The sequence below is a fragment of the Providencia sp. UF-183 genome (genome assembly GCF_058246155.1).
This window is the reverse complement of sequence record NZ_JBSICD010000010.1, coordinates 57,672-139,435: the sequence shown is the minus strand read 5'-3', so window position 1 is coordinate 139,435 and position 81,764 is coordinate 57,672. Positions and strand designations below refer to the sequence as shown.

Sequence of the window (81,764 nt, the reverse complement as noted above, 5' to 3'; positions counted from 1 at the left end):
CACTTGCTGCCTACCTGTAACTCAAATAATTTAAGGGAAACCCTGTTATTCTGAGCTACAAGGGGGTTCGCTGCATTATGCTACCCAAGTTGCACTAATATAGGCAACTTGAGATAACGGTAACTACTTCTTACCACGAGCCAGTGGAAGGTTTTCACCTGCCCAACCAGCAATCCCTTCTTTCAGGACAAAGACTTTTTCAAAACCGTGTTGCACTAATTGCTCTGCGGGTTTGTTTGATTCCATGCCACTTGCAGAAACGATAATAACCGGTTTCTGTTTGTGTTTTTCTAACTCACCTAAATTATTATCTTTAATTTCAGACGGTGTTAAGTTAATAGAATCAATAATATGGCCCTTACGGAAATCGTCACGAGAACGCAAATCCACAATGACTGCCTCTTCTTTATTAATCAGTGTAATTGCTTGTGAGCGAGCAATCACTTTCGTTTTAGAAAAGAGGCCTTTAAAGGTCATAACGACCACAGCTACTAATAGCGCTATCCAAACCAGACTCAATAACATGTTCCGGCTTACAAATTGCATGATTTCTTGGATCATGGGGGGCAATCACTCCCGTTAGTTAAAATCGAATATCAAAGGGTTCAGAGTATACCTGTGTGTTGAGCTAATTACAGCCAATTCACGCAAACTACTGTGTTTTTTTTGCGGTAATGTACGCAAAATTAATACCATTTTACTGAAAAATAGAATTTCTTTCTCAAAGCGGTACGCAAATATTTTACCATAAACATGCCTAAACGGGGCTAACCTGTAGATTAAATAGACGCTCAATAATAAAAAACGTTTCAAAACTAGCTATACAAAATAAATCAGTGATAATAAAACTATATTATTTGACTTAATTAGCCTTTGTTTCAGGGCAAAAATCCGAATTTGTAAATGTTTTCAATACTATTTATTAGAGAGTGCTGGAAACCATCACTTGCAGATGAAATAATCAGTTATTGCATTTAATTGAGGTGATCTATCACAATGGCCAATACACAATATCGAATGAAAACATCATTTCTTCGTCAGGCTATTACATCCGCTCTACTTGGCTTAGGGCTCTTTGCGCTCGCCCCTACGCACACCGCATTCGCAAACCAGATCACTGAAAATAAAGGGCAATTGCACGATTTACTCAAAAGTATTGCTGAAAAAGAAAAAAGCGTTAAAGAGCAACAAGCCAAACGTTCTAATTTACTTGAGCAACTTAAACAACAAGAGCAAAGTATTTCAGCTGCGGGGCGCAGTCTGCACGAAACACAAAACCAATTAAAACAGCTTGATAAAGAAATCGTCTCCTTAAATAGCAATATCAAACAGCTACAAACTAAAAAACTGCAACAAGAAAAAATGCTCGCAGACCAACTTGATGCTGCCTTCCGTTTAGGTAAACACCAAGGTCTCACCCTGATGTTTAAAGGGGAAGAAGGTCAGCGGGAAGAGCGAATTTTGGCCTACTATAGTTATTTGAATCAGGCTCGTGAAAAAACCATTATTGCACTCGAAGAAACCACCAAAGAGCTGCAACAGCAAAAGCAATTAGAGCAGAAAAAACAAGCCGAACAAAAAAGTACGCTCACTCGCCAGCAACAAGAAAAACGTAAATTAGACAACGTTCAAGCATCTCGGCAAAAAACACTTAGCGCTCTCGAAAGCACCTTAAAAGAGGATCAAAAAAACCTTGCTGTTTTAAAACAAAACGAAGCGAGATTACGTGACAAAATTGCCCGCGCAGAACGTGAGGCCAAAGCAAGAGCAGAACGCGAAGCAAAAGAAGCAGCGCGTATTCGAGCTCAAGTGGCTGAAAAAGAACGCCAAGCAAAACAGAAAGGTGCGACTTACAAACCATCTGAAAGTGAGCGGTCACTTATGTCCCGAACAGGTGGTTTAGGGCGTCCAGCAGGGCAAGCTATGTGGCCAGTTCGTGGCTCTCTGCTCCACAATTATGGCGATGTCATTTCCAGTGAATTGCGTTGGAAAGGAATGGTCATTGCAGCTAATGAAGGCACTCAAGTCAAAGCCATTGCAGATGGACGCGTTTTACTGGCAGACTGGCTGCAAGGTTATGGGTTGGTTGTGGTTGTTGAGCACGGTAAAGGCGACATGAGCCTATATGGTTATAACCAAAGTGCCTTAGTCAATGTAGGCCAAGAAGTTCGTGCAGGCCAGCCAATTGCGTTAGTAGGTAGCAGTGGTGGTCAAGAACGCCCATCCTTGTACTTTGAAATTCGCAGGCAAGGTAAAACTGTTAACCCTCGCCCATGGTTAGGAAGATAACCCAGTAAACTTAAAATCAAACGATTAGGATGAAATTATGTTGAAGCGCTTACCCTTAAGATTATTCATTAGTTTACCGCTATTACTGATGAGCCTACAGGTGAGCGCAGCAAAACTCGCGATAGTTATTGATGATTTTGGCTATCGCGCTAAAGAAGATAACCAAATTTTAGCGCTATCCCCTGCGGTCACGATTGCGATTTTACCCAGTTCGCCTCATGGTCGCGAAGTGGCTGAAAAAGCCTATCAGCAAGGGCGGGATATTCTGATCCACATGCCCATGAAGCCATTGAGCAAACAGCCTTTAGAAAAAGACACATTGGCACCATCAATGAGTGCAACAGAGATCGATCGCATTATTAAAAATGCCATTGCCCGTGTGCCACATGCAAAAGGCATGAATAATCATATGGGTAGCGAAATGACCTCTAGCTTGCCGGGCATGCGTAATGTGATGCAAAGCCTATCACAATCAAACTTATTTTTTCTCGACAGTGTGACCATCGGCAATACTCAGGCAGGAAATGCCGCGAAAGAATTTGGCGTCCCAACGCTGCGCCGTAATATCTTTATTGATAATCACCAATCAGAAGAAGAAACACGCACCCAGCTAAATAAAGCCGTTGCTTACGCTCGTAAACACGGCAGCGCTGTGGCTATAGGTCATCCGCATCCCTCTACTGTACGTGCACTGCAAAAATATTTGCCACAATTACCGGCCGATATCGAGCTGGTTGCCGTGAGCACATTAGTGAACCCGCAAGAAGCGGCTAAACAACCGGCGAAGTCGCTCAGAATGCTCTCTGAAGAAGCTCAGAAAAAACCGACACAACCTAAAGTGGAACAGCCTGTTAATGAGCAGCCAAAAACACCAGAGTCAACTAAAGTGATTGAAAATAGAAATGAAAGTGAGCCTGTTGCTGAAGAACTCGGTGTCTGTGAGGTCGAAATACCTGAAACGAAATTACAAGGTATCGATTTGATCATGTCGGTTGTCGAAAATATTTACCAAGACAAAACATTGCAGCCATTGCTTTCACAAGAGGCGCCAACGAAAAAGCGAATGCTTTTTAAAACAGAATCTTAAAGCGCGGCTTCCACATACATGATCCCCTTCTGAAGATAGTAACCTCAGAAGGGGAGTCTTTAACTGACTAATTCCAGTTTAAAATCACTTTCCCTGCTTGGCCTGAACACATCACATCAAAGCCTTTTTGGAAATCATCAATAGAAAATTGATGGGTAATAATTGGCGATAAATCTAACCCTGATTGGATCAGTGTTGCCATTTTATACCAAGTTTCAAACATCTCACGGCCATAAATACCTTTAATAAACAGCCCCTTGAATATCACTTGGCTCCAATCAGTTGCCATTGAAGCAGGTGGGATCCCTAATAGTGCAATGCGCCCGCCGTGATTCATGGTGTCTAACATGGTTTGAAAGGCCGCTGGCGCCCCCGACACTTCTAACGCCACATCAAACCCTTCTTTCATGCCCAGCTCGTTCATCACATCTTTTAGGTTTTCACGGCTCACATTCACGGCTCGTGAAACACCCATTTTTTTTGCTAAATCGAGGCGGTAATCATTCACATCAGTTATAACCACATGGCGGGCACCAACGTGGCGACACACCGCAGCAGCCATAATACCAATCGGCCCCGCCCCTGAAACCAACACGTCCTCCCCCACTAAATCAAAAGAAAGCGCTGTGTGTACCGCATTACCAAATGGGTCAAAAATAGCTGCAATTTCATCGGGAATATTGTCAGGGATTTTAAAAGCGTTAAACGCTGGGATCACCAAATATTCGGCGAAACAGCCTTCTCGATTTACCCCTACGCCAATTGTGTTACGGCAAAGGTGGGTACGACCACCACGGCAATTACGGCAGTGACCACATGTAATATGCCCTTCTCCTGATACTCGGTCGCCAATTTTAAAGCCTTTAACTTCCTGTCCAATCGCAACAATTTCCCCTATATACTCATGACCGACAACCATCGGGACAGGAATGGTTTTTTGCGACCATTCATCCCAGTTATAGATATGTACATCCGTACCACAAATAGCCGTTTTACGAATTTTGATCATCACATCATTGTGCCCGAGTTCCGGTTTCGGAACGTCCGTCATCCATATACCTGGTTCAGCTTTCAGTTTGGACAGTGCTTTCATAAAAGACCTTTTATTTGATTATATTTAGTTTTTTACCAATGCGGGTGAATGCGTCAACAGCGTGTAAGATATCCTCCTCACTATGTGCAGCAGACATTTGCGTACGAATACGCGCCTGCCCTTGGGGAACAACAGGGTAGAAAAAGCCCGTGACATAAATACCTTCATCAAGCAGCTCTTTCGCGAAAACTTGAGCAAGTTTTGCATCCCCTAACATCACAGGGATGATGGCATGGTCAGCGCCTGCCAGTGTGAAACCCGCCGCAGTCATTTTCTCCCTAAATAACACCGCATTACGCCATAGTTTTTCACGTAACGCTTGGCCTTCACTCATCATATCAATCACTTTGATAGACGCCGCGACAATGGCAGGAGCAAGGGAGTTAGAGAATAAATACGGGCGCGAACGCTGACGTAACCACTCAACAACGTCTTTTTTCGCTGCGGTATAACCGCCGGAAGCCCCACCAAGCGCTTTACCTAATGTCCCCGTGATAATATCGACGCGTCCCATGACATTGCAGTATTCATGGCTACCACGGCCATTTTCACCGACAAAACCCACTGCGTGGGAATCATCCACCATCACCAATGCTTGGTATTCATCAGCAAGGTCGCAGATAGAGTGTAAATCAGCAATCACGCCATCCATTGAAAAAACGCCATCAGTGGCAATTAAAATATGACGCGCCCCCGCCGATTTTGCTTCTTCTAGGCGTGCTTTTAACTCCACCATATTGTTATTGCTGTAACGGTAGCGCTTAGCTTTACTTAACCGTACGCCATCAATGATTGAAGCGTGATTTAATGCATCAGAAATAATGGCATCTTCTGGCCCTAACAAAGTTTCAAATAGGCCGCCATTTGCATCAAAACAGGATGAATACAGGATGGCATCTTCCATACCTAAAAATGTGGCTAACTTGTTTTCCAACACTTTATGGTTATCTTGGGTTCCACAAATAAACCGCACGGAAGCCATTCCAAAACCATGGCTGTTCATACCCTGTTTTGCCGCTTCAATTAACGCAGGGTGATTAGCTAAACCGAGGTAGTTATTGGCACAAAAGTTGATGACACGCTTGCCACCGGTGATCTCGATGTCTGCATCTTGGGAAGTGGTGATAATGCGTTCGCGCTTAAATAACCCGTCAGCTTCAATTTGGACCAGTTGCTCACGAATTTGTTGATAAAATCTATTCGACATACATTACTCCTATTTGGCAATCATTCAGAGTTTAATTATAGCCTCTAAAAGTAACGACATTCTCAGCACAAAAAATTTAAGTTTGCGGGCAAGATCACGATAATTGTCTTATACTTATCACCCTCTCTAGTTCAATTCTCTGCTATCAATGCTACCGTCTCGCCAAAGAGATGTTATTATAGGCACCAATGATTTCTCTTTTTTTTTAACCCATTTGAGGTATATCCCATGATCATAGTCACTGGCGGAGCTGGTTTTATCGGCAGCAACATCATTAAAGCCCTAAACGCAATGGGCCGCACAGATATCCTAGTTGTGGACAATCTGAAAGATGGTACTAAGTTTGCCAACCTGGTTGACCTTGATATTGCGGATTACGCAGACAAAGAAGATTTTCTTGTTAGCATTCTTTCTGGTGATGACTTTGGCGATGTTGATGCCGTATTCCATGAAGGTGCATGTTCATCCACGACTGAATGGGATGGCAAGTATATGATGGATAACAACTATCAATACTCAAAAGAGTTATTACATTACTGTTTAGAGCGCGAAATTCCATTCTTATACGCCTCTTCCGCAGCCACTTATGGCGGCCGTAGTGATAACTTTGTTGAAGAACGTGAGTTCGAAAAGCCATTAAATGTCTACGGTTACTCTAAATTTCAATTTGACCAATATGTTCGTGAAATCTTGCCAGAAGCTGAATCACAAATTTGTGGTTTCCGTTATTTCAACGTTTATGGCCCAAATGAAGAACATAAAGGTGGCATGGCGAGCGTAGCTTACCATTTAAATAAACAAATTAATGAAGGGCAAAACCCAAAATTATTTGAAGGCAGCGAGACCTTCCGCCGCGACTTTATCTATGTTGGCGATGTTGCCGCAGTGAATTTATGGTTCTGGGAAAATAACGTTTCGGGGATTTTTAACTGTGGTACTGGCCGTGCAGAGTCTTTCCAAGCCGTTGCTGATGCAGTGACTGAATTCCACAAAGACAAAAACGTAGCTGTCGAATATATTGAATTCCCAGAAAAATTAAAAGGCCGCTACCAAAGCTTCACACAAGCGGATCTCACCAAGTTACGTGCTGCTGGTTATACTGCGCCATTTAAAACGGTTGCCGAAGGCGTCACTGAATACATGCAGTTACTCAATAAAGACGCGTAATTCATATCTATGAAAATATTGGTGATCGGCCCTTCATGGGTAGGGGATATGATGATGTCACAGAGCCTTTATCGCACAATAAAGGCGCTTCATCCTCATGCACAAATTGATGTGATGGCGCCACAATGGTGCCGCCCTTTGCTAGCAAAAATGCCTGAAGTCAATCAAGCTATTCCAATGCCTTTAGGCCATGGAGCCCTTGAAATCGGCGAACGTCGTCGATTAGGTATCAGTCTGCGGGGAAATGGATACGACCAAGCGATTGTTTTGCCTAACTCGTTAAAATCTGCACTTGTTCCATTCTTTGCTAACATTGCCAAAAGAACGGGCTGGCGCGGGGAAATGCGTTATGGGTTACTCAATGATATTCGCCCGTTAAATAAAGAAGCGTTTCCATTGATGGTACAACGTTATGTTGCCCTTGCTTATGATAAGCAAACTATTCAATCTGCTGCTGATATTCCATCACCAATATTAAAACCCAAACTTGTCACCGTTCCACAAGAAGTCAGTGAAACGCTGCAAACCTTTGGCATTGATGACTCTCGCCCGATTATTGGTTTTTGCCCAGGTGCCGAGTTTGGCCCAGCAAAACGCTGGCCACACTACCATTATGCAACTCTCGCTCAAGAACTGATCAGCTTAAAAGGCTTCCGAGTCTTGCTGTTTGGTTCCCAAAAAGACCACCCCGCAGGGGAAGAAATTCGCCAAAGCCTAACGGATGAGGCAAAACCATACTGCCATAATTTTGCAGGGGAAACCTCCCTAGAACAAGCCGTTAACTTGATTGATGCCTGCCAAGCTGTTGTGAGTAACGATTCAGGGCTGATGCATGTTGCTGCTGCGTTAGATAAACCATTGGTGGCACTTTATGGCCCAAGTAGCCCAGATTTTACACCACCGTTGTCTGATAAAGCCGAAGTGATCCGCTTAATCGAGGGATATCACAAAGTCCGTAAAGGGGATGGCGAAAGCGGTTATCACCAAAGTCTGATCGATATTCAGCCAAAAATGGTTTTAGACGCATTAGCGCGTTTAAATATAGGTATTGAATAATGCGAGTATTATTAGTCAAAACATCCTCAATGGGCGATGTTTTACATTCCTTACCTGCATTAACCGATGCACAGCAAGCTATCCCCAATATTCAATTTGATTGGGTGGTCGAGGAAGGTTTTGCACAAATTCCAACTTGGCACAGTGCAGTTAACCAAGTGATCCCTGTTGCTATCCGCCGTTGGCGGAAAAATTGGTTTTCTGCGCCAATCAGAGCCGAACGTGCCGCGTTTCGTCAACAACTGCAAGCAACTCACTACGATGCGATCATTGATGCTCAAGGGCTGCTAAAAAGCGCATTTCTCGTTACGCGCTTAGCCCATGGTGATAAACACGGTTATGACCGCCATAGCATTCGCGAACCTCTTGCCAGCTTTTTCTACGACCACCGCTATGCCATTAGCAAGCAGCAACACGCGGTTGAACGTATTCGTCAATTATTTGCGAAAAGCCTTGGTTATACTTGCCCGACACAGCAAGGTGATTACGCTATTGCACAGCATTTCTTGCAATCTGGTGTAAATAACGAAAGCCCTTACGTAATTTTTCTGCACTCCACCACACGCGATGATAAACATTGGCCTGAAGAAAACTGGCGAAGTTTAATTGAGTTAATGGCGGATAGTGGTGTAAAAATAAAGCTTCCGTGGGGAGCGCCTCATGAGCAACAACGTGCACAGCGGTTAGCTAAGGGTTTTGATTTTGTTGAGGTATTACCGAAGCTAACACTCGCTGAAGTGGCACAACAGATTGCCAATGCTAAAGCCGTTGTCTCTGTCGATACTGGGCTAAGTCATTTAACCGCCGCACTGGATAAGCCCAACTTTACGCTATTTGGCCCTACCGATCCGGGATTAATTGGGGGTTATGGGCAGGGGCAACATGAATTGATATCCGCCAACAAAATTATGGCAGATATTACACCAAATACGGTCTACCAATTACTGATTCAATTTACCTCATAAGATAAAAAATCGGCGGTATGCCGATTTTTTCTTTCACTCATTTCTGCGGGGCAATAAACCCAAAACACATCGTCTCTGGTGCCGCATCAGGCTCAGAGCGATAAATCACATCTTCTTTTTCGATGGTAAATTGCGGCCAGAATTTACGGACTTTTGCAAAGTTTTCATGAGCACAATCATCGTATTTTTTACCTAGCAGGAGCGCGCCATGCTCACGAATTTCTGCTTCAGTGATATCGCGGTTATAGACATTCGGTGGCATATGTTTTTCCATCGACCAAGGTTGGATCACATGTGGGCGGTCTTTCGCATAAATAATGAACCATTGATATTGATTATCTTCGCCACCAACATATTTAACAGGTGTACCATAACGTTGATACCAGCGTTCTTCCCCTTCCGCTATTAGGGTTTTTACACCAATAAACTTTTGCCCTGCCCCGCGAATATTCGCCGCTTGAACGGTGATATAGCCAACCACCACTAAAACACCAAAAATCGCAAAACCAATGAGTGATTTCTTAAATGGTTTTTTTGGCATCACAGTTATTGAACCAACAAACAACGGCGCAATAATTGCCATAAAAGGCTGTAGCCATTCCGTAATCCGCCCGCCATCATGGAACGAAAACCAGCCATAAATAACAACCAAAGGGAATAAAATAATGAAATTGGCCATGCGGTTAGGCAGCGCCTTAGGCCACCCTAACTTTCCACCACTGCAATAAATAATAATGGCAGCAATCACTAACGGATAAAAAACACTTAATGCCGCTTGAGTTGTATGGAAATTAAAACCAGGGTCAATTTGTGAATCCACCCATTTAAAAGCTGAGAAGTCCGTCGCCATCAGCCAAAAGAAATTTGGCAGAACTAATGCAAACCACAACGCAATAGCTAAATAAAAAACGGGGTAACGGTAGCTCTGGCGTGCCTGCTTAACAAAAATAGTCAGTAAAAAAACCGAACCGACTAAGGCAAGTGTCGAGTATTTCCCCATGGTTGCCAACCCCGCAACCAAGGCAAAAGGTAACCACCACGTAGGGTTATCATCTACCGCGCGCAAAAAGAAATAAAGAATCCATGGCCATAAGGTGACGAGAATATAGTTATCATTATAAGGAATGATATCAAAATTAATGACACCTGAAAGGTTCAACATTAACATCGCAAACCATGCAAGGTCACGACGCCCAGTTAAACGATAAGCCAGTTTCCAAACACCCAACAGGCCAAATGCAATACCAACAAAATGGATCAAATACCAATAAAAGCTATATGAAATTTCCAAATAGATGGCTGGCCACATTAATACGCCAACGAACCATGGGTTTTTAGGCGAGCCCCATTCCCCATTCATACCCCAATTAACAGCCTCTACCGTGTCGTAAGGTACTGTTGGGTCAAAATAAAAGCTCGCTAAGATCCAGACTACGGCATAGCCTATGACCCATAAATAAACATATTTATTTGAATTTGGTTGATTGATTGCTGGCATACTGTCTTAAAAGATAAGGAAAAATCCAAGTACTCCACTATTGCCAAAAATAGCAAAATAGAATACCCCTATAACAAACGGTGCAGTCTACTATAGTTTAGATGCAATACTAAGATGCGGGAGAAAATATTCATGATTCATTGTTGTAACGTTCAAGTTGGCTTATCTAAAAAAGATACATTGAATCATTATTGTTCTTTGGGTGGTAAATAGGGTTGTAATAATTTTAATAAACGCTGGAGAGCGCCTTGGTTTTCATGCAGAACCTCTGCGGCATGACGGCCATAATATAAACGATAGTCTTCATCAGAAAGTAAGCTCGTCACCGCTTGTTCCATCGACTCACTGTCCGTCACCGTAATCAGCCCATCAGCCTGCGCTAACTTCCCACAAATATCTTTAAAATTAAAGGTATGTGGCCCCATTAAAACAGGTAATGCATGCGCAGCGGCTTCTAAAGGATTATGCCCCCCCGTTTCAACTAAGCTTCCGCCAACAAACGCAATGTCCGCAATTCCATACAGCAACATCAATTCACCCATGGTATCACCAATAACCACTTGGATATCTACGGTAGGAATTGTGTTAGCGCTACGACGAATAAACGTTAGGCCGGCCTTTTGGGTTAGCTCTTCGGCTTTTGCAAAACGTTCAGGATGACGAGGGACTAAAATGAGCAATAAATCTGGAAAACGTTTTAATAACCTTTGATGAGTTTCTAAAACAATGGCTTCTTCGCCGTCATGAGTGCTGGTCGCAATCCACACAGGGCGGTGCGCAGCCCACTGCCTACGAAGTGTAATGGCTCGGACGGCTAATTCAGGGGTAACGGAGATATCAAATTTTAAGCTTCCCGTCACACTTAATTGCATACGCCTTAACCCAAGCTGAACAAAACGCTCACCGTCTTCTTGGTGCTGCGCTGCCACCATCGTGACATTGCGCAGCATGCGTTTCACAAAGCTACCTAACTTTTGATAACCCGCCGCAGAACGCTCTGATAATCGCGCATTGGCGATAACTAAGGGGATTTTTCGCTTATGCAGTTGATTTATCATGTTTGGCCAAAGCTCAGTTTCCATAATAATCACAAGTTTAGGATCAACCTGTTTAAGGAAACGGCGCATCGAGCCCGGTAAATCATAAGGGAGATAAACATGGCTAACATCATCACCAAATGCAGACTGAACACGTTCTGAACCTGTGGGCGTCATTGTGGTAACAGTGATAGGCAAAGAAGGATAGTGATGGCGAAGTGCCCTGACTAAAGGAACAGCGGCTAGCGTTTCACCCACTGAGACCGAATGCAGTAAAATGCCTTGGGGCTTAACTTTACCTGCACAAAAACCATAGCGCTCACCCCAACGTTTACGATACGCAGGCGCTTTTCGGCTACGCAGTAAAAGGCGAACCCATATAAATGGCTGGATAAGATAAAGAAGTACCTGATATAACCGCAGCAATAACATTCGATCTGATTCACTTACCAAAATTGGCGCTATCTTACCATAAACCTTCTGCAAAAGTGTGCAGAATATGCACCTAAAAATTCACAAAGCCTCGCTAACTCTTGTTGCAACCATGCTAGATAGCCGATAAGGTTAAACTCTCGCATCGCTTATTTACACTTATATTTTGAATAAGCAATAACAAACAATGAGATACTATCGCCATGGAACATAAAGCCATCTACCCAGGTACCTTTGACCCGATCACATCAGGGCACGTTGATATTGTCACCCGTGCAGCGGCAATGTTTGACCATGTACTCCTCGCTATTGCCAATAGCCAACGCAAAAATCCCATGTTCACCCTTGATGAGCGGGTTTCCCTTGCAAGGGAGGTGACGTCTCATCTTGATAATGTTGAGGTAGTGGGTTTTTCTGAGTTGATGGCGAGCTTTGCACAAAAAAAAGGGGCGAATATTCTAATCCGTGGTGTGCGCTCGGTGGCTGATTTTGAATATGAGTGGCAATTAGCGAATATGAATCGCCACTTTGTCCCTGAATTAGAAACGGTTTTTTTACTCCCATCGCAAAGTTTATCCTTTGTATCTTCATCTTTAATCAAAGATGTCGCCCTTCATGATGGTGATATTTCTTCTTTTTTACCGCCCATTGTTGCAGATGCAATGCTGAAAAAACTCAATAAAAAATAGCTATCATGAGTTATTTTTGGCACTGAGGGCAGAAAAAGGTGCTACGCTGGCCTTGTTTAATACTTTCAATCGGCGTTCCGCACATTGAACAAGGCTCACCCTTTTTTCCGTACACAAATAACTCTTGTGCAAAATAACCCGGTTTACCATCTGACTGCAAAAAGTCTTTTAACGTTGTACCGCCTTGCTCAATTGAGCGAGCTAACACGAGTTTGATTTGCTTAACCAACTCCGTGATTTCAGCCAATGTTAATGTATTGGTTATTTTTTCAGGTGAAATTTTTGTCGCAAATAGAGCTTCATTTGCATAAATATTGCCAACACCAACGACGATTTTGTTGTCCATCAACCAAGGCTTGACCGCCACTTTCTTTTTTTGCGCGAGCTCATAAAGATATTGAGGGTTAAATTCATCAGATAGGGGCTCAGGGCCTAAATGCGCGAGTACCGAGCTATTCTCTAAGTCATCACACCACAACCAAGCCCCAAAGCGCCGCGGGTCGGTATAACGTAAAACTTTACCATCACGCATGACTAAATCCACATGGTCATGTTTTTCTTCAGGTAACTCTTCTGTTAAAATACGCACACTGCCAGACATACCTAAGTGAACGATAATCCAGCCCTTTTTCAATTCAATCAGCAAGTACTTTGCACGGCGTTGCACGCTTAAAACAATTTCATCAGATAAGCTTTTTATTTGCTCACTGACAGGCCAGCGCAAACGGCTGTTTCGTACGACTGCGTAAGAGATTATATTACCGACTAAATGTGGCTCAATACCACGACGGCTGGTTTCGACTTCAGGTAGTTCTGGCATTTTTAACCCTATATAAATCAAATATTCAATACACAATACAGCATGTGATTCATGAAACGAAATAGGTTACATGATAAAATACTTTCACCCATTGGGTTTCTTTGCTTCATTATGAATGTGCTATATTTACATCACATACTCTTTCCCGCATGATAAGCACCAATTTTTGAGATTAAATCAAAGACAATAAAGGCAATGTCGTGAAAATAAACAGTATTTCTCTTCGTCAACTTCCTTTTTTATTACTATTTTTAGTCACACTAGGAATGTTTACCAACGATACGCAAGGTGTATTAAATGTCTCTGTTGTCTTACTTTTTTTATATACAATTTTCACACTTTTAAAAAATAAAATTAATATTACAGCTGACCTGCTCGCTCTAATTAAGTCAAGAAAGATGCTTTTTCTGTTTGGTGCCTGGGGGTTATTTTGTGCTATATTTTTTACGTATTCAGGCTTCACTCAAGAAGCCATCAAAGCGTTCTTTGATGATTGGCGATATGTTTTTATTATTACTTTTTTTCTGATTGTATTTAAAAGCGATATTGATAAATCAAAAAAAACAATCTGCTATGCACTCATTGCTACATTGGCCTTCACAATATTTTTTATTCCAATTTTAAAGCAGTTTAAAAATAGTGCTTTACCTCTCTACCTACAACTTCGGTATGGTTTCGCACACTATATGACCTTATTGTTTCCCTTTACTTTCAGTGCCTTATTTCTATTCAAAAAAAGAATACTAAAAGCCACGATGCTACTTCTTTCTATACTAGCCTTCTTATTCATATTGTATACTGGGAGCCGAGGAGGCTTCCTTTCTGTTATTATTGAAGCTGCTATTATTCTGTTTATTTTATCCACAAACTATAAAAAACTCATGGTTAATATTGTGAGTTTTGGTGTTTTAGCAATAGCAATTGTTCTCACTTCCTATCATTATATCCCGCAAGTAAAAACTAAAGTAAACCAATCACTGTATGCAGAGGATATCACCTCATCTCGAGGTAAAATCATTGATACTCGATACCCAATTTTTACGCAAAATCTCTCATACCAGTTAATGGGAGTGGGTTATGGTTCTGTCGCTTATAATCAGTTTCTATTTGATAATAACGCAAAAAAATTCAGTGGTGGGATGGGGTATTCTAGAAGTAAAAAAGAATCATTTTACAACAATGATGAGCCTTTCTTCCTAAATATTAGTTATAGCATAGGCCTTATTGGGTTATTTCTATTTTTAGCAACATTTGCCATCAATATGAAAGACTTAGTTAAAAGTATTAGAGTGGAAAAAGATATTTTTAATGTCGGAATATTTGTTTCGTCTATAGGTTATTTTTTAGTCTATTGCCTATTTGAATTTATCTTTCTTGATATTTTTATTTTATATAATATTTTAACGGCTATTTTTATTCGAAAAGTACTAGTCAAATAAAGAAAGGCCCTATAAAAATACAAATATACAGGGCTTTAAAATCAAAATATTTTTTTAATTAAATACTTAAATGTTGTAGACAGAAAACCTAAATAATCGCCATTTTTTCTTAAATGTGATTTTTTTCTTGATAACTGTTTATAACCTTTTGGTTTTATTAAATCGATGTCTTTCCAAGGTGACTGACTTCTCGCCGTTTCAAAAAAAGCGTATTCCTCATAAAAAATCGCCCATTCGTGAAAGGGCTTTGTTAGGCCCACAAAGTGGATAAAAACAACATCAGATGGAATTTTAGGAATATTTCCTTTATTCCCAATATGCCAATCCAGAGAGAACATGTAATTAAAATTTTCACTAATATTCAATAGATTAGAATTTAATAAGATATTCAGTGCATCTTGATCTGGATGACCGAACTCATTATTGCTGACTAACTCAACAACTTTATTCGGTATATTATATTCAGCTAATTTTTGCACTGACATATATAGAAAACCAGAGTTAAAATACTTTGACATATCCATCGGTAACACTTTCTTTTGGCTACGGAATTTATCTTTTACCGCATATAAAAAAGTATTTTCGTTAAACTCTAATGAGTCAAGATAGGATAAGTTACCCTTACAAATAATATCTGCATCTAAGTATAATAATTTATTGATGTTTTTTTCTGCTAAATAAGAGATGATGATCAGCCGAAAATAAATTGCGGAGCTCCATCCTTTCGATGGCAAAGGTAGTGATTGAAATTTTTCGTTATCAATCAAATAAATAGTTAACCGATGTTGAGTTCCTTCAATCAAGCGATGAAAAAGCAATTCATCTTTTAATTTATCAACAAAAACATGAAAATGGAAACGACGTTCAGTGTTATAGATAAGAATTGAGGAGATTGAAGTACCTACACCGTATAAAAAATTTTCATCTACACCATAAGCGATATGAAAAAAATCTCCATCACTGATATTGGTATCTGAGCTTATTTCTATTTTTGATTTTATCATCTCATGACTTAACATCATACGTTCCCATTGCAAGCCTTTACCACCCTAATGCCAAAAATCCCAAAAATCCCAAAAATCCCACATTTTTCTATAGAACCATCAATAGTATAAACTATTCTTAGTTTGGTTTTAGGTTATTCACGTAGTTTTACACTTTATCTTTTTTTACAAAACACCATAGAATCCATGCACTAAATGATAACAACTATCATTACCCTGTTGTTAATAAATTGAAGCCCACTTTTATACATTAGTAAACACAATATCTATAACTCTAAGTAGTTCCCCCTTTTATTCGTGTAAATGCGTTAGTTTTCCTTTATAATCATAAATTAAAACAGTATGCAAAATACGCTATATAAAAACACACTAAGCTCAATGACTAACGCTTATAACGGTTTGATTCCTAATCACATGGCTGCTCTATGATACAAAAACCTGAGTTAAAAAAAACCTTATTGGTTTTATTTTCCTTAATTATCCTAGCCTCTATCGCCAAACTTATGTTACTTGGCTCAGGAAATGCACACCCTACAGTAAGGGAAATAACATTAGTTTGTTTTTTAATTATTATATTAAGCTCTTCAAATAAAGCCTATTGGTACATAGGGTTTCCAATTGTCTTGGTTAATGCCATATACACACCTATTGGCTTAAACTTCGGTGAGCCTACCTATCAATATATTTCTTCTGTCATTGCTACAGATGCAATGGAGTCCAAAGAATTTTTCACTCAAATTCCGATAAAGAATTATCTTTTTTCACTAATGATTGTAGCTGGGTTTATTTTCTATCGAAAGATAACTATCAAGAATGGAATATATTTTTATAGAAATAAAACATTACTTGTATGCCTAGCAATTTTTGCATTGATTAACCAGTCTCCCTTTAAACTTTTTAATAATATGTATCAATCAACACTAAGTGTGAAAAAAGAAGTTGAGAACCTTAGTGAGTTCACTAAAAATAGTGAATGGGGAAAATCAACACTAATAAAAGATAAAACGCAATATGATGACTATATTTTAGTTATTGGGGAAAGTGTTCGCCGAGATTATATGAGCGCTTATGGGTATCCAATAGATAACACGCCATTTATCAATAAAACGAATGGCATCATAGTTGAAGGATTAACTTCAGGTGGGACCAATACTGTTTCTTCATTACGCGTAATGCTGACACAATCAAGTAAAGAAAACTGGGAGCCCAATTATGGACAAAATATTGTTGATTTAGCAAAATCAGCAGGTTATAAAGTTTACTGGATATCAAATCAAGGCTTTATTGGTGAATTTGATACACCAATAACCTTTATCGCAAAAAGGAGTGATGTTAAAAAATTCAACAAGATGGGTGCCTTTAACTCCAACGATTCAAGTGACTTTGGCTTAGTAAATACGTTTAAAGATGAATTAGAAGAAAAAGTAAATAAAAAACAAAAGCGATTGTTTGTTATTCACTTATATGGCTCTCATCCTGATACTTGTGCACGTATTGAAGATTATAAAAATAAATATATCACTAAAGATAAAAAATATACAAATATCTCATGTTATGTCTCAAGTATCGAAAAAACAGACAATATCCTTGAATCAATTTATAGCACCTTAAAAACACAAGAAAAAGAAAAAAACCGCAGTTTTTCAATGTTATACTTTGCAGACCATGGTTTATCACATTCAATTATAGATGATGAAATTAAATTAAATCTCAGTAATGTCTCTGCTAAAGTATTAAATATCCCCCTAATTATCCTCAATTCTGATAGTCAGAAAAAAGAGCGCATAGTGGCTTATAAGTCTGGTAAATTTTTTACTACGGGTATAGCAAATTGGCTTAACATTAGTAATAAAAAAATAGATTCCAACTACAATTTAATTTCTAATCATAATGATGACGAGACATTAAGGTATCATTTTCAGAAGTTAAGAGATGGAAATAGTGACGACTCACCTATCTATATAGGCGATAAATAAATATACCTAAAGACCACTTAACTAGTGGTCTTTAGACTATCCACTATCAGGTGATAAGAATTTATTTCATCTAATATTTCCGTAATAACATTATCGACGGAGATATTTTTTATACCGGTAGGCTCTATTACTTGTTTTGACTTAGTATAATTAGGAGCGCAAAGAAAATCAGTGTTAAATCCGTCATTATAAACTGAGCTATAAAATGCTAATAACGGAATATTTTTACTGTTTGCTAAATGCACAAAAGATGTATCCGAAGAAATACAAAAATCACAAAGACTTAATATTGCAGCAGATGAAATAAAGCTTGCTGTTTTAAAAAAATAAACATTCTCACCAACATTAATATTTTTCGCTCTGTGCTCCTCACAGAGCATAATAACACTTATATTTTTTATTTTTTTTAACTTATCTAAAACAGCATTAACTTGCCCATCACTAAAGCTCCGTTCTAGTGTTGATGCAAATGGGCAAAATGCAATTTTTAAATCTGATGAGCTAATACACTCTAATTTATTTCTAGCATTATCTAGCTCATTATCTGGAATATTAACAATATAGTTACCTTCGATTTTACTAGCGAAAAATGTCTTTAGAATGTGGTTATAATAATCAGTTATATGAATTCCATTACTAGCTTTAAAGTTATCATTATATTTAGAAGGAAACTTTACATTAAAACCACTCAAAAAACTATATTTAAGCTTTTTCAATAACTTATAATACTTATATGAAAAAAACCAACCACAGTGACTATATGGGTCAATCACTAAATCATATATGGTTTCATTCCATTTATTATCATCACTAAGAATAATACTTCGAATATCTGAATTACCTAAAAAGATTTCAGTATTTTTTTTTGCAATAATAACATCTACATTCTTATTTAACTCTTTTAGCTTATGAATAAATGATGTAGCCATAATCGCATCACCGATTCCGACATTAATCAAGACAAGACAAATAGAATGAATATTCTCTTTATCCTTGTTCTCAAGATATCGTGGTTTAGGTAATTTAATATATTGAATAATGGATTTAATTTTATATTTTAGTTCGCTAAAATTCATTTTTTCACCTAGTTACCTAATACAACTTTAAATTATACATTTATCTTATACCTAAAAATCAACCAGTTATATTAAAATAATTTTTTAAAAAAATATTGAAGATAACTTTTTATACTCAATAAATATTTTTTCTGATGACTTAAGTGCTTAGCACAATAACGTAAATGATTACTACTCTTTGCTTTTAATAAAGGAATATCTTTCCATGGCGACGCATTTTTTGCATCAACAAAAGACTGCGCTGTTGGATAAGACGCCCATTCATGCCAAGGCTTTGTGGGGCCAATATAGTGAATCAAAACGGTATCTGGTGTTATTGGATTTTCTTTTTTGCCTTTTTGTAGCTCATAATTGATGCTGTATTGCGTATTATATTTTCCATCAAGGTAAATAACTTTCTCTGTTAACAGCATATTTAAAATATCCTGATCTAAATAGGATAATTTAGCTTTAACAGCATCTTGAGAAAGTAATTCCATTGCCTTAGTCGATATATCAAATTTTGACCAATTCACTAAGTTAAGAATTAAAAAGCCTGCATTAAAATACCCTGAAGCAATACTTGGAACCCCTAAAGCATCCGCTCTTTTTTGCCACCATACGCTATCTCTTTCAGGTACCACAGCTGCAACTTGATTATACTCAAACTGAATGTTTAATAGCGGTTTCAATGAGCCTTGGCACATAATGTCCGCATCCATGTAGATCATGCGTTCTAATTGATTTGAAAAATAATCCGCGATAATAAACCTAAAATAGGTGGCATAGGACCAATTTTTGGTACTTGGTAATGACTTTAGTTGCTCACAATCAACAAGATATATTTTAATACTGGTTTTGTATTGCTCTGCAAGCACCTTAAACAACCGAGATTGTTCATCGTCAAAATAGTCTGTAAAAACATGAAATGAGAATGAGATATCAGAATTTGTTTTTAATAATGATGCGATGGAAATTCCACAACCATATAAAAAGTTACGGTCAATGCCATACGAAATATGCAAGCTACTATCAGTAATGACTGCATCAGATGATGATAAATCAATCTGTTTTGTGACTGCATTTTCCTTATTGAAGAACATGTATTCTATCTCTCTAATTTCGATTGTATTTACAATGACTTTCTAATTGTACGTTCTTTAATCTTTTCAGCTTTACGGCTGACTTTTTCGATAAGCGCTTGCTCTTGTTTTAAAATTTCTTTTAATGGCAAAGCAAAATAAATCCTCATAAAACGGAAAATATCGCGCTGCGTTAAACCAATATTCAATGAAGAATAATAGAGGCCAATCAAGTCTTTGTCACGCCAACGCACTGGAACGGATGTTCTGAGCTGCGCACGATGCAAGTCAATCACAGATATTTTTAATTCGTCTTCTTTTTCAGTGAAAGGCAAGTGCAATAAGAAGTGACAAATATAGCAATCACGATGATTAATACCCGCTTTATGCATACCATGAACCATTTCGGCGACTCGGCGAATAATCATTTGCTTCGTGGGAAATAGCGGAGGTTCATTTAACCAATTTGCACAATAATCTTCCAAACTAATCGTTGGCGTTAAGTCTTCAGTAATAATAAAGGAATGACGACGAAGTGGGTTTATTCCTTTTTGCCCAAAAGCACGCCCATTCATCGTATCGACACCCACTTGCGTAAGTCGATGAATCGCATTCCATTCTCTATCTGCACCTAAAACAGGTAACCGAAAAGAAATCAGGTTTTTCAGAACTTCTTTTAAGGTTGTCCCATAGTGAATTTTAATAAAATAGCTATGGCCTTCTACCTCAAAGCGCAGTGTTTTTCGGGTTTCTAATGCACGAAAAACTTCACCGTGTAGTTTATCCGCTTCAATAAATGGGTCTTTATTTTGCCAAAGCGCATCAAAAGGCGGTTTTAATTCAATCATTTTGGCACCCTAAAATAATATCAGCTGCATTTTGCGGTAGGCTGTACAAGTCTTCTGTATCTGCAAAATGTTGTGCATTTTTAGCCCATTGTGTGCGCATATTGGCATCTTCTAAACCATTTTGTAATGCATAGTTGAGCTGTGACTGTTCAAAAGGTTCGTTAATAACGACCCCGCACTGGGCTTTTTGAATAAACGAGGCATAACCACACACTTCAGTGACAATAATCGGTAATCCTGCCGTAATCGCTTCCAGTAAGACAATACCAGCAGCCTCATGATAGGCAGGGTGCATTAAGATATCGGCCGCAGCCATTAATTCTGCAATATCATTACGCCCACTAAAGAAAGAGACTTGCTGACTAATGCCTAATGCTTCTGCTAAGCGCTGGTATTTGGCGGGCTTATCTTGCCCAACTACCATCAACAAGGTATTTTTCTTGATGCTCTCTGGTAGTGCAGCAAGAGCTCTTAAGGTGCGATCAACGCCTTTACGTTTAAAGTCAGAACCCACTTGCAGCAGTAAAAATGCAGATTCAGGGATTTGATTTTTTTTGCGATAAATTCGTTTTGCGTCGGCAATTTGCTTATCGTATTTACGATCTAAAGCAATCCCCGGGGGCAACATATGGAAACGCATGTCTTCTGTTTGATAGTGCTGTTTGAAATGTTTGATTTGATGTGGTGTTAACATTAATAGCTGTGTGGGCTTATTCACATCAAAAACCGCTTTTTCAAATGCAGCATAATGCTTATAACGCGGTGTCAGTTTATAGAAAAAACCTTTTTCTTCAGCAACTTTCTGTGCATAACACACATCCGCAGCATAATAGACATCCAAGCCAGGCATCTTATTAAAACCCACAATGCGATCAACGGGGTGCTGCTTGATATTGGCGAGAACCCAATCACAATACTGTGCATTCCTGCCATGATTCGTGCTTGCAGACACAGGAACAATGACAACTTCAAACCCATCAGGTTTTTCACCGTCCCATGACTGAGTATACACTCGCACGTGATGACCCCGAGATTGGCATTCTGTCGCAATACGTAAAAAATCGCGCTGTAAACCACCAAAAGGAAAGTATTTATACAAGCAAAATGCCAATTTCATATTAATACCTTGTCATCATAGAACGGATATTCATTGGCAACAGCTTTTCAGTTGCTTTAATCACATCAGATGCAGGAATAATGGAGAGATATTTTTTATTTCGATCTAACTCATCCCGCGGCGGCATTGTTTCATAATCACCCGCCCAAAATTGCACTGCATTATCCGTCCATGGGCGCCAAAATATATGATTGGTTGCACCAAAAAGACATACGATAGGCGTATTTACCGCCGCTGCAATATGCATCGGTGCTGAATCTACACCAATAAATAGTGCGGCATGAGCAATCAGCGCACCCAGTTCAGGAAACGTCGTTTTACCCGCTAATTCAATCACTGGCTTTGTTTGGCAGCCATTCGCAATATTATTGACACACTCAAGGTCTTCCTTGCTCGGACCAGACGTTAATACCACCTGATAGCCACGTGATTGCAATGCATCAATGACTGCAGAGAATTTTTCATCATCCCAGCACTTAAAAATTTGCCGTGCTGTTGGCTGAATAACAACATAGCTACTGTGTACACCTAAATCTAATAACCTTTGGTCAATATTTTTCCAATCATCCGCGGTATAAGACATCGTCAGATTTGTTTTAAGTTCTTTTAATTCTAACGGTTTCAGTACAGATAGATTATTTAAAACCACATGCTCCCCTTCGGGAACGGTTAAATGCGTAAAGCTATTACGCCAATATTTAGAATCACGATGACCAAATTGATGTGAGATTTTTGTTTCAGCAGGAATTGCACGCACCAATAAGCTAACCATCCACTGATCCGCTAAATTTACCACTAAATCGTATTTATTTTTGCGCAGCGTTAAGAGCAACTTAATAAAATTGCACGCTTTGCTCACCCCACTACTTTTTTTATTCGCCATCCCATATAGCGCATTAATTTCGCTGTTTTCAGATAGAATAGGGAGCGTATCCTGATAGAGTAAAACATCAATTTCAGCATCAGGATATTGGTGTTTTAATGAGCTGATAACTGGCGTTGTCAGCAACATGTCCCCATGAAACCTCATCTTGATAACAAGAATTTTTTTAAACTGTTTTTTCACCAGGCACTCTTAGTCAGGTCTATGTATAAAAAGTAAAAGACGATAGATATTTGACAATAAATATCATTATTAATTCAATCAATATTCACTATGTTACTACTTTCAGAATAATGGTCATAGCCTCGTGTGCGCATATCACCATTCAATTAAAATTTAGACAAAAAAAAACTCAGCCGAGGCTGAGTTTTTAACGCAGAAAGCAAAATTATTTGATTTTTGCTTCTTTGTAGATCACATGCTTACGAACAACTGGATCGAATTTTTTCAGTTCCAGTTTTTCTGGCATTGTGCGCTTGTTCTTCGTAGTGGTATAGAAGTGACCTGTACCTTCAGAAGAGACCAGCTTGATTTTCTCGCGAATACCTTTAGCCATTTTTTAGCTCCTTAGTACTTCTCACCACGGGTACGCAGTTCAGCAAGAACAGCATCAATACCCTTTTTATCGATAACACGCATACCTTTAGCAGATACACGCAGTGTTACGAAACGTTTCTCAGACTCAACCCAGAAACGGTGAGAGTGCAGGTTTGGCAAAAAACGACGTTTGGTCGCATTTAATGCGTGTGAACGGTTGTTACCGCTCATTGGACGCTTGCCGGTAACTTGGCAGACTCGTGACATGTCTATTCTCCAAAAATCTAATCAGCTCGAGCTTTTTTGTTCTGGGTATGGCCGCCTCGTCAGGCTTAGGAGCCCATCTCAGCAAACTTTCAATTGACTGAAAAAACCGTTTATACCTAAATAAAGATTTACAAAGACAGGTAAAAATTTACTGAGATAGGCCCTTCTCGCCAAACCCAAGATCCTTAAAGGTGGCGTAGTATACGCTTTCAATCGTTTTCACTCAAGCCCAACAGCGTAAAAGTTGTCATTTTTTAGGCAAAAAAATGATTTTACAACCACCCTCGTTCCACAAAAGAGACACATTGCTTGTGCCCGACCACAAAATGATCAAGTAATTTCACCCCCATAATCGAGCATGCACTCTGAATTCGCTCAGTCACCTGTCTGTCTGCTGCGCTAGGTTCAGGATTACCTGATGGGTGGTTATGCGCCAAGATGATTGAACTTGCATTCATTTTTATTGCAAAGCGAATAATTTCCCTTGGGTGTACTTCAACGCGATTTAATGTGCCCTTAAACATCTCTTCGTGGCAAATAATTTGATTTTGGTTGTTCAAAAATAACACAATAAAAACTTCACGCTCTTGCCCTGCAAACAAATCAAGTAACCGAGACTTTAAGAGTTCTGGCCCACTCATCACATCCTCATAAAGAAATTGCTCCGAAAAAAAGCGGCGAGCTAGCTCACTAACCGCTTGTAACTGTGTAAATTTGCAATGTCCCATCCCTTTGCATTGCATCAGCCGCGCATAGTCTGCTTGAATCAATAAGTACAATGAACCAAATTCCTTAATCAGCCGCTCAGCCAACCTCAAAACAGGTTCTCCTTGGCTACCTGTTCGCAAAAAAATAGCCAACAATTCGGCATCTGAAAGCGTTGCCGCACCATAAGCAAGTAGCTTCTCTCTAGGTGGTAAGTTTTGGTATTCATTCATAATATTATTCATCCCTGAATTCTCTCTCATCACTTTTATCGAGTTTTCAGTGGAAAACAATTGTGTTCATGAGGCTTTGCGTAGCGCTTCGCAAAAATAATAAGTTGATGCGAAATCGAGCGCTCCCCCTAAACGCGCAATGTGGTAATATGCCGTTCATGTTGAGCAAAGTGGATAAAAATAATGAATCAACTATCACTATTGGGTAAACAGATAGTTATTGGTATCAGTGGGGGCATCGCCGCCTATAAAATTCCAGAACTGACTCGTCGCTTGCGTGACCAAGGCGCGATTGTTCGTGTCGTTATGACTCAAGGCGCAAAGGCCTTTATTACCCCTCTGACCTTGCAAGCTGTTTCCGGTCACCCTGTTGCTGACGACTTATTAGATCCCGCCGCTGAAGCCGCAATGGGCCACATTGAACTCGCAAAATGGGCAGATTTGATTATTTTAGCCCCAGCAACTGCGGATTTAATTGCTAGACTTAATGCAGGGATGGCGAATGATTTGCTGACCACAATATGCCTTGCCAGCGCAGCTCCCATTGCGATAGTGCCTGCAATGAACCAGCAAATGTACCGTGCACATGCAACACAAGATAATTTAACCAGATTGAAACAACGCCAATGTATAATTTGGGGGCCAGATGACGGCAGTCAAGCTTGTGGTGATATTGGCCCAGGTCGCATGATTGATCCGCTCGAAATTGTTCGTTTGGCTGGTGAATATTTCAATCCTAAGCTAGATTTACAAGGCATCAAACTGATGATCACGGCTGGTCCAACTCGTGAAGATTTAGACCCTGTGCGTTTTATCAGTAATCACAGCTCAGGAAAAATGGGGTTTGCAATTGCCCAAGCGGCAAGCCAACGAGGTGCTGATGTGACATTAATTTCAGGGCCAGTTAACCTCCCGACACCAATGGGTGTGAATCGAATTAATGTCATTAGCGGGTTAGATATGTATGAGCAGGTTCATCAATCTATCGCTGAACAAGATATTTTTATTGGCTGTGCTGCTGTTGCAGACTATCGAGCCAAAACTGTCGCTGAAAATAAAATTAAAAAACAAGGTGATGAGTTCACCATTACACTAGTGAAAAACCCAGATATTGTCGCTAGTGTTGGTGCTCTTACCAAAAATAGGCCTTATGTTGTCGGATTTGCAGCTGAAACCCAAAATGTGGAAGAATATGCACGCCAAAAACGACAACAGAAGCAATTAGATTTAATTTGTGCCAATGATGTTTCCCTTGCGGATAATGGGTTTAATAGCGATAACAACGCATTACACCTATTTGATGCCAATGGTGATACTCGGTTGCCACATAGCAGTAAAATTGAATTAAGCCACTATTTACTTGACGAGATACTTCAACGTTATGAAAAAAATTGACCTAAAAATCCTTGATAGCCGTATCGGTAACGAATTTCCTTTACCAACCTATGCAACAACAGGCTCAGCAGGCTTAGACTTGCGTGCTTGCCTTGATGCGCCGATTGATTTGGCTCCAGGTCAAACCGAATTAATTCCAACAGGTCTAGCGATACATATCGCTGATGAAAGTCTCGCTGCGGTTATTCTCCCTCGTTCAGGCTTAGGCCATAAACATGGTGTTGTACTCGGAAACCTTGTCGGTCTTATTGATTCTGATTATCAAGGTCAACTCATGGTTTCTGTTTGGAACCGTGGTGACAAAACCTTTACTGTAGAGCCTGGTGAACGTATGGCTCAAATGGTTTTTGTTCCTGTTGTTCAAGCTGAATTTAATATTGTTGATGATTTCGATGCGACAGAGCGTGGTGCAGGTGGCTTTGGCCATTCAGGTCGACAATAAATAAAATATTCTGATATTTAATATGCTATATAGAACCGACTTTAGGTTCTATATTTATGAATTAAAACAATCGGTCGCATATTACCGAGCAGAAATATTGTTCAAAATTTACTTACACTCTCTACATTTTTAAACCTATTTTGCTCTGTAAGTCTCTTTACTAAGAGCAAAATTTTGGATAGTTTGTTTTGCTGTTTTAGCAGGGGTCTAATTAGACATGGCAGAAAAAGCGACAACACAAAAACGTAACAGACGTGATGAGATCTTACAGGCTCTTGCGTTAATGTTAGAAAGTAGTGATGGTAGCCAACGCATTACGACTGCAAAACTTGCAGCCACCGTTGGTGTTTCAGAAGCAGCGTTGTACCGTCATTTTCCAAGTAAAATGAAGATGTTTGATAGCCTTATTGGGTTTATCGAAGACTCACTGGTTTCGCGTATTAATCTAATTTTAAATGATGAAAAAGATACCATCATTAGAATTAAATTAATGTTAGCGTTAATTTTAGGATTTTCAGAGAAAAATCCTGGCTTAACGCGTATAATGACAGGTCATGCGCTTATGTTTGAACAAGACAGGCTGCAAGACCGTATTAACCAATTATTTGAGCGAATTGAATCCCAATTACGCCAAGTGTTAAAAGAGAAGAAAATACGCGATGGTCATGGCTTTGTACATGATGAATCGCTACTTGCCTCTCAACTGCTCGCTTTTTGCGAAGGCATGTTATCACGCTTCGTACGTTCCGAATTTCGTTATCGACCGACTGTCGAGTTCGAAGCGCGCTGGCCTTTAATTTTAGCTCAGTTACAATAGCCAGTTATTAGTACTACTCACCCCGCCCGTTTTTTGGGCGAGGGGATTTTTTTAAATACCGTACTTTTCTCTATAAGCTTTCATCGCCACTAAGTGCGCTTCCATACCTTCTTGTTCAGAAAGGTACGTAATCAAATCGCTCATCGTAATGATTGAATATACTTTGCAGCTATAGTCACGCTCAACCTCTTGTACTGCTGAGATCTCACCTTTTCCTTTTTCTTGGCGGTCTAAGCACAGTAAAACACCGTTCAGAGTCGCTTTTTGCTGCTTAATAATTTCCATCGATTCGCGAATTGCAGTACCTGCTGTGATCACATCATCAACGACAACAACACGTCCTTGCAGAGGGCTACCAACTAATACACCACCCTCACCATGATCTTTAGCTTCCTTACGGTTAAAGCAATATGGCATATCGATGTCATGATGTTCAGCCAGTGCGACTGCCATGGTGGTTGCAATTGGAATACCTTTATAGGCAGGCCCAAAAATTACATCACATTCAATTGCGCTCTCTTGCAGCGCCTGTGCATAAAAACGACCGACAAGTGCCAGATCACGTCCAGTATTAAATAACCCTGCATTAAAAAAGTAAGGGCTTTTGCGACCTGATTTCAGCGTAAACTCACCAAATTTCAGTACCTGTTTTTTCATGGCAAGTTCAATAAAATCGCGCTGATAGGCTTTCATTGGTCATTCTCCTCATTGATGAAAATTATATATATTTAATCTGTTATTTTGCTGATTGCGTTATCTGTCATTTTGCAGACATAAAAAAGGCGACTTTTCAGCCGCCTATTTAATCATTAATTTATTTCAGCGCTTCTCGCTGAGCTTCAAAAATGGTATCAAGCCCTGTTTTGGCTAATGCCAGTAGAGCTAATAACTCTTCATGGCTAAACGGTTCGCCTTCTGCCGTGCCTTGCACTTCAATCATGCGGCCATCATCCATCATTACCACGTTCATGTCCGTTTCAGCGGCAGAATCCTCAACGTACTCAAGGTCGCAAAGCGCTTCTTGGTTCACAATTCCGACCGAAACTGCGGCAACCATAGACTTCAGAGGGCTTTTCGCAATTTTCCCCTGAGCAACCATATTATTCAGTGCGTCCACCAGAGCCACACATGCGCCTGAAATCGCCGCAGTACGTGTACCGCCATCGGCTTGGATAACATCACAATCCAACGTGATGGTGAATTCACCCAATTTTTTCAAATCAACCGCTGCACGTAAAGAACGCGCAATCAAACGTTGGATTTCCATTGTGCGGCCAGTTTGCTTACCACGCGCAGCTTCACGTTGGTTACGTGAATTTGTTGCGCGCGGTAACATACCGTACTCAGCGGTTACCCAACCTTGGCCTTGGCCTTTTAAGAAACGAGGAACCCCCTCTTCTACCGTTGCATTGCATAACACCTTGGTGTCGCCAAACTCAATAAGAACAGAGCCTTCTGCGTGTTTTGTATAATTGCGCGTGATGGTAATCGGGCGCATTTGGTCCGCTTGTCTATCTGCTGGGCGCATGGTGTTATCTCCGTTATCAACTCAAATTGGGACGCATTATACGTCCTTAAAACGATAATGCCTATCCTGTCATCTCTCATAGCGCTATAATCCCATTATCTTATCGATAATAGGAACGAATTATGATCCGTAGTATGACCGCTTTTGCCCGCCGTGATATCAAGGGTGAATGGGGGAATGCGGCCTGGGAGCTGCGTTCCGTAAACCAACGTTATTTAGAAACGTATATCCGTTTACCTGAGCAGTTCAGAAGCCTTGAACCCGTTATTCGCGAGCGTCTTCGTTCACGTTTAACGCGCGGAAAAGTGGAATGTAACCTACGTTTTGAATTAGACGGTGCAAACCGTGGCGAATTAATTCTTAATGAACAATTAGCGCGCCAATTAATTAGCGCAGCAAATTGGGTCAAAAATTACAGCCACGAAGGTGAAATCAACCCGTTAGAGATTTTACGTTGGCCGGGAGTCATGTCGGCAGGCGAGCAAGATTTAGATGCCATCAGCGAACAGTTAATGGCCGGTTTAGATGAAACCATCGATGCTTTTATCCAGAGCCGCGAAGCCGAAGGGGCTTCATTGCATGCTTTAATCGAGCAGCGCCTTGATGGTGTGCTCGTTGAAGTAGCAAAAGTGCGTAAACATATGCCTGAAATTCTGCAATGGCAGCGCGACCGCCTGCAAAGTAAGCTCGAAGAAGCTGAAATTCAAGTAGACAATAACCGCTTAGAGCAAGAGCTAATTTTGCTTGCCCAACGTGTTGATGTTGCTGAGGAATTGGATAGATTAGAGGCGCACGTTAAAGAAACCCGTAATATCTTGAAGAAAAAAGAAGCCAATGGCCGCCGCCTTGACTTTATGATGCAAGAATTTAACCGTGAATCTAATACGTTAGCGTCAAAATCGATTAACAGTGAAGTGACGACTTCTGCTGTTGAACTGAAAGTATTAATCGAGCAAATGAGAGAACAGATTCAGAATATTGAATAATCCCTTCTCTGACAGTAATGCATGACTAAGCCAATTAATACTCTGTATAAATTGGCTTTTTTTATTTTCCTAAAATCACCAAATAACCTGAAATAGGTAGAAAAACCCTTAATTTTGGAATGAAAATCGCATAAGCTGCCTTAATATTGCTATTTCTTGAAAATTCCTAGGCGCTCAAATAATCTCCACGGTAAACTATCTTTCTTCCCCAAAAAAATCACTTACTCAAAAATTGGAGAGTAAAATGGTACCGCAACAACCTTTTGAAGATATTAGAAAAACAGATAATTCAGGTAATGAATACTGGTCAGCGAGAGAGTTGTCTAAACTCCTCGAATATTCGGAATATCGGCATTTCCTTCCTGTTTTAGAAAAAGCAAAAGAGGCGTGTTTGCAAAGTAGACATGCCATTGAAGACCATTTCGAGGAGATCATCGATATGGTCGAAATTGGTTCTGGTGCTAAACGAAAGCTCAAAAATATGACCCTCTCACGTTACGCCTGCTACCTTGTCGTTCAAAATGGCGATCCGAGTAAACCCGTCATTGCAGCTGGTCAAACCTATTTTGCACTGCAAACAAGGCGTCAAGAGCTCAACGATAACGCTTCATTTAAACAATTAAAAGAGGACGAAAAACGGTTATTTTTACGTAATGAACTGAAAGAACACAATAAACTTCTTGTAGAAACAGCCCAACAAGCAGGAGTCTCAACAGGCATTGATTTTGCTGTTTTTCAAAATCATGGTTATCGTGGGTTGTATGGTGGGCTTGACCAAAAAGGTATTCATCAACAGAAAGGTTTAAAAAAATCACAGAAAATACTCGACCATATGGGTTCAACAGAGCTTGCTGCCAACTTGTTTAGAGCAACTCAAACAGATGAAAAGCTCAAACGAGATAATATCCAAAGTAAAACAGAAGCGAATAAAACTCACTTTGAAGTTGGCCAAAAAGTAAGAGAAACGATTCAAGAGCTTGGCGGTACCATGCCAGAAAATCTACCAACGCCACAAAAAAGCATAAGGCAGCTTGAGCAAACAGAGGTGAAAAAAAAGAAAATTGATAAATAACTTATATGTTAACTCTAGAAATACCGGCGTACATCTAGAGTTAACGACTTGCTACTGCGATAAGTGCCTAATTTCCTCTTCTCACCAATAAAAGTAACTCATTGATTAATAAGTTATTAATTCCAGCTAACTATTTTGTTATTGAAAAACATGAGCTCGCTCATAAATTCACCAAATGTTTTGATTCCAATCACAGATAACAAAACAGATCTTTGACAGAACAATAACCCGTTATTAACATCCATCTTGTATACAAGTTGAATTCAATATAAATACAATAAAATTAATTACCTCTACAGACCAATAAAAAAGGTAAGACTATGTCATACAAAGACTCTGTGATAGCACCTACAGCGAAGGACTCACCAGGGCGTTTACGCTGGGGATTAGCAGCAATATTTTTTATTATCGGTTTAATTGCCTATATGGATCGCGCCAACATTTCCATTGTTGCGGAACATATGATGACCGATCTAGGTATGAGTAAGGTTCAGTTTGGTTTTTTAGGCGCACTATTTTCTCTTGGTTATGCATTAGCACAAATCCCTAGTGGGATATTAGCGGAACGCTTTGGTAGTCGATTAATTGCAACAATAAGCTTGTATGTTTGGTCTGCATTTACCATTCTAACGGTGGTTGCACCGACTTATATCTGGCTATGTATCGTGCGTTTTCTCTTTGGTGTCGGTGAGGCCCCGTTATACCCCTCAAATGCCGTTTTTAATACTTGGTGGTTCCGCCAAAATGAAAAAGCCAGAGCTGCAAGCTTCTTGTTAGCAGGCTCTTATTTTGGCCCTGTCATCGCACCTACCCTCACTGTTTTTATTATGATTTCTTTCGGCTGGCACGCCGTTTTCTACATCTTTGGGGTCATTGGGATTTTAATTGGGTTGATTTGGTACTTCTGTGCTCGAAACAAGCCAGAACAGCACCCTAAAATCTCACAAAGCGAAATCGCCTTTATACAAAGTGGTCGAACAATCAGTGAAAATGGTGGTGAGGATGTCAAAGCGCCATGGCGTAAGTTCATGAAAGAGCGTCCGTTTTGGGCAGTTGGCTTTCAATACTTTTTTGTCGCCTATATGACCACGTTATTCATGATTTGGTTGCCAACTTACCTGCAAGAAGCACGCGGATTTTCATTAACACAAATGGGTGTTGCGGCAAGTTTCCCATGGTTAGCCATTTGTATTGCCGTACTGACTGCAGGTTCAGTATCTGACTGGCTACTCAATAAAGGTTACTCCCAATTAGTCGCAAGGGGCTACATCGCGATTACGGGTTTTATCCTGTTTATCGTGGGAATTTGTGGCGCAGCGCAAACGGAAAGCGCCGTTGCAAGTGTCGCATGGCTCACCCTAGCTCTCGGCTCTTTAGGCCTGCCCGTTGTGACATCTTGGGCGATCGCCGCGGATAAAGGACGCCAATATGCGGGCTCAGTAAGTGGGTGGATGAACCTGTGGGGCAATCTGGGTGGTGTCATCTCCCCAATTTTATGTGGTTGGCTGGCTCAACATTTTGGCTGGACAGTCGCCTTACTTTTCAATGTGATACCTATTAGTTTAGCGATTATTTGCTGGTTCTTCATTCAACCTGACAAGCCTCTTGCGGCTGCTGTAGAGCAAAATTAGTTTTACTCACACTCTCTAAATAATATAACGAATAAAGGTGCCCTATGTTTACATTAAATCCTCGAGTTACCTGTTTTAATCAAGAAGTGATCGAAAGCTGCCGTGATGTTTGTCCTTCAACAATTGGCCATATGACTGATTTTGGTTTTATCAAAACGCTACGCCCACAAATTGAAAAGAATCAGTTTATTGGTCATGCAGTAACTGTACGCATTCCGCATATGGACTCTTCAGCAGTACATAAAGTTTTTGATATCGTTCAGGAAGGTGATGTAGTTTGCATTGATATGTCTGGAGATTATGACCGCGCCTGTTGGGGGGAGATGGTGTCTTATATGGCACGCGCGAAAAAAATCGCTGGGGCGGTTATCGATGGTTGTGTGACAGACATTAAAGCATTACGTGAGATTGGCGTCCCCGTATTTGCCCGCAAAGTCAGTCCGCTAACAACTCGAATCTTAGGCATTGAAGGCGCAATCAACGTGCCAATCAGTGTCGATGGCGTCACTATCCATCCAGGTAATTTAATTATTGCAGATGGTGATGGCATTTTAGTCGCAGATGAAGTGACATTACAAGAATATCGCCAACGCGCACTTAATGCACAACATGCTGAAATTGATGTAAAAAAACGCATTGATGCGGGTGAAACTTTAGCCGCTATCTCAGGTGCTGCAAAATATTTCGAATAAGGAGCTGACATGAAAGTTGCAATTGCCCAATTAGCCAGTAGCCCGAATAAAGAGCAGAATTTAAAAAAAGCCTGTGATGCCATCCAAAAAGCGGCTCAGGGTGGCGCGGATTTAGTGCTATTACCTGAAATGTTTATGGCGTTTGTCCCCGCGGACAGTGGTATCAGTTATGCCGACGTCGCAGAGAATGTTGATGGCCCTTTTGTTTCCCAACTGGCTAAAACAGCAAAAGAGTATGGAATTTATGTAGTTTGTGGCATTTATGAGCGGGCTGAAAATGAGCCTAAACGTGCGTTTAACACCACCATTATGTTAAACCGCCAAGGTGAACTCATTTATCACTACCAAAAAACCCATTTATATGACGCTTTTTCTTACCAAGAATCGCTCAATATTATCCAAAGCCATAACGAGTTGAAGCCTGTTGAAACCGAATTTGGAAAAATTGGTATTTTAGTGTGCTATGAGCTTCGTTTCCCTGAAGTCGCTCGTAAATTAGCGTTAGCTGGGGCAGACTTACTCTTAGTCCCAACAGCATGGGTCAGTGGGCCTCTCAAAGAAGAACACTACCAAACTCTCGTAAAAACCCGTGCTTTAGAAAATACCATTCCTGTTTGTGCGTGCGACCAAACTGGCAATATTTTTATTGGTCGTAGCTTAATTTGTGATGCCCTCGGCGTAACAATTGCTTCCGCAGGCTATGATGAAACGGTGTTCTTCGCTGAAATTTCACCTGAACACACCGCTGAAACACGTCAAAAGCTACCCTGTATGGAAAACCGTCGCCCTGAATTATATTAACTCAATCAAAGCCGGCACGGATGCTGGTTTATCATTCATATTATTATCAATAATTAATCAACATTTGCTTGTTCTCTAAACAATATAAAGCTAGTGCTTTGCTTGTATACCAGTCTATTCCTTTCTATACTCACTGAAATTTCTACTTTTGACGCAAGATCCTAATGAAAGATAAACCACTCAGCCAACAAGCCTATACGGCCATTAAACATAAAATTATCAGTAAGCAGTTTGGCGAGGAAAGCTACACCTCTGAAAACAGCTTAGTTGAAGAGCTTGGAATGAGCCGCACACCTATTCGCGAAGCGCTATACCAGTTGCAGAATGAAGGTTTGGTTAAAATTATTCCCCGCAAAGGGGTGTTTATTCAAAAACTGTCTTTAAAAGAAACGCGGGATAATTATGATTTACGTTTAGCCATTGAATCTCATGCGATTAAACTTGTTCGTGATTATTTAACCGAAGAACATTTCACCAATTTAGAAGCTATTATTGAACAGCAAAAAGCCCTACTTGCGGAAAATAATTACCAAGGTTGGATTAAAGAAGATGAGCGCTTTCATCGCTTCTTTTTAGAATTACTCGATAACGCTGTCTTTTTAGATTTAGCCGATAATATTCGCCAACGTGTTTATTTCCAACCGGATCCCATTTACCGCAATGAATATTATTTTGAGTCCACACGCCAACATCAGCAACTTGTTGAGCAGCTGAAGGAAAAAGCCTTCAGCCAAGCTGAAGAAACCCTAACAGAGCATATTTTACGGGGTAAGCGTAACTACGTTTAGTTGAATTGCACCAAAAAGAAAAAGCCAACTTAATGGCTTTCTCTTTTTAGGCTTGATCTTGATTTTTAGCAGTTAATCTTAGTTCGCTTTTGCTTCCTTCATTGCCGCGTCTTTATCGTGGCTATAATGGAATGTAAATTGGAAAATAATGGCTAAAACAATGGTGTAAGACGAGAAGACCAGCCAAATCATTTGCCAATCTTTAATACCGTCAACAGTATAGTAATCGACAACCAATCCGCTAAGAATTGCGCCAAAATATGCCCCAACACCGTTCACCATGGTCATAAATAATCCTTGGGCACTGGCACGCATTCGGGTATCAACTTCCCGTTCGATAAAAATGGAGCCTGAAATATTAAAGAAATCAAATGCACAACCATACACAATCATCGACATGATTAAGAACATCAAGCCAATCGCTGATGGGTCACCAAAGGCGAAGAAACCAAACCGCAATGTCCATGCAAACATACTTAATAGCATAACGGTTTTAATGCCATAGCGTTTTAAGAAAAATGGAATGGCTAAAATAAAGCAGACTTCAGCCATTTGTGAGATAGATAATAAAATAGACGGGTATTGCACCACTAAACTATCTTGATACAGCGGATTGAGACCGAAATCGTGTAAGAATGGGTTACCAAACGTATTGGTAATTTGCAAAACCGCACCAAGTAACATCGCAAATAAGAAAAAGACGGCCATTATCGGTTTTTTAAATAACACTAACGCATCTAAGCCAAGCTTACTCATCCAGCTACTTGAAATGGCTTTTTTATTCACTTCAATTTTTGGCAGTGTGAGAGAATATGCTGCTAATAGCAATGAACAACCACCCGCAATATAAAGCTGCATACTACTGAGTTCGAATTTTAATAAGCTGATGCTCCACATTGCGATAATAAACCCAACGGTTCCAAATACACGGATTGGTGGGAAGTTACTAACTGAATCCAATTGGTATTGGCTCAATGACGAGTAACTAATCGTGTTTGAAAGCGCAATTGTTGGCATAAATGCCATCGCATTGATCAACATCACCCAAAACATCACCGATGAGCTGGTCACGGTTGCTGCATAGAATAATGCAGCCGCACCTATCAGGTGGCAAATCATATATAAGCGATTCGCTGGAATATATTTATCTGCAATAATTCCGATAAGCCCAGGCATTAAAATAGCCGCAACACCTTTTGAGCTATAAACTAAACCAACTTCAGCACCTGAGAAACTCAAGGTTTTCATCATGTACGAGCCGAGCGTAACTAACCAACTTCCCCAAACAAAATATTGCAGGAAAAGCATGATTTTCAAGCGGGATTTAATGTTCATACGAAGCTCCGTTTGGAGTTACATTTGTTTATTTTTATTTTCAGCTCAGCGATAGCCACCCCTATTAAGATGACGGCGACACCAACAAACTGAATGAATTCGAGGGGTAATTGCAGAACAGTCACTGACAGCAAAATAGTGACGGGCAACTGCATAGAGCTCACAATGGTCGCTAAACTTGTACCAATAAGGGGGGTGCCTTTAGCAAACATCCACATACCGAAGAACGAACCAAAGAAAGCCAGAGGTAATCCATAAGTAAAGAATAACGATTGGAACGCTGATGCACTAAATAAGAATGTCGGCGGTACAATAATGGAGGTCAAAATAGCCCCTCCCGTTACCATAATCGCGGAACGCATCATTGGGTCGGTCTTTACCGCCAATGCGCCACTCACATAAACCCGTATCGCATTGGATAATGCTGCACATAATCCTAATAAAACCCCCGCCCAGTGAAATACAATTTCTTGGCTATTTAATAACCCAGTCGCTAGTACGGTGCCTATTAAAATGACCACCACAGAAACAATTGTCATCAATGGAGGAATTTGACGGTTTATAACTGCATTAATTGCGACACCCATCCAAGTAAACTGCAGAAAGAGCACCACACCTAATGCTGGGGACAAATATTGTAACGATGCATAATATAATAAGCCCGTTAACCCTGTTGTCGTCCCCGTGAGTAACATCAATAAACCTTGCTGCCGAGTTGGCCACACTAAACGCGCTTTTTTTATTAATGCGCCGACAACGACAAAAAACCACAACAAAATCGCACCGAGTACTGTTTGACTACCAATCACATCATTCAAGGAATAACCTGCGCGATAAGCCAGTACAACTAATGTTGAAAGAATGCCATAACTACAAGCGCCTAAAGAAACTAAAATCAGACCTTTAAATTTCATTTCAATATTCACCCTATCTATAATTACAGCATCTTTATTTTGTTTTGAGAAAAAGAATGTTTAAATTAGAAACGCGCGATCACACCAGTGACTAATTTCAAGAATGTCGCTTTCACTTTTTCTGCGGTTTCAATCACTTCATCATGGCTTAACGGTTGTTCCAAAATGCCGCATGCCATATTGGTTAAACAGGAAATTCCGACTGTTTTAATTTGCGAGTGATGAGCAACTAAGGCTTCAGGCACCGTCGACATCCCCACTGCATCAGCCCCTAATGTTCTGATCATGCGAATTTCTGCTGGGGTTTCGTACGTCGGGCCAGTCCACCATGCATAAACACCTTCACGCACAGAAACACCTTGTTCAGAGGCAACATCTTTGATTGTCTGACGTAGTTCTTTGTTGTAAACCTCGCTCACATCTAGGAAACGAACACCCAACTCAGGGTTATTAGGCCCCATTAATGGGTTATTCGCAGTCAGGTTAATGTGATCGGTAATAATCATCAGGTCACCTGGGTTGAAATCGGTATTTACTGCACCACAGGCGTTAGTGATAATTAATTTTTCAACACCGAGTGCTTTCATCAAACGCACAGGGAAAGTAACTTGGTCTAATGAAAAACCTTCGTAATAGTGAAAACGGCCTTTCATCGCAACTACCGTTTTGCCCGCGATCGTACCAATCACTAATTCATTCGCATGACCAACAGCCTCAGACTTAGCAAAATGAGGAACTTCGCTATAAGGAATATGCACTGCATTTTCGAGGGTATCTGCAAATGGGCCCAATCCAGAGCCTAAAATAATCCCGACAGTTGGTTTCATATCCGTACGTGACTGAATAAATTTCAAGCTCTCTAAAATATCTTTTGTCTGGTGCATGGCTATCTCCAAATTAAAATCGAATACTGATTGTTAAAATCGATCATAGCGCAATTTAAAAACAGAACAGCGATCTTAATCTCATTTTAAGAAAAAGTTTTTAGGTATGATGTGTCGCATGATGCAGAACTTTGTGCGTAGATTTGCTAATCTTAAGCCCAATGGTTGGAACGAAAAGGAGTGAGGCGCTTGCTACATACATTATTAAATGAATTTCGCACCTCAAAAAATTCAAAAACGCAAAAATTGAAAGTGCTTTACCGATTAATCCTCAAACATGGCCCTATTCGAGCCGAAATGCTCGCTACGCTCGCGAGTATGAAGCCTGCCACCTGTGCAAGATTGCTAGATGAGCTAAGTAAATGCCAATTAATTTCAACCTCAGAGCTAGGGGAGTCTACTGGAGGGCGAAAACCCATTCTGTACAGTATCAACCCAGCAGATGGTTATCTTGTTGGCATTGAGATGAGTGATATCTATTCCACCATTGTTTTACAAAACCTAAAACTTGAGATTTTAGGGATGGTGAAAGTCAAATATGAGCACTTGGAAACAGCAGAAAACATGCTTGACCACCTGCTTGGTAAAGTAGACTCACTCCTTGCGGAGCACCAACTCAGTGTAGAAAACCTACTCGGTATCGGCATTGCTATCGACCATATTTTAGAGCGTGACAAACTCCCCTATCATCAATATAACTCGCGCATTAAAGGACTCTACGACTACATCACACAAAAAGTGCCGTGCTTTGTGCTACTGGGAAGCGGCATCAGTTTTGCTGCTTTTGCCGAATACCGATTACGTTACACGTCTGATAGCCAACGATTTTTATTTACCACCTGCGATACAGACATTCGCAGTTGCACGATCATCAATAATCACTACGCGCCAGCGCCGATCAGTACCGCGCAAGCTTTTGGCCACACAACTATTGATATCAATGGGCAACGCTGTGAGTGCGGCTCGTTTGGCTGCTTAAAGCAATACAGCTCGTTATCTGCGATTAAATCTCGTGTGATCCAGCAGCTCAGATTAGGTAAAAGTTCAGTCATTAATGAACTAGTTAATAATGAGGCTGACATTAATTACCACACTATTTTCCAAGCACTAACATTAAATGACCCTATTTGCCTCGAATCCCTTGAAGAAGCTGCCTATTATTATGGAATTGCTATCGCGAATGCCATCTTAACCACTCAGGCTGACGTGGTGGTTTGTGGCGGAACCTTAACACCAAAAAATCATTTCTTTGAGATGACGAAAAAGTCCGTTGAAGGGAAACTCGCTGCCTTCCCCCATATTCAAACACGTATTTATGCCGCCAATGATTCATATGAAATTGTCGCACAAGGTGCGGGAGGGATGGTGATGGAAAAATACCTCTGCGATTAACTGCGTCTTTCATTCAACGGGATAGAGTGTAAAATCAATTCACTATTTTATGCTCTATCACGCTAAATGAGGGGATCATGTCCGAATTTGAATACATCAGCGACACTGTAAAATCACAAATATTACAACAACTTCACGACCAATCCCCTCTCGTTCACTGCATGACCAATGATGTCGTTCAAACCTTTACGGCAAATGTCCTGTTAGCGCTAGGGTGTTCTCCTGCCATGGTCATTGAACCTGAAGAAGCCGAACAATTTGCCGCCATAGCAAACAGTTTATTAATCAATGTGGGAACACTCACGGCAGATAGGCAACAAGCAATGAAACGCGCTATACACAGTGCTAATACCGCGGAAAAACCTTGGGTTCTTGACCCCGTTGCCGTTGGTGCCCTCACTTTTCGTACCCGTTTTTGTCACGAAATCCTTAGCCTTAAACCTGCGGCAATTCGCGGCAATGCATCGGAAATTATGGCATTAGCAGGAGTTAGCCTTGGAGGTCGAGGGGTAGACTCCCTAAACTCCACAAATGATGCCCTTCCTGCCGCACAATCACTGGCCAAACAAGCGAATACGATTGTCGCCATCAGTGGTGAAATTGATTATATCACTGACGGTGTACGCACAATTGCTGTCGAAGGTGGCGATATTCTGATGACTCGCGTAGTTGGAACGGGGTGTGCACTGTCTGCCGTGGTTGCCGCTAGCTGTGGGCTATCTGGTGATAGACTACAACATGTTGCAACCGCTTGTGCGCTAATGAAACAAGCAGGAAAAACGGCAACACAGAGCTGTCGCGGTACAGGTAGCTTTATCCCTGAGTTTTTGGATGCACTTTATCAATTAAATTGATAAATTCGACAATAAGAAAACTCAGTTTAGGCTATAACCGAGTTTTCTTACCTCGTAGTTTTCTTGACCAGTGGCGAAAATTGTCCCTAAAGCGAATAAATCGATAAGTCCCGCTTTTTTTGTCTGGCTCAATACCATAAAAACGTTTTAATGCGATTAAGTCATTGGCTTTACATATGGTTAAGTTTCCATAATCAGACAAATCAATCACTTTCAATCCATCTTCTGTCAAAACAAAGTTACCCGCATGGATATCATTAGAGGATAAGCCATAGTGATGGAGTTGCTTAATAACTGATTTCATTTCAGGATAATAAGGCGTTAAATCATCCAGTTCTGATAAAACGGTCCCTTCAACATATTCAGCGATAATCCACGTTTCAACAGATTCACGATATTGCATTTTTTCCGCCACAAAATAGATATCATTTGTCACGGTGCACCCCTGATTTTGAGCAGAGACTAAACGCGTTAATAAACGTGAATAAAATGGGCCAGATAGCATACGCATTACTCGTTTTTCTATGCGCTTATCCCGCTCTTTCTCACATTTGATAATATAGTTCTTACCGTTTAGCGAGATACGCTCGACACTTCGCTCTGCATTTCCACTACCTAAATCTTTGCCAACAATTTTTCCGTCAATATAGTCAATCATGACTTGCCAAAAATCAATCTCACCTGCTTTTTGGTAAGTCATGAAGCCATTTCTTTGTTTTTTTATAATTTTTTGCATGACAACAACGCCCGTTTTTTAGTCAACCGGCGGATGCTAACAAATGAAAAAAGACATTTCTTAGCGATTCTTGCAAAAACGGGTTTAAAAAGAGGGATGTTGCGAGCTATCGCACAAAATGAGCGGTTTTTATGGAGGGAAAAGAGGAAGAATAGGTTGGCAAACAACCAACCTATACAGGGTATCAATATTTAATCATTACCAAATAAGTCACGGGTATAGACTTTATCTGCCACATCTTCAATTTCAGGCACCATACGGTTAGCCAAAATGATGTCACATTGGGCTTTAAATTCCGCTAAATCATTAACCACTTTTGAACGGAAAAACTCGGTTTCCTTCATTACTGGCTCATACACCACCACTTCAATGCCTTTGGCTTTGATGCGCTTCATGATGCCTTGCACCGCAGAAGCACGGAAGTTGTCTGACCCCGCTTTCATCACTAAGCGATAGACACCGACTTTACGTGGCGCTTTGGCAATAATCGCGTCAGAGATGAAGTCTTTACGCGTACGGTTGGATTCCACAATCGCATTAATCAGGTTGTTCGGTACGTCATCGTAGTTGGCCAGTAATTGCTTGGTATCTTTCGGTAAGCAATAACCGCCGTAACCGAATGATGGGTTGTTATAATGGCTGCCAATACGTGGGTCTAACGATACACCTTCAATAATTTGGCGTGCATTTAAACCACGGCTTTCTGCGTAAGTATCTAGCTCATTAAAGTAAGCTACACGCATCGCTAAGTAGGTGTTCGCAAACAGCTTAATGGCTTCCGCTTCCGTTCCATCCGTGAATAACACTGGGACATCTTTTTTGATGGCGCCTTCAAGCAGCAAATCGGCAAAAATTTGTGCACGCTCAGAGCGCTCACCCACCACAATACGGGACGGGTGCAGGTTATCCCACAATGCGCGGCCTTCACGTAGAAATTCTGGGGAGAAAATCACGTTGGTGTAACCAAATTCTTCCCGTAAACGTGCGGTAAAACCAACAGGGATAGTCGATTTGACGATAATCGTCGCAGTTGGGTTAATTTCATTCACATCGTGAATGACCGATTCCACTGACTTGGTATTGAAATAGTTAGTTTTTGGGTCGTAGTCTGTCGGCGTCGCAACAATGACGTACTGTGCGCCTGTATAGGCTTCCACTTTATCTTCCGTAGCACGGAAATTCAGTGTTTTTTCCGTTAAAAACTGTTCAATCTCCGTATCAACAATCGGCGATTGGTGGTTGTTTAACATCGCCACTTTTTCAGGAATGATATCCACAGCGACCACTTCGTGATTCTGTGACAGTAACATGGCGTTAGATAGACCGACGTAGCCAGTCCCTGCGATTGCTATTTTCAAACTTGCCTCTCAAATTCGGCTAAGGATATTACAGGTTATTGATATTATTGGTGGTAATATGAACGATACCAATCAACAAACGCCTGAACACCCTGTTCAATAGAAACTTGCGGGCGATAGCCTATTACGTTAAATAGGTCTTCAGTATCTGCCCAAGTTGTGTATACATCTCCAGCTTGCATCGGTAAAAAGTTTTTAATCGCTTCTTTTCCAAGGGCTTTTTCCAATGCGGAAATAAACTCAATCAATTTTACAGGTTGCCCATTACCAATATTATAAATGCGATATGGCGCACTGCTTTGTGCTGGTGATGTCGAATGGTTGCTCGGGTCTGCCTGAGGGATTATATCGGAAATTCGGATCACCCCTTCAACAATATCATCAACAAACGTGAAATCACGGCTCAGATTGCCGTTATTATAAACATCAATAGGTTCGCCCGCTAAAATGGCTTTGGTGAATTTGAATAGTGCCATATCAGGTCGACCCCACGGACCATACACCGTGAAGAAGCGCAGACCCGTTGTCGGGAGCTGGTAGAGGTGTGAATAGGAGTGGGACATTAATTCATTAGCTTTTTTTGTCGCTGCGTATAATGAAATCGGGTGATCTGTCGGCATGTCAGTGGTAAATGGCGCGTTATCTGTCACCCCATAAACAGAACTGGAAGAGGCGTACACTAAATGCTTCACTTTGGCTTGGCGGCAGCCTTCAAGAATCGATAAATGCCCCGTTAAGTTACTGTCTGCGTAAGCAAATGGGTTCTCTAGTGAGTAACGTACACCCGCTTGCGCAGCAAGGTGGATGACCCTATCGAACTGTTCCTGAGTACATAATACCCTGACCGTTTCACGATCTGTTAAATCAAGATGAATAAAGCGGAACAGTGAGTGCTGCTCTAATAAATGTAAACGAGATTGCTTAAGCCCCTGATCATAATAAGCATTTAGGTTATCAATCCCAACGACTTCGTGCCCATTTTCCAATAAACGCTGACACAATCTAAAACCAATAAAGCCCGCACTTCCCGTGACCAAGTATTTCATATTTATCGTCTTCTAGCGTTAAACCATCTACAAAGCTCAAAAGAGCGCCGAATTTCACAGAAAAATCAACTTCATTTAAGACAAAAAAAACAAAGAATGGTTTTATTATTAAAACAATAATGCATAAAAAAGTAGGGAATTTTAAGGAAGAGTTAAGATTTTAAGCATCGATATAAGAAAAGCCGCAAGCTTTTTAAAACTTACGGCCAATAATCATAACTTACTGAGCACCTTTTTTATCTGCCGCTTCCAATGTGCGGTAAACATAATTACGGTAGCTATCTAACAGTTTTTGGTCTTCGCAATCATTGAGTTTGCCATCACATAGATGGCGCATTTTAATATTTGCCTCATAGAATGGGGAAACTTTTAAGTTTGCTCTTTCTAATAAAATACCGCCCAAAAATGAAATATCCGTTAACGCGCCTGTTTTAATTGCGGTGCCTGATTTTAAATTATCCCGCAACGTAAATTGCGTTAAATACGCAGGTGATGAGAATGGCGAGTCATACTGATTTAAGCTAATACCGGGTTGGTGGTCACCAAAATATAAAAACATTAGCGGGCGGTCGCGCTTATCAATAAACTCAGCAAAATCTCGCATTGCCCCATCGGATGCGATAATTTTTTCCATATAATGGCTAAATTCACCCGCTGCATCTTGATGCTTAATTTTATCTTTTATACCGAAATCATCGCTATGTGTTTCTTTATAAGGCCCATGTTCATACATAGTTAAAGAGAAAATAAAGACGGGTTTATCCGTTTCTTTTGCTAAGATTTCTTTGACATATTTCAGCATGTCATCTGTGCTAATAGTCCATAAGTTATCTTGTAATTTACCTGGGTAACCTAGCTCCTGCGGCTGAATAATCCTGTCTACGCCTAATGTCTCATATGCATGGCCTGAATGATAAGCCCCTTTATTAAACGGAGTCAGCACAACGGTATAGTAACCATTCGCTTTCATTTCCTTAAATAAGCTATTTTTTAAATTGTCGACGATAAAGTAAAACACACCACTTTTTTGTGCCCCAAAATCGTCACTATTTAATCCAGTTAAGGCCGAAAACTCAGATAACCAAGTGCCGCCACCAAAAGTTTGGACTCGCATTTGGCTATGGGCAATAACGCCTTCATCTTGTTGGAACATAAATAAATTAGGGAGTTTTGTGCCTTCTGGTAGATCGTAAATATGTGGGTCAACCGTAGACTCTTGCAGTAATAAAAGAATATCTGGCTTTTCTGACGAGGTGCTATTGTTTAATGAGACTGTCGATGCTTTTTCGATAAAGTAGTCAGCGGTGCCCGCAAACTCAGGAGATTGGTAACTGGCGTTTTTTGCGGACATAATGATATTAGTCACTGTCCCGCGGCCTTTTGGCAACGTTTGCGACCATCGGTCATAATAGTGAGAGCTCACAAAATTAGTTCCAAAATACCCCACAACAACCAGTAGCACACCTAAAATGCGTGAAACACGTGATTTGCTCGGCTTAATTAAACGCCAGCTAATGACACCATTAACCACCAGTAAAATGAATAGCCCAACTAACGCAACACCAGCTAACCAATAATGGCTTAACGTGCCCATATTGGATGTGTCTGTCATGATATTAATATCGGTAAAGAAAAGCTGTTCTTTGTAGTAATGGACTTTTAACTGATTTAGAAATTTTATGATAATAAACAGAGTGCTGGTGATGATAGCTGAAAATAACCAACGCGCGGTTAGTACCATTAAAATACCAAATAACACAGCATATACACTGAGCGATATGAGTGCAGGATAAATTACGCTACCTTTCTCAAACACCAAGAAAAGAGAGCCAATAAAGATCAATGCCAGATAAAAGCCTGCAAATAACTTTTTCTTCATCAGTTTTACCACAAGTTTAATATGAGAGGTTTGCTATGAGGTACCACTATAGCGGATCAAAACACTCAATTTATTCAACGAAAATGCCTTTATCTCGCAAATAGTGACCATCGCCTTTACGACGAGTAAAACCGCTTTTGTCAAAAAACTCAAGAATTTGTATGGCAAGTTTTCGTCCAATGCCTAATTCATTGCGAAAATCAGCAGCAAAAATTACGTCATTATCGAGACAATAACGATGGATCAGGGATGCGAAATAATTAATTTGCTCATGACTATAATAACGGTCGCGGACAATCGCGGTGATCAACCCCATCTGCGCTGCTTTTTTGAGTACTCGGCGCATTGTCTCTTCTTCGTGACCGATTTCTATCGCTAAATCACGTACCCACCATGCTTCATTGCGAGTCAATAACGGGGAAATTTGTTGCCAAATCACTGCCTGCTGAGCATCAAAAATCAGCCCATGTTGTGGCATATGCAACCAACCACGAGTTTGCTTAATCGCCCCATCTTCAATCAAATCATTGATAAGTTTAAAAACTAACGCATCACTCATTGAAGGCAGTGCCATACGTTTTAAACGTGCTTTTCCAACACCTATCTGGTCGCTATGTACTTCGTTGAATTTTTCAAGGACTTGAATTAATCGGTCTTTCGCAGCTTGCGCTTTAAAAGCAGAGAGAACGCTATTACCAACATGCTCTGCATCTGTTTGCGTTAATACGTTTTCAAGTGCATCAACCGTTAACTGCCGAGCCCAACCATAGTCGTGTAGGTTCAGTTCACCTTGGGGGAGCTGCAATTTGAAATGCGTGAGCTCATCACTTTCTGTAGACAGTAAAGCTAACCAGTCTAAAAATTCGGGAAGGCGCTTTCCTCGGCGCGGAGAAGTTAAACGAATCACTCTCGCTCCCCCTAGTGTTTGGCGGGCACTAATATCACGAATAATCAATCGGTCATTATCGGCTAGCCATAATGGGGTATCTAAGATTAACTCGGCAAGAATGGGGGTTTCCCCGTGCTCAACCAATAAAGAAACTCGCCCAGTGATATGACTTGCGCCATGGTATAAATGAACAGGTTGCCAATGCTTAATCAGCGAATCACACTCCAGTTCAACAATTACGCGATTAGCAATAAATGCAGGTTGTTCAGCGAGCAACCAATCACCTCGGGTGATATCTTCTTTATCAATATCACCCGAAAGGTTTAATGCAACACGGTCACCTGCTTGTGCAAAATCCGCAGGTTGGTTCTGCCGGTGGATCCCTCTGATGCGAACTTGCTTATCTGCACCAGTCACCCATAACGAGCCGCCAACTTGTACTTGGCCAGCAAGAGCCGTTCCTGTCACAACAATCCCCGCGCCTTTAACATGAAAAACACGGTCAATGGCTAAACGAAAACGACGCTGTAAATTTTCATGTAATTCGCTTTGCTGATGTAGCTGCTGCAAGTATTGGCGTAATTCATCAATACCACGCCCATCTTGGGTTGACGTGATAAACAAAGCGGTATCAGTCCAACCTTGTCGAGACAGCTCCGCTTTAACCTCTTTAGCCACCTGCTCGATGCGTAAATCATCAACGCGGTCCGCTTTCGTTAAAATGGCCGTAATATCTTGGCAACCCGCAAGCCTTAAAATAGACAAGTGTTCAAGGGTTTGCGCCATCACGCCGTCATCACACGCCACCACGAGAAGCGCATGGTTGATCCCGCCAATTCCCGCCAACATGTTGGCTAAAAATTTTTCATGCCCTGGAACATCAATAAAACCAACTGCGCTGCCATCAAGTTGCGGCCAATACGCGTAGCCCAAATCGATGGTCATTCCGCGTTTTTTCTCTTCAGGAAGATGCGCGGTATTTACACCTGTAATGGCTTGAATAAGTGATGTTTTACCATGGTCAACATGGCCTGCGGTTGCAAAAATCATGAAAGTAAAACCTGTAATAATGCATGTTCATCATCGAGGCAGCGTAAATCTAGCCACAGTTTTCCATCTTTCATGCGCCCAATCACGGGTTGAGGCAACTGACGCCAATGAGACGCTAATTGTTCCAATACACCGCCTTTACCATTTAAGGGCGCAAAGGTAATCGCAAAGCTTGGCAACCTATCAATGGGTAATGAGCCACTGCCAATTTGTGACAAGCAAGGCTCAATTTCAACGATAAACTTGTCCCCATAAAATGCCTGCAAAGCCACTAACACATTGTCAGCGCTACGGCGGATTGTTTCAGGCTCACGGGTTAACCAGCACAGTGTCGGTAAATCACTGGTCAGTTTTTCAGGGGTAAGATAAAGCGTTAATGTGGCTTCTAACGCCGCTAGGGTCATTTTGTCGACCCGTAACGCACGTTTTAGTGGGTGTTTTTGAATGGCATCAATCCATTTTTTCTTACCAAGAATGATCCCTGCTTGTGGACCACCAAGCAGTTTATCACCTGAGATAGACACTAAATCAATACCTTGGGACAGATAGGTATGTGGCATCGGCTCAGCTGGTAAACCATATTCTGTCATGTCAATCATCGAGCCACTGCCTAAATCAATGGCGGTGGGAAGTTGATATTTTTTGCCTAGCGCAGCTAACTCATGGCCTTCGACCTCTGCTGTGAAGCCTTCAATGCTATAATTGCTGGTGTGCACCTTCATTAATAATGCAGTGCGCTCATTAATCGCATTTTCATAATCACGTAAGTGAGTGCGGTTTGTTGTCCCCACTTCAACAAGTTGGCATCCCGCTTGGGACATCACATCAGGCACACGAAAAGCACCGCCAATTTCAACTAACTCGCCCCGAGAAACAATCACTTGCTGGCCATTTGCCACCGTTGCAAGCAACAGTAAAACCGCTGCGGCATTATTATTAACAATACATGCATCCTCTGCGCCCGTGAGTTCGCAGAGTAAATCAGCAATCGCGCGGTCACGGTGACCACGCATTGCACCATCCAGAGAATATTCTAATGTGACAGGTGAACTCATCACTTTGCTAACTGCGTCAATCGCAGTTTTGGACATCACCGCTCGCCCAAGATTGGTATGCAACACCGTTCCCGTTAGGTTAAAGACATTTTTTAATGCGCTTTGGCCTAATTCATCGTGACGTTTTGCTAGCTCTTTTAGCCAGTCAGTGTGCCAATCGGGTAACTTCCCTTGTTGTGAGATACACTCTCGCGCTTGCCCCTGCATTTCACGCAAGCACGCAGTAACCCAGTGCAACCCTGAATGCTCAACCAATATTTGCACTTCATCAAGCTGTAATAACTTATCAATCGAAGGTAATTGCCGATATAACGCTAAGTTTGCTTCCACCATAATCGCAATTCTCTGTTACCGCTTATTTTTCGCCGGGAAAAAGGAACGGGTTAATGCTGCTACGAGCAAAACCTTCTTCTTCCATACGTGCATCAAGAATAATTGAGGCTAAGTCATCTGCAACGGCTTCTACTTTGGCTTCTTTTTCTTGGTAAAGAATTTTGAGGTAGCTGCCACAATCACCACAGCTTTCGGCTTTAACCGCCGCATTTTCATCATCGAGTGACCAGTAATTCAATTTACCCGTTTGCTCACAGTTGCTACATTTCACACGTACCATGTGCCACTCAGTTTCACATAAGTTACAGTGTAAATAGCGCAGGCCTTGTGATGTCCCGATTTGCACAATACTGGAAACTGGCATGCTGTTACAAACAGGGCAGAAGTGGCGATGATCACCATGCTCTGCGCGAGCTTTACCCGGAATGCTTGCTGCCATTTGAGCCCAATAAACAGAAAGCGCCGCCCAGATAAACATGGATTTATCCGCTGGGACTTTTTCAAACTCTTCGTTTAATAACGCGGATGCCATGGCTTCTAATTCATTTTCAGATGCTTTATCTAAATTTTCGAGTGCAGGACGGACGGATTCAGGCACGACAGGCATTAATTCAGCAATAATCGATTTTAATAATTTATGCCAATGCGTTGTACGAGGCAGCGTTTTAGCATCCAATGGTGAATGATTGGTGTTAACTGAACGCGCTAAAATGTCAGTCATATCAACATCTAATGGATTATCATACTGCGCATTATGCTGCGCTGTCGCGACTTCAGCAGCAAAATTAAGGTAATTTGCAAAAGGATGCTCACCAATACCAAGCTCTTTCAACCTTTCAGCTCGACGTTGATATAAGCTTTTTAAGTTAGGGAACAGTACTGGCGGAATAAAACCAATGCCTTTTTCTTTTAATCTTTCTTGTCCTAACTCTTCTTTAGGAACGATACGAATACCCATTGCATTCTCACTTTTCTATTTTCTGAACGATTTTTTTGCATATAGGGTAAGCCTATACACTAATTTATCATTCCTATTTTATGCCATCAGCGTAAATTGCTGCTATATAGTGCTCAGGATAAAACAAAAATGGCTAGGTCGCTACCTTGATGCCCCTGTATCAAGACCGCTGTTTGATCTGATAAGGGTTTTGTGAGCAGCGAGAGGAAAAATGCCGACAAATTTACCTTAAGAAAACAATAATTATGATGTGCAATCACAGATAAAAAGGCATTTTCACAGATGTAAATTACCCTATATCAAGATCATGAATTGCTGATGGTAGTGGCCTTAATATAACCTATTATTGTTAAAACCTGTGAGGTTAATCACTTTTGACAATCTAAGAATAATGAATAAGCCAATAAGTACAGCTAAATAAAGTTTTTATTGGTAGTTTAAAAGAAAGAATGACGTAGATTCGTTGGAGCAAAAATCAACTTATATTTAAGAATGCGGGTTAGATTACATAATAAATGATATTTTGAATCCAACAGCAATGTATATATTAAAATTGAAAATGGTAAATAGCTGAATAAATCTCCCTATTCCAAAGCTGCCCCGTAGCAATAAAAAGATTATCGTTAAATCTTCAGCAGATTATAATAGTAAACTCATTAGTGATAGCTATGAGCTTGTTCTTAAGTCTAGAGATATATTATCTATGACATCAAAACATGATAGGCAGGTTGTTAAGAGATAGATTTTAGATAGTTTAAATAGTTGTTGAGTCGCTATTAATAAATTTTAAATTTACCAAGGCGACTCAAAAATATTAATTCTTAATCAAATCAACAGGATAAGAATTAAACAAATAACCGTCAAAATTAGGGTCATCAATATCAGAGAGCTCAAGTAACCGCTGCTTCACATTTTCCAGATGTTGCCACATTGCGGCTTTTGCTGCCGCAGGATCTTTTTTAATCATCGCAGCTAAGATGACTTCATGGTCTGTCATCCATGCTTTTCGGTAATCTTTATCCGTAATACGCGTGTGCAGTTTAAGCCACATTGGATTATTTTCACGCCATTCCCATGACTGCTTCAGAAGCTCGACTAACATACTGTTGTGTGTAGCTTGCGCTATAGCAAGGTGAAACTCGCGATCACCTGTTTCATCCTCTCCTGTTTTTAGCTCGTCTCTTTCTCTTTTCAGTGCTTTACGCATATTTGCAATATCTACGGGAGTCACCTGTGTTGCAGCGAATTCTGCAATATTGCTTTCTAATAACTGCCTCGCCTGGAGCAATTCAAAAGGCCCAGCAGCATTCAATGCAGAATCATTAGGCTCATCCTTCTCTGCTATCTCATTATGCTGAGGCAGAGCAATGACATAAACACCAGAGCCTTTTCGCACTTCAATAAGGTTTTCAATTTCTAACATAATCAATGCTTCACGTACAACTGCACGAGAAACATCTAGCATTTCAGCAATTTCCCGCTCCGGTGGAAGTCTGTCACCAATTGCATAGCTCATATTAGAGATCATTTGGCGTAAAGCATGGCCGACTTCCTGATAGGGGCGTTTATATTCAGTAAACTGTGTCATTACATTGGCCATTCAATTAAAACTTAACTTTTATTGTCTTTAGTTTAACAGATATTGGTCGACCAAAAATAGTTTTGTGCTAAGCAATAGTAAGAAAAAATAAATAAAAAGGCGCAAGAAGCTAAATTCTGCGCCTTTTCAAATAACTAGAGTAACTTATGAAGTTGCTAATGAACCATCTTCATTATGCTCGTTTTCTTCAGGTTCTTTTTTCTCTTTAATGAGGATCCATAATACCGCTGCACCAATTAAATCAAAAACCGCTAGAGCGATAAAGAATGGACCAAAGCCGATGATACCAACAAATGCACCAATGAATAAATTGAAGATTAACTGACCAGTCCAAGCACATGCACCAGCCATACCCACCGCGGTTGCAACTTCATTCTTTTTAAATAAATCAGCACCTAAAGTTGCAGCAACCGTTGATAATAACTGGTGAGAAAAACCGCCAATGCTAATAAGTAAAACAGCAATATATGGGTTTTCCACAATGCTCACTAAGCCAATGGTCGTCATCAAAATTGCGCCAATGGTAAAAGTAATACGGCGTGAGTTAATTAATGAAATTCCACGATCATTTAAAAACTTGGCTACAAAACCACTTGCTAAACAGCCTAAATCAGCCATTAAGAATGGTAACCAAACGAACATTGCAATTTCTTTAAGACTAAAGTTTAGTGTTTCGACAAAGAAAATAGGTACCCAGAAATTAATCGTTCCCCAAGCTGGGTCAGCAAGGAAACGAGAAATACCAATTCCCCAGAAATTACGTTGTTTCAGAATATTCTTGATAGACGTTTTTTCTTTTTTAGATGATTGAAGGTGTTTTTCTTGCCCATCTTCAATATAAGCACGTTCTTCATCTGATAACCCTTTCGCATCTTTAGGGTCTTTGTAGAAGAAAAACCATACAAATGCGGCAATAATGGCTAGTATCCCCGCAATAACGAAAGCAAACTCCCAGCTATGAAACAAGATAGCCCAAGCAATTAATGGTGGTGCCAACATAGCACCGAACGACGTTCCCATATTAAAAACGCCCGTTGCAATACCACGCTCTTTAGCAGGAAACCAAGTTGATGCCGTTTTTACACCAGCAGGAATTGCAGAGGCTTCACTGAAGCCCATGATCCCTCGCATAAAAGCCAAACCTTGCCATGAGCCTGTTAATGCGTGTCCCATGGTGGCTAAGCCCCAAATTAGTGCACAAATGAAAAACCCTAATTTCAAACCAATTGTATCTATAAAGAAGCCCATTATTGGTTGGCCAATTGTATAAGCTAATTGGAATGCACTCACAATCCATGAGTATTGTTCCTTCGTGATCCCTGTAGTCTCCATAATAGTTGGAGCTGCAACACCAAGTGCTGTTCTATCTAAGTAGTTAATTATGGTGATGAAGCAAACCAAAAGAATCATGTACCATCGATAATGTTTTAACTTTTTCATAATCAGCCTTTTACGTTTTATATTTTTCTAGTAATCCTGAATGAATAAATGGTTAATCCTGATAAAAACAAAATTGGTCAACCAATAAGAAGAAATAGTTTTAAATCGATAACTCTTCTATTTTGTTGTCCGGATTCTGCATAAAACAAAGGCTTTATTTTGTGAGCTGTCTCTTGTTTTGTTATTGGTCACCCAAAATTAATAAGTATTTGTGATCTGGTTAACCAAATTGGTTGACCTCTATAGATCTTAATACAACATCGTGGCACTATTTTTCTTAAATAAGATAAATGACTATCAGTTCAATAATGCGGCATAACAAACTTGCCAAAAGAACTTATTAGCCGATTAAGAAGCATCAGTGAAATATAAACGAGGTTAAGTATGAAACAAACTTGGCGTTGGTACGGACCGGCAGATCCGGTTTCTCTATCTGATATTCGTCAGGCGGGCGCAACAGGCATTGTTACTGCACTTCATCATATTCCAAACGGCGAAGTATGGAGTGTTGACGAAATACAAAAACGCAAAGATTTAATTGAAGCTAATCAATTAGAATGGGCCGTTGTAGAAAGTATACCTATCCATGAAGATATCAAAACACACACAGGTGACTATGATAAATGGATAGCAAACTACCAGCAGTCAATGCGTAATCTCGCAGCCTGTGGTATCCATACTGTTTGTTATAATTTTATGCCAATACTTGATTGGACTCGTACAGACTTAGAATATGAGCTCCCTGATGGCTCAAAGGCATTGCGCTTCGATCAAATCGCTTTTGCTGTATTTGAGATTTACTTATTACAACGAGAAAATGCAGAGCAAGATTACACTGCGGAAGAACAAGTTCAGGCAAAACAACGCTTTGAATCCATGAGCGATGATGAGAAGCAAAAACTCATCAATAATATCATTGCCGGTTTGCCGGGTGCAGAAGAAGGGTATACCCTTGAACAATTCCGCCAGCACCTAAAACGCTATGCAAATATTGATAAAAATAAATTACGTGAACACTTCGCTTATTTTTTAAATAAAATCATTCCTGTAGCTGAAGAAATTGGAATGAAAATGGCGGTTCACCCTGATGACCCTCCTCGCCCAATTTTAGGTTTACCGCGTATCGTCTCAACAATTGAAGATATGCAATGGATGGCCGACACTGTTAATAGTGATGCTAACGGCTACACCATGTGCACAGGCTCTTATGGTGTGAGAGCGGATAACGATTTAGTGAACATGATCCGTGCATTTGGCTCACGTATTTATTTTCTGCACTTGCGTTCAACATTACGAGAAGAGAACCCAAATACATTCCACGAAGCTGCACATTTAGCGGGTGATGTTGATATGTATAATGTGGTTTGTGCTGTTGCAGAAGAAGAGCATCGTCGGCTGCAAAACGGTTCAGGTGAATTGATTCCTATGCGGCCAGATCATGGTCACCAAATGCTTGATGACTTAAAGAAAAAGACCAACCCAGGTTACTCTGCGATCGGTCGCCTCAAAGGGCTTGCTGAACTTAGGGGATTAGAATTAGGTATTCACCGCGCATTCTATCCAAAAAAATAATCTCTCACCGTTGTACCTGACAGGCGGTCAGATGATATTGACCGCCAATCAACAGGGAATCATCATGGAAAAAAATATCGTTACTGCGGCAATTAATGCCCCCCGCCCAAATTGGACAACAGATCGCCTAACCACCCGTATTGTACATCTTGGCTGTGGTGCTTTTCATCGTGCTCACCAAGCACTCTATACTCATCACGTATTAGAAAAAACAGACAGTGATTGGGGTTATTGTGAAGTCAATTTAATGTCTAAACATGACGCCGCTTTGATAGAAAACCTTAAGCAGCAATCTATGCTTTATACCGTGGCAGAAAAAGGTGAAGCGCATACTGAATTAAAAATTATTGGTTCAATGAAAGAAGCTCTGCACCCACTCCTTGATGGCGTTGATGCCATTATTGAAAAAATGGCTTCACCTGCTATCAGTATTGTTTCTCTAACTGTCACTGAAAAAGGTTATTGCGCTGATCCCGCTACTGGGAAATTAGATAAAAATAACCCCCTCATTCAGCAGGATTTAACTACCCCTGACAATCCTGCTTCCGCAATTGGTTACATTACAGCAGCACTAAAACGAAGGTATGAGCGCCAGTTACCGCCATTTACAGTGCTTTCTTGTGATAATGTTCGTGAAAACGGCCACGTTGCTCGAGAAGCTGTTTTGGGGTTAGCACAATTACAAAATCCCGCATTAGCTCAGTGGATAGAAAACAATGTCACATTCCCTTGCACCATGGTTGATCGTATCGTTCCTGCTGCGACAGAAGAAACCTTGTCTGAAATAGCTGAACTTTTAGGTGTTAAGGACGACTGCGCTATTGCTTGTGAACCTTTCCGTCAATGGGTCATTGAAGATAATTTTGTGAATGGTCGGCCAGAATGGGATTGCGCAGGTGCGCAATTTGTTGAGGACGTTGTACCATTCGAGCTCATGAAATTAAGAATGTTAAACGGTAGCCACTCTTTCTTAGCCTATCTTGGTTACTTAGGTGGATACGCACATATTTCTGATACTATGACTAACCCAGATTATCGCCGCGCGGCACATGCTTTAATGTTAAATGAACAAGCGCCGACCCTGATTATGCCAGAAGATACAGACCTCGCAGCCTATGCTGATAATTTAATCGACCGTTTTACGAATCCATCATTGAAACACCAAACATGGCAAATCGCGATGGATGGTAGCCAAAAACTACCACAGCGTTTATTAGACCCTGTTGCATGGCATATAAAAAACCAATCTGATTATCATCATTTAGCATTAGGTGTCGCAGGCTGGATGCGTTACGTCGCAGGTGTTGATGAACAAGGGCAAAAAATTGATGTTCGCGACCCTCTTGTTAATACTTATGCCGCCATTTATGCAAAACATGGGTTAAATATTTCAGTTGTGGATGATTTACTCGCCATTGATGCAATTTTTGGCACTCAGCTCCCTCAAAATCCACACTTTGTGGCAGCGATTAAATCAGCCTATCAGCAGTTACTTGATATCGGCGCACGCCAAGCCGTTGCTAACCTGTAAAGTGGATACTGATATGAAAACATTTCTTTGTGAAGATTTTTTGCTAAATAATGAAATTGCTCGCCGACTTTATCATGACTATGCAGCAGCAATGCCAATTTATGACTATCACTGCCACTTGAACCCACGTGAAATTGCGGAAAATCGCCAGTTTGATAACCTAGGGCAAATTTGGCTAGAAGGCGACCATTATAAATGGCGTGGAATGCGCTCAGCGGGGATCTCTGAATCTCTTATTACTGGTCGAGAAACAAGTCATTACGAAAAATACCAAGCTTGGGCAAAAACGGTTCCTATGACCCTAGGTAATCCTTTATACCATTGGACTCATTTGGAACTCCGCCGCCCTTTTGGCATCACAGGCAAGCTATTTTCCCCTGTTACTTCTGAAGCCATTTGGCACGAAGCGAATGAAAAATTGGCTCACCCCCAATTTTCTGCTCGTGGAATTATGCAGCAGATGAATGTACATATGGTGGGGACAACAGATGACCCAACAGATTCATTAGAATATCATCAACAAATTGCACAAGATGACACTTTCAACATAGAAGTCCGCCCAAGCTGGCGTCCAGATAGAGCCTTTAAGATTGAGCTTGACGGATTTATTGATTACATCGCTAAATTAGGGCAATCAGCAGATATTGAAATTTGTCGTTTTAGTGATTTATTGTCAGCTTTAGAATTACGTCTAAACCACTTCGATAAACTCGGTTGCGTTGCCTCTGACCACGGTATTGAAGTGCTACGTTATGCGCCAATTCCAGATGAAAGCACCTTAGATACCATTTTGCAAAATAGACTGCATGGTAAACCCCTTGATGAGTTATCTATCGCACAATTCTCTACTGCAGTGATCGTTTGGTTAGGCAAACAATATGCTAAGAGAAATTGGGTAATGCAATTGCATATTGGTGCATTACGCAATAACAACAGCCGCATGTTTACGCTATTAGGGGCAGACAGTGGTTTTGACTCTATTGGCGATAACCCAGTTGCTTATCCACTTTCTCGCTTATTAGATGAAATGGATAAAAGCAATGAGCTACCAAGAACCATTCTCTATTGCTTAAACCCTCGAGATAACGAGGTATTAGCTACTATGATTGGTAATTTCCAAGGCGGTGGTATTGCAGGAAAAATCCAGTTTGGTTCTGGTTGGTGGTTCAACGACCAAAAAGATGGCATGCTCCGCCAGCTTGAGCAACTCTCACAATTGGGCTTATTAAGTCAGTTTGTTGGTATGTTAACTGACTCACGTAGCTTCCTTTCTTATACACGCCATGAATATTTCCGTCGAATTCTATGCAACATGTTAGGAACATGGGCTATAAACGGTGAGGTTCCGAATGATGAAGCCATGTTAGGCCAGCTTGTAAAAAATATCTGTTTTAATAACGCAGCTAATTATTTTTCGCATAAATAAGCCAAATTTCACTTAACTCTCAAACCTGATACTCTGCGTATCAGGTTTTTTTATTATTTCTCAAATAATGCATATACTCACCATCACTATCTATTTTGATGAGCGGCAAAATAACCATGTCATTATTCCAATTTGAAGCCAACTCCCATACGCCCTTTTTCCTCTTACTGGCCTTTATTGGCGGGTTTGTGGATGCGTGCTCTTTCGTTATTTTCGAGGTTTTTACCGGGCATCTGACAGGGAACAGTATTTTAAGCATGGTGTACCTCGCCAAGTTGGATTGGCCAATGCTACTGCTTTCTGCGGTTTCTATCTGCGGCTTTTTTCTAGGAACTTGCTTTGGCTCATGGCAACGGTTAAAAAATAATTCACTGCATGATTACCGTTTTCTGATTGGTTTATCACTTTTATTATTTACTGGGGTGTTTACGCTCTATTTCTTCGCCCATGCCTTATATTCAGACAATATCGTCATATTTATCATTAGTTTATCCATGGGGCTACAAAATGGCTTTTTTAACAAGGCCGGCTCGGTAGGTATTCACTCAACCTATGTCACAGGGATGACGACATCCTGCATCAATGCCTTTTTAAAAAACGTGCAAGGTGATAGCAGCAAAAAAGTATTATTCCTCGCCGTGTTATCTTTTGTTTTAGGAGGATTAACGGGCGGGGTGTTATCGGTCAATTACCAATTCCTCGGTTTTTCTTTTGTGTTGATACTGTTGGCACTGGCTTTTGTCTATAGCCTAACCATAACCGATTAATAGATAAAAAAAAGCCCACAATTGTGGGCTTTTTAAACAGAAAAGATAAAACTTAGTTTTTCTCTTGCTGTTGTTTTTCTTGCTTTTCTTTTTCAAGAAGTTGGCGGTACCACAGTGGATGGTGCTTTCTTGCCCAACCACGGGTCACCCAACCTTCGACCATCGCACGAACCGAGCCTTTCACCCAAATCGCCGCGTAAGCGTGAACCACAATCATAATGATCAGCGCAATCGCAGAGAGTGAGTGGATCAGAATCGCTGCACGATAAACAGGGATTGGGAAGTATTCAGCAAAATAGGGGCGCCACATAATGACACCAGTGACCACCAGCGCCAATAAGCAGATAGTGACTACCCAATACACCCCTTTCTGACCGAGGTTATATTGGCCTACATCGCCCGCTTCTTCATTTTTCAGCACTTTACCGATATTTTTTGCCCACTTGATATCTTCTTTATTAATGAAGTTATGGTGGAAATAACGGAAGAACATGAAGACGAACAGCAAGAACATCGCCGTACCCACGAATGGATGCAAAATACGCGACAGCTGTGGCGTGCCTAAAATGTTCATGAACCAGTTTAGCGATGGGAAGAAAAACCCTAACCCACTGATTGCAGTGAACAAGAAGCAAATCACAACCGCCCAGTGATTGATCCTTTCAATCGGCTTATGACGGATAATTTTGTCGTTATCATCTGGTATCATTTCTGATCCTCCCCTTCTTTTGATTTGGAAGTGTCATCAGATGACATTACGTTATGCAAATCTTCTAACGCTTCTTCTTCATCTTTTTTGGAGACGCGGTTTGGACCAATACCCACATAGTGGAAAATGGCCGCTGCAAATGTTGCAGCAAAACCAACCGCAGCTAACGGCTTCCAGATACCTTTCCAGAAAGTGACTGTTGGGCTGATTGTCGGGTTTTCCGGCAGTCCGTGATACAACTGAGGTTTATCTGCATGGTGCAAGACGTACATCACGTGCGTACCACCAACACCCGCAGGGTCGTATAAACCTGCATTTGCATAACCACGAGTTTTCAGCTCTTCAACACGCTCACCCGCCATGCCAATCATGTCTTCTTTGGTACCGAAGTGAATAGCACCCGTTGGGCATGTTTTCACACACGCAGGTTCTTGACCCACTTCAACGCGGTCAACACACAACGTACATTTGTATGCGCGGTTATCTTCTGGATTGATACGTGGTACATCAAACGGGCAACCCGCGATGCAGTAACCACAACCAATACAGTGCTCTGATTGGAAATCAACGATACCGTTTTTGTACTGAACAATCGCGCCTTCTGAAGGACACGCCTTCAAACAACCCGGGTCAGCACAGTGCATACAACCATCTTTACGAATTAGCCATTCAAATTTATCGTTCTCTTCAACTTCAGAGAAACGCATTACCGTCCATGACTTAGCGGTTAAATCCGTTGGGTTGTCATACACCCCAACGTTGGTGCCGATTTTGTCACGGATATCGTTCCATTCGGAACACGCGACCTGACACGCTTTACAGCCGATACAGGTCGTGACGTCGATAAGCTTTGCGACTTCTTCCTTATAATCCCGCACCTGAGGCGCGGGAGTCAGGGAATTGGTGGCAGAGCGACGAATAATGTCCTGAGATTGCATTGACATAATTTATCTCCTTACACCTTTTCCACGTTAACAAGGAATGATTTAAATTCCGGCGTTTGTGTATTCGCATCACCCACATACGGTGTTAGGGTGTTCGCAATAAAGCCTTTCACGGCCAAACCTTCAAAGCCCCAGTGAATTGGAATACCGATGGTATCGATATCTTTCCCAGCCACTTTCAGCGTATGAATACGTTTGGTGACCACCGCTTTCGCTTTGATGTAGCCACGTTTAGAGCTCACTTTCACCGTATCACCTTGCTCAATGCCTTTTTCTTTCGCCAAGCGCTCACCAATTTCGATAAACTGCTGTGGCTGAATGATGGCATTCAACAGGGCGTGTTTTGTCCAATAGTGGAAGTGTTCTGTTAAGCGATAAGTCGTTCCCACATAAGGGAATTCGGTCGCTTTACCCATTTGTGCCCAGTCGTCTTTAAACACACGAGCCGCAGGGTTAGATACCACATTTGGATGCAGTGGGTTGGTATCCAACGGCGTTTCGATAGGTTCGTAGTGCTCTGGGAATGGGCCTTCGGCCATTTTATCCAGTGCGAACAGACGTCCCATACCTTCAGGCTGCATGATAAACGGACCAACACCACTTCCCGGAGGCGCATTGCTATAGTCAGGAATATCCATCCCTGTCCATTTGCTGCCATCCCACTCAAGGATTTGACGTTTCGGATCCCACGGTTTACCCATTGGGTCTGCCGATGCACGGTTATAAATAACGCGACGGTTTAGAGGCCATGCCCATGCCCAACCTAATGTGTTACCCAGACCTGTTGGGTCAGAGTTATCACGGTTAGCCATTTGGTTACCTTTCGGTGTCCAGCTACCGGCAAAAATCCAGCAACCACTCGCCGTTGAACCATCGTCACGCAACTGGGCAAACGAGCTCAGCAATTCACCTTTCTTCACAATGACGTTGCCGTCAGCGTCTTTCAGGTCAACTAGTGCGTAACCATTGTTTTCACGTGCCACTTCTTCCGGTGTTGGGTTATCACTATCTAAGTAATCCCATGTCATGCTCAGTACTTGTTCAGGTACTGCGCCACCTTCTTTTTCATACATTTGGCGTAAACGGTGGAAAATACCCGACAGGATTTCACCATCACTGATGGCTTCACCCGGTGCATCTGCACCTTTCCAGTGCCACTGTAACCAGCGCGCTGAGTTAACAATCGAACCATTTTCTTCCGCGAAACAACATGAAGGCAGGCGGAATACTGTCGTTTGAATTTCCGCTGGGTTCACATCGTTCATTTCGCCGTGGTTTTGCCAGAAGTTCGAGGTTTCCGTATTCAATGGATCAACGGTAATCAGGAATTTCAGTTTTGACAGTGACTTAACCACTTTGTTTTTGTTCGGGAATGATGCTAACGGGTTAAAGCCTTGGCAGATATAGCCATTCACTTCGCCCTTATCCATCATCTCGAAATAACGCAGTACGTCGTAGCCTTGGTCCCACTTCGGCAGGTAATCAAAGCCCCAATTATTTTCTTTCTGCGCTTTATCACCGTAGAACGTTTTCATCATACTGACGAAAAATTTCGGGTAGTTGCCCCAGTAGTTCACTTGGCCTGCAACTGTTGCTTTTGGTGTATTTGCTGCTAAATAGGTTTCTAACGTGGTTTGTTTTTCTGACGGTAATGTCATATAACCTGGCAGGCTTTGTGACAATAAACCTAAGTCAGTTAAACCTTGAATGTTCGAGTGACCGCGCAGTGCGTTAACACCACCACCTAACATCCCCATGTTACCTAACAGCAATTGGATCATCGCCATCGTACGGATGTTTTGCGCACCCACCGTATGTTGAGTCCAACCTAACGCATATAAGAACGACGTTGTTTTATCTTTTACGCTGGTTTCTGCAAGGTATTCACAGACTTGTAAGAAGTCTTTGATTGGCGTACCGCAGATGTTATTCACCACTTCTGGCGTATAACGGCTAACGTGTTCTTTTAATAAGTTCAGTACACAACGTGGGTGTTTCAGAGTTGGATCGCGCAGCGCAAGGCCGTTTTCGTCCATCTCATAGTTCCACGTGGTTTTATCGTATTGGCGTTTTTCTTCATCATAGCCTGTGAACAGGCCATCATCGAAACCAAAGTCTTCACGGATAACTAAACTCGCATTGGTATACGCTTCCACGTATTCACGCTGAATTTTTTCATTATCCAGTAAGTATTTGATAACACCTGATAAGAACGCAATATCAGTACCAGAACGGATAGGCGTGTAGAAATCCGCCACTGCCGCAGTACGGGTAAAGCGTGGGTCAATTACGATTAGTTTGGCTTTGTTATGGATTTTAGCTTCCATCGCCCAGCGGAAACCGACTGGATGCGCTTCTGCCGCATTACCACCCATAACAACGATTAGGTTTGCATTTTTAATGTCAACCCAATGGTTGGTCATCGCACCGCGACCAAATGTTGGAGCAAGACTTGCTACCGTTGGTCCGTGTCAGACACGCGCTTGGTTATCAACGGCAAGCATGCCGAGAGCGCGGGTGAATTTTTGTGTTACAAAGCCTGTCTCATTGCTTCCAGCTGATGCACACAACATACCGGTGGTTAGCCAACGGTTAACTGTGACACCCTCTTTATTTTTTTCAATGAAGTTCGCATCGCGGTCTTCTTTCATCAACTTAGCGATACGATCAAATGCGTCGTTCCACGTGATACGTTTCCACTCATTGGTACCCGGCTCACGCACTTCTGGGTATTTTAAGCGGCTTTCACTGTGGATGAAATCGATAAGTCCAGCACCTTTCGGACAAAGTGCACCACGGTTTACCGGATGATCCGGGTCCCCTTCAATATGGAAAATGCTCTCTTTTGCATTTTTCGCGCCATCACCGAGGCTGTACATTAACAGCCCACAGCCGACAGAACAGTAGGTACAGGTATTTCTGGTTTCCTTCGCACGCAGTAATTTATACTGGCGCGTTGACGCTAATGCGGTTGCAGGTGCAAAACCTAACGCCGCTGCCGTCGTACCTGCCATACCGCCAGCGCAGATCTTAAAGAACTGCCTTCTGCTGACTTGCATGGGGATCTCCTCATTTACATTGCTCATGTTTACCTAACGTCAATCGCGATAATCAGGTAAACTGTTTTTATTCAACGTCTTCCTTACGTACCCAGGTTCATTGCCCGGCAAATGGTGTAAATTCTTTTTACCCATAATTAATATTATGTATCATTAATGCTAGGAATTCATCTAATGTATGAAACAAATACTACAAATGACTCCAAAATTACCCAAATGATTGGCTTAAATAGCACAATCGTGCAACAAAAAGGCAACCTCAACGCGCCAGTAAAAGATTACGTTGCAGAAGAATATCCTGTTGCATTAGTGTTCAATGGCATATCCCATGTGGTAATGATGGCAACCCCAAAAGATCTTGAGGATTTCGCTGTCGGGTTTTCGCTTTCCGAGGGAATAATACAGTCCAGTGATGAAATTCGCGGAATTGATATCGTTGAAGGCTGCAATCGGGGAATTGAAGTTCACGTGGAATTATCCAGCCGCCGCTTCATGGAACTCAAAGAACGTCGCCGTAACTTAGCGGGCCGTACGGGCTGTGGGATTTGTGGTACAGAGCAACTTGATGAAATTTTTAAACCTATCGCACCACTGCCTTTTACCCAAACTTTTTCTTTGTCGCATCTCGATAATGCCCTGCATGAACTGAAAAAAGTGCAAGAAATTGGCGCCCTGACAGGTTGTACCCATGCCGCTGCATGGATATCCCCAGAAGGCCAATTAGTGGGTGGATGCGAAGATGTAGGCCGCCATGTTGCCCTTGATAAACTTTTGGGGATGAAAAGCCGCCATCAATGGCAACAGGGGGCTGTGTTAGTTTCCAGCCGAGCCAGTTATGAAATGGTGCAAAAAGCCGCCAGCTGCGGCGCAGAAATTCTGTTTGCCGTTTCCGCTGCTACCGCACTGGCTATTGAGGTTGCTGAAAAAGCCAATCTAACGCTAGTTGGCTTTTGCCGCCAAGGTAAAGCCACGGTATTTACCCATGGTAGCCGTATTACGGATTAACGTGTTGAGCCTGAAAGTGAATGCAGCATCCACAGATTAGGCTCGATATACTCACCTTGCTGGCGTTCCACATCAATAATAACTGGCACTAATGCATTATGGACAATGTATTTGCCTGACTGCGGAAAACGCATTCCTGTCCACGCTTCCCAATTGATAATTGCACTTTTGATCACCATCGAACGATAAACTGGCCCTAAAACAGTCGCGCCTAATCGCCAATGTGTACGGATCCACGGGTCAAAAGGCTCCCCCTGCGCATTTTTCCACGTACAGTATGAGTCAAAATCCTGTAATGGGTATCGGTGCTTCAAAGTTGGACGAACAGGAACGATAATCGCTTTTGCCCCGTAGACTTTTGCGGCATGTTTTAATGCATTGATCAATAAATCAGGGATTTGATGGCCACGATATTGTGGGTCGACGGTCACGGATAACGCAGAAATATACGATTCACCGCCGCATTGATTTTCCATCGCAAAGTTGAAGATATCATCCCATCCCATCTCTGCCAGCTTAGTGAAATCATCATCTACCCATAAAAATGGCACGGAACGAATAATGCCAATCACTTTTTCCTCGTCATTGTCATTCACTGTGGCAATAAATTGAAACTGGCTATTTGGCTCATTATCAAGCCTTTCCCAATATTCATCACTCACGGCGGACTCGTTCATAAACTGAGGCCACAGTTTATCGAGAAATTGCTCACACTCATCAAGAAGATCAGGGCGTTGGGCATAGCTAGAGATGTTAATTAACATTTTTCTGCTCATCCGTTTTTATAGACTATTTCATTAAGCGATATACTATAGGAAAAAAACAAGGGAAGGATTAATAGCAGATTAAGACACTCATATTCGAACTTGGCCTCAATAAACAGTGCATACACTAAATTTCAGCTAATACACTGGATGACAATATTGATTTACTAAACACCTGAATTCATTTAAATACAGAGAAGTATTAAATCACGGCAGTTATTCAGACTGCAAAGAGACCTTAATTAAAATGTTTTTGCTGGGTTCCCCTTGCCATGATTTGGCCTGCAACGGAATGATCCCTTCATAAACACTATTTTCTAATACAAGGTGTGGGTTATCTTTAGGAAAATATTCCAATACCAGCCGAGAGAATTTATTCTGGGAAGAACATGAAGCAGCCGTATTCATTGAGTTCGTAGCGCACTCTGTTTGGCGAGAAGCTCTGAAATTAACAAGGATTTCATCACCTAATGAATTCTTTAACAGCCCCTTTACCTGTGAGTATGTTTTTTCAAACCAGACCAAAGACAGTGGCCCCTGCCCGCGGTATAACGCAACAAACCCGTAATAATCATTGCCATTTACCGTGTAGCTTGTCGCATTTTTTTTATCTTGGCTAAGGTTCAATGCTAACATTTCAGCAGTTTCCATATCAAATGGAGCCACATACGGATCATATCTATCATAAATCAACCGGATAACGTGATTTTTAATATTTTGATTATCATTAGATATTTTGAATGCAATCCAACATTTCACTAATTTTTCAACTTCAATATCAAAATGATAGAGCTTTAAGAAAACATCTCCGGTGATCTCATCATCATGGAGATGTGTTTGATGCCCCTCTTTCACTAAACTTGCTTTAAATGACAACGGGAATATCTCATGAGTCACTAAATCAATAGCATCAACATGCATTATTGAATAGTTTTCATAGTCTTCAATTTTCACCGTATCAAAAGGAATAATGCGACTCCCTTCATTCAGCGATATCGGTATTAATGTTTCTAACGCATTAATGGAATTTAGTTCCAAGTTGGTTGATGCAACATGACCAAGCCCAATAACGGATATATTGCTATTTCCAATCAACCCGCCTAATTCAGCATTCAAATTTTGAACTGCGACACCCACATTGACACTCCCGCCCCCCCAATGTAATCCAATAATTTGATTACTGGCTCTTGATATAACTGGGGAACCTGATGATCCCCCTTGGGTATCAGCATTATGAACTATTTTATTGCCATTATTTTCAACGTTTAATATCTCAGCAAATTTGCCATTTTTTATATCGCCAATATGCATTGGGCGTAAACCACCATCACCATATTGTGGAATATAAATATTCTCGCCTTTAACCGGATTACTTTGACTTAATGCTAGCCCACCAAATAATGCTTTCACATTAGAATTTAAATAGTCAAATTCATCTAAGGTAAATAATGCATAGTCATTATCGCTAGCACTGATCCCCCGTTTTAATACCCTGCCCGGCTTTAAACGAACAGGTTCAGTCACTGGGGATGTTGAACTACAAGTCTCATTAAACCAATTAAACCATATTTCGCCATTGATTAAATTAGGGTCACTTTCGACAACGTGGTTATTAGTGAGAACATGGTTTTCACTACCAATTAAGGAACAAGACCCCCACCCACCAATACGCGCTGCTGCACTTGATAATGCATACTCAGCAATTGGGCTTCCTTCATGACACATATAAGGTTTTCGTTCGTCTTGGCCAATAATTGCTCTTGAGTTATTATCGTGCTCTATCAAATCGAGGAAAAGCGAAAAAACATTTTCTACATCAGTGAGTAATGGTAATCTAACTCGGATATTAACGCCGCTACTCGGGATAGTTACTACCGTCTCATTCATCTGATAAAAATTTTCTCGTTGTATTACGTTATCCCCATATTCAAATTCAACATAACTATTTTGTGGTAGATTAATCCGTGAGAAATGCAATTTTAAAAAATTCGAATGAGTACGTTCTAAAAAAAATGAATGAAGCGTTTCTTTACTATTGTTTTTAATAATATCAATATTAATTTTTTCATTAACATTTTTTACATCATATATTTCCATCATTGAGCCCTTTTATTTAAAATTTAAATTACAGGGTTAATGATAATTTTTTATTCATGTAAAAAATAACATAAAAATTAATATTATTTTTTATTATTTAATTAAAATAAAAATAACAGGGCAAATAACAATTTTAGTCGTGATTTAATATTAAAAAGTGAATGATGACTTATATGTAATGCGTTGCTCAGCTGTTTTCAGGTCAGGTATCAGCTCGAATTCAATAACAGGCTGATACCCTCTCGAATTTAACTATTTCCCAATACAGAAACTGGAGAAAATACGCCCTAATAGGTCGTCAGAGGTAAATTCACCCGTGATTTCACTCAGCTCTTGTTGAGCTAAACGTAATTCTTCTGCCAATAACTCACCGGAGCGAGCATTCACTAACTGGTCATAGCCCTGTTCTAGGTGAATGGCCGCTGCATTCAGTGCTTGTAAATGACGACTACGCGCAAGGAACCCACCTTCCGTATTGCTGTTAAACCCAATGGTTTCTTTCAGGTGATCGCGCAGCAAATCAATCCCTTTTTCTTCACGGGCAGACAAACGAATTAATGGGTAACGGGTATCATTGATAAACTCAACAGGCTCCCCCGTCATATCCGCTTTATTGCGGATCACTGTAACAGGTAATTCATCGGGCAAACGCGCCATAAACTCAGGCCAAATCTCTTGCGGTTCCGTAGCGTTGGTTGTGGTGCTATCCACCATAAACAGCACATGGTCAGCTTGTTCAATTTCTTTCCAAGCACGTTCGATACCAATACGCTCGACTTCATCGCTTGCTTCACGTAACCCTGCGGTATCAATGATATGCAGTGGCATCCCATCGATATGAATATGTTCACGTAAGACATCGCGGGTCGTTCCTGCAATATCGGTGACAATTGCTGCTTCACGCCCCGCTAATGCGTTCAGTAAGCTCGATTTACCCGCGTTTGGGCGCCCTGCAATCACCACTTTCATCCCTTCACGCAACAAACTGCCTTGGCGAGCTTGGGAGCGGACCTGTTCTAAGTCTGCCACCACTTCATTAAGCTTGGCTTCAATTTTACCATCAGATAAGAAATCAATTTCTTCATCAGGAAAATCAATGGCAGCTTCCACGTAGATCCGTAAGTGAGTGAGTGCTTCCACCAATTGGTGGATATGGGAAGAAAATGCGCCTTGCAGAGAATTCATCGCCGAACGTGCGGCCTGTTCTGAACTCGCATCGATTAAGTCGGCGATGGCTTCTGCTTGGGCTAAGTCGAGCTTGTCATTCAAAAATGCACGCTCAGAGAACTCCCCAGGATTCGCGATACGAATACCTTCAATAGCAAGAATTCGTCTTAGTAATAGGTCTAGAATGACGGGGCCACCATGCCCTTGTAACTCAAGGACATCTTCCCCAGTAAAGGAATTCGGACCCGGAAAATAAATGGCAATACCTTGGTCAAGAACAGCCCCTTCCACATCACGAAAAGGGAGATAATCCGCATAACGTGGCTTAGGGAGTTTCCCGAGAACAGTTTCGGCAACCAGTGCCGCTTTCGGGCCAGATACACGTAAAATACCGACACCACCACGACCGGGAGGTGTTGCCTGTGCGATGATAGTATCGTTAATCAGCATGATGTTTCTCTGTCTTTGACTTGAAGTTTTTTTGAAAAGAATAAGGCGACCTTATTAGGTCGCCTTAATAGTACTATACAATTTAGCTTTGTGAAGCCATTCCCATGTTACTGAGAACCGAGATTATTTTTTCTCTTTTTTATCGCGACTGTGCAGACCACGTTTTTCCAGACCACGGTAAATCACTTGTTGCTGGATGATAGTCACTAAGTTACTCACGATATAATACAGTACCAGACCTGATGGGAACCACAGGAAGAAGATGGTGAACACGACAGGCATGTACGTCATAATCTTCTGCTGCATAGGGTCAGTTACAGCGGTTGGTGACATTTTCTGAATCACAAACATCGTCACACCCATTAATACTGGTAGGATGTAATACGGGTCTTGTGCAGACAAGTCTTGGATCCAACCGAAGAACGGTGCATGACGCAGTTCAACAGAACCCATCAACATATAGTAAAGTGCAAGGAAGATAGGCATTTGGATAAGCAGCGGTAAACATCCACCCAGTGGGTTTACTTTTTCTGCTTTATACATCGCCATCATTTCTTGGCTCATACGTTGTTTATCGTCACCAATACGCTCACGCATTGCAGCCAGTTTCGGTTGCAGTAAACGCATTTTCGCCATGGAGGTGTACTGCGCTTTAGTCAGCGGGTACATGATACCACGAACGATAAAGGTGATAACGATGATGGCAATACCCCAGTTACCCACGAAACCGTGAATAAATTTCAGCAATTTAAATAATGGCTGAGAGATAAACCATAACCAACCGTAATCAACAGTTAAGTCTAAGTGTGGTGCAACTGCCGCCATCTCAGACTGAATTTCTGGACCAACCCATAACGTTGATGAATAAGTACCTGCGCCATTAGCGGCAATCGTCATTGGCTCACTCTTATAACCAATGATGGCAGATTTTTTATCAAGGTCGATGGTATAGAACGTGCTTTTCTCTGCGCTTGCTGGGATCCAAGCTGTCGCAAAGTATTGTTGTAGCATCGCAACCCAGCCGCCTTTTGTGCTCAGGCTCAGGTTTTTATCTTCGATGTCACCAAAGCTATATTTTTTATAGTTGTTTTCATCAGAAGAGTACGCCGCACCACGGTAAGTGTGCAGAGCAAAGTTGCTGCTACCAGTATCACGTTCTTTTGGTAATTCGATAGTTTGTTTTAACTGACCGAAAAACGCCAACGTCAACGGTTGTGCTGTTGGGTTTTGGATACTGTATTCAACTTCAACAGTATATTGGCCGCGTTTCACAATGTACGTTTTTTGGTAAACAACACCGTTGTTATCCGTAAATGACATTGGGACGCGTAATACGTCTTGGCCGTTCGCTAAAGTGAAAGTTGCAGAATCTGCAGAGTATAGCGGACGTTCGCCGTTATTATTTGCTGGGTTGTCTGGGCCATGAGGGCCAATCAAACCACTTTGTGCCTGGTAGACAAAGCCTGGGTTAGTTTCCAGTAAACGGAAAGGGTCTTCCGAATGAAGGGTCGCAGGATAGGCTAACAGGTCAGCCTCATCGATATCACCACCACGAGTATTGATGCGAATATCCAGTACATCAGTTTTAACGGTGATGAGCTTACCTTGCCCACTGCTAGTTACTGCTTGGGCATCACTGCTTGGCATATCCGCTTGTTGCGAAGTTTGAACAGTTTTAACGTCCTGAGCAACTTTATCGCTCTCCCAGGCCTGCCAAACTAAGAACGACACGAACAACAAAGCGATGAGTAGAAGATTGCGTTGCGAATCCATCGTTATAATTCTCTATTATCATCAGTTTTTCTGGGTGGGACAGGATCATCTCCACCAGCGTGTAAAGGGTGGCATTTTAATACGCGTTTCGCCGTTAACCAACTCCCTTTTAGCATACCAAACCTGCGCAATGCCTCAATTCCGTAATTTGAGCAAGTAGGATTGAAGCGACAACGAGGCCCTAACAACGGGCTTATCGCCAGTTGGTAGCCTCTGATCAGCATGATCAGGATTTTTGAGCCAAGCGACGATGACGACGCCATAACTTATCCAATGCTTCCGTGATCTGTTGATTGTCGAGATTGGCAACCCCTTTCCTTACCAATACCACAAAGTCCATTGAAGGCAACTCGTGTTGATGCAGACGAAAGTATTCACGCGCTAATCGTTTAATACGATTTCGCTCATGGGCTCGTTTAACATTTTTTTTGGCGATGGTAAGACCGATGCGGGGATGCCCCAGCTCGTTTAGGCGACCAAGGATTGTTATCTCTGGGGAACTCGCCCTCTGCGGCTGCTTAAAGACATTATCGAAATGCCTGGGAGTTAACAAACGTAACTCCCGGGTAAAAGCGAGCGTAACCACTGGAATAGAGGGCTAGCTTTATTACTTAGATGAAACGGTCAGACGAGCGCGGCCTTTAGCACGACGGCGAGCCAGAACCTGACGACCATTTTTAGTGGCCATACGAGCACGGAAACCGTGTGAACGGTTGCGCTTCAGTACGGACGGTTGAAAAGTGCGTTTCATAACGATTTCTACCTAACTTTTAAATTTATTACTGATTCAGTAAACGCGTTGGCAACCAGTGGAAACTGATTTACACCTGTGCCTCTATCGCAACAATATAGAAAGAGGCAGGATTGTAATAAAACATAGGGGGTCACGTCAATAAAATGACGCAATCAAACCACTTTTATTTATAGCCTGGCTGACCGGTTTGCCGACATATGCTGTGACAGTCAACTCATGATTCTATTTTCATACTGACTGACAACCTGCTTTTGCCTGTATTCATCCCTAACCTTTAGTTAGAACTGAATAAAGAACCCAACAAGTATACCGCAGTTTCGTGTAAAAATCACATCAGCACTGTACACAGGGAGGAAGATTATACGGACTCCGCCCCAAAGCGCAAGGATCTTCCCGCGATCTGAAAATATTTTTTGATCTTAAGGAATATTTTAACTAAATCGTCTAAAGTTATCCCCAGCCATGTGGAAAAAATAACAAAAATTCAGATCCCCCAGCTAACTTCTTCCTTATAAGCGATGCCTTATCACATTTGCCTGTGGATAAAAAGCATAAAAACTGTGTAAAAGAATGAAGATCTCTGGTGAATTTTGCGGTATGATCACGGGTCTATTTCTGATCCACAGATCAGCAATATATAGTGAGTTAGTGTTAATCAAAAATGACTCAGAGCCGTTTTAAAAATGGCTCTTAGAAAATTCTGTGTTTACATCCGTACTTCTTTGTTCCATTGACCTTGTTTAGGGGAGTCCAACGTGTCACTTTCGCTTTGGCAGCAATGTCTTGCCCGATTGCAGGATGAACTACCTGCCACAGAATTCAGTATGTGGATACGCCCCCTTCAAGCTGAATTAAACGACAATACACTGGCACTTTATGCCCCAAATCGTTTCGTTCTCGACTGGGTTAGGGATAAGTACATCAATAATATCAATGAATTATTGAATGACTTTTGTGGAACTGACGCACCTGCACTACACTTTGAAGTAGGCAATAAACCGATTACCGTCGCACCGGCAGCACCTCAAGCACGTACCACTCACGAAGTACCTGCTTTTGCCGTACCGTCAGCGCCCGTAAAACCAAGTTGGGACAACTCAGCCAAAGTACAACCTGATGTCGCTTACCGTTCAAATGTGAACCCTAAGCACACGTTTGATAACTTTGTTGAAGGTAAATCAAACCAGTTGGCTCGCGCAGCAGCGAGACAAGTGGCTGAAAATCCAGGTGGTGCTTATAACCCGCTATTCCTTTATGGTGGAACCGGTTTAGGTAAAACCCACTTATTGCACGCTGTGGGCAACAGCATTATGCAACACAAGGCCAATGCACGTGTCGTTTACATGCACTCTGAACGTTTTGTTCAAGATATGGTCAAAGCTCTACAGAACAATGCTATTGAAGAGTTCAAACGCTATTACCGTTCTGTCGATGCATTATTAATTGATGATATTCAATTTTTTGCCAATAAAGAGCGCTCTCAGGAAGAATTCTTCCACACGTTTAACGCGCTGCTTGAAGGCAATCAGCAAATTATTTTAACCTCCGACCGTTATCCGAAAGAAATTAACGGGGTGGAAGATCGCTTAAAATCACGCTTTGGTTGGGGCTTAACGGTCGCGATTGAACCACCAGAACTGGAAACGCGTGTGGCGATACTAATGAAAAAAGCCGATGAAAATGAAATCCAGCTTCCGGGTGAAGTGGCCTTTTTCATCGCAAAACGCCTGCGTTCCAACGTCCGTGAATTGGAAGGCGCGTTAAATCGTGTGATCGCCAATGCAAATTTTACTGGTCGTGCGATTACAATCGATTTTGTTAGAGAAGCACTACGTGACCTATTAGCACTACAAGAAAAGCTGGTAACTATTGATAATATTCAGAAAACAGTTGCTGAGTATTATAAAATTAAAGTCGCTGATTTACTTTCAAAACGCCGTTCTCGTTCTGTCGCACGTCCGCGTCAGATGGCAATGGCACTAGCGAAAGAGCTGACTAACCATAGTTTACCTGAAATCGGGGATGCCTTTGGCGGCCGTGACCATACCACGGTGTTACACGCTTGTCGTAAAATTGAACAGTTACGGGAAGAAAGCCATGACATCAAAGAAGATTTTTCTAATTTAATCAGAACATTATCATCTTAATTGCTATGAAATTTATAATAGAACGCGAGCAGTTATTAAAACCGTTACAACAGGTTAGTGGTCCTTTAGGTGGGCGTCCAACTCTGCCTATTTTAGGTAACCTTTTATTACAGGTAAAAGAAGGCACCCTCCAACTCACTGGAACCGACCTTGAAATGGAGATGATGGCCAATGTCACCCTAACAGGGGAACACGAAGTTGGCGCAACAACGGTGCCTGCACGCAAATTTTTCGATATTTGGCGTGGATTACCTGAAGGTTCTGAAATTCATGTAGAGCTCAATGATGACAGATTGCTCGTTCGTTCTGGACGTAGCCGCTTCTCATTATCGACTTTGCCTGCGGCTGATTTTCCAAACTTGGATGACTGGCAAAGCGAAGTTGAGTTTTCTCTTCCGCAATCAATACTGAAACGTTTAATTGAAGCAACTCAGTTTTCAATGGCACACCAAGATGTTCGTTATTATCTCAACGGTATGCTATTTGAAACAGAAGACCAAATGCTCAGAACCGTTTCAACCGATGGTCACCGTTTGGCGGTTTGTGCGATAGATATCGGGCAATCTCTACCGTCTCACTCCGTGATTGTGCCGCGTAAAGGCGTAATTGAGTTAATGCGCTTATTAGACGGTGGTGATGCACCTTTGCAATTACAAATCGGCAGCAACAACATTCGTGCCCATGTCGGGGATTTTATCTTCACCTCTAAATTAGTGGATGGTCGTTTCCCTGATTACCGCCGTGTATTACCGAAAAACCCAGACAAAACATTAGAAGCGCGTTGTGACATACTCAAGCAAGCGTTTTCCCGTGCCGCAATTTTATCGAATGAGAAATTCCGCGGTGTTCGTCTGTATTTCAGCGAAAACCAATTACGCATTACAGCCAATAACCCAGAGCAAGAAGAAGCTGAAGAAATCGTTGATGTCAGCTACCAAGGCACTGAAATGGAAATTGGCTTTAACGTTAGCTATATCTTAGACGTCCTCAATGCACTGAAAAGCGAAAATGTGCAACTGTTACTCACAGATGCGGTTTCCAGTGTACAAATTGAAGATGCAGAAAGTAAAGCGGCAGTGTATGTCGTCATGCCAATGCGTTTGTAATCAGTATTTATGATCCTTTCGCGTTTATTGATCCGCGATTTTCGAAATATAGAAAATGCGGATCTCTCCTTAGCTAATGGGTTTAATTTTCTCATTGGCCCAAATGGGAGCGGCAAAACCAGTATATTGGAAGCGATATACACTTTAGGTCATGGTCGTGCATTTCGCAGTATTCAAGCGAACCGCGTTATCCGCCATGAACAAGAACAATTTATTCTTCATGGTAAATTGAGCCACATAGATGAAACGCGTAACGACCTTTCATTAGGCTTAAGTAAAAACCGTGAAGGTGACAGTAAAGTCCGAATTGACGGCACTGATGGTCATAAAATTGCCGAACTGGCAAAATTATTGCCAATGCAGTTGATTACCCCAGAAGGTTTTACCTTACTCAATGGCGGCCCTAAGTACCGTCGCGCATTCATTGATTGGGGCTGTTTTCACAACGACCCACTGTTTTTCTCTGTTTGGTCAGATTTAAAACGGTTATTAAAGCAGCGAAATGCTGCTTTACGGCAAGTCACTCGTTATGAGCAAATTCGCCATTGGGATGCTCAGTTAGCACCGCTTTCAGAGCAGATAAGTCAATGGCGCCAAGACTATATTTCCGGTATTGCAGAGAATATAGAGCAGACTTGCCAACAGTTTTTACCCGAATTTTCATTATCTGTCTCCTTCCAACGTGGTTGGGATAAAGAAATTGATTATTCAGAGCAACTAGAGCGCCAGTTTGAGCGCGATAGAGCGCTAACTTATACCGCGTCAGGGCCGCATAAAGCGGATTTACGGATCAGAGCCAATGGTACTCCCGTTGAAGACATGCTTTCACGGGGTCAGCTCAAGCTATTGATGTGTGCACTTAGGTTAGCGCAGGGTGAGTTTTTCACCCGTCAGAGCGGGCAACAATGCCTGTATCTGCTGGATGATTTTGCCTCCGAACTCGATGCGGGTCGCCGTCAATTATTGGCAGCTCGCCTCAAAGCTACGCAAGCACAGGTGTTTGTCAGTGCCATTACACCCGAGCAAGTTAATGATATGATAGATGCAAATAGCAAGATGTTTAGCGTAGAACATGGCAAAATAGAAGTTCAACCTCAGGAATAGAAAGAGCAGGAAACGTTGATGTCGAATACATATGACTCCTCAAGTATCAAGGTATTAAAAGGACTGGATGCGGTGCGTAAGCGCCCGGGCATGTATATCGGTGATACAGACGATGGAACAGGTCTTCATCACATGGTTTTCGAGGTTGTCGACAATGCTATCGACGAAGCCCTCGCAGGCTTTTGTGACGATATCGTTATCACTATCCATGCCGATAACTCTATCTCCGTACAGGATGATGGACGTGGTATTCCAACCGGTATCCATGAAGAAGAAGGTGTCTCTGCTGCAGAAGTCATCATGACCGTTCTGCACGCAGGGGGTAAATTCGATGATAACTCCTATAAAGTTTCCGGCGGATTGCACGGTGTCGGGGTATCGGTTGTTAACGCCTTATCTGAAAAATTAGAATTAGTCATCAAACGTGATGGCAAAGTTCACGAACAAATCTACAAACACGGCGAGCCACAAGGCCCTTTAACTGTTGTTGGTGAAACTGACCAAACAGGGACACGCGTCCGCTTTTGGCCTAGCATGGACACCTTTAAAGGCGTCACTGAGTTCGAATATGACATATTAGCGAAGCGTTTACGTGAGTTATCCTTCTTAAACTCGGGCGTTTCTATCAAACTCATTGATAAGCGTGATGGAAAAGAAGACCATTTCCATTATGAAGGTGGTATCAAAGCGTTTGTTGAGTATTTAAGCCGTAACAAAACCCCAATCCACCCATCTGTATTCTATTTCTCTACAGAAAAAGACGGTATTGGCGTTGAAGTTTCAATGCAGTGGAATGATGGTTTCCAAGAAAACGTTTACTGCTTTACCAATAACATTCCACAACGCGATGGTGGTACTCACCTTGCAGGTTTCCGTGCCGCGATGACGCGTACACTGAACAACTACATGGAAAAAGAAGGTTATCAGAAGAAAAGCAAAGTCAACGCAACAGGTGACGATGCCCGTGAAGGTCTGATTGCTGTTATTTCTGTAAAAGTACCGGATCCTAAATTCTCATCACAAACCAAAGAAAAACTGGTGTCATCCGAAGTGAAAACTGCGGTTGAAACGATGATGAATGAGAAACTGGTTGAGTATTTACTGGAAAACCCAAATGACGCCAAAATCGTCGTTGGGAAAATTATTGATGCAGCACGTGCACGTGAAGCAGCACGTAAAGCCCGTGAAATGACACGTCGTAAAGGCGCGTTAGATTTAGCAGGCTTACCGGGTAAACTGGCGGACTGCCAAGAACGCGACCCCGCATTATCCGAACTGTACCTTGTGGAAGGGGACTCAGCGGGCGGCTCAGCAAAACAGGGCCGTAACCGTAAGAACCAAGCCATCCTACCGCTGAAAGGTAAAATTCTTAACGTTGAAAAAGCGCGTTTTGATAAAATGCTTTCTTCACAGGAAGTTGCAACCCTGATTACCGCATTAGGTTGTGGTATCGGTCGCGATGAATATAACCCAGACAAACTGCGTTATCACAGCATTATTATCATGACGGATGCCGACGTCGATGGTTCGCACATTCGTACGTTACTGTTGACCTTCTTCTATCGTCAAATGCCTGAAATTGTTGAGCGTGGCCATATCTTTATCGCTCAGCCACCACTGTACAAAGTGAAACGTGGTAAACAAGAACAGTACATTAAAGATGACGATGCGATGGACGATTACCTGATTTCTATCGCCCTTGATGGTGCGGAACTGCATTTAAGTGCCGATGCACCAGCCATGAAAGGTGAAGAATTAGAAAAACTGGTTGTCGAATACAACGCGGCTCACCGTATTATTCGTCGCCTTGAGCGCCTTTACCCACAAGCGTTACTCAATAGCTTGGTTTATCAGTCTACCCTGACGGAAGATGATTTAAAAACCAAAGAAAAAGTTGAAGAATGGGCAAAAACGCTTGTTCAGCGCTTAACGGACAACGAACAATTCGGTAGCACCTACAGCTACACCATCAACGAAAACCGTGAACGTCAATTGTTCGAGCCAACCATCCGTATTCGCACCCACGGTGTTGATACTGATTACAACCTCGACTTTGATTTTGTACACGGCAGTGAGTACCGCCGTATCACTCACTTAGGTGATATCATTGGTGGGCTGATTGAAGAAGGCGCTTACATCCAACGTGGTGAGCGCCGTCAAGATATCAGTAACTTCGAAGAAGCACTGGCTTGGTTAACACGTGAATCACGTCGTGGCCTGTATGTACAGCGCTATAAAGGCCTTGGTGAAATGAACCCAGAACAACTTTGGGAAACCACCATGAACCCGGAAACTCGTCGTATGATGCGCGTGACAGTGAAAGACGCTATCGCCACAGATTTGCTCTTCACCACATTAATGGGCGATGCTGTTGAACCACGTCGTGCCTTTATTGAAGAGAATGCCTTAAAAGCCGCAAATATCGATATTTAATTATTATATTGGCGTTATTTATAAAACCCCTGATATGCAAATATCAGGGGTTTTTATTTAAATATTAAATAATATAAAAATTATATTTTTTTACTTTAATCATTAGATTGAAAAAATAAATTTAGTCTTATTTTTAACTTATCGACCACCTAACAAAACACCGTTATCCAACACAGGTGAAATAAAGTAAAAATCACTTAAAATCAGGTACATAGATACACCCTAAAGTAAAAGAAAAATAAAAAAACAAATTAATGCATATCTAAATCAAAAAAAATAACCCTATTATTTTTATTTCCTTCGGCATAAAACAGATTACGTTCTGAAAACAGAATATCGCTAATTTAAAACTCACTAAATAAGCCTGTAGGAATATAATGAAAAGCCCATTAAAATCAGTCTCCATTATATTGGTATCAATATTTTATGCTTATCCTTCATTGGCATTAAAAGGCTATGAAGATACAGAAAAGCAAATTTTAGATAAAAGAAATGACTGGCTTCAAGGCATTAAAAATGAAGCAATCACACCCCCACCCTCTGAAAACTCCCTCGCAGCAGAGAAAGACAGAGTGATTTACCATGAAAAAAGAAAAATAACGGGTGAGCGAAAAACACTCGCAGAAGCGGATAAAAACCAAAAAAAAGATTATTTATCAAGTGCATTTGATAAAGTTATATTCGGTGAAAATAAACAGAACATTGATTTAGCAGAGAACCGCCCCTTCAAAAAGCTACAATCTTTATTTAACCAAGGGCATACCACTCAACTAGACCCTAAACAGCCCGAAAAGGCGATGGAATTTAGTTTAAAAGACCATTTTCTTCGCGGTCGGCCAAAACACGTTCTCGACCATAATGGTGAATACCTGCCTGATTATTCAAAAGTAACAGGCTCATCGTATCCAAGTGGCCATGCGTGGAGTGCTTATAAACAAGCAGCGACTTTATCAATGCTGTTCCCTAAGAAAATAAAAGCGATAGACAGCCGAGCTGCTGAATATGGTGAAAGCAGAGTCATCGTTGGGGCGCATTTCCCAACTGATATCATCGCTTCGCGAACAGGGAATTATTATTTACTTGCCCAACACTTAGCAGATGACAAGGTTGCCAAATCATTTGCCATCTTAGCCAAAGATGCCTATTCCAGCTTACCCAGTCAATGCCGGCATTCTCTCAATAACTGCTTTGCTACCGACCCCAAAGACAGCCTCGAAGTTGGAAATGCCTACACCGTACCCACTCTCACCCCCGATAAATTTCCTAAATTAGCCAATAACTTACTGCGGATGCGTTTTGCCTATCTGACAGAAGAACAACGGCTAAGTATTATCGCCAACACCGCCTACTCCCCTGAATCTATTTCTGGCTGGAATATCAACAAAGATGACCCAAATACCTATTGGGGGTTAATCAATCTACCTGAAGCTTACGATGGTCCGACTTATTTCTATGACGACTTTATGATTAGCCAAAACAAAAGTGCGTATAGCTTAGATACATATTTAACTAACGATGAATGGAAAAAAAACCTTCATGGCCCTGGGAAATTAATCAAATCCGGCACTGGCACACTCATTTTATCAGGCAACAATCGCTTTGCTGGCCTACACCTCAACGAAGGTTATATCACTTTAGCTGGCGAAAATACTTACGCAACACGGTCATCCGTCAATGGTGGAGAGCTAACCATAAACGGTAGTTTGAATTCCCCATTAGACATACACACAGGGCTCGTTATCAATAATGGGAAAATGCACGATGTCAGTATTCATAACGGAGGGCTACTTAAGGGTAATGGACCAATTCGCAACTTAACCGTAAAAAGCGGTGGGGCGATTACCCCCGGTAAAAATAAAGCCGTGACTATCGAGATTGCCGACGCTGTCACATTTGAACCCGATAGCTTATATCCTGTTGAAATTACAGAGGATGGGAAAAGTGACAAGATTAATAGCCAAGGCTTGGCAGTGTTAAATGGAGGGGCTGTCAGTGTTACGTTTCAGGGTAAAAAAACCGCGCTCACCGCAGAACAAATCGTTCAGTTGTTGGATAAAGAATATGTCATCTTGAGTGCAAAAAAAGGGGTAAAAGGCCAGTTTGATTCGGTACAGCCCGGCTATACCTTTGTTAAATCTAAACTCATGTATTCACCAAATGACGTCATCCTAAACTTTTCACGCAGTGAAATTCCATTTGCTTCTTTCGCTGAAACACCAAACCAAAAAGCCATTGCAACCGTACTTGATACTTTGCCAAAGCAGCACCCGTTATATACCAGCCTGATTTTATCTGATGAAAACACTGTGAAAGATACAATATATGAATTATCCAAACCAATTCATGCACATATATTATCAAATAAAATCAACAACACGCTGCCTATTCGACAAAAACTGCTTGAGCAGGTTCGCGCCTCCGAGTCATTAAATCAGGTCAATGAGAATAAAAGGGACTTCTGGCTGAGCACGCTATTTCAACAAGAAAATAGGCCCAGTGACAATAATTCGACCAGCTATAACGCCTCTGCAAATGGTGTGTTCATCGGCCTAGGTCAGCGGTTTTATCATGATAGCATTATGGCGGGCATCGCCTTAGGTGCTACTCAAGGTTCATTATCCAGCGCGGGTAACACGAGCGATAATGTCAGCTACCACATAGCAGCTTATGGCGGCGCACACATAAAACCGATTGTTCTTCGAGGTGGTTTTGAATATAGCAGCACTGCCATCGATATAAAAAGATATGTGAACCTGCAGATGTCTACGGATACCAATACATCGACCTACGACATTGCATCAAGCCAAGCTTTTATTGAAGCGGCTTATCCTTTCACAACGTCTTTCATGAATATTGAGCCTTTTACAAATTTTGCCTATATCAATACACACAACAAAGCCATGTATGAAGATGGGACTCGATCAATATTAAGTGCTGACAAACAAAGCACTGCCACTTTACTTTCCATGTTAGGGCTACGTATTGATAACCGTTGGGCTCTCAATAGCCAGTTTCAACTTGGCCTATATGGTGAGCTTGGCTGGCAACACCAATATGGCAACCTAGAGCGAAAGATAGACTTAAAGTTCCCACAAACGGGTGCTGAGTTTGTTTCACAAAGCGTTTATGCCCCTCGGGATAGTGTGACTGCAAGGGTTGGGGCAAACTTAGACATTGGTGACGGTTATAAAGTATCTGTCGATTACAGCAAGCTAAAATCTAACGATTACGACAATAACAATATTAATGCCAAATTTTCCTTGTCGTTTTAACCCTAGTTAATGACTAAAAGCTCCTAATAGTTGCATTATCAATTATATGGAGCTTTTTCTGACTCAACCTCACGCTCTTTTACATTCATTTACGCCACTCTTTTGATTATCTTATATTTTTTCATGTTATAAACAGTTAATACGTTTGGTTAATAAAATGTTAGCCAATAAAAAACCTTTTTCATTCTTCAGCAAGGCAAGGTTCAAATACATAAAAGATAATAATGATTATGCGACAACTAATTGCTTTAACTTATTTTTTAGCTTTTTCGACACTCCCTGTTTTTTTGAGTGGGGATGTGAGTACAGCGACAGATATCGCTATTATCATCTCAGGCTTATTGGTGATGGTGCTGTGTGCAAGTACCTATCGAACGCGACTCGGTAAAGTATTCACCACTGTTATTGCACTTTTTTGGGCACTTAATCTATCCATCTCCTTCTTTTTCTACCAAAAACACGACATCCGTTTTTCATCCTCGATTGCCGAAACCTTCATTAACACCAATAGCAATGAAACTGTGGGGATGTTGTCGTATAACATAGGTTATGTTGCGTTTTATCTAATTGTTTTTACTTTGTATTTAGTTAGCATTCATCGATGTTCAAAATACATTTCACCTCGTGTAACCAAATTGAATAAGGTATTGGTGGCTGGCTTTCTGGTTTCTATTCCTATTTATTATTCATCGTTACTTAAACAGCCCGATAGCCATTTATTAGTTGGGGAAAAATACCTGCAAAACTCCCCCTTTTATAATGCGGCAGCCTTACTGAAAAATTTTTATGAAAATAGGGAAATAGAGCAGATATCATCGCAGAAGATCTCTTTTCATTACGACAAAACCCCCAGCGACACACAAATTTATGTGTTAGTGATTGGCGAGTCGCTACGCCGCGACCATATGAGCCTATATGGTTATAATTATGACACAACACCAAACCTGAAAAGCCGCCAAAACCAGATGCAAGTATTCACGCAAGTTTACTCCCCTGCTCCGGTGACCATCTTGTCTGTGCCAATTTCACTTGCCAATATCCAACTCACACAAATACAGCATAAAAAATATTATGCGGATAACATTATTTCACTAGCAAACCATGCTGGGTTCAAAACTTATTGGCTCAGTAACCAAGGTAAAACCAATAAAAAAACCAGCGTGATATCCGCAATAGCCAGTATGTCGCAAGACAAAAAATGGAACGAATTTGTAGGTTATGATGATGAATTAATTGATGATTTCGAGAACGCGATTAATGACAATACCTCAAAGAAAAAGCTGATTGTTTTGCACACTTATGGAAGCCATGAGCCTTCTTGTA

At 41.3% G+C, this 81,764-nt stretch carries 69 protein-coding genes (1 of these 69 only partly in view); 30 read left to right on the top strand and 39 right to left on the bottom strand.

Translation table 11 applies throughout. The annotated features are described in order from the left end of the window. Window positions 1-123: 123 nt before the first annotated feature. Window positions 124-561, bottom strand: a complete 438-nt coding sequence (locus AC4IFT_RS11695) for a rhodanese-like domain-containing protein (protein ID WP_273804048.1) — start codon at window positions 559-561, stop codon at window positions 124-126. A gap of 435 nt (window positions 562-996) precedes the next feature. On the opposite strand from AC4IFT_RS11695, the gene envC reads away from it, so the two are divergent. Continuing rightward, complete coding sequence (gene envC, locus AC4IFT_RS11690; RefSeq protein WP_490737017.1) at window positions 997-2,289, top strand: murein hydrolase activator EnvC; 1,293 nt, start codon at window positions 997-999, stop codon at window positions 2,287-2,289. A 37-nt stretch (window positions 2,290-2,326) separates the two neighbouring features. Further along, entirely contained in the window at window positions 2,327-3,376 is a 1,050-nt protein-coding gene (locus AC4IFT_RS11685) for a divergent polysaccharide deacetylase family protein (RefSeq protein WP_490751394.1), read from the top strand. Window positions 3,377-3,443: 67 nt separating this feature from the next. Here the strand turns inward: AC4IFT_RS11685 and tdh are convergent, their stop codons facing one another. Next, on the bottom strand, window positions 3,444-4,469 hold the full coding sequence (gene tdh, locus AC4IFT_RS11680; RefSeq protein ID WP_490751393.1) for an L-threonine 3-dehydrogenase: 1,026 nt from the start codon (window positions 4,467-4,469) through the stop codon (window positions 3,444-3,446). 10 nt (window positions 4,470-4,479) lie between these two features. Beyond that, window positions 4,480-5,676 carry a glycine C-acetyltransferase gene (locus AC4IFT_RS11675; RefSeq protein WP_490751392.1) on the bottom strand — a complete coding sequence of 399 codons (1,197 nt, stop codon included), beginning with the start codon at window positions 5,674-5,676 and terminating at the stop codon, window positions 4,480-4,482. 228 nt (window positions 5,677-5,904) lie between these two features. Here AC4IFT_RS11675 and rfaD point away from each other — a divergent pair, with 228 nt between their 5' ends. The 3 genes from rfaD to rfaC are packed head-to-tail and all read left to right on the top strand — an operon-like array spanning window position 5,905 to window position 8,864. Next, window positions 5,905-6,843, top strand: coding sequence for an ADP-glyceromanno-heptose 6-epimerase (gene rfaD / locus AC4IFT_RS11670; protein WP_219245118.1), 939 nt, complete (start codon window positions 5,905-5,907; stop codon window positions 6,841-6,843). Between the two features lie 9 nt (window positions 6,844-6,852). Then, on the top strand, window positions 6,853-7,899 hold the full coding sequence (gene rfaF, locus AC4IFT_RS11665; RefSeq protein WP_490751391.1) for an ADP-heptose--LPS heptosyltransferase RfaF: 1,047 nt from the start codon (window positions 6,853-6,855) through the stop codon (window positions 7,897-7,899). Beyond that, the gene (gene rfaC / locus AC4IFT_RS11660) at window positions 7,899-8,864 is read left to right on the top strand and encodes a lipopolysaccharide heptosyltransferase RfaC (RefSeq protein ID WP_490751390.1); all 966 of its coding nucleotides are present in this window, start codon (window positions 7,899-7,901) and stop codon (window positions 8,862-8,864) included. Before rfaF ends, rfaC begins: the two co-directional genes overlap by 1 nt. Before the next feature lie 37 nt (window positions 8,865-8,901). Here rfaC and AC4IFT_RS11655 read toward each other — a convergent pair whose 3' ends face one another. Continuing rightward, window positions 8,902-10,362, bottom strand: coding sequence for a glycosyltransferase family 39 protein (locus tag AC4IFT_RS11655; RefSeq protein ID WP_490751389.1), 1,461 nt, complete (start codon window positions 10,360-10,362; stop codon window positions 8,902-8,904). A gap of 188 nt (window positions 10,363-10,550) precedes the next feature. After that, window positions 10,551-11,831: a lipid IV(A) 3-deoxy-D-manno-octulosonic acid transferase gene (waaA, locus tag AC4IFT_RS11650; protein ID WP_490737032.1), complete on the bottom strand. Its 1,281-nt coding sequence runs from the start codon at window positions 11,829-11,831 to the stop codon at window positions 10,551-10,553. A 203-nt stretch (window positions 11,832-12,034) separates the two neighbouring features. On the opposite strand from waaA, the gene coaD reads away from it, so the two are divergent. Further along, window positions 12,035-12,520, top strand: coding sequence for a pantetheine-phosphate adenylyltransferase (gene coaD, locus AC4IFT_RS11645; RefSeq protein ID WP_490737034.1), 486 nt, complete (start codon window positions 12,035-12,037; stop codon window positions 12,518-12,520). A gap of 10 nt (window positions 12,521-12,530) precedes the next feature. On the opposite strand, the gene mutM is transcribed toward coaD, so the two are convergent. After that, window positions 12,531-13,340 carry a bifunctional DNA-formamidopyrimidine glycosylase/DNA-(apurinic or apyrimidinic site) lyase gene (gene mutM, locus AC4IFT_RS11640; protein WP_490751388.1) on the bottom strand — a complete coding sequence of 270 codons (810 nt, stop codon included), beginning with the start codon at window positions 13,338-13,340 and terminating at the stop codon, window positions 12,531-12,533. Between the two features lie 200 nt (window positions 13,341-13,540). Between mutM and AC4IFT_RS11635 the strand changes: the two genes are divergently transcribed. Further along, window positions 13,541-14,779 carry an O-antigen ligase family protein gene (locus AC4IFT_RS11635; protein WP_490751387.1) on the top strand — a complete coding sequence of 413 codons (1,239 nt, stop codon included), beginning with the start codon at window positions 13,541-13,543 and terminating at the stop codon, window positions 14,777-14,779. A gap of 41 nt (window positions 14,780-14,820) precedes the next feature. On the opposite strand, the gene AC4IFT_RS11630 is transcribed toward AC4IFT_RS11635, so the two are convergent. Continuing rightward, window positions 14,821-15,816 carry a glycosyltransferase gene (locus AC4IFT_RS11630; RefSeq protein ID WP_490751386.1) on the bottom strand — a complete coding sequence of 332 codons (996 nt, stop codon included), beginning with the start codon at window positions 15,814-15,816 and terminating at the stop codon, window positions 14,821-14,823. A 392-nt stretch (window positions 15,817-16,208) separates the two neighbouring features. Between AC4IFT_RS11630 and AC4IFT_RS11625 the strand changes: the two genes are divergently transcribed. Next, a complete protein-coding gene (locus AC4IFT_RS11625; RefSeq protein WP_490751385.1) occupies window positions 16,209-17,759 on the top strand; it encodes a phosphoethanolamine transferase in 1,551 nt (516 codons plus the stop codon). 17 nt (window positions 17,760-17,776) lie between these two features. Here the strand turns inward: AC4IFT_RS11625 and AC4IFT_RS11620 are convergent, their stop codons facing one another. The 8 genes from AC4IFT_RS11620 to radC all read right to left on the bottom strand — a co-directional run bounded on the left by AC4IFT_RS11620 (window position 17,777) and on the right by radC (window position 24,486). Further along, a complete protein-coding gene (locus AC4IFT_RS11620) occupies window positions 17,777-18,835 on the bottom strand; it encodes a glycosyltransferase family 9 protein (RefSeq protein WP_490751384.1) in 1,059 nt (352 codons plus the stop codon). A 71-nt stretch (window positions 18,836-18,906) separates the two neighbouring features. Continuing rightward, window positions 18,907-19,917: a lipopolysaccharide 3-alpha-galactosyltransferase gene (gene waaO / locus AC4IFT_RS11615; RefSeq protein ID WP_490751383.1), complete on the bottom strand. Its 1,011-nt coding sequence runs from the start codon at window positions 19,915-19,917 to the stop codon at window positions 18,907-18,909. 29 nt (window positions 19,918-19,946) lie between these two features. After that, window positions 19,947-20,744 (bottom strand): lipopolysaccharide core heptose(I) kinase RfaP, encoded by a 798-nt coding sequence (gene rfaP, locus AC4IFT_RS11610; RefSeq protein ID WP_490751382.1) that lies wholly within the window; start codon window positions 20,742-20,744, stop codon window positions 19,947-19,949. Beyond that, entirely contained in the window at window positions 20,737-21,861 is a 1,125-nt protein-coding gene (locus AC4IFT_RS11605; RefSeq protein ID WP_490751381.1) for a glycosyltransferase family 4 protein, read from the bottom strand. The genes rfaP and AC4IFT_RS11605 overlap by 8 nt, the downstream gene beginning before the upstream one ends. Window position 21,862: 1 nt before the next feature. Then, a complete protein-coding gene (gene rfaQ, locus AC4IFT_RS11600) occupies window positions 21,863-22,927 on the bottom strand; it encodes a lipopolysaccharide core heptosyltransferase RfaQ (protein WP_490737050.1) in 1,065 nt (354 codons plus the stop codon). A 205-nt stretch (window positions 22,928-23,132) separates the two neighbouring features. Then, entirely contained in the window at window positions 23,133-23,300 is a 168-nt protein-coding gene (rpmG, locus tag AC4IFT_RS11595) for a 50S ribosomal protein L33 (RefSeq protein WP_004265124.1), read from the bottom strand. A gap of 11 nt (window positions 23,301-23,311) precedes the next feature. Continuing rightward, entirely contained in the window at window positions 23,312-23,548 is a 237-nt protein-coding gene (gene rpmB / locus AC4IFT_RS11590) for a 50S ribosomal protein L28 (protein WP_004265123.1), read from the bottom strand. A gap of 272 nt (window positions 23,549-23,820) precedes the next feature. Further along, window positions 23,821-24,486, bottom strand: coding sequence for a RadC family protein (radC, locus tag AC4IFT_RS11585; protein WP_490751396.1), 666 nt, complete (start codon window positions 24,484-24,486; stop codon window positions 23,821-23,823). A gap of 183 nt (window positions 24,487-24,669) precedes the next feature. Between radC and coaBC the strand changes: the two genes are divergently transcribed. The 3 genes from coaBC (at window position 24,670) to slmA (ending at window position 27,140) form a co-directional block, all read left to right on the top strand. Continuing rightward, complete coding sequence (gene coaBC, locus AC4IFT_RS11580; RefSeq protein ID WP_490737052.1) at window positions 24,670-25,881, top strand: bifunctional phosphopantothenoylcysteine decarboxylase/phosphopantothenate--cysteine ligase CoaBC; 1,212 nt, start codon at window positions 24,670-24,672, stop codon at window positions 25,879-25,881. Next, window positions 25,868-26,323: a dUTP diphosphatase gene (gene dut, locus AC4IFT_RS11575; RefSeq protein WP_219245134.1), complete on the top strand. Its 456-nt coding sequence runs from the start codon at window positions 25,868-25,870 to the stop codon at window positions 26,321-26,323. Before coaBC ends, dut begins: the two co-directional genes overlap by 14 nt. Before the next feature lie 217 nt (window positions 26,324-26,540). Beyond that, complete coding sequence (slmA, locus tag AC4IFT_RS11570; RefSeq protein ID WP_219245135.1) at window positions 26,541-27,140, top strand: nucleoid occlusion factor SlmA; 600 nt, start codon at window positions 26,541-26,543, stop codon at window positions 27,138-27,140. A 51-nt stretch (window positions 27,141-27,191) separates the two neighbouring features. Here slmA and pyrE read toward each other — a convergent pair whose 3' ends face one another. Continuing rightward, window positions 27,192-27,833, bottom strand: a complete 642-nt coding sequence (gene pyrE / locus AC4IFT_RS11565) for an orotate phosphoribosyltransferase (protein WP_490737055.1) — start codon at window positions 27,831-27,833, stop codon at window positions 27,192-27,194. A gap of 121 nt (window positions 27,834-27,954) precedes the next feature. After that, window positions 27,955-28,668: a ribonuclease PH gene (rph, locus tag AC4IFT_RS11560; protein ID WP_219245137.1), complete on the bottom strand. Its 714-nt coding sequence runs from the start codon at window positions 28,666-28,668 to the stop codon at window positions 27,955-27,957. A 122-nt stretch (window positions 28,669-28,790) separates the two neighbouring features. On the opposite strand from rph, the gene AC4IFT_RS11555 reads away from it, so the two are divergent. From AC4IFT_RS11555 to AC4IFT_RS11530, 6 genes are all read left to right on the top strand, one after another. Beyond that, window positions 28,791-29,654, top strand: coding sequence for a YicC/YloC family endoribonuclease (locus AC4IFT_RS11555; RefSeq protein WP_219245138.1), 864 nt, complete (start codon window positions 28,791-28,793; stop codon window positions 29,652-29,654). 244 nt (window positions 29,655-29,898) lie between these two features. Beyond that, entirely contained in the window at window positions 29,899-30,726 is an 828-nt protein-coding gene (gene dinD, locus AC4IFT_RS11550) for a DNA damage-inducible protein D (RefSeq protein ID WP_490751380.1), read from the top strand. 320 nt (window positions 30,727-31,046) lie between these two features. Continuing rightward, window positions 31,047-32,357 (top strand): MFS transporter, encoded by a 1,311-nt coding sequence (locus tag AC4IFT_RS11545; protein WP_490737060.1) that lies wholly within the window; start codon window positions 31,047-31,049, stop codon window positions 32,355-32,357. A gap of 44 nt (window positions 32,358-32,401) precedes the next feature. Further along, complete coding sequence (locus tag AC4IFT_RS11540) at window positions 32,402-33,049, top strand: RraA family protein (protein WP_219245141.1); 648 nt, start codon at window positions 32,402-32,404, stop codon at window positions 33,047-33,049. A gap of 9 nt (window positions 33,050-33,058) precedes the next feature. Further along, window positions 33,059-33,850, top strand: coding sequence for a carbon-nitrogen hydrolase family protein (locus AC4IFT_RS11535; RefSeq protein ID WP_490737063.1), 792 nt, complete (start codon window positions 33,059-33,061; stop codon window positions 33,848-33,850). A gap of 164 nt (window positions 33,851-34,014) precedes the next feature. After that, entirely contained in the window at window positions 34,015-34,638 is a 624-nt protein-coding gene (locus AC4IFT_RS11530; RefSeq protein ID WP_490737065.1) for a GntR family transcriptional regulator, read from the top strand. A gap of 78 nt (window positions 34,639-34,716) precedes the next feature. Here the strand turns inward: AC4IFT_RS11530 and AC4IFT_RS11525 are convergent, their stop codons facing one another. From AC4IFT_RS11525 to AC4IFT_RS11515, 3 genes are all read right to left on the bottom strand, one after another. Continuing rightward, a complete protein-coding gene (locus AC4IFT_RS11525; protein ID WP_490737067.1) occupies window positions 34,717-35,973 on the bottom strand; it encodes a nucleoside permease in 1,257 nt (418 codons plus the stop codon). Beyond that, window positions 35,970-36,887: a DMT family transporter gene (locus AC4IFT_RS11520; RefSeq protein WP_490751379.1), complete on the bottom strand. Its 918-nt coding sequence runs from the start codon at window positions 36,885-36,887 to the stop codon at window positions 35,970-35,972. Before AC4IFT_RS11520 ends, AC4IFT_RS11525 begins: the two co-directional genes overlap by 4 nt. A 65-nt stretch (window positions 36,888-36,952) precedes the next feature. Further along, on the bottom strand, window positions 36,953-37,771 hold the full coding sequence (locus tag AC4IFT_RS11515) for a purine-nucleoside phosphorylase (RefSeq protein WP_490737071.1): 819 nt from the start codon (window positions 37,769-37,771) through the stop codon (window positions 36,953-36,955). Window positions 37,772-37,960: 189 nt separating this feature from the next. Between AC4IFT_RS11515 and AC4IFT_RS11510 the strand changes: the two genes are divergently transcribed. Next, window positions 37,961-39,163, top strand: a complete 1,203-nt coding sequence (locus AC4IFT_RS11510) for an ROK family protein (RefSeq protein ID WP_490737073.1) — start codon at window positions 37,961-37,963, stop codon at window positions 39,161-39,163. A 77-nt stretch (window positions 39,164-39,240) separates the two neighbouring features. Beyond that, window positions 39,241-40,017 (top strand): hydroxyethylthiazole kinase, encoded by a 777-nt coding sequence (gene thiM, locus AC4IFT_RS11505; protein ID WP_490737075.1) that lies wholly within the window; start codon window positions 39,241-39,243, stop codon window positions 40,015-40,017. A gap of 31 nt (window positions 40,018-40,048) precedes the next feature. Here thiM and AC4IFT_RS11500 read toward each other — a convergent pair whose 3' ends face one another. From AC4IFT_RS11500 to AC4IFT_RS11460, 9 genes are all read right to left on the bottom strand, one after another. Continuing rightward, window positions 40,049-40,753: a lipopolysaccharide core heptose(II) kinase RfaY gene (locus AC4IFT_RS11500; protein ID WP_490751378.1), complete on the bottom strand. Its 705-nt coding sequence runs from the start codon at window positions 40,751-40,753 to the stop codon at window positions 40,049-40,051. Between the two features lie 191 nt (window positions 40,754-40,944). After that, on the bottom strand, window positions 40,945-42,111 hold the full coding sequence (locus AC4IFT_RS11495; RefSeq protein ID WP_490751377.1) for a nucleotide sugar dehydrogenase: 1,167 nt from the start codon (window positions 42,109-42,111) through the stop codon (window positions 40,945-40,947). A gap of 44 nt (window positions 42,112-42,155) precedes the next feature. Then, window positions 42,156-43,157 (bottom strand): NAD-dependent epimerase, encoded by a 1,002-nt coding sequence (locus AC4IFT_RS11490; protein WP_273827172.1) that lies wholly within the window; start codon window positions 43,155-43,157, stop codon window positions 42,156-42,158. A 220-nt stretch (window positions 43,158-43,377) separates the two neighbouring features. After that, complete coding sequence (locus AC4IFT_RS11485) at window positions 43,378-45,036, bottom strand: LTA synthase family protein (RefSeq protein WP_490751376.1); 1,659 nt, start codon at window positions 45,034-45,036, stop codon at window positions 43,378-43,380. Between the two features lie 70 nt (window positions 45,037-45,106). Further along, the gene (gene selB, locus AC4IFT_RS11480; RefSeq protein WP_490735373.1) at window positions 45,107-46,975 is read right to left on the bottom strand and encodes a selenocysteine-specific translation elongation factor; all 1,869 of its coding nucleotides are present in this window, start codon (window positions 46,973-46,975) and stop codon (window positions 45,107-45,109) included. Further along, the gene (gene selA, locus AC4IFT_RS11475) at window positions 46,972-48,363 is read right to left on the bottom strand and encodes an L-seryl-tRNA(Sec) selenium transferase (protein WP_490751375.1); all 1,392 of its coding nucleotides are present in this window, start codon (window positions 48,361-48,363) and stop codon (window positions 46,972-46,974) included. The genes selB and selA overlap by 4 nt, the downstream gene beginning before the upstream one ends. A gap of 22 nt (window positions 48,364-48,385) precedes the next feature. Further along, window positions 48,386-49,321 carry a formate dehydrogenase accessory protein FdhE gene (fdhE, locus tag AC4IFT_RS11470; RefSeq protein ID WP_490735377.1) on the bottom strand — a complete coding sequence of 312 codons (936 nt, stop codon included), beginning with the start codon at window positions 49,319-49,321 and terminating at the stop codon, window positions 48,386-48,388. Window positions 49,322-50,135: 814 nt separating this feature from the next. Beyond that, the gene (locus AC4IFT_RS11465) at window positions 50,136-50,909 is read right to left on the bottom strand and encodes an FCD domain-containing protein (RefSeq protein WP_490751374.1); all 774 of its coding nucleotides are present in this window, start codon (window positions 50,907-50,909) and stop codon (window positions 50,136-50,138) included. A 156-nt stretch (window positions 50,910-51,065) separates the two neighbouring features. Next, complete coding sequence (locus AC4IFT_RS11460) at window positions 51,066-52,361, bottom strand: MFS transporter (protein ID WP_490751373.1); 1,296 nt, start codon at window positions 52,359-52,361, stop codon at window positions 51,066-51,068. 384 nt (window positions 52,362-52,745) lie between these two features. On the opposite strand from AC4IFT_RS11460, the gene uxuA reads away from it, so the two are divergent. The 4 genes from uxuA to AC4IFT_RS11440 all read left to right on the top strand — a co-directional run bounded on the left by uxuA (window position 52,746) and on the right by AC4IFT_RS11440 (window position 57,657). Continuing rightward, the gene (uxuA, locus tag AC4IFT_RS11455; RefSeq protein ID WP_490751372.1) at window positions 52,746-53,933 is read left to right on the top strand and encodes a mannonate dehydratase; all 1,188 of its coding nucleotides are present in this window, start codon (window positions 52,746-52,748) and stop codon (window positions 53,931-53,933) included. A 64-nt stretch (window positions 53,934-53,997) separates the two neighbouring features. Further along, entirely contained in the window at window positions 53,998-55,464 is a 1,467-nt protein-coding gene (locus AC4IFT_RS11450; protein ID WP_490751371.1) for a fructuronate reductase, read from the top strand. Between the two features lie 13 nt (window positions 55,465-55,477). After that, entirely contained in the window at window positions 55,478-56,890 is a 1,413-nt protein-coding gene (gene uxaC / locus AC4IFT_RS11445) for a glucuronate isomerase (protein WP_490751370.1), read from the top strand. 116 nt (window positions 56,891-57,006) lie between these two features. Beyond that, window positions 57,007-57,657 carry a YoaK family protein gene (locus tag AC4IFT_RS11440; protein WP_490751369.1) on the top strand — a complete coding sequence of 217 codons (651 nt, stop codon included), beginning with the start codon at window positions 57,007-57,009 and terminating at the stop codon, window positions 57,655-57,657. 52 nt (window positions 57,658-57,709) lie between these two features. Here AC4IFT_RS11440 and fdoI read toward each other — a convergent pair whose 3' ends face one another. Genes fdoI through fdnG form a run of 3 tightly spaced genes read right to left on the bottom strand, consistent with a single transcriptional unit; the run spans window position 57,710 to window position 62,369 of the window. Continuing rightward, complete coding sequence (fdoI, locus tag AC4IFT_RS11435; RefSeq protein WP_219245163.1) at window positions 57,710-58,366, bottom strand: formate dehydrogenase cytochrome b556 subunit; 657 nt, start codon at window positions 58,364-58,366, stop codon at window positions 57,710-57,712. Then, window positions 58,363-59,310 (bottom strand): formate dehydrogenase subunit beta, encoded by a 948-nt coding sequence (gene fdxH, locus AC4IFT_RS11430; RefSeq protein WP_490735390.1) that lies wholly within the window; start codon window positions 59,308-59,310, stop codon window positions 58,363-58,365. Before fdxH ends, fdoI begins: the two co-directional genes overlap by 4 nt. Before the next feature lie 11 nt (window positions 59,311-59,321). After that, window positions 59,322-62,369 carry a formate dehydrogenase-N subunit alpha gene (gene fdnG / locus AC4IFT_RS11425; RefSeq protein ID WP_490735392.1) on the bottom strand — a complete coding sequence of 1,016 codons (3,048 nt, stop codon included), beginning with the start codon at window positions 62,367-62,369 and terminating at the stop codon, window positions 59,322-59,324. A gap of 174 nt (window positions 62,370-62,543) precedes the next feature. Between fdnG and fdhD the strand changes: the two genes are divergently transcribed. Continuing rightward, the gene (gene fdhD, locus AC4IFT_RS11420) at window positions 62,544-63,374 is read left to right on the top strand and encodes a formate dehydrogenase accessory sulfurtransferase FdhD (RefSeq protein ID WP_490735394.1); all 831 of its coding nucleotides are present in this window, start codon (window positions 62,544-62,546) and stop codon (window positions 63,372-63,374) included. Here the strand turns inward: fdhD and AC4IFT_RS11415 are convergent. From AC4IFT_RS11415 to rpmH, 7 genes are all read right to left on the bottom strand, one after another. Continuing rightward, the gene (locus AC4IFT_RS11415; protein WP_490751368.1) at window positions 63,371-64,138 is read right to left on the bottom strand and encodes a transferase; all 768 of its coding nucleotides are present in this window, start codon (window positions 64,136-64,138) and stop codon (window positions 63,371-63,373) included. The genes fdhD and AC4IFT_RS11415 overlap by 4 nt on opposite strands. Window positions 64,139-64,354: 216 nt before the next feature. After that, a complete protein-coding gene (locus tag AC4IFT_RS11410) occupies window positions 64,355-66,025 on the bottom strand; it encodes a trypsin-like serine peptidase (RefSeq protein WP_490751367.1) in 1,671 nt (556 codons plus the stop codon). 462 nt (window positions 66,026-66,487) lie between these two features. After that, complete coding sequence (mnmE, locus tag AC4IFT_RS11405) at window positions 66,488-67,852, bottom strand: tRNA uridine-5-carboxymethylaminomethyl(34) synthesis GTPase MnmE (protein WP_219245169.1); 1,365 nt, start codon at window positions 67,850-67,852, stop codon at window positions 66,488-66,490. Between the two features lie 123 nt (window positions 67,853-67,975). Beyond that, window positions 67,976-69,625: a membrane protein insertase YidC gene (gene yidC, locus AC4IFT_RS11400; protein WP_490735400.1), complete on the bottom strand. Its 1,650-nt coding sequence runs from the start codon at window positions 69,623-69,625 to the stop codon at window positions 67,976-67,978. A 2-nt stretch (window positions 69,626-69,627) separates the two neighbouring features. Further along, entirely contained in the window at window positions 69,628-69,888 is a 261-nt protein-coding gene (gene yidD / locus AC4IFT_RS11395; protein ID WP_102140049.1) for a membrane protein insertion efficiency factor YidD, read from the bottom strand. Beyond that, window positions 69,852-70,211, bottom strand: a complete 360-nt coding sequence (gene rnpA / locus AC4IFT_RS11390) for a ribonuclease P protein component (protein WP_004906229.1) — start codon at window positions 70,209-70,211, stop codon at window positions 69,852-69,854. Before rnpA ends, yidD begins: the two co-directional genes overlap by 37 nt. A gap of 21 nt (window positions 70,212-70,232) precedes the next feature. After that, a complete protein-coding gene (rpmH, locus tag AC4IFT_RS11385; protein WP_004906236.1) occupies window positions 70,233-70,376 on the bottom strand; it encodes a 50S ribosomal protein L34 in 144 nt (47 codons plus the stop codon). 758 nt (window positions 70,377-71,134) lie between these two features. Between rpmH and dnaA the strand changes: the two genes are divergently transcribed. The 6 genes from dnaA to AC4IFT_RS11355 form a co-directional block, all read left to right on the top strand. Continuing rightward, a complete protein-coding gene (gene dnaA, locus AC4IFT_RS11380) occupies window positions 71,135-72,526 on the top strand; it encodes a chromosomal replication initiator protein DnaA (protein WP_490735403.1) in 1,392 nt (463 codons plus the stop codon). 5 nt (window positions 72,527-72,531) lie between these two features. Beyond that, window positions 72,532-73,632, top strand: a complete 1,101-nt coding sequence (dnaN, locus tag AC4IFT_RS11375) for a DNA polymerase III subunit beta (protein WP_490751366.1) — start codon at window positions 72,532-72,534, stop codon at window positions 73,630-73,632. Window positions 73,633-73,641: 9 nt separating this feature from the next. Next, a complete protein-coding gene (recF, locus tag AC4IFT_RS11370) occupies window positions 73,642-74,736 on the top strand; it encodes a DNA replication/repair protein RecF (protein WP_490735407.1) in 1,095 nt (364 codons plus the stop codon). 18 nt (window positions 74,737-74,754) lie between these two features. Further along, window positions 74,755-77,169, top strand: coding sequence for a DNA topoisomerase (ATP-hydrolyzing) subunit B (gene gyrB / locus AC4IFT_RS11365; RefSeq protein WP_219245173.1), 2,415 nt, complete (start codon window positions 74,755-74,757; stop codon window positions 77,167-77,169). 377 nt (window positions 77,170-77,546) lie between these two features. Next, on the top strand, window positions 77,547-80,441 hold the full coding sequence (locus tag AC4IFT_RS11360) for an autotransporter domain-containing protein (protein WP_490751365.1): 2,895 nt from the start codon (window positions 77,547-77,549) through the stop codon (window positions 80,439-80,441). A gap of 230 nt (window positions 80,442-80,671) precedes the next feature. Next, window positions 80,672-81,764 carry the 5' portion of a phosphoethanolamine transferase gene (locus tag AC4IFT_RS11355; protein WP_490751364.1) on the top strand. The gene runs 488 nt beyond the window's last position, so 1,093 of the gene's 1,581 nt are visible here — the first part of the coding sequence; it begins with the start codon at window positions 80,672-80,674; its stop codon lies off the right edge, out of view.

Coding starts and splice junctions, on each gene's coding strand:
- AC4IFT_RS11695 (WP_273804048.1), bottom strand. CDS start 561: ATGATCCAAGAAATCATGCAATTTGTAAGCCGGAACATGTTATTGAGT.
- envC (WP_490737017.1), top strand. CDS start 997: ATGGCCAATACACAATATCGAATGAAAACATCATTTCTTCGTCAGGCT.
- AC4IFT_RS11685 (WP_490751394.1), top strand. CDS start 2,327: ATGTTGAAGCGCTTACCCTTAAGATTATTCATTAGTTTACCGCTATTA.
- tdh (WP_490751393.1), bottom strand. CDS start 4,469: ATGAAAGCACTGTCCAAACTGAAAGCTGAACCAGGTATATGGATGACG.
- AC4IFT_RS11675 (WP_490751392.1), bottom strand. CDS start 5,676: ATGTCGAATAGATTTTATCAACAAATTCGTGAGCAACTGGTCCAAATT.
- rfaD (WP_219245118.1), top strand. CDS start 5,905: ATGATCATAGTCACTGGCGGAGCTGGTTTTATCGGCAGCAACATCATT.
- rfaF (WP_490751391.1), top strand. CDS start 6,853: ATGAAAATATTGGTGATCGGCCCTTCATGGGTAGGGGATATGATGATG.
- rfaC (WP_490751390.1), top strand. CDS start 7,899: ATGCGAGTATTATTAGTCAAAACATCCTCAATGGGCGATGTTTTACAT.
- AC4IFT_RS11655 (WP_490751389.1), bottom strand. CDS start 10,362: ATGCCAGCAATCAATCAACCAAATTCAAATAAATATGTTTATTTATGG.
- waaA (WP_490737032.1), bottom strand. CDS start 11,831: ATGTTATTGCTGCGGTTATATCAGGTACTTCTTTATCTTATCCAGCCA.
- coaD (WP_490737034.1), top strand. CDS start 12,035: ATGGAACATAAAGCCATCTACCCAGGTACCTTTGACCCGATCACATCA.
- mutM (WP_490751388.1), bottom strand. CDS start 13,340: ATGCCAGAACTACCTGAAGTCGAAACCAGCCGTCGTGGTATTGAGCCA.
- AC4IFT_RS11625 (WP_490751385.1), top strand. CDS start 16,209: ATGATACAAAAACCTGAGTTAAAAAAAACCTTATTGGTTTTATTTTCC.
- AC4IFT_RS11620 (WP_490751384.1), bottom strand. CDS start 18,835: ATGAATTTTAGCGAACTAAAATATAAAATTAAATCCATTATTCAATAT.
- waaO (WP_490751383.1), bottom strand. CDS start 19,917: ATGTTCTTCAATAAGGAAAATGCAGTCACAAAACAGATTGATTTATCA.
- rfaP (WP_490751382.1), bottom strand. CDS start 20,744: ATGATTGAATTAAAACCGCCTTTTGATGCGCTTTGGCAAAATAAAGAC.
- AC4IFT_RS11605 (WP_490751381.1), bottom strand. CDS start 21,861: ATGAAATTGGCATTTTGCTTGTATAAATACTTTCCTTTTGGTGGTTTA.
- rpmG (WP_004265124.1), bottom strand. CDS start 23,300: ATGGCTAAAGGTATTCGCGAGAAAATCAAGCTGGTCTCTTCTGAAGGT.
- rpmB (WP_004265123.1), bottom strand. CDS start 23,548: ATGTCACGAGTCTGCCAAGTTACCGGCAAGCGTCCAATGAGCGGTAAC.
- radC (WP_490751396.1), bottom strand. CDS start 24,486: ATGAATGAATACCAAAACTTACCACCTAGAGAGAAGCTACTTGCTTAT.
- coaBC (WP_490737052.1), top strand. CDS start 24,670: ATGAATCAACTATCACTATTGGGTAAACAGATAGTTATTGGTATCAGT.
- dut (WP_219245134.1), top strand. CDS start 25,868: ATGAAAAAAATTGACCTAAAAATCCTTGATAGCCGTATCGGTAACGAA.
- slmA (WP_219245135.1), top strand. CDS start 26,541: ATGGCAGAAAAAGCGACAACACAAAAACGTAACAGACGTGATGAGATC.
- pyrE (WP_490737055.1), bottom strand. CDS start 27,833: ATGAAAGCCTATCAGCGCGATTTTATTGAACTTGCCATGAAAAAACAG.
- rph (WP_219245137.1), bottom strand. CDS start 28,668: ATGCGCCCAGCAGATAGACAAGCGGACCAAATGCGCCCGATTACCATC.
- AC4IFT_RS11555 (WP_219245138.1), top strand. CDS start 28,791: ATGATCCGTAGTATGACCGCTTTTGCCCGCCGTGATATCAAGGGTGAA.
- dinD (WP_490751380.1), top strand. CDS start 29,899: ATGGTACCGCAACAACCTTTTGAAGATATTAGAAAAACAGATAATTCA.
- AC4IFT_RS11545 (WP_490737060.1), top strand. CDS start 31,047: ATGTCATACAAAGACTCTGTGATAGCACCTACAGCGAAGGACTCACCA.
- AC4IFT_RS11540 (WP_219245141.1), top strand. CDS start 32,402: ATGTTTACATTAAATCCTCGAGTTACCTGTTTTAATCAAGAAGTGATC.
- AC4IFT_RS11535 (WP_490737063.1), top strand. CDS start 33,059: ATGAAAGTTGCAATTGCCCAATTAGCCAGTAGCCCGAATAAAGAGCAG.
- AC4IFT_RS11530 (WP_490737065.1), top strand. CDS start 34,015: ATGAAAGATAAACCACTCAGCCAACAAGCCTATACGGCCATTAAACAT.
- AC4IFT_RS11525 (WP_490737067.1), bottom strand. CDS start 35,973: ATGAACATTAAATCCCGCTTGAAAATCATGCTTTTCCTGCAATATTTT.
- AC4IFT_RS11520 (WP_490751379.1), bottom strand. CDS start 36,887: ATGAAATTTAAAGGTCTGATTTTAGTTTCTTTAGGCGCTTGTAGTTAT.
- AC4IFT_RS11515 (WP_490737071.1), bottom strand. CDS start 37,771: ATGCACCAGACAAAAGATATTTTAGAGAGCTTGAAATTTATTCAGTCA.
- thiM (WP_490737075.1), top strand. CDS start 39,241: ATGTCCGAATTTGAATACATCAGCGACACTGTAAAATCACAAATATTA.
- AC4IFT_RS11500 (WP_490751378.1), bottom strand. CDS start 40,753: ATGCAAAAAATTATAAAAAAACAAAGAAATGGCTTCATGACTTACCAA.
- AC4IFT_RS11490 (WP_273827172.1), bottom strand. CDS start 43,157: ATGAAATACTTGGTCACGGGAAGTGCGGGCTTTATTGGTTTTAGATTG.
- AC4IFT_RS11485 (WP_490751376.1), bottom strand. CDS start 45,036: ATGAAGAAAAAGTTATTTGCAGGCTTTTATCTGGCATTGATCTTTATT.
- selB (WP_490735373.1), bottom strand. CDS start 46,975: ATGATTTTTGCAACCGCAGGCCATGTTGACCATGGTAAAACATCACTT.
- selA (WP_490751375.1), bottom strand. CDS start 48,363: ATGGTGGAAGCAAACTTAGCGTTATATCGGCAATTACCTTCGATTGAT.
- fdhE (WP_490735377.1), bottom strand. CDS start 49,321: ATGGGTATTCGTATCGTTCCTAAAGAAGAGTTAGGACAAGAAAGATTA.
- AC4IFT_RS11465 (WP_490751374.1), bottom strand. CDS start 50,909: ATGACACAGTTTACTGAATATAAACGCCCCTATCAGGAAGTCGGCCAT.
- AC4IFT_RS11460 (WP_490751373.1), bottom strand. CDS start 52,361: ATGAAAAAGTTAAAACATTATCGATGGTACATGATTCTTTTGGTTTGC.
- uxuA (WP_490751372.1), top strand. CDS start 52,746: ATGAAACAAACTTGGCGTTGGTACGGACCGGCAGATCCGGTTTCTCTA.
- AC4IFT_RS11450 (WP_490751371.1), top strand. CDS start 53,998: ATGGAAAAAAATATCGTTACTGCGGCAATTAATGCCCCCCGCCCAAAT.
- uxaC (WP_490751370.1), top strand. CDS start 55,478: ATGAAAACATTTCTTTGTGAAGATTTTTTGCTAAATAATGAAATTGCT.
- AC4IFT_RS11440 (WP_490751369.1), top strand. CDS start 57,007: ATGTCATTATTCCAATTTGAAGCCAACTCCCATACGCCCTTTTTCCTC.
- fdoI (WP_219245163.1), bottom strand. CDS start 58,366: ATGATACCAGATGATAACGACAAAATTATCCGTCATAAGCCGATTGAA.
- fdxH (WP_490735390.1), bottom strand. CDS start 59,310: ATGTCAATGCAATCTCAGGACATTATTCGTCGCTCTGCCACCAATTCC.
- fdhD (WP_490735394.1), top strand. CDS start 62,544: ATGTATGAAACAAATACTACAAATGACTCCAAAATTACCCAAATGATT.
- AC4IFT_RS11415 (WP_490751368.1), bottom strand. CDS start 64,138: ATGTTAATTAACATCTCTAGCTATGCCCAACGCCCTGATCTTCTTGAT.
- AC4IFT_RS11410 (WP_490751367.1), bottom strand. CDS start 66,025: ATGAATGAGACGGTAGTAACTATCCCGAGTAGCGGCGTTAATATCCGA.
- mnmE (WP_219245169.1), bottom strand. CDS start 67,852: ATGCTGATTAACGATACTATCATCGCACAGGCAACACCTCCCGGTCGT.
- yidC (WP_490735400.1), bottom strand. CDS start 69,625: ATGGATTCGCAACGCAATCTTCTACTCATCGCTTTGTTGTTCGTGTCG.
- yidD (WP_102140049.1), bottom strand. CDS start 69,888: ATGGCGTCGTCATCGTCGCTTGGCTCAAAAATCCTGATCATGCTGATC.
- rpmH (WP_004906236.1), bottom strand. CDS start 70,376: ATGAAACGCACTTTTCAACCGTCCGTACTGAAGCGCAACCGTTCACAC.
- dnaN (WP_490751366.1), top strand. CDS start 72,532: ATGAAATTTATAATAGAACGCGAGCAGTTATTAAAACCGTTACAACAG.
- recF (WP_490735407.1), top strand. CDS start 73,642: ATGATCCTTTCGCGTTTATTGATCCGCGATTTTCGAAATATAGAAAAT.
- gyrB (WP_219245173.1), top strand. CDS start 74,755: ATGTCGAATACATATGACTCCTCAAGTATCAAGGTATTAAAAGGACTG.
- AC4IFT_RS11360 (WP_490751365.1), top strand. CDS start 77,547: ATGAAAAGCCCATTAAAATCAGTCTCCATTATATTGGTATCAATATTT.